The following is an 86,541-nucleotide window of genomic DNA, read 5'->3' as shown; positions in this document are numbered from 1 at the left end:
GTTGCTGGTAGCCGCTGACCTCGATGTGTCGGGCGGGGTTGCCGTCGATCAGCCCCTCGCGGACGGCGAGGTTGAGCGCGGCGCGCAGCGTGGTGTGCAGGTCATGCCGCCCGCGCCGAATATTGATCGGCGTGGCCGGCGTTAAGGTTGCGACGAGGACGACATCGGGATGGGGTGTGAATGCGATTCGTCGCCCGGCAGTCGGAGTTGCGCGAGCTCGGCGCGCTCGCGGCGGCCGCGGCGGGTGGGCGCGGAGGTGCGACGCTTATCGTCGGCGAGGCGGGCATCGGCAAGTCGACTCTTGTCCAGGCCGCGGTCGAGTCGCTCGACGGCTGGCGGGTGCTGCGCGCGAGCGGCGTCGAGTTCGAAAGTGAGCTGCCCTACGCGGCGCTGCACCACCTCTGTGCTCCGGTACTGGAGTACCGCCGCGAGCTCCCGGCGCCTCAGCGGCTCGCACTGGAGACGGTGTTCGGGCTCGGCGCAGGTGCCGCACCGAGTCCCATGCTGGTCGGCCTGGCTGTACTGAGCCTTCTGGGCGCTGCGGCGCAGGACGTTGCGGTGTGTTGCGTGCTCGATGACTCGCAGTGGAGTGATGAAGCGTCGCGGCAGGCGCTGGCGTTCGTCGCGCGCCGTGTCGGTGCCGATCGGGTCGCAATGGTGTTCGTCGCGCGGGAAGTCGCTTCTGTCCCGGAGCTCGATCGTCTTCCTCGGCTCGCCGTTGCCGGACTTGCGGCCAGCGAAGCCCTTGACCTGCTGCGATTGTCAGCGTTATCCAATCTTGACGGCCCGGTACTGGAACGGATTGTCGCCGAGGCGGGTAGCAATCCGCTCGCGCTGGTGGAGTTCGCTCGGGACGCGGATCCGTTGGGTCTGCCGAACGTGGTGACCGGTGGCGTGCAAGGCGCGTTGGAGGCGCAGTTCACCCGTCGGATCCTGCGGTTGCCGGCGCGGACCCGGTTGGTTTCGGTGCTCGCTGCGGCGGAACCCTTGGGCGACATCGTGCTGCTACGCCGCGCCATGACGGTTCTTGGGCTGGACGCTGCCGATCTCACTCCGGTTGTGGAGGAGGGCCTGGTGGTCGCCGGTCCCCGCTTGTACTTCCGGCATCCATTGGCTCGTTCCGCGGTGTACCGGTCGGCCGATGCCCGGACACGCCGGCAGGTACACGCGGCGCTGGCCGAGGCGACCAGTGTCGATACGGATGCGGACCGTCGCACGTGGCACCGAGCCAAAGCGGTCGCCGTTCCTGACGAGTCGATAGCGGCGGAGTTGGAGCGGTCGGCTGTGCGCGCGCACGAACGTGGGGGCTTCGCCGGGGCATCGGCGTTCTTGGAACGCTCCGCTCAGCTGACGCCGGACGCTTCGCGGCGGGCAGGTCGGTTGTTGTCGGCCGCTCGAGCGCGGTTGCAGTCCGGGGCGCCCGAAGCCGCGCGGGAACTGGTGAATCAGGCACGGCGCGGCCGCCCTGGAACGGCTGACAGCGCTGAGCTGCGCCTCCTGGATGCGATGATCGACTACCACGTGTCCCGCAGTATCCCGGCGACGCTTGCACTTGCCGACGCGGCCGAGGGTCTCGATCCCGACCGAGCCCGCGAAACCTACCTGGAGGCGTTCGCCTCCCTGATGTTCAGCATCGATGAGCCTGGCCGGCTGCGCCGTCTCGCCCTACGCATCCAGGAGCGGTTACCGCGACGGCGTCCGCCCCGCGCCGTTGACCTTCTACTTGACGCCCTGCTTGCCCAGAACCTGCTGCCCGTCGACGAGGCGGCACCCGCGATGCGCCGCGCGGTCGAGGCGTTTCAGGATCAGACCCGGGGGTTTGATGCGAATCCGTGGTGGATGGAGCGCGCCTGCGTGCTGAGCGCCGACCTCTGCGACGAGGTCGCGATGGAGCAGCTGACCGACCGTCAGGTCGAACTTGCCCGGGCACAGGGAGCCTATGCGATTCTGCCGCATGCGCTGCGTTTTCAGGCGGCCGCCAGGGTCATGGTCGGCCGGATTGATGATGCGGCCGCCAGCATCATCGAGGCACGCGCGGTCGACGAGGCGGCGGGCACGACCAATCTCCTCGGCTCGGACCTGACACTCGCCGCCTGGCGTGGTGACACTGAACGGTTCCGCGAGGTTCGGGAGGCGTTGCGCGACTGGGCCGGTGTGGAGTTCACCGCTGTCTTCTACGCGACCGGCGTGCTGCGCAACGGGCTCGGCGGCTACGAGGACGCGCTCGACGCGTTGCTGGTCGCGCGAGATCGGCAGCAGCATGGTTCGTACGTCGTCTCCGCGTTCCACAGTGAACTCGTCGAGGCCGCCGTGCGTGCCCGCCGGCCGGAGGAGGGCAAGGTCTCAGCCGCCTGGCTTGAGGATCTCGCGCGCGCCAGCCCCACCTCGTGGGCGGTCGGCGCGCACCTGCTCGCGCGAGCGCTGCTCGAACCGGGCCTGGGCGCTCACGAGCTGTACGTCGGCGCGATCGACCGGTTCGCCCAAACCCGGGTACGTGGGCACTACGCGCGGGCTCGCCTGCTGCATGGGGAGTGGCTACGCAGCGTGGGCCGTCGTGCCGAGGCGCGGGTGGAGCTGCGTGCCGCGCACGAGTTGCTGAAGACGGTCGGCGCGCGGGCCTTCGCCGACCGGGCCGCGCGGGAGCTGGCGGCCATCGGTGAGCATCCGGGGGCGGACGAGACCGACCCGCTCAACGCACTGACGGAGCGGGAGCTGCTTGTCGCTCGCAGGGTCGCGTCCGGGGCGGGCACCAAGGAGGTGGCCGCGCTGCTGTTCGTCAGTCCTCGCACGGTCGATGCCCACCTGCGCAACATCTATCGAAAGCTGGAGATAACGTCGCGACGCCAGCTCCGGGAGCTTCAGCTGTAGCGGATACGGCTGGCCCCGCCACCGGGGGCCGGTGGCGGGGCATCGGGGGTTTTCAGCGTTGTCAGCGGCGGTGCCGGTCGCAGTCTCGTTCAGCCGTGGTCTTCAGGTCTCGTAGCCACACCTCGAGACCTGCCCCGAGAGCGGCGGTGGCGAATTCGACGTCCGCTTCGACCTGGCGACCGCGCCAGGTTTCCTCGGTACGCACGAGAACCCGGCCCCCGACCTCGGTGAAGGTCCAGACGTGGACTCCCTCGTCGATACGCAGTCCTTCGCCGACCGCTGGACCGCTCCACCGCACGCACTTCTGCCGCTGAAGCTGGTGGACGGTGGAGGTGACCACGAGAGTGGTGGCGGGGTTGAGGTGTGTCTCCTGCACCGGAGTCGTCCACCGGAACGACGAGCCGGCGCGAAGCGGACCGGAGTCGAGACGCCTGCTGGTCAGGACCGGCGGTTGCCAGGACGGCCACCGCTCGACATCGGTCTGCAGCTTCCAGACCGTCCGGAGCGATGCGTCGATGACGGCTTCGGTGCGGTAGCGGATCTTGGCGTTCGGGTCGACGCTCTCCCCCGCGCAACGTGGTGCTCCGGAGTTGGCGCCGCTGCTCTGAGTGGAGGCGTGCGCCGACGTGGCCAGGACCCCCAGAATGGTGGTCATGGCGAGCGAGGCCGCCAGCATGCGCTTGATACCCGGCCAAGTTGGAGGGAAGACGGTCAAAGCTGTTCCTCTCACTGGGTTCGTCGCACGATGAAGGGTTGTCGCTATCCGGCGGCGTCCGCTTCGGCGGTGTCCTTGAGCCTTTGCAACCAGGTGACCAGACTCTCGTCCAGAGCTGCCTGGATGGGGCCAGGATCGGCGTCGACTGGCGGGCCCGCGAAGGACTCCTCGGTGGACACGATCAGCCCGCGGTCGCCAGGAGCCAGGTTCCAGACGTGGACGCCCAGGATGCCGTCCGGTCCGTTGGCGTGTCCGGACCAGACCAGGCGCTCGTAGGGCCGTACCTCGGCGATGGTCGAGACGATGTCCAGCCCAGACGCGGACCACCGGAACACCGATCCCGACCCGAGCGGCCCCGGGGTTTCCACCCGCGCGTACGGAAGCTCCGGCAGCCACGTCGTCCACGCGTCAATGTCGGTGAGAACGCGCCACACGATCTCAGCCGACGCCTGCACCGTGACCCTGTGTCGACTGATCACCGGTGCCGTCTCGTCGATCCTCAAACCTTCGTTTGCCGCGCCGGTGACCTGCCCGTTCTCCATCGCGCTACCTCTCTACGGTGAGCGGCGGCCCGCTGGCCGCCACCGTTTCGCGGGGCTGACCCCGCACAACGGAGACGATCCTGCCAAGGCACACGCCTCGCCCGCATCGGCAAGGATTACCTACTCCTGGTGTGGCCCCTCTCCCCCTGGCGCGGTGGCCAGCTTTCGCCGCAGGCCGCCACAGCGGACGGGTTCGCGGCCGGAGCACGCCCCGGCGTGCCAGGTTGATCGGGGCGAAGAGCCATTTCCTGGACACCGATAGTGGCCAAAAGGTCCAGTTTGCTTCGGGCGTCAGTGCCCGGTCGCGCCGTCAGCACCACGACCCGCAGATCGCTGTCCTGCGTCGGAAGAATGTTGGCGTCCAGGGCGATCTCACCAACCTCCGGATGGACAGCAGTCTTGTGCGCGCTTTCGTGAGCCGCGACGGTCGGACTCGCCCACAGTTCGCGGAACCGCGCAGTGCGGCTCAGCCGATCGATCAACGATGCGACATCGGGATCGTCCGGGTATCGGCCGGTGGTGGTCCGCAGGTCCGCGACGAGGGACTGCTCGAACCACACCCGTTCCGCCGCGGTCTGTCGGACCCGGGCGTTCCGCCGTTCGAACTGGGTGATCATGGCGTTCCGGTCCTCAACGCTGGCTCGGCACGGGTCACCCCAGGTCGCCGCGAACAAGAGGTTCCAGTGCAGCAACTGCCAGGCGGCGTCGTACACGGCCAGAGGGCTGGCGCTGAGCTGGTCGGTAACCCGGCGCACACTGATCGGGATCAACCTGGGAATGCGATCCGGGTTGGCGGTATGCCCAGCCAGACGCAGCAGGTGGGCCTGCTCCTCGTCGTTCAACTGCAACGCGCGAGCCAACGCCGAACACACCTGAGCCGACGGGGTCTTCGCTCGGCCCTGCTCGAGCTGCGCGACGTACTCGGCCGAGACGCCCGCCAGCATCGCCAGCTCACCGCGGCGCAGTCCGACGACCCGCCGCGGTGCGTGGTGGACCAGCCCGACGGTGGCCGGCTCCAGTCGGTCTCGCCAGGCGCGGAGCGCGGCACCAAGGTGGTTCATCCTCTTGATGATCCCGCATCCGGTTGCCCGTGTCCTGGTACCAGCAGTACGAGGAAGATCTCTGACTCCCTCGGAACGTATCGGTGTAGGAGCATCGATGGATGCTCAAAGTGACGCGAATGAACCACATCGGCGTGCCCGTCAGCGACCTCGACCGGTCGGTGCGGTGGTACGAAGATGTTCTCGGGGTCGCCGCTAACGGCGTGACCATTTCGGCCGACAACGCTGCGCTCGGCGCCGTGGTGGAAGTGGAGAACCCCGCGATGCGAGCGGTGTTCTCGCTCGCCGGAGACAACGTCCTGCTGGAACTGATCCAGTATGACCGGCCGGTGCCGAAGCCGTTCGAGGGCCGCAACTGCGACGTTGGGGTGATGCATCTCTGCTTCGAGGTCGACGACATGGACGCGGCGGTACGCCACCTGAGGGAGCGCGGCGTCCACCTCAACGCTGACCCGGTGATATTGGCCAGCGGTGACGGAATCCACGCTGGTGAGCTCGCCGGCACCAAGATCCTGTACCTGCGTGACCCGGACGGCATCCAGTTGGAGCTCTTCGAACTCCCTCGGTGACCACACGGTGCGCTACTCAGCCACGGGTAGGGCGACCGCCGCAGGCTCGGGAACGCCCCGAACCCGATCCAGGGATCGAGGGTTGGCTACGGCCCTCGCACCGACCCTGATCCGGCCCGGTCGGGCGCACGCACGGGTCTGCTGCACCGATGGTGACATCACGGTGTCGAACTGTTCAGCAGCTTTACGCGGTACGTCAGGACGACGCCTCGACGCTGTTGGTGGGACGTCCTGGTACGCCCCGACGGGTGGTCGTCTCCGGACCCGTTTGGCGTCCTTGCACCTGCAGCCCTACATCTGGTCCCGGCGTAGTTGCAGGGCGGGGTGGCGTGGTGGTGCGAATCCGAGGGTTCGGTAGAGGCGTTCGCCGCCCGGGGTGGCGTTGAGGTCGACCACGCTGACCGTGGTGTCGTCGGCGAACCAGCGCAGGAGCGCGTTCAGGCAGTCCCGGGCGTGGCCGCGTCCGCGTGCGTGGGGCACGGTGCTGATGTTGAAGACGTGACCGCGTAACCCTCCTGGATTGCCGGGTCCCGGCGCGTGCCGGTCGCAGAGGCCGGAGGCGTTGCTGACGATGCCGTGTTCGGGGTCTTCGATCACGAAGGCGGCGAACGTCTGCGGATCGCTCAGCGAACGGGTGAACCAGTCCAGGGCGGCGGCCCGCCACGGTGCCGTGGCGTCGCCGACGGGTGCCCCCATCGCCTCCAGCATGGTGACGCGAAGTCGTACCAGCGCAGCCGCGTCGTCGGGGCCGGCCCTACGTGGTCGTGCCATTGTTCGTCCTGCTCCCTGCTCCCTGCTCCCTGCGGCTACGCCGAACCGGCCGGCCCGCCGTGGCTGCGGCGGTCGGCCTCCCGGGCAGGCGGTGGAGCGTAGGACGGGCGCGGCTACGGACGAGGATCTCGTCGTGACCGCGCAGGCCGACCTGGTCTGAAGGGCCCGGTCAGGGCGTACCTGCTTCGAGGGTGGCTCAGCTGCGGTACGCGCGATGCAGGAAGTACAGCCCGGCACCCACACCGCCGAGCAGCAGTGCGGTGCTGCCGACGTGACCCCACCAGTGGTCCAGCAGACCGTCGGCCAGCGTGCCGGAGCGCAGCAGTTCCTCCGTCACGACGGCTGCCGCGAGGACGGCAATCGCAGCGGCGATCCACCCCCGGCGGCCCGTGTTCCTGTCGCTCGTCATAGCTGAGGTCGTCTCCCTGTTTTCGTCTCGACGGTATCGGGCCGCAGCCCGGGCTGGCGGTCCCGGCGGTCCCGGCGGTCCTGGCGGTCCCGGCGGTCCTGGCGGTCCGGGTGCTGTCGGCCTTCCCGGCATCTTCGGCAAGGACGATGAGGGTGGCACTGCTGCGGCCATGTGCTCAGGCCCGTCGTCGCCCTGAGGTCGACGGGCGGGCCCGTGTTGCGGGCCCGCCCGTCGCGCGTGTTCGGCCGATCCGCCCAACCGGCCAGCCGTGGCCGGTTACTCCTTGATGCCGATGCCGGCGACCGGAGGGACGCGGAGCAGTCGGGCAACCGGCAGGATCGTGGTGAACAGCGCCAGCAGCGTCGTGCCGCCGATGATGGACACCCATCCCAGCGTCGGCACGTAGGGCACCAGCTGCCCGGTGAGCGTGTGCACGATCGACACCAGGGTTACGGCGGCGATGGCTCCGCCGATGAGCAGCGAGACGCCGAGCAGGCCGGTCTGTTCCGCGTGGACCATCCGCTTGACCTGCTTGCCGGTGACACCGACCAGGCGCAGCAGGGCCAACTCACGGCCCCGGGCGAGGGCGGCCATGACCATGGTGTTCGCCGCGGCGAGAGCGGCGTAGCCGACCATGATGCCGATCAGGAGCTTGTTGAGCCAGGCGCTCAGCGCGAGGTCGTCGGCGAGCTGACCGCTGATGTCGGCCGTGCTGGTCACCGAGCTGCCGGGGTACTGGCCGATGACCTCGCCCAACGCGGCGGAGATGTCCTTGCCGGGCTCGGTGCGTACCAGGATCCGCTCGTAGCCGGCGACGGCGGTGTGCCCGGCGACGACGTCCTTGACGACGGTGACCGCGCCGAACGCGAAGCCCCGGTCGTAGATCGCCACGACGCGCAGGTCGGCGGGTGTGCCGTCGCCGAGCCGCACCGTGACCTGGTCGCCCACCCGCCAGCCGCTCGACTCGGCCTGCAGGGTCGACGCTGCCATGGCCGACCCGCGCAGGTCCGCCAGGCTTCCGCTGCGGACCTTGAGGTCCATGGTGAGGTCGACGCCCTCCGGGTCGATCGCCTGCGCATCCGCGCTCTCGACGGCTCCGTCCGGGATGATCGAGGTGTTTCGTACGCCGGTGGCCGCGAGCACACCGGGGATGTCGCGGATCTGCGCCAGCATGGTGTCGGGCAGTCCGGTGGCGGAAACCACGGTCTGCTGGGCCAGCACCCCACCATGGTTCTCGGCGACGATCTGCTTGTCCAGGTTGTCCTGGAGGAACCAGACCGAGCCGCCGAAACCGACGGACAGCACCAGTGCGGTCAGCACCGTGACCATGCCCTGGGCGTTGGCGCGCAGGTTCGCCGCGGCGAGGTAGCCGCTGTCGCCCCACACCCGCCGCAGCACCGGGGCGAGCAGCCGGGCGGCGGCCCGGTTGATCCACGGCCCGAGCAGAGCCACCGCGAGGACGAACAGACACAGCAGACCCATCGCGGGCCCGAGGGCGGCGGTCCCCTTCGCCGCGCCGGTGAGAGCGATCAGGACGAAGCCGCCGGCCAGGGCGGCGAATCCGGAGATCAGGCGGAGTACGCCGTTGCGGCCGGATTCCACGGCGATCTCACCGAGCGCCTCCGTCGGGCGGATCCGCACCGTCCGACGCGCTGCGAGCAACGCCGCACCGGTCGCCACCGTGACCGTTGCCACCGCCACGGCGATCGCCGCCCAGCCGCCACCGCGAACCGGGAAGGTGTCCGGGATGAACGCCCGGTCCACCAACTCCTGGTGCAGCCAGCGGCTGGCGAGCCAACCGACGGGCACACCGATGACGACCGACAACAGGCTGAGCAGTCCCACCTCGGCGAGGATCAGGCGGGCGACCTGGCCGGGGGTGGCGGCGACGGCGCGCAGCAGGGCGAGGTCACGGCGGCGGTGCCGGACCGCGAGCCCGATGGTGCCCGCCACCACGAACATGACCAGCAGCGCGACGTAGCCGCCGAACACGCTGCCCAGCTGGACCAGCATGAGGGAGGCCGCCTGGTCCGCGGACTGTTCCAGCAGCCCCCGCTCGTCGCCGGCGTAGGCCTTGACGCCGGCTTCGGCGGCCAGCCGGCGCACGTCGGCCACCACGGCCGGGGCGGCACCGGGTTCGGCCAGGACGGCCACCGCGTCGACCTGTCCCAGCCGGGGGTGGATGACCACCGCGTGCGCGTCGGTGAAGAACACCGCGGGTGGTGCGTGCGGGTCGGGCCGGGGGCCCGCGTGGCGGACGAAACCGCTGACCCGGTACGTCCGTGCGCTGCCGTTCACCAGGATCGGCACCTCGTCGCCCGGAGCCACCGAAGCGGCCAGCCGTTCGTCCAGCGCGACCTCGGTGTCGCGGGTGGGTCGGGCACCCTTGGTCAGCTGGTACGGGGTGATGGCGGTGCTGCTCCAGCCGTGGCCGGTGGCGGCACCGTTCGGCAGGATCGCCGGCACCGTCCGGTCGGCGACGACGGTGGCCACCCCCGGCAGTTGCCGGATCTGGTCGACCATCGCGGCCGGGACTGTTCCGCCCTCAGGCAGCGCGACGGTGTTCGTTTCCTTTTCGCCGAGCATGGTGGAGGTGAGGGTGATGTCCCGGTTGGCGACGACGACGTCGGCGGCCGCGTAACGCTGTGGGGCGGCGGTGAAGCGCAGGCCGGACTCCACGAGGACGCCCAGCGACATCAGGATCAGCACCCCGGCGGTCATCGCCAGGAGGGTGGCGGTCGCGCTGCCCTTGCGGTGACGCAGCATCTGTCCGGCCAGTTTCAGCACGGGTCAGCCCTCCTGCGTCAGCTGCGGACGACGCCCGAGCGTCGCGAGGTGCTCGGCGATCCGCTCCGCGCCCGGCTGCGGCATGTCCTGCACGATGCGCCCGTCGGCCAGCACCATCACCCGGTCGGCGTAGGACGCCGCCACCGGGTCGTGGGTGACCATGATGACCGTCTGTCCCGCCTCGTCCACCACCGAGCGCAGCAGGGCCAACACCTCACCGGCGGTCTGGGTGTCCAGCGCGCCGGTGGGCTCGTCACAGAAGATGACCTCCGGCCGGGTGGCCAGTGCCCGGGCGATCGCGACGCGTTGCTGCTGCCCGCCGGACAGTTCCGAAGGGCGGTGGGACAGCCGCTCGGTGAGCCCGACCCGGTTGACGATCTGCTGTATCCAGAGGGGGTCCGCCCGCTTTCCGGACAGCCGCAACGGCAGCGTGATGTTCTCCTGCACCGTCAACGCTCCGACGAGGTTGAACGCCTGAAAGACGAACCCGATCTCCGATCGCCGCAGCTTGGTCAGTTTTGTCTCCGACAGCTTCGACAGTTCCGTGTCGCCGACCCACACCAGGCCGCTGGTCGGGCGGTCCAGCCCCGCCGCAGTCTGCAGCAACGTGCTCTTGCCCGAGCCGGACGGGCCCATCACCGCGGTAAACGTCCCGCGCTGGAAGGTCGCGTCGACTCCGGCGAGTGCGGTTACCGCCTGCCGATCCCCGCCATAGACCTTGCGCAGTTGCTGGACCCGCACCGCCGCCACCGGCGTCTCTCTCGTAACTGTCGACCCGAATTCGAGTCGTGCGCTATTAACCGACATCGCCGGACTCCAATTTTCGTTGATTTCTTCCGCAGAGAAACCATATTTTTGGGAATCGCCTCCAGCAATCCAGGTGGCGGGCCGACCGAGGTAGCGCTGGCTGTACCGTCAGGGCCCGGTGCCGTCGTCAGGCGATCGGCACGGACCCGTCCGGGCGTGCTGTCCGTACGCCGGTCGGGTCACCGGCGCTGTATCGGGGGCGTATCGGAAAACGCATACGCCCCCGCAACGTGCGTGCATCTTGACTACGGCGATGAACCGGAGCGCAGCACTGTCAGCGCATCAATCGTCGACCGGGCAAGGAGCATGATCATGCATTCGGATGCCACACGGGGTGTCGACCGGCGGCGGCTGGTCACCTGGGGTGGGATGGCCGCCGCCGGGCTGGTGGCGGGCTCCCCGCTGGTGGGTGCCGGGCGGGGGCACGCCGCCCCGGCCCGCACCGGCCCGTCCGGGCGCGACCCGGCCCGGCCGGACACCCGGCCCGGCGGGGCCTACGACCGGTACGTGGCGCAGCTGGCCGCCGAGGGCAGGTTCTCCGGCGTGGTGCTGCTGTCCCACCGGGGGCGGACGGTGCTGTCGCGCAGCTACGGCATGGCCGACCGGGAGCGGGGGATCCGCAACCACGAGGGCACCGCGTTCAACCTCTCCTCGGGCAGCCAGCCCTTCCTGTCGGTGGCCATCCTGCAGTTGGTGCAGCAGGGCAGGGTGACGTTGTCCGACCCGGTGGGCACCCACCTGACGGGGCTCGCGGGTCAGATCGCCGAGCGGGTCACCATCCACCACCTGCTCACCAGCACCTCCGGGCTGGACGCCCCGATGCCGGACTGGCAACGCGTCTTCCACAGCCGGGAGGAGGTGCACGACCACCACGAGCAGTGGGCCCGGCAGGCGACGCTGGTGGGGGTTCCGGGTGCCGGGTCCAACGGTCACCTGCCCGGCGGCGGTGTCGGCCTGGCCATGGCCGCGCAGATCGTGGAGGCCGTCTCCGGCATGACGTTCTGGGACTACGTGCACGAGCATGTCTTCGGGCGCTGCGGGATGAGCGGCTCGGCGTTCTACACGAGGGAGCAGTGGCTCACCGACGGGCACATCGCGCACCCGTACCTGCAGCAGGCCGACGGCAGACAGGTGGATGCCGTCCGCAACCTGGACAAGGGCAGCCTGGACCCCAACATCCTGGGCCGCAATCCGGGTCGGGGCTTCATCGGGTACGCCTCGGGTGACGGCTTCGCCACCGCGCCGGACCTGGTCCGGTTCGCCGAGGCGCTGCGCGACGGTACGTTGCTCGACCGTCCCTACGCCGACCTGTTCGCCGGGGCCAAGCTTCCCGGCCCGGTGCCCACGGCGTACGAGGGGTACACGATGCCGGTCAGCATCGTCAACGGCCAGTGGGTGATCGGCCGGGGCGGCGGGGCCGGTGGTGTCGGCGCGAACTGGAGCATCTACCCGGACACCGGCTGGGTCGGCGTCATCCTCGGCAACAGCGACGGCGTACCCATGTTGGACATCTGCCTGCGGGAGGCCGAGGCCGTCACCGGCGGACCGGTCGGCCCACCCGGCGGTGGTGGCTGAGGGCCGGCCGGACGGTGCGCTCCGTCGGGCCTCGGTGTATCGCGGGCGTATGCGGAATCGGATACGCCGTCGCAACGGGCCGGGGGCTTCGATGGGGGCATGGAACACGGTGCACACCCGTCCGGGGCGTTCCGCCCCACCCGCCGGATCGTGCTCGCCAGCCTGCTCTTCCTCGGGCTGGCGGGCGCGGCGTTCGTCGTACGGCGGCCGCTGCTGATGTCCGCTCCGAGGTGTCTGGCCGGGCGGTGGCAGGGTTGCTACGACACGTTCAACGGGGTGGTGTTCATGACCCTGGTGGGGCTGCCGCTGGCGGCCCTGGTGATGTGGGCGCTGGCGCACTCCCGGCGTGCCGTCGGCGTAGCCCAGGCGTGGCGGACGTCGCTGGCCGAGGTGGGCATGGTCTACGGGACGGTGCCGTTCGTCTGGATGACCCTGATGCCGGGGGCGGCGCCGGGCGTCGGCCCCGGCCGGGTGAGCCTGGTCCCGTTACGGGACCTGGTCACCATGGGCCCGGTCGGTATCGGTGGCAACCTGCTGGTCCTCGCGGCGTTGGGGTTCTTCGCCCCGATGCGGTTCGCGGCGCTCGCCTCGGTGCCACGGATCCTGGCGCTCGGCGTCGGCTGTTCGGTCCTGGTGGAGACCGCCCAGTACGTCCTGTGGCTGGACCGGGTGTCCTCGGTGGACGACGTGCTGGTCAACACCACCGGTGCCGTGCTGGCCGCGCTGGCGTCCCGCCCCTGGTGGCAGGTGCCGTCGGAGCGGCCGGGTCCCACGTCGGTGCCGGTCGGCTGAGGTACGTCCGGGATGTGTCCGTCGAATGTCGCCGACCATAGGCTGCGCGTATGCGGGTACTGATCGTGGAGGACGAGCCCTACCTGGCCGAAGCCGTCCGGGACGGTCTGCGGCTGGAGGCGATCGCCGCCGACGTCGCTCCCGACGGCGACACCGCCCTGGAGTTGCTCGGCGTCAACCACTACGACCTCGCCATCCTCGACCGCGACATCCCCGGCCCCTCCGGCGACGAGGTCGCCCGGCGGGTGGTCGCCTCCGGCAGCGGCATGCCGATCCTCATGCTCACCGCGGCCGACCGGATCGACGACAAGGCGTCCGGCTTCCAGCTCGGTGCCGACGACTACCTCACCAAACCGTTCGAACTCCGGGAGCTGGTGCTCCGGCTCCGGGCCCTCGACCGCAGGCGTGGGTACGCCCGGCCCCCGGTCCGCGAGACGGCGGGCCTGCGGGTCGACCCGTTCCGCCGGGAGGTCTTCCGCGACGGACGCCACGTCGCGCTCACCCGCAAGCAGTTCGCCGTGCTGGAGGTCCTCGTCGCCGCCGAGGGTGGGGTGGTCAGCGCCGAGGAACTGCTGGCCCGGGCCTGGGACGAGAACGCCAACCCCTTCACCAACGCCGTGCGCATCACCGTCTCCGCGCTGCGCAAACGGCTGGGCGAACCGTGGATCATCGCCACGGTGCCCGGGGTCGGCTACCGCATCGACACCGCGCCCGGTGCCGGGGGTGGCGGGGCGGACCGTGGATAGGCGGCCCGGTCCGAGCGTCCGCCTCAGGCTGACCCTCAGCTATGCCGGGTTCGTCATGCTGGTCGGTGGCCTGCTGCTGGTCACCGTGTGGGTGTTCCTGCTGCGGTACGTACCCGAGGTGATCGACGACGCCCGACTGCCCGCGCCGGCACCCGACGGTTCCCGTCTCCCCGCCCCCGTGATGTTCGTGCCGAACCGTTCCGACCTGCTCCGTGCCTTCGCCCCGAGAGCAGCCGCAGTGCTGGCCCTGCTGTTGTTCCTCGGCCTGCTGGGCGGGTGGATCCTCGCCGGCCGGATGCTCGCGCCGCTGAACCGCATCACCCACGCCACCCGGATGGCCGCAGGCGGGTCGCTGTCCCACCGGATTCGGCTCGCGGGCCGCGACGACGAGTTCCGGGAGCTCTCCGACGCGTTCGACTCGATGCTCGAACAGCTCGAGTCCCACGTCGCCGAGCAGCAGCGGTTCGCCGCGAACGCGTCCCACGAGCTGCGTACGCCGCTTGCGATCTCCCGGGCGCTCCTCGACGTGGCCCGCCGGGAACCCGCCGGTGCGGGGGGCGAACTCATCGAACGACTGCACACCGTCAACCAGCGGGCGATCGACCTCACCGAGGCCCTGCTGCTGCTCAGCCGTGGTGACCGTGGCGCCTTCACCCGCGAGCGCGTCGACCTTTCCCTCCTCGCCGAGGAGGCCGCCGAGACGCTGCTTCCTCTCGCCGAACGGCGTCGGATCACCCTGGACGTCCGCGGTGGGGCGGCACTCACCAGCGGCTCCGCCGAACTCCTGCTGCGGATGGTGACGAACCTCGTGCAGAACGCCATCGTGCACAACCTTCCCGCCGGCGGCACCGTGACGGTCCTGACCGAGGCGTGCGGTGCCACGAGCATGGTGCGGATCGAGAACACGGGCCGGCGGCTCCCACCCGCTCTGGTGTCGACCTTCACCGAACCCTTCCGGCGCGGAACGGAACGCGTGCGCACCGACGAACACGCCGGCGTGGGCCTAGGTCTCGCGATCGTGCACAGCATCGTCCGCGCCCACGGCGGGACGCTCGACCTCGTCCCGCCCCCGCACGGAGGTCTCGTCGTCACGGTCCGGTTGCCCGGCACGCCGTGACGCGCCCCTTCCCTGCGGCCCGGGTGGTGCCCGTCGGACGTCCGCCATGGCCCCTGACGAGCGGCCGTACGGCGACGACCTTGCCTTATTGATGCACATGCATCTATCATTTGGCGGCCCGTCGGCTGCCGGGACAGGCAGTCGAAATATCGTCGAATCGCTTCGACAACCCAGTGTGACTGTGGGCTCGAAGACGGGAGACTCTTGTGAAATCCACCCTCAGGAAGGTGCAGTTCGCCGTGCTCTCCGGCGTCCTGGCGCTGGCCGGCTCCACCGCCGTGCTGACGAGTTCCGCCTCGGCCGACAGCATGGCCCAGGTGAACGCCACCCAACTCGTCGCCGACATGGGGGCGGGCTGGAATCTGGGCAACGCCCTGGAGGCCAACGCCAACGGCATCCCCAGCGAGACGGCCTGGGGTAACCCGGTCGTGACCCAGGCGTTCATCGACCGGGTCAAGGCGGCGGGCTTCAAGACGATCCGCATCCCGGTGTCCTACCTGGGCAACATCGGGTCCGCCCCGAACTACACGATCAACTCCGCCTGGCTCAACCGGATCAAGGAAATCGTCGACTACGCCTACGGCCGCGGCCTGTACGTGCTGATCAACATGCACGGCGACGGCTTCAAGACCGTCAACGGCTCGTGGCTGATCTGCGACTCGTCCAACCAGACGACGATCCGGGACAAGTACCAGAAGGTCTGGCAGCAGATCGCGACCAGGTTCCAGAGCTACAGCGAGCGACTCATCCTCGAATCCATGAACGAGGAGTTCGACGGGCAGTACGGCAATCCCACCCAGCCGTGCTACGCGAACATCAACGCCTACAACCAGATCTTCGTGGACACGGTCCGCCGCACCGGCGGGAACAACACCTCCCGCTGGCTGCTCGTCCCCGGCTGGAACACCAACATCGACTACACCGTGGGCAACTACGGCTTCACGCTGCCGACGGACCAGTACCGGTCGTCGTCCGTGCCCGCCAACGAGCAACGGCTGATGATCTCGGTGCACTACTACGACCCCTGGGACTTCGCCGGTGAGGAGAACGGCACCATCACGCAGTGGGGGCCGAACGCCACCACTCCGTCCCGGAAGTCGACCTGGGGTCAGCAGGACCACATGGACGGGCAGCTGAAGAAGGTGCGCGACACCTTCGTCTCGCGTGGTTACCCGGTCTTCGTCGGCGAGTACGGCTCGGTCGACAAGACGTCGGCCGACCCGACGAACAACAGGTACCGCGCGGACTACGCGCGCACCCTGGTGGCCGCCGCCAGGAAGTACGGCGCGGCCACCGCCTACTGGGACAACGGCTACAACGGGGCGTACGGGTTCGGGCTGTTCAACCGCAGCAACGCCACGGTCACCCAGCAGGGCATCATCGACGCCATCATGAGCGCCGTCGGCGGCACCACCCCCACGACGCCGCCGACCACCACCCCACCCCCCACCACCACCCCGCCGCCGCCGACCACCACCCCACCGCCGCCCACCACGACCCCACCGCCGTCGACCGGGCGGTCCTGTGCGGCGTCGTACACGGTGACCGGTCAGTGGCAGGGTGGCTTCCAGGCCGAGGTGCGGGTGACCGCCGGCAGTTCGGCGATCAACGGTTGGACGGTGACCTGGACGTTCGGGAACGGGCAGCAGGTGACGCAGGCGTGGAGCGCGACGTTGACCACCAGCGGCTCGACCGTCACCGCCCGCAACGTCGGCTACAACGGGGCGCTGGGTGCCGGTGGCAGCACGACCTTCGGTTTCCTCGGATCGTCGGGTGCCGTCAACGGCGTACCGGCGTTGTCCTGCGCGGCGAGCTGAGCAGGCCGTGAGCCGACGGGCCGGGCGTCACGGACGCCCGGCCCGTCGGTCCTACGCACACGAGATGTGGCGGGCGGACGGCCGCACGGGGGGTCGTTCCGCACCGATCGGCTGCTGGCAGCGCTCGCAGCTCCCGTAGGTCTCCGCCGCCAGCCTGAGCAGGGCGTCGTCGACCTCGGCGATCCGCGCCCGCGTCGCGGCGAGCAGCGCGATCAGCTGGGCGCGTTCGAAGCCGACGGTGGCACCCTCGGGATCGTGTTCGTCGTCGGCGTTCGAATCCCGCGATGCCGCGAACAGCGCCTCCAGATCCCGCGCCAGCGTCGCCGCCTCGACCTCCGCACCCGCCCGTAACCGCAGCAGCGCCTCCCGGATCATCTGCCCAGGTTGGTGCCGGACGTGGCGGTCGTACGGCTCCCGGTGGGCGGGCGTGCACCGAGGTCTCCGACGCCGGGATCGGCGGGCGGTTGGGCAGCACCACGCCGACGGTCAGGCCCCCGCCGACATCGACACACCCGTCGACCTGCGGACCGGCGTAGGGATCTCGGCGCGGTGCAATGGTGGCAAAGTTCCGATTATAGTGGCGGCGGTTCGTCAATGTGTGGTGCTGGAGGGTGGCGATGGAACGGCCGGAATGGGCACCAGCAGATGTGGATCTCAGCCGGCCGAGCGTGGCCCGAGCCTACGACTACTGGCTCGGCGGCTCGCACAACTTCGAGGTCGACCGGGAGTTCGCCCGCCAGGCACTGGCTGCGGTGCCCGATCTCCGCCTGGTCGCGCGGGCCAACCGCGAGTTCCTGCACCGGGCGGTGCGGTTCATGCTCGACGAGGGGATCCGTCAGTTCCTGGACATCGGGTCCGGTATTCCGACGGTGGGCAACGTGCACGAGATCGCCCAGCAGGTGGACCCGCACTCCCGGGTCGCCTACGTGGACATCGACCCGGTGGCGGTGACGCACAGCACGCACATCCTCGCCGGCCAACCGAACGCGGTCGCCCTGCTCGAGGACCTGCGCCATCCGGAGGCCATCCTGGACCATCCGGAGGTCCGCCGGCTGTTGGATCTGGACCGACCGGTCGGCCTGCTGCTCGTCTCGGTGGTCCACGCGGTCCCCGACCACGACGACCCGTACGGACTGATCAGGCGGCTGTGGACCGCGTTGGCCCCCGGCAGTTGCGTGGCGATCAGCCACGTCACCACCGACAGCCGGCCGGACGAGATGGGCGAGGGCGCCCGGCTCAGCGGCCGGACGAACACCCCGGTCACCGCCCGGACCCGCGCCCAGGTGGAGGACTTCTTCACCGGCCTCGACCTGGTCGAACCCGGCGTGGTGTGGTCCCCGCTGTGGCGTCCCGAGTCGGAGGCCGACGTCGGCGAGCACCCGGAACGGATGAGTTTCTACGTCGGAGTCGGACGCCGCAGGTGAACGACCGGCCCGCCGCCGACGGGGCCGACGGCCGGGGCGTCGGGGAGTTCGTGACGGCGTGGGCCACGGCCCTGCACCGGGCCCACTACGTGCCGATCAGCGCCGAACAACGGCACCGCATCGTCACCGGGCTCGCGGACCGCCTGGTCACCGCGGTCCTCGCCGGACCGGGCGGGCCCGGCGAAGGCCGTCGGATCGGTGCCGACCTGGTGGCGGCCGGCTTCGGGTCGCCGGAGGCGCTCGGTGGGACGATCGCGGTCCTCACCTCGCGGCTCCTCGGCGACCTCGGCGTCGCCGCCGACCCCACCCGGACGGCCCGGCTGAACGACCTGCTGGCGGAACTCGCGACGGGCTTCACGTCGGCCGCGCACGACCACAGCCTGCGGGCCCAGGACACGGTCCGGCTTGCCGCGTTGGCCGCCCGCACCCAGGCCGAGGAGGCGTTACGGGTCAGCGAGGCCAGGTTCCGTCGCTTCGCCACGCACGACCAGTTGACCGGACTACCCAACCTGACACTGCTCACCGAGCAGTTGGGACGGCTGTCCACCGCCGAGGCGCCGACCGACCGGGTCGGGGTCTGCTGCCTCGACGTCGACGACTTCGCGGCGGTCAACGACGTACTCGGGTACCAGGTGGGCGACCTGCTCCTGCGCGAGATCGCCGCCCGGCTCGGCGCGCTCGCCGACGGGCGGGTCGACCTGGTGGCGCGGCTGGACAGCGACCGGTTCGCGATCCTGGTCCGCGACACCACCTGCGCCGGGGACGTCGTCAAGATCGCTGATCGGGCGCTCGCCGTGCTCGCCGCCCCGTTCCGGGTCAGCGGCACCGAGGTGCCGCTGACGGTGAGCGCCGGGGTGGCCGAGGGCACCGTCGCCGACGGCGGCGCCGCGCGCCTGATGCGCGCCGGTGAGATCGCGCTGCACTGGGCCAAGGCGGACGGCAAGGCCACCCTGCGCCTGTTCGACCAGGACCGCAGCAACGCCGACGCCGAGCGTTACCGGCTGTCGGCGGCCATGCCGGCGGCGCTGCGACAGGGCGAGTTCACCGCCGCCTACCAGCCCGTCACCGCGCTACGCTCCGGACGGCTGGCCGGGGTGGAGGCCCTGGCCCGCTGGCGGCATCCCCAGCTCGGGCTGCTGAGCGCCGCCCGCTTCATCGAGCTGGCCGAACGCACCGGCCTCGTGGTGGCGCTCGGCAGCCAACTGCTGGAGCAGGCGTGCCGGCAGGCCAGCAGTTGGCAGCGGATCCAACCCGGCCTGTACGTGAGCGTGAACGTCTCGGTACGCCAACTGCACCGCACCGGCCTCGCCGGGGAGGTGGCGCAGATTCTCGACCGGACGGGTCTGCCGCCGCACCTGCTGCACCTGGAAGTCACCGAGCAGGCGGTGATCGACCTGACCGGCGTGGTGACGCAGACCCTGGCGGCGTTGATGCAACTCGGCGTCCGGATCGTCATCGACGACTTCGGCGTCGGCTATGCGAATCTGGCCAACCTCCGCTCCCTGCCCCTGTACGGCCTCAAACTCGACGCCAGTCTGACCCGGCCGTCGGCGCAGCCGGCCCGCTGGCCGGGGGCCCGCCGCCCCGGCACGGATGACGACTTCCTCGGCACCGTCGTGTCGCTCGGGCACAGGCTCGGTCTCGTCGTGACCGCCGAGGGCATCGAAACCGCCCAGCAGGCCCACCGGCTGACCGCGGCCGGTTGCGACAACGGGCAGGGTTGGCACTTCGGTCGTCCGGTGCCACCCGACGAGATCACCGCCGGCATCGTCGCGCTGCAGCACCGCGAAGCTGTGCCACCCGGCCCCGAGCTGCCGGTGATCCCGGTCCAGCGGCGCTGACGCCCCCGCCGGCCGCTGCTGCCGGAGGGTCAGGGGCCGGTGTGGACCAGCGCCGCCCACAGTTCCGGGCGGTCCGGGTGCGCCCGTCGTACCCGATCTATGGCCGCGTCCAGCGCGACGGCCGCACCGTCGGCGTCCAGGTGGTCCCCGGCGCTCAGCCCGGCGTAGACGTCGCCGGCGACCTGGGCCGCCACCCGGTCGGAGACCGCCCACTGGCTGCCGATCACGTGTCGGAAGCCGGCCATCTGGAGCGCCGCGGTGAGATGGATCGCCTCGTCGGGCAGGTCCCGGCCGCCCGCCGCGGTGCGACACGCCGAGAGGTAGGCGAGGTCGGCCCCACCGGCCGACTGGCTGCGGGCGGCGAGGCGGCCGGCCAGGTCCAGGACGCTGAGCCTGCCGTCGACCAGGCGGAGGGCGGCCGCACTGGGCCGCTTGAAGTCCTGGTCGCCGTGGCAGGCGAAGTGCGCCCAGCTGTGCCGTTCGAGCGCGCTCAGCACACCCTCGACGGTGGCGCTGCGACCGGACAACACCCGCAGGCCGGGCACGTGCGAGCTGACCGCGCGCAGCTCGTCGCTGACCGCCGGCAGCGACGGCTGGCCGGGCAGGGTGCCGAGCCCCACCGCGAACGCCCGCGGCGGCCCGGGCGGCGCCGGGGTGGTGCGGGCGCGCAGCAGCGCGGACAGGCTCGGGGTGTAGGACGACACGCAACGCGCGGCGATCGAGATCCGGCGTCGCGCGGCGAGCGGGGCGCTCGCCCCGAACCGGCCGGCGGCGTGCAGCGGCAACATCGTCAGCGGCCCCGTCGGGCACCACCACACGCGGTGCCGTCGCTCCGGCCCGACGCCGAGCAGGTCGTCGAGGGCCGCACAGACGGACTCCCCGACGGTGTCCCAGAGCCACCGCTGCAACGACACCAGCGTCTGGTGCAACGCGGCCCGCTCGGCCGGCCCGCCGCCCCCCTCCACCGCCCGCTGCACCTCGAGGAACGCCGCGGCACGCCGCTGCGCCGTGTCGTGCGACAGCCACGGCAGCGGCACGGCCCGTACCCCGTCGGCGGTGACGACGATCGCGTCGCTGCGCCACCGCGAGGTGTTGACCAGCACCGCGGCCCCGCCCCTGGTGGCGGGCTGGAGGGCGGCGAACGACGGCGGGTGCAGGAAGTTCTCGAAGCCGGGCTGGCGGCGGGCCTCGGCCGCCAGCCGCTCCCAGCGTTCCGCCAACCGGCGGCGGTGACCGGCGTCCTCGGTCTCGGCACGGTGCGGTCCACCCAGCGCGCTGGTCAGCAGGTCCCGGCCCAGCTCCCAGCCGGGCCGGGACGGCAGCGCGACGATCGGGGACGCCCCGGCGCCGTCCAGTTCCCGGCGCGTCCGGTCGAGTTCGTCGGCGAGCGTGGGTGCGACCGCGGCCAGCGCGGACAGGTCGCTGCGGGTCTGCAGGGCCTGTGACCACAGCACCTGACGACCCTGCTCCAGGAGTTCCACCGCGCGTTGCGGCTGACCGGCGGCGATGGCCCAGGCCGCCGCGTCGCCGGCCAGGCCGGCCACCGAGGTCAGCCGCTTCTCCTGCACGGTACGGTCCAGGCCCCGCCACGCCAGCAGCGGCAGCAGACCCACGGCGGTGCCGTACGCCTCCAGGGCCAGCGTCGCGTCACCGGCCTCGGCGGCGGTCTGCGCCCAGGTGCGGGCGGCGGTCATCCGGATCTCGATCGCACCCGCCCGGGAGGCCGACGACGACCGCCACATGCCGACCGCGGCGTCGAGGTCGGCCGGGTCGTGATCGATCAGGTAGCGGATCCGCAACGCCGTGCCGAGCACGTTGAGGGCCCGTGCCCGGTCCGGATGGCCCGGCGAGAACCCGGCCAGGGCGGCCATACCGGTGTCGACGGCGTCGCTGACCCCGGCCGGGTCGCTGCTCATCCGGGCCCGGATGAGCAGCGAGTGGGCCAGGCTGACCAGGTGGCCGGCCCGTTGGGTGCCGGCGGTCGGTGCGTCGACGGCCTCCCGGGCGCTGCGGATCGCCTCGTCGAGGTGCACCGACGAGTTGTTGCTGAGGCCGTGCAGGACCAGCAGCACCCCGTGGGTGGCCAGCAGTTGCGCGCGGACCGTGCCGACGGCCGGCAGGTCCGCGACGACCTGCCGGCTGACCCGGACCGCCTCGTGCAGGTCGGTTTCGTCCGCGTGGTCGGTGCTCACCCAACGCTGCACCAGCGCGATCACCAGCACACCGTTGAGGGCGGCCCGGTCCACGTGCCGCGCGGGCATGGCGGCCAGACCGCTGCGGCAGTGCTCGATCGCCTCGTCGATGTCGCGTGGACCGCCCGTCCGGGTGAAGCGCATGGCCAGGCACAGCGCCAGCAGTTGGCGGGCGGTGAGCACGTGGTCCGGGTCGGTGGACCGGTGGACCTCCCGGCTGAGGCGTACGGCCGCGTCGATGTCCGCCAACTGGCCGAACCGTTCGAAACTGAGCCGGTACACGTTCACGCAGCGGACCAGCACGTCGATCCGGATCGGGTCGTCCGCGCCGACGGCGGCCACCGCGACGTCCGCGTGCCGCTTCGCCGTCGACAGGTCCGCCACCTTACGCCGCTGCTCGAACCGGAAGCCGACGACCAGGGCCAGCTGGGCGTTGACGTACGGCCACCACGGATCACCGGGCGAGGTCAGCGCCGTGGCCTGCTCGGCGGCGACCACCGCCGCGTCGAGGTGCTTCGGGTCCGAGGCCCGGCCCCGCAACATCAGGACGGTGGAGAGCGCGGCGAGCACATCCACCCGGGACGGATCGGACGCGAGCAGGCTCCGCGCCACGTCCTCGGCCCGGACCAGCAGCGACTCGTCGCCACTGTCGTTGTAGGCGACGATGAGCGGATCCATCGAATCGACGGATCCTGCTTCGGATGGCACGGATTCAGTAGATTCGACGGCAGCTCGGGCGTCAATCGACAGGAGTGTCGTGTATGGAGCAACGTCGTCTGCTGGCCGCGTTGTGCGCCGCCGTACCGACCCTGCGCGAACGCGCCGAGGCGGGGATGTGGACCGACCTGCTCGACGACCTGCTCGACGAGCTGGCCGCCGGCCGGCCGGTGGAGGAGGTCTGCCGGCAGCTCGGCTGGACCGTCGGACCGGAGCCCGAGACCGAGCGCGGCATCGGCTCCGGCCCGTCGCTTCCCGACTACGCCGGGGGCGCCCGACTGGAGGGTCTCGCGCCGGTGGTGCTCAACGGTGACTACCGCTGCCCACACCACCGCTGTGCACGCCGGGCCCACCGCGACGACCGGGGTCGGGTGCCGCACTGTGCGCTCGCCGGTACGCCGATGACGTACCGGACCGAGCCATGATCGAGGTGCTGCTGGGCGAGGTCGGCCGACGCCTCAACGACCGGTGGCTGACCCGGGCGCTGGGCCCCGGCCTGCTGTGGTGCCTGGTCGCCGCGTTCGCCGTACTGCCGGGGCGCGGTGGTGTCTTCGACGTGCCCGGCGCGGCGCTCGCCGCCGCTGACGCGCTCGACCACCTGAAGGGCCGGGTCAGCCTGGCCGTGGTGGTCGGGTCGCTCGTCGTCGCGGTCGCCGCGGTGGCCGCCGTCGGCGCCCAGGCGGCCGGCCGGGTCGTCCGCCACCTCTGGCTCGGGTCCTGGGCCGGCCCGGCGGGGCGGATCGCGACGGCGCTGACCGCCCGCCGCCGGGCCGCTGCCGCGCGTCGGCTGGTCGCGCAACACCGGGTGGTCCCGGCGGTGTACCTGCCGGCCCGGCCGACGTGGATCGGTGACCGGATCCGCCTCGCCGACGACCGGGTCGCCGCGCAGTACGGTCTCCGCCTGGGCCTGATCTGGCCACGGCTCTGGCTGCTGCTCACCGCCGATGGCCGGACCGACGTGATGCAGGCCCGTGACCGGTTCGACCGGGCCGTCACCTCGGCCGGCTGGGCGGTGCTCTACCTGGCGCTGACCCCGTGGTGGTGGCCGGCGGCACCGCTCGGCGCGACCCTCGGTGTCGTCTTCTGGTGGCGGGCCCGGTCCGCGGTGGGCCTGTTCGCCGACACCGTGGAGGCGACCGTCGACCTGCGGCACCGCAGCCTGGTCGCCGAGTTGGGCTTCCCCGTCGAGGAGGGTCGTCCGCTGCCCCCGTCCACCGCTGCCGCCGTCAACGACCTGCTGCACAAGGGTGCCAGCGGTCACGGGCAGGAGGCCCGGGCCGGGGCGGCGAGCGAGCCCACGCGGTATCCGGCACCGTCCTTGACCAGTGACAGCCGGGAGCGCCAGCAATCGGATGACGAGCCTTCACCACTCGGCACGAACACCACGTTGACCTGAGGGCTGCCGCTGGCCGCGGTGCGGATCCCGATGATGGTCGCGCCACGGAACGGGCCCCGGTCCGCCAACGTGGCGGCGCGCGCGGTCTGGGTGCTGCTGCGGTCGGCCAGGCGTGGTGAGTCGATGTTGATCCCGCAGAGGAAGCTGCCGACGGCGGCGACCGCCGCTTTCGTCCGGGCGGACGTCCGGTTGAGGCCGCGCCCCACCGTGACGTCGCTGAACAGGCAGGGCCTGGCCAGGGGAAGGAGCTTTTCGAGGTCGAAACGGGTCGGTAGCGGCAGGACGGGCGCTGCGGGCACCCCTGCCGGGTAGCGGGTGGGCAGGACCCGGGGGTAGGAGGGCACGATGGTGGCGTCCCACCGCACTCCCGTCGGCAGACTCGACCGGGCCCGGGGGGTCGTGCTCGTCGTGTCGCTGTTGGCGCTGATCAGGCCGGCCATCACCGCGATCGCGGCGATCGCCGCGACGAGCAGACCCCAACCCCGGCCGGCCGGCTGGGGGTTGACCACCCCGGGCCGGGGGACGTTGCGGCGTACGGGGTCCCGGCGGGGGGCGTTCGGGCGCGTCGACCCCTGACCGGGCGGCTCCGGGCCCGGGGAAGCAGCCGGTGCCGTCGGCGGTGTGCGTCGGATGCCCCGCTCCAGGGCGTCCAGCCAGTGCTCCGGGGCCGGCCGGCGGTCCGGGACGGGGTCGAGACTCCGGCCGGCGAGGGTGACCAGTTGCCGGTCGAGCCGCCGCTGCGCCGCAGCCGGATCGCGGGTCTGCTGGTCACCGGCGAACAGGCGGACCGCGAGCAGTCCGAACTTGAACGCGTCGGTGGCCGGGGTGGCCAGTTCCTCGGCGTCCGCGTCCGGCACGTGCCACTCGGGGGTCTCGGCCTGCGCCAGCACCGAGTCGCCATCGAGGCGCATCGCGTCACAGTCGATGAAGTAGCACCGGGGTCGGGCGTCGAGGCTGAACAGCAGGTTGTTCGGCGACAGGTCACCGACGCAGACCCCGAGGCGGTGCAGCAGGGTCAGCGCCTCGGCGGTGTCCCGCAGCAGTTCGAGGCGCATCCGGTCGTCGACGTGCAGGCCACGGCCGCGCAGGTAGTCGTCGTTGTTGAGTAGGTACTGCACCTGTGCCAGCACGGTGTCCGGCCCGCGTGGCAGTTGGATCCGGACCCGGAACCGGTCGGGCACCCGGGGCATCAGGAAGCCCCGCACCACGCCCTCCTTACGGACGACGGCGGTGGGCCAGGCGGCGAGACCGAGCAGCGCGTCCGCGTCCGGTCCGGCGTCGGCGGCGAGTCGGACGAAACGGTTCAGCGTGGTCACGTCGACGTCGTCGACGAGCCGGGTCGCGTACTCCTTGTAGACCCACCGGGGGTCCTCGGTGAGGGCGTAGACCGTGCCCTGACCGCCGACCCCGATGCGGTTACGCGGGCCGAGGGCGGACAGGCTCACCTCGGGCGGCAGTGGGCTGGTCATGGCAGTTCGGGCGGGACCGGCCAGACGGCCAGCACGGTACGGTCGTCGTCCCAGGCCCCGCCGGCGAAGTCGAGCATCCAGGCGAGCCGGGTCAGCGCGGGCGGCGTGGTCAGCCCGTCGCCGAACAGTTGCCCGAGGTCCCCGGTGCCGTGCCCGAGCGGCTCGGCGAAACCGTCGGTGGCCAGCACCAGCACGTCGCCCGCGACGAGGGTCACCGCCACCGGGTCGACCTCGGTGGGCACCCGGGGCAGGGCGGCGACGCCGTCCGGCAGCAACTCGTCCTGCGGGTCGGTCGGGTCGGTGAGCAGTGGCTCCCAGGTGCCGTCGCGCAACCGCCAGGCGGCCGAGTCACCGACCCGGACCAGGTGGGCGACGGCCCGACCGGGCCCGTCCGGCCGGACGAGGGCGACGACCACGGTGCTGGCCAGCAGCGCCTCGGCCCGCTGCGGATCGGGCTCACCCAGCTGCCGCCCGGCGTACTCCACCAGGGCCCAGCCCGCGCAGCGCAGCAGGTCGTGCCAGTCGACGGTGTCGTCGGCGCGCAGCAGGTAGTCGACGACCGTCCGGCACACCATGGTGGCGCCCAGGTGGGACAGCGGGGCGTTGGAGACCCCGTCGGCCACCACCGCGATCACCGAACCGTCCGCCGTGGCCAGCGCGAAATCGTCCTGCCGGGGTACGTCGGACGCCCGGTGGCCGGGCCCGCGCACCGAGGCCGCCCGCACCGCGAAGCCGTCCGTCGCCCACCCGTCGAGCACGGTGTCCGGCCGGTACGGCTGCGTCTGCGGCGCGCGGGCCGGCAGCTCCGGGCCCGTCGCCCCGATCAGCGGAGGAGCCCAGTCGAAGCTCACACCACGTCCACGGCCATCCGGAAGCTGTCCGGCCGCTCCACGACCAGCTCCGCCGTGTCGCCACCGACGGCCTGCCCCGACCTGATGACGCTGCGGGTCAGGGCGGTGCAGAACTCGGCGATCGCGAACCCCACCTCGACCCCGGGGGTGGCCACGAACGCGAATTCCGGCCGGGTCGCCACGTGCAGGATCGTCTCGGCCCGTGCCTCGCCGATGCCACACGCGATGATGTTCGGCGCGGTCGGGGTGCGCTCCCGGTCGGTCAGCTCGGCATAGACCGGCTCCCACTCGCCCGGGTCGGTCGGTTGGCCGTCGCTGAGGAAGAACACCGCCGGCCGGTGCACCGCGAAGCCCTCCCGTTTGAGGGCGCGCACGTCGGCCGGGATCCGGTCGACCAGCAGGCTGAACGCGACGCCGTAGGCCGTCCCGGCCCGTACGGACAGCTGCGGCAGCGCCGACTCGTTGCGCAGGTCGGACAGTGCGGAGTGGACGATCACGTCCTCGGAGAACCCGATGATCGAGAAGCGGACCTTGGCCGCTGCGAGCGGCTCACGCAGCAGGGCGTCGTGGAGTGACTGGAGGCCGGCGTTCAGCTCGTCCACGACCGGAGTCATGGAGACGGACTCGTCCGCCACCAGATAGACCGGCAGGACCCGCCCCATGGTCTCGGCCATGCACACCCCCTCGACCGTCGCTGGTGGACCGCTTCAACGTAACACCGCCTGTCCATGCGAGTTTCGCGCTCCGCAACGGCCCTGACCGCCCCCGCCCTGACCGCCCCCGCCCCGACCGCCCCCGCCCCGACCGCCCCCGTTCCGCCCGGCCTGCTCAGGCCGGGCGATCCGCCCGGTCGGGGCGGGGAGGGATTCAGGCGGGCCGTCCGGCTTTCAGTGCGGCTGCGGTGTCGACCACGCGCCGGGCCTGGTAGCGGGCCGCCTGGAGGGTGACGTCACCGGGCGGGCCGCTGCCGGCCACGTGCGAGGTGCCGTAGGGGTTACCCGACTGGAACTGGATCGGGTCGGTGTAGCCGGGAGGCACGATGATCCCGCCCCAGTGGTAGAAGACGTTCGACAGCGACAGCAGGGTCGACTCCTGCCCGCCGTGCGAGGTGTTCGACGCGGTGAAGGCCGAGTAGACCTTGCCGGCGAGCCGGCCCTGGAACCACAGCGGGCCGAGGGTGTCGATGAACGCCTTGAGCTGGCTCGACACGTTGCCGAAGCGGGTGGGGGTGCCGAGCAGGGCCGCGTCTGCCCAGTCCAGGTCGTCGCCGCTGGCCACGTCGACGTCGGCGGTGTCCTGGACGTGCTGGGCCCACTCCGCCCTGGCGTCGACCGCCTCGGCCGGGGCCGTCTCGGCCACCTTGCGCAGGCGTACGTTCGCGCCGGCCTGCCGCGCCCCCTCGGCCGCGGCCTCGGCCAGGGTGTGCACGGTGCCGGTGGCGCTGTAGTAGATGATCGCCAGGTTCACTGGTTCCATGATCGTTTTTCCCCCGTCGCTGGGATAGTGTTCGGTGCACTGATACGACGACACAGCCCTGCCGAATGTCAGGCGGCGAGCCGGGGTCACCACCGCTGGCGTACGTCGGTCGAGCCGGTGGGCGGGGAGCGGGCGAGGGGGCCGGCGGCAGCATGACCAACCCCACCGGTCTGGGGTCCGACCGGCCCGGCCCGGCCCGGCCCCGAGCGGGCTCGTCGGCGAACGGCGTCAGCTCGTCAATCTCGCGTACCGGCTGCTCGGGTCCCTGGCCGACACCGAGGACGTCGTGCAGGAGACGTACGCCCGCTGGTATGCCCTGACCCCCGGCCAGCGGGACGCCATCGCGGCCCCGGACGCCTGGCTGGCCAGGGTCGCCGGTCGGATCTGCCTCGACCTGCTCGGCTCGGCCCGCGCGCGGCGGGAGCGCTACGTGGGTCAGTGGCTGCCGGAGCCGCTGCCCGCACGTGCGGAGTGGACCAGCGACCCCACCGGTGGTGACCCGGTCGACCAGATCGCCCTCGACGAGTCGGTCGGGATGGCCTTCCTGGTGGTGCTGGAGTCGATGACCCCGGCCGAGCGCGTCGCGTTCGTCCTGCACGACGTCTTCCGCTACTCCTTCGCCGAGGTGGCCGAGGTCGTCGGCCGTACCCCGGCGGCGTGCCGCCAGCTGGCCTCGTCCGGTCGCCGCCGCGTGCGCGGGGCACCGGTACCCGGCGTGCCCACCGCCCGCCAGGCCGGCATCGTCCGGGAGTTCAGGAAGGCGTGGCAGGCCGCCGACATCGACGCGCTCGTCGGTCTGCTGACGCCCGACGCCACCGCGACCGGCGACGGTGGCGGGCGGGTCAGCGCGGCACTCCACCCGATCGAGGGTGCCGGGCAGGTCGCACGTTTCTTCGCCGATCGGGGCGGTGCGGCCTCCGGCGTCCGGCTCCTGGAGTGCACGGTCAACGGGCAGCCAGGTCTGGTGGCGCAGGTGGCGGGCGTCGTCGGGGCGGTGCTGGCGTTCGACGTCGTGGGTGACCGGATCAGGCGCATCTGGACGGTCCTCAATCCCGACAAGCTCCGCGCCTGGACGGCCGGCTGAGCTGCGGGGCGGCTCCCGGGGAGCAGGCGGCCGTCCGGTCGCGGGCCGGTCCGGGCCGCCCCGCAACCGAGCGCGCGAGCCGGTGCCGGACCCGATCGGGTCCGAGGTGGCCCGGAACCACGCACCGGTTGGTGCAAGTCGTTGACAACCTTCGATATGTTGCCGCACCGTGGACGTATGCCAGGGGTCCGTTCGTCCGCGCCGCGCCGCCGCGTGCGGCCCGGCCTGCTCGCCGCCGTCGTCTCGTCGATCGCCGTGTTCGGCCTGGGAGCGATCGCCGTACCGGCCGCCGGTGCCGGCACCACGACGCTCCCCGTACCGGCCGCCGGTGGGCTCCCCGGGGTCGCGCCCGCACCCGCCGCGGCGCCCCTGGCGGGAGCGGCCACGACGCCGCCGCCGACCGCGCCACCCACCACCCCGCCGGGCACACCGGACACCTCGCCCTTCCCGCCGGGCGTGCCCACGAACGTCACCGCCAGCCAGGTCAAGACGAGGTCGGTCACCCTCACCTGGACGGCCGCGACCCGTGGCTGCTGCGCCATCGCCGGCTACGACATCACGTACTACAGCCCCTTCGACGACGTCGTCATGTCGGCAAGCGTCGGCGACGTCACCACCACCACGATCAGCAACTACATCACCCCGGGCCGGCAGTACCTGTTCCGGATCTCCGCCCGGGACGTCGTCGGGCACCGCTCCCTGTCGTCGGAGCCGGTCACCGTGGTCACCCCGGTCACCGACACCGGACCGGACACCACCCCGCCGAGCGCGCCGCAGAACCTGACCCTCGGCGACGTGACCGACTCGACCGCCACGCTCTCCTGGTCACCCTCGACCGACGACGTCGGGGTGAGCGGCTACAACGTCTACCGCTTCGACGGCTGGTACAGCTCGTTCCTGGTCGCCACCGTGTCGACGACGACGTACCCGATCGCGCTCCCGCCGCCGCCTCCGCCGTCGACGCCGCTGCGGTACCAGTTCTACGTGCGGGCCCGGGACGCGGCCGGCAACCTCTCGATCGCCTCCAACGCGGTCTTCGCGCCGACGACGCCCACCCCGCCGACCACACCGCCGCCGACCACCTGCCGGGTGACCTACCAGAACCAGTCCGAGTGGCAGGGCGGGTTCGTCACCGTCGTGACGGTCCGGAACACCGCGACCGCGCCGGTGGACGGCTGGACGCTCACCTTCAGCTTCCGGGGGGACCAGCAGGTCACCTCCGGGTGGAACGCGACGACCAGCCAGAGCGGGGCCACGGTGACGGCCCGTAACGTCGACTGGAACCGCGTCGTCGCGCCGAACGGCTCGGTGAGCTTCGGCATCCAGGGCAGCTGGCACACCAGCAACGCGCCGCCGACCAGCTTCGGGCTCAACGGCGGCCCCTGCACCGTCGGCTGAGCCCGGCCCACCCGGCTCACGTCCGGGCGGGCCGCCGGGTCCGTGGGTCACCCTCCTGCACCGCCTCGACGACGGCGAAGACGACGCCGATCACGGTCAGCAGCAGCAACGAGAGCACGGACGGCAGCGCGACGGTCACCGGCGCGAGGACGGTGACCACCCCCGCGCCGATGAGCCGGTGGGGGCTGACCGTCCGGAAGATCCGCAGCCAGAACATCTGGTTGCCGAGCAGGTACAACGCCACCCCGAAGAACAGCATGTAGTGGCCCAGCAGGGCGCTGTGCCGCTCCTGGGACGCGGCCAGGGTCTGGTGCAGGCCGTAGGCGATCAGGACGATCCCGGCCATCATCGGCAGGTGCAGATAGGTGTACGCGTCCCGCGCGGCGCGGACCCGACGGTCCCCCTCGTAGGCCTCGAGGGCGATCCGGGCCGCGTCGATGCCGGTGAAGTAGCTCCACCAGATCGTGCCGAGGGCCACCACCGACGCGACGACGACGACCAGCGTGGGGGCGGAGATCGGCACGTTGTTGATGGAGATGCCGACGGAGAGGACCGCCTCGCCGACGGCGATCAGGATGACCAGGGCGTGCCGGTCGGCCCAGTGCCGGACCAGCCTGATCCGCCACAGCCGCCCACCGGCCCAGTACCCGGCGACGTACTGCACGAGCAGCGCGGCCACCCAGAGCAGCGTGATGGCGGGGTGCCGGGCGGCCGTGTCGGGGGCGGCCAGCTCGACGACGGCGATCACCAGCAGGATGGCGATGGTGACGGTCGTGGCGACGAACCGTTTCCGGGTGCCCCGCAGGTCGGAGTTCTCCCGGACGAGCTGCCGGAAGATCAACCCCTGCATGAGCTGGATGCCGATGTAACACCCGACGACCAGCAGCGGGCCCGAGAGGCTGCCGGGCAGGGGGACGAAAGCCTGCGGGATCGCCAGCCCGATCAGCAGCACCGCCGTCATGATGCCCGCCGTGCACAGCCGCACCACCGTGCTGTCGTGCCGTACGGAGTTGGCGAGCCAGGTGTACGACGTCCAGGCCCACCACAGCAGCGCCAACAGGAGCATGCCCTGGGCCAGGCCGAGCAGGGTGGGAAACCGGTTCATCACCGCGGTGACCTCGATGAAGGCGTACACGAACACGAGGTCGACGAAGAGTTCCCGGGGGTCGACCGTCCCGACGTGGAGGCGCTCCTGCTCGATCGACTCGTGAAGTTGCCGGTGTTTTCGCCGGAAGAGGGTGTTGTCCAGCACCAGCATCGTGCAGACGGCGGCGACGAGCACCACCAGCGCCTGCACCGCGGTCAGCCGTCCGACCACCGTCAGCAGCGCCGTCAGCAGCGCCACCCCCACCAGCGGACCCCGACCCAGCAGGCGGATCGCCCGCCACTCCACCGCGACGAGCGCGCCCAGATAGAGCAGCACACCGCCGTACAGGATGGCGACGCCGGCCGACGGCCACGGCTGGGTGCTCTTCGGGGTGGTGTGTGTGTTGAGGTACTTCAGCCCCAGCGCGAAGAAGATCAACCCGCCGATCATGGGCAGGTGCAGCCCGCTGTAGACGTCCCGACCGACCCTGGCGCGGTCCCGCCCGGAGCTGGCCCGCAGGGCCCGTTCGATGATCACCTTGGCCAGGTCGAAGTAGCTCCACCACAGCGCGAAGACCACGGTGATGCCCAGCACCGCCCCGACGGCCAACTCGGGGGTCACCGGGCGGTCCACCCCGAGCCCCTCGCTGGCACCGATCGAGATGATCGTCTCGCCGAGCGCGATGAGCACGATCAGGGCGTGCCGTTCGGCGAAGTGCCACGGTGAGACGACCCGCCAGCCACCCTTGCTGGCTACCACGAGGATGAGCGAGTCGATCATGAGAGCGCTCGCGAACAGCACAGCCTGCACCAGGGTGGCGTCGACGATCGCCGGCAGCAGCGGCGGCACCAGGTAGGAGGCGAGCAGCACCAGCCCACCGGCGATGAAGATCGACCAGGCGGCGACCACCGACGGCCGGCCGCCCTCGCCCCGGTGGCTGACGAACGTGAGGACGACCATGGCGGTCGCCCGGATCAGCAGATATCCGCAGATCAGCACCATTGGGCCGGGCAGTCCGCCCGCCCGGTCGGTGAACGCCTCGGGTATCGCGACCCCGATCGCCAGCAGGGCGGCGGCGATGCCGAGCATGACCGGGGGCATGATCCCCCGGTCGAGGTGCACCACGTTGCCGAGCCAGACACACGGGGTCCAGCAGTGCCAGAGTAGGAGGATCACGAGCACGCCCTGGACCAACCCGAGGGGGCTGAAATGCTCGGCCATCAGCGTGGTGACGGCCAGGAACGCGAACACGAAGAGTAGATCGACGAAGAGCTCGACCCAGCTCACATCGCCGATGGCCCCGGGGTCACGGGCCACCAGACGCCGACCCCCGGCTGTCGGGTGTGGCGCGGGATCATCCCTCCGCACCCGGTAAGCCTCGCAAACCGGACACGGCTTGTCCCGTCAACGTCGATTAGCGGTGCGAACGGTCGGCGCCGAGCGGAAGTCACCTCCGCCGCGTACGCCACCGGGCCGGGCCGGCGCCTCCCCGGATGCGGGAGACGCCGGCCCGGGTCCGCGCGCTGCGGGAGCGGTCGCCGGTCGACCGTCAGGTCAGGGGCGTCAGGGTGAACCGTTGGTTGGTCTGCCCGTGACAGTCGTAGAGCTGGACCTGCGCCCCGTTGGCCGTGCTCCAGACGTCCAGGCACCGCCCGGACTGCACGCTGCTGATGGTGCCGTTGGCGTTGACGTTCCACTGCTGGTTGGTCTGGCTGTGGCAGCCGTAGATCTGGACCGCCGCGCCGTTACCGGAGCCCGCCGCGTCCAGGCACATGTCGCCGTACACCCGGAGTTGTTTGTTCGTGGTGTACGTCCACGACTGGTTGGTCCCGCGGTTGCAGTCCCAGAGCTGGACCCGGGTGCCGTTGGCGCGGGAGGCGTTGGGCACGTCGAGGCACCGGTTGGACTGCGCGCCGACGATCAGGCTGGCGGCGCCGGGCGGGTTGCTCGGCGGCGGCGTGGTCTGCGGCGGGGTGGTCGGGATCGGCGGCGGGGTGTCCGACGGGATCGGCGGCGGGGTGGTCGACGTCGGCGGCAGCAGCGGGCACGTGCTGCGGTAGCTGACCACACCGCTGTTGTCCGCCAGTGGGCAGAGGAACTGGCTGTACCGGGCGTCGTTGTCGACGAACATCTTGAGGAACGGCAGCATGGTCCGGATCAGCACCGGGTTCGACCGGCCGACCATGAACCCGTGGTCGGCCCCCGCGACCTCCAGGTAGGCGCTCTCGGTCGTGGTCGGGAGGCTGTTGTAGAGCCCGGTGGCGTAGGACGGGGTGACCACCGTGTCCGCCTGCCCGGCGAAGACCATCGTGGGCACCCGGTCGTTGGCCAGGTTCGACGACGGCGAGTACGGCGCGATGCCGACCGCCGCCTTCAACGCCGGGCGGCGCAGCGCCGCGCTGAGCGCCCCGCCACCACCCATCGAGTGACCGGAGACGGCCAGCCGGTTGGGGTCGATCCGGTCCCGTACCGGGCTCTGCTGCACCAGGTAGTCCAGCGCGGCGAGCAACTGGGTGCCCCGGGCCGTGTCGAAGTCGTTGCGGCTGTTGGTCTCGATGCCGATCACGACGAAGCCGTGCGAAGCCAGCCACGGCCCCATCCAGGCCAGCTCGACGGAGAACAGCGCGGTGTAGCCGGGCGAGATGGCGACCGCCCCGAAGGTGCCCTGGCTGGTGTCGGTCGGGTAGTAGATCCGACCGCCGTTGAAGCCGTACCCGGTCGGGACGGCGACCGAGGTGTTGGCGAACGGGCCGTTCACGGCCGCGACGCTGCTCCGGGTGGGGTCGGGGCCCCGCTGGTACGGGTTGTCGGCGGCCGACGCCGTCCCGGTCGCCACCGTCATGGTGAACAACCCGGCGACGGCGGCGGCGATCCCGGCCGTGACCAGCGTGAACAGCCTTCCCCGCCGACGGGGGGACACCCGGGCGGGGTGGGGCTGCTCCGGGGGCGGAGAGTGGGGTACGTGTCCGCGCACTGTCGGTACCTCCTGGTGGTGGATGGTGGGTGGCCCCGTAGCGTGCTGTTTACGTTCACGATTATCGATGGATTTCAGGTTGGCAGGTAATCCCGGGGTTTTCAACCGGTAGTTTCGAGCAGGTGACCCGATAGTTTCGAGGTCGTCTCCGGGGGTCACGGAACGGCCCTCCCCGGACGCCGTGGAGACGTCCGGGGAGGGCCGGTGGTCGGGACGGGGTCCGAGCGCGGCGCCCCGGGCCGGTGACTCGACAGCGGCGTGCCGGTCAGCCCGTGGTGCAGGAGCGGATCTGTGGCCGCGCGCCGCTGTTGCCGTTCATCATCGTGGTGAAGCCGAAGGTGTTGCCGCTGCCGTTGGACCGCATCGTCATCACGTAACCGGAGCTGTCCCAGCTGGGCGTGCCGTTCCAGGTGGTGTTGACCTTCTGCGGCGCGGTCAGCGCCACCACCACCGTCCAGTTGCTGCCGCCCTGGACCGTCACCGAGGTGTTGTACCGGTCGCCCCACACGTTCGGGTACGTCGCCGTCGCGGTGCACGTCCCACCGGCCGGCGGGGTGGTCGGCGTGCCGGTGGGCGGGGTGGTCGGGGGGTTGGTCGGCGGGGTGCCGTCCGGGGCCACCGCCCGGCCGGTGCTCGGCGAGATCATGCCCGGGCAGAGGCCACGGCTGTTCAGGTTGGCCATGATCTGCGGAATCGCGTCGCGGGTGTTCTGGATGCCGTCGTGCATCAGGATCACCTGGCCGTTCTGGAGCCGGCCGGCGTTGGAGACGATCTGGCTGACGCTCGCGCCGTTCCAGTCCTGGGAGTCGACGTCCCAGATCACCTGGCGCATGCCGAGCGACGAGGCGACCGACTGGAGGGTCGAGTTGGTCTCGCCGTAGGGCGGGCGGAACAGTTGCGGCCGTACGCCGGTCGCCGACTGGATCGCCGAGTTGGTCTGGGAGAGGTCGGACTGCATCTGGCTCTGACCCATCGAGGTCATGTGCGCGTGGTTCCAGCTGTGGTTGCCGATCCACATGCCGGCGTCGACCTGGGCCCGGGCGGCGGACGGGTTGCCCTGCACGTTCTGCCCGACGTTGAACATGGTCGCCCGGACGTTGTTGGCGCGCAGCACGTTCAGCAGCGCGCCGGTGCTGCCGGTCGGTCCGTCGTCGAAGGTGAGGCCGACGTAGCCGTTGCAGGCGGCGGCGCTGGACGGGGTGGCGGAGACCGCGACGCCGACGGCGCCCAGCGCCACGGTGGTGGCGAGCACCGCCAGCCGGACGGTCAGGCGGGAGGCTCGGGAGCGGGACGGGTAACCGGAGTCACCGGTGCTGGAGATCATGCGCAGGTCCTCCTGGGGGCGGTGCTGCCTGGGGATGCGGGGTTCTATCGAGATGCGTTGATGTCGCTGTGAATCGGAGTATTGCAGCGGCGTTTCGAACGCGTCAACGACTTTCGGAAACTTTCGGAAACGTGTTCGGTCGGGGCGTCGAGGCCGGCGCGCTGCCGGGTACCGCCGTCGTTCCCGGCAGCGTCCCGCCGCCCGGGGTCGCCCCGCGCCGGCTGCTGCCGGACAGTGGAACGGTGGACACCGTCGCGGAGTTGACCATCGTCCGGCACGGGCAGAGCGTCGCCAACGTCGCGTTCGCCGAGGCCCACGCGCGGGGCGTCGCCACCCACGGGCTCACCGGACGCGACGCCGACGTCCCGCTGTCACCACTGGGCCGGCGACAGGCCACCCGGCTCGGCCGCTGGCTCGCGGCGCAACCCGCCGACCAGCATCCCGACCACGTCGTCTGCTCCCCGTACCGGCGGGCCCGGCAGACCTGGGCGCGGGTGGCGGACACCGCCGCGGCCCTCGGCGTCACCCCGGCCCCGGTCGACCTCGACGGGCGGCTGGTCGACCGGCTCATGGGGGAGCTGGAACTGCTGACCCCGCTGATGATCGCCGAACGGTTCCCCGCCGAGGCGGCCCGGCTCGCCGCCGACGGCCTCCATGCCTACCGGCCACCCGGCGGTGAGACGTTCGACGACGTCGCCGCCCGCGTCCGCGCCGCCCTGGCCGACCTGCACCGCCGGCACGCCGGCCGCCGGGTGTGGGTGGTGGCCCACGACGCCGTGGTCGTCGCCGCCCGGCACGTCCTGGAGGGGTTGTCGTTCGCCGACCTCGACGCGGTCCTCGCCACCACCCCGGTCGCCAACACCTCACTCACCCGCTATGCGTCCACCCACGGCCGCCTCGACCTCGTCGAGTTCGCCGCCGTCCCGCACGCGCCGTGACCGGCTCAACGGACCGGATCGGGCCACGACCCGACGGCACCGGGTACCCCGGCCAGCCGGGCGAACGGCCCACCGGCGGTCAGCAGCACCCGGGGCGGTCCGCTCTCCACCAACCGCCCCCGGTCGAGCACCAGCACCAGGTCGGCGTCCGCGACCGTCGACAACCGGTGTGCGATGACCAGTCGGGTCATCGGCAGCGTGCGCAGGCTCGCCTCGACGGCCGCCTCGGTCACCGCGTCCAGCGCGCTGGTCGCCTCGTCCAGGATGAGCAGGGCCGGGTCGGCCAGCAGCGCGCGGGCCAGCGCGACCCGCTGACGTTGCCCGCCGGACAGGCCGACGCCACCGTCGCCGAGGTGGGTGTGCAACCCCATCGGCAGGGCCGCCACGTCCTCCTGCAGCGCGGCGAGCCGCAGCGCCCGGGCGACGGCGGCGTCGGAGGCGTCCGGGCGGGACAGCGTCAACGCCTCCCGCAGGGTGCCCGCGCCGAGGTAGGTCCCCTGCAGGACCACCCCGATCTGCCGGCGCACCGAGGACAGGTCCAGCGTGGCCAGATCGTGGCCGTCGACGCGGATGCACCCCCCGGTCGGGGCGTACAGGCCGGTCAGCAGGCCGACCAGGGTGCTCTTGCCGCTGCCCGAACCGCCCACCACCGCCACCTTGCTGCCGGGCGGGATCACGGCGGTGACGTCGCGCAACGCCCAGGGCGACCGCCGGTCGTACCGGAAACTCACCCCGTCGAGGGTGACCAGGCCGGTCAGCCTGGGTGCGGGTACGCCGGGAACGGGTTGCTCCAGCGGTGCGTCCGCGATGTCGGCCAGCCGGTCCATGGTGGGCGCGAGCAGGGTGAACGACGGCAACCGCTGGGCCAGCGCGACCGCCGGGGTGATCGCGGCGACCGCGAGCGCGGACAGCCCGGCCGTCCGACCCGGCGAATCGGCCTGCCCGACCGCCACCAGGAGCATGAGCACCGGGCTCGCCATCGACCAAGCGGCGAGCAGCGCATCCGCGACCGCCGACAACCGGGCCAGCCGGTGCGCCGCCCACACGCCCCGGTCGAACGACTCCTGCCAGCGCTGCCGTACCCGCTGCTGGGCCCCGGCGACCCGGATCGCCGCCATGCCCTGCACCGCGTCGGCCAGCCGGGCCGCCTCCTCACCGGAGGCGAGCAGCTCCTCCCGTTGCAGGGCACCGGAGCGGCGGCCCACCCACAACGCGGTACCCGCCTGGACGGCGATCACGGCGGCGGCCACCAGCCCCAGCACCGGTGCCAGCACCGTCACCACGGTCAGGTAGCCGACCACCAGCAACCCGTCGAGCGCGGTCGCCACCAGCGCCGACGCCAACAGGTCCCGGACACCGGCCACCGCCCGGACCCGGTCGACCAGGTCACCGGCGGACCGGCGGTGGAAGTACCGGTAGACCACCGCGAACAGCCGGTGCACCGTCTCGGTGCCGAGCCGGCTGCCGATACGCCGTTGCAGGGCGGTCACGGTCAGCCCCCGGGCCAGGGACAACGCCCCGGTGAGCACGGCCAGCGCGGCGACGGCGACGAGCCAGGACGCCGCCGGGGGCATGACGGCGTCGATGAGCGCGGCGGTCGCCCACGGTACGGCCAGGCCGGTCGCGGTGAGCAGCACCGAGGTCGCCGCCAGCAGCGCGAGCAGGCCGGTGTGCCGACGCAGCACCGGCACCAGCAGGTCGCGTACCGGTGACGGGGCCGGTGGGACCGGCGGGGCGGGCCCGTCGGGTGCGGCCAACAGCACCACTCCGGTGGTCCCGGCGGAGAACTGGGCGGGTGACAGCCGCCGCCGACCCACGGCCGGGTCGACGACGTCGATGCCGCGCCGGCCCACCCGCTCCACCACCAGGTAGTGGTCGCCGTTCCAGTGCGCCAGCAGGGGCATCGCCAGTTCCCTCAGCCGGGTGGCGTCCCGGCGCAGTGCGGGCAGGGCGATCGCCCGGCAGCGCAGCCCGTGCTCCTGCGCCGCGTCGCGCAGGTCACGCAGGCTCAGGCCGTCCCGGCCGACGTCGAGCCGGGCCCGCAGGTACGACGCCGGGACCGCCCGACCGCAGGCGGCGAGCAGCATGGCGAGCGCACTGGGCCCACAGTCGGTGGCGGCGACCTGGAGCACCACCGGCACCCGGCGCGGCCCGGTCACCGGACCCGGGTCGTCCGGTCCCGGGGCAACCAGAACCACTCGACGTCGGTGTCGGCCCGGCGCTGCGCCAGCCACTCGTCGAACATGGCCCGCTCGACCAGCGCCCGGGTGTCGTCGTCGAGGACGGCCGGCTCGCGGTCGACCACCACCGCCGTCACCGCGGTCCCCGCGATCGTGGTCGGCACCGGCCCGGTGGCGTCGCGCAGCTCCGCCGGGGCCGCGACCGCCACCGGCCGCAGGACGCCGGCGGCCCGGCCGGCGCGGACGGCGGCGGCCACCGTCGCGAGCGCCGTCGCGCGGTCGGTGGGGGGCGTCCCCTCGGCGGTCCAGGCGATCAGGAGCCGGTCGAACGTGGACCGGTGCGCGGCGAACCACTCCGGCAGCCGGTCACCCACCACCCGGGCCCGCAGCCGGGCGACCGCCACGGTGTGCGCGACCAGGTCGGCGAAGTCCTCGGCGGAGAGCCCCCGCTCGGCCAGCCACCGGGCGGTCGACTCGGCATCGAGCAGCCCCTTGGCCCGGCGGTACGCGTCGGCCGCCGCCTGTAGTTCGCCGTCGTCGACCTCGACCGGGTGCTGCTCCAGCTCCTCGGCGACCAGGCCGGTGTCGACCAGCCGGGCGAGCACGTCGTGGTCGTACCAGAGGAAGTCGAGGGCGGTGAGCGCCTCGCCCACCCGCAGCGTCCGGGTGCCGACCCGGGCGAGCTGGTGGTCGGAGTGCCGGACCGCCCCACGAAGCGGCCACGGCAGGGCCGGCGTCGGGCTGTACGCCACGGAGACCGTGCCGGCGGGTTCGCGCAGCAGCACGTCGAAGGAGACGGAGCCGTCGGCGACCTCCTCGTCCCGCACGATCGCCGGATCGGCCCCGGGCCAGCGCTCCCGCAGCGGGGTGAGGCGTCGGCGGGCCTCGGGCAGGCCGGCCCGGTCGACGGTCAGCTCCCGCACCAGGGTGAGGGCCGCGTCGAGCAGGGCCGGGTCCAGGGTGGTCATGTGGTGGCTCCGGGGGTGGGGGCGGGCGTGGTGAGCAGGTCGACCACGGCGGCGGTGATGGGCAGCCCGGTCTCCTCCTCCACCCACAGGTACTGGCCGCTGGGGTTGATCTCGAGGTAGACGTACCGGCCGTCAGGGGTGACGATCAGGTCGAGGGCGCTGTAGCGCAGGCCGAGCGCGCGGGTCAGCGCCACGCACCGGGCGGCGACGTCGGCGGGCAGGTCGTAGCGGCTCAGGGGGGTGTTCCGGTCGTCCTGGCGACGCCAGTCGTGTCGGGCGTGGTTGGACCGCTGGGAGTCGATGGCGGCGGTGAACACCCGGTCGCCGACGACGGTGACCCGCAGCTCGACCCGCTTGGGCACCCGTTCCTGCGTGATGAGGGGGCAGTGGCGTACCCCGTCGACGTGGCCGACGTCGCGGTGGGTGACCGGTTCGGTGAAGCGCATCAGTTCGTCGCGGAGGCTGGTCAGCCCGACCTGCTTGGTGATCATCCGACCGCCGGTGTGGTCGAACAGGTCGAGCACGGCCCCGGGGTCGTTGCCGACGGCGGTGGCCGGCACGTCGAAACCGAGGCGCAGGGCGAGCTGGAGCTGGCGGACCTTCTGCTGGGCCCGCAGCACCACCGGCCGGGCGGCGGGCAGCGCCGGCACGTCGAGGGTCTCCCAGACGTCGCCGACGAACTGCCGGCTCTCCTCGACCACGAAACCGGCGTGGGGTTCGCCCAGGTGGGCCGGGGCGACCGGGATGCCGGGGCGGCGGAACCAGACGGCGGTCACCGTGTCGAGGTCGAGGACCCGGTCACCGGTCCCGAGCGGGTCAGCGTGCCGGACCAGGGTGCGGGTCAGCCGACCGTCCCGGATGGTCACCGACAGCGATGCGCGGGACGGCACGTCGGCCGGGTCGAAGCGGACCCAGTGGACGCCGCGCCGGCCCAGCTCCACCTCGGCCGCGTCGGCGTGCACGTCGTCGGGGGCGGTCAGGATGAGGATCATGGGTGCTCCGGGCGGGGGCCCGCCGACGGTCCGGCCACCCGGGGGTGGGCCGGATCGCCGACGGTGACGGATCAGAAGTCGGTGTCGGTGTCCGGTCGACCCCCGCCGGGGATGTCGTCGATGGTCTTCGACGAGCCCGCGCCGTTGCGCGGCAGCCCACCGAGCATCCCGGCGAGCTGCTCGTCGGCCAGCTCCACCCCGTCGGCGGGAATGGTGTCGATCTGTACGGTCCTGCGCTTCATGGTGTTACCTCTATCTGGTTCGCAACGCCGGCCGGCCGGCTGGACCGGCTGGTGCGAGCAGTCTGTGCCGACCGGGGTGAGCTGGGCACCAGGGAAATCCCCAGGGTTGGTCCCGGGTTCTACGCTCGGCCGGTGTCCACCGAGATCACGGCCGAGCGCCTGCTGTCGGCGGCCGACCGTGCCGACCCGGATCAGTCCGCGCGCCTGGTGTTCCAGGCGTTCCTCGCGCTGTCCCGCACCGCCGACCGCGACCGGTTGCTGGCGTTGCTGGACCGGGTGCGGCGGGCCCACGAGGTGAGCGGTTCGGCGCGGACCGAGCTGATCTACCGCACCCTGGCGGGGACGGCGGCGACCCGGGCCGGCCTCGCCGAGGGCCCGGAGCACCTCGACGCCGCCGTACGGATCTTCGACCGGCACGCCTTCGGTGACGACCCGGTGCTGGTCGAGTGTGCGCTGACCGCGGTGATGACCCTGATGCGTCCGCACGAGGCGCGGCGGTTCGCCCCGCTGCTGGCCGACCTGGACCTGACGCCGGTGGACCGGGCCCGGATGCTCGCGCTGATCGGGGTGGGCGACGCCTGGGCCGGCAACCTCGTCCGGGGCCAGGCCGAGCTGCGGGAGGCGGCCCGGTTGGCCGGGCAGTGCGGCAGCCTCGACGTGCAGGCCGAGGTGACCTCCTGGCTGGCCAAGTGCGACGCGCTGCGTGGTGACCTGGACGATGCCGCCGTCCACCTGGACCAGGCCCGCGAGCTGGCCGCGCGGGTCGGGTCGGCGTGGGTCGCCCACCACCTGCCCGAGTGCACGGCCGCGCTGGCGTTCGCCCGGGGTGACCGGGAGACCTGGGCCGGGCTGCTCGAACTCGTGGTGGCCACCGACGTCGGCGCGACCGCCGGCCTGCAGTACGAGCACCGCTGGGAGCTGGCCACCCATCACGCCCTGGCCGGCCGACCCGGGGTGGCCGGTGAACTGCTCGCCGGGGTCGACGACCCGCCCGTCTCCTGGCCGGGTGGGCCGGTGCTGCCGGCCTGGCGGGCCTGGATCCTCGACCCGGACGCGGTCGGGACGACGGCGGCGCTCACGGCTGCGCTCGACCTGCTGACCCGACCCACCGAGCAGTTGCTGGCCGCCCGGCTGGCCTGGCTGCTCGGCACGCACCACGGTCGGGCCGGCCGGCGGGGCGGGGCGGCCCGGTTGTTGGAGCAGGCGTGCGCGGGTTACGCCCGCACGGGTGCCGCCGGGATGCTGACGCTGGTGATGCGGGATCTCCGGGCGCTCGGCGGCGCACCCGTCGCGGGCCCGTCGGGGGTGGACCTCTCCCCGGTCGTCGGGCCGGTGTTCGGGGCGCCCCCGGGCGGGCCGACGTTGACCGAGGCGGAGGCCCGGGTCGCCACCGCGATCGCCAACGGGCTCAGCAACCGGGAGGCGGCCCAACGGCTCTTCCTGTCGGTCAAGACGATCGAGTTCCACCTCGGCAACATCTTCCGCAAACTCGGGGTCCGTAACCGCACCGAGCTGGCCACCCGGCGGGTCCGTGCCCGCTGAGGGCGACGTCTCCGGGTGGTCGGGCGGTGGCGCAGGGTGTCGGGCCGCCGGGACCCTCCCGACACCTGTCGCAGATCGAATGCATTCGATATAACATCACCGCAGGGCAGCGTCACCCCGCACGGGCGTACGACGCGGAGTGTTCGCGATCCACCGGGCGGACCGGGCAGCCGGCCGGTGGTCACCGATGAGGACGCGGCCGGGTGAGTGCCGGCCCGGCGTCCCCTGTGTCGTGCTGGTCCCGCGCGGCGAGTGCGGTGCTCCGGTCGTCGACCCCACAACGATCGGCCGGTTCCGTGCTGGTGCGGCGACGGACCAGACAGAACACCGAGAGGAAACGCACAGATGAACGACGTACCCGCTCCATCGAAACGCCTTACCAGGAGCAGCGTCAGGCTGCTGCTGGGCGGGGCCTGCGCCCTGGCGATCACCGTGACCTCGATGGTCGTGGCCACCACCGCCCAGGCCGACCTCAGCGGGCCGCCCGGGACCACGCTGAAGGCCGCCGCCGAGCGCAGCGGCCGGTACTTCGGTGCGGCCATGGGGGCGGACCGGCTCAACGACTCCGGCTTCCTCAACATCGCCAGCCGCGAGTTCGACATGATGACGGCCGTCAACGAGATGAAGCCCGACGCGACCGAACCCAACCCCGGGCAGTTCGACTTCAGCAGGGGTGACGCGATCTACAACTGGGCCACCCAGCGCGGCATGCGGTTCCGGGGCCACACCCTGGCCTGGCACGCCCAGCAGCCGCGGTTCTGGGGCAGCCTCAGCGGCAGCGCCCTGCGGCAGGCGATGATCAGCCACATCAACGGCGTGATGGCCCACTACAAGGGCAAGCTCTACGCCTGGGACGTGGTGAACGAGGCGTACGCCGAGAACGGCAGCCGACGGTCGTCGAACCTCCAGTCCACCGGCAACGACTGGATCGAGGTGGCGTTCCGCACCGCGCGGGCCGCCGACCCGTCGGTGAAGCTCTGCTACAACGACTACAACATCGAGAACTGGACGTACGCCAAGACGCAGGGCGTCTACAACATGATCAAGGACTTCAAGGCCCGCGGCGTACCGGTCGACTGCGTCGGTCTGCAGACCCACTTCACCGGGGGCAGCTCGCTGCCGGGCAACTTCCAGCAGACGCTGTCCAGCTTCGCCGCCCTCGGGGTGGACGTGGCGCTGACCGAGGTCGACGTCACCAACGCCTCGACCAGCCAGTACCAGGGCATGACCCAGGCCTGCATGAACGTCCCGCGCTGCGTCGGCATCACCACCTGGGGCATCCGGGACAGCGACTCCTGGCGGGGCAACGAGAACCCGCTGCTGTTCGACCGCAACAGCAACCCCAAGCCGGCGTACACCTCCGTCCTCAACGCCCTCAACGCGGCCTCCACCACGGTGCCGGGGACGACCACCCCGCCGCCCACCACCCCGCCGACCAGCGCTCCGCCGACCACCCCGCCCACCACGCCACCGACCACCCCGCCGACCAGCGCTCCGCCGACCACGCCGCCGCCCACCGGGCAGCCGGGTGGCTGCGCCGCGACGTACCGCACGGTCAGCAGTTGGAACGGTGGCTTCCAGGCCGAGATCATCGTGACCAACGGCTCCGCCGCCATCAGCGGCTGGACGGTGCAGCTGACGATGGCCAGCGGACAGACCATCGTCAACGTCTGGAACGGCACCAACACCGGCAACAGCGGCGCGGTGAGCATCCGCAACGCCTCCTACAACGGCGCCCTCGGCCCGAACGCCTCGACCACCCTCGGTTTCCTGGCCAACGGCAGCAGCAGCACCGCGCCCGGCAACATCTCCTGCGCCACCGCCTGATCCCCCGCACCACCGCCTGACGGCGGGCACACCACCCACGCCGACCGGGGCCGCAGCCACCAGCTCCGGACCCGGTCGGCGTGGGCCGGCCTGCGGCGACCGGGCGTCGTGGTCGACCAGGGTGTGGGCGGCGCCACCGTCGTGGCCGATTCTTGCCGATGCTTCTGCATGTTCCCGGGGCGGCGGAGTCACTTGACTCTTGGTCATGACGCAAACCTGGAAAGCGACCCCCCGCTCGGTGGTCGCCGGTGTGCTGCTCGGCACCACGGTGCTGGTCGGCCCACTGACGGCGGCCTCGCAGGCCGCGCCCAGCCAGCCGTTCGGCACGTCGGCGACGACGCCGACGTCCGAGAACGGCCGCTCCCTGCTCGACCTGATCCCGGCGCAGACCCGGGACCGGATGATCGCCCAGACCCCGCTCGTCGACGCCGCCAACGTCATCCGCACCGCCGTCGACGCCGGCACCCCGCGCGGCTACGCCGGCATCGGGCTGGTGGACGACCATGTCACGCTCTGGTGGAAGGGCACCCTGCCCAAGGACGTCGCGACGGCGGTGACGACCGCTCGCCGCACCGCCCCGGTCGAGGTGGTCGCGGCCACGTACTCCCGTACCGAGTTGAAGAAGGCGGCGGCGAAGCTCACCCCCGTGGTGGACGCCGACCCGAAGGACGCCGCGCACGCCGTCCGGCTCCGTACCGACGGTTCCGGCATCGAGGTCGCCGTCGACCCGAAGGCCGGCGCGAAGCAGCCGAAGCTGCCGGCGACCGGGGTCAGCACCCGGACGGTCGTCCGGGAGCGGATGGTCGAGCGGTCCCGTTACAACGACTCCGCGCCGTACGACGGCGGAATCGGCATCGGCCTGACCACGTACGCCTGCACCGCCGGCTTCGGTGTCCGCAACTACACGACCAACGTGGGCTACCTGCTCACCGCGGAACACTGCGGCCCCATCGGTCAGCCCTGGCACGTCGGTTGGAACACCAACACCAACACCGGCACGTTGATCGGCTACTCGGTCGCCAGCAACGACGACCACGACACCATGCTGGTGTCGACCTCGTCGCCGGGCAGCCACATCTATGTCGGTGGGCAGAACGACGAGGTACGCGCCCAGGTGACCGGCTGGACCCAGGTCTTCCCCGGTCAGCTGCTCTGCCAGTCGGGTTACACCTCGGCCGGTGAGATCGGCGGCCCGGTCTGCAACCTGCGGGTCGACTTCCACTACGACGACATCGAGGACCTGGTCGAGGCCACCCAGCTCGACGGCGACGAGTCGGCCCGGGGCGGCGACAGCGGTGGGCCGGTCTACTCGGTCAACGCCAACGGCACCGTCCTCGCGGCCGGCACCACCACCCGGTCGGCCGGTCCCGGCTTCGGCTTCCAGGACTTCGCCACCGCCCGGGACGACTACGGCGACATCCGGCCGGCCACCGCCCTCGCGAGCACCTGCCGGGTGTCGTACGTGGTGACCAACTCCTGGAACGCCGGCTTCAACGTCAGCGTCACCGTCTACAACGACGGCCCGGCCGTCAACGGGTGGTCGCTCGGCTGGACCTTCCCCGGCAGCCAGCTGGTCCAGGGTTACTGGAACGGCGTCCTCCAGCAGACCGGCGCTGCGGTCACGGTGGGCAACGAGAGCCACAACGCCAGCATCCCGACCAACGGGGCGGTCAGCTTCGGCTTCACCGCCAGCGGGTCCCCCACCGTGCCGGCACCCTTCAAGCTCAACGGCACCACCTGCAACTGACCCCCTCCCGGCCGTCCCTGGGCACCTCACAGGAAGCGGCGCAGCAGTCTGGTCGTCCGCCACGATCCGGGTGACCACGAAGAGGGCCCCGCCGGTCATCCCGGCGGGGCCCGTCGTGTTCGTCCGCGCCGGTGGGCCCGCCGACGGCACCGGCGGTCCCGGGCTGGCGGGCGATAGGCTGCCGACGGTGTCCGAGTGATCTGAGGGGTACGCGTGAGTGGCGCAACGGTTCGCGGGCTGGTCGTGGTCTGCGGGCAGCCGACGTGAACGACGGGCTGCGTCCCGGCGACCCGGCCCGACTCGGGGGGTACGAGCTGCTCGACCGCCTCGGTGAGGGGGGCATGGGCAGTGTCTTCCTGGCCCGGTCGCCGCAGGGACGCCGGGTGGCGGTGAAGGTCGTCCGTCCGGAGCTGTCCCACGACGACGAGTTCCGGGGCCGGTTCCGCAGTGAGGTGAACCGGGCCCGCCAGGTCCCGCCGTTCTGCACCGCCGAGGTGCTGGACGCCGACCCGGACCACGACCCGCCCTACCTCGTGGTGGAGTACGTCGAGGGCCCCAGCCTGGCCCAGGTGATCCGCGACGGTGGGCCGCTGGGCTCGGCGCAACTGCACGGCATCGCGGTCGGGGTGGCCACCGCGCTCACCGCGATCCACGGTGCCGGGGTGATCCACCGGGACCTGAAGCCGGCGAACGTGCTGGTGGCACCCGGCGGGATCAAGGTCATCGACTTCGGGATCGCGCGGGCGTTCGAGGCGACCAGCCAGCACACCCGGACCCACCAGATGGTCGGGACCGTCTCGTACATGGCGCCGGAGCGGTTCGACACCGCGTCCGGTCGGGCGGTGGGCCCGGCCGCGGACATCTTCGCCTGGGGTGCCGTGGTCGCCTACGCCGCGACGGGCCGGAATCCGTTCGGGGGTGATTCCGCGACCGCGACAGCGATGCGGATCCTCACCCAACCGCCGGACCTGACCGGTCTGCGGGGGCCGTTGCGGGAGCTGGTCTCCCGGGCGCTGGAGAAGGACCCCGACGTGCGGCCCACCGCGCGGGAGCTGCTCGACGGGCTGTTGACGGTCACGGCCCCGGCGGGCGATCCGGCCCCGGCGGGCGATCCGGCCTCGGCGGGTGTTCCGGCCCCGGCGGGTGTTCCGGCCCCGGGGGGTGTTCCGGCCCTGCCCGTCGCGCCGTCCTCCGCCGGTGCCGACCGACCGTCGGCCGGGTCGCCGGCACCGGTCGCGGCAACCGGCGTCCCCGGCGACGGCCCGGGTGACCCGGCGTCGGCGTCGGGTGGCTCGGGCGAACCGTCGGCGGCGGGGGTGGACGTGGCGGGTCGACGGGTCTCGTCCCGGCGTCGCCTGTTGGTCGGGGTGGGGGCGGCCGTCGCGGTGGTCGCGGTGCTGGTGTCGGTCGCGGTGTTCGGACCGCGACTGGTCGGCGACCGGTCGACCCCGGATCCGACCGGCGCGGCAGCCGGTGGCCCGACGACGGGTGGCCCGACGACCACCGCATCCGGATCGGGTACGCCACCCGCGTCGCCGTCCGCCGCGTCGCCGTCCGCCCCGGACCGTACCCGGGCCATCCTGGCCGGGCAGCGGCAGATCCTGCTGCACGTGGTGGAGATCGACCGTGACCTCTCGCTGCCGTTCGACGGTGTGGTGGGGGTCGGCGACGGGACCACGCCGGACGCCCGTTTCGTGCTCGACCCGGTCGGCGTCGACTTCATGATCAGGTCGCTGAACCCGCAGATCGCCCACCGGCCCTGCCTCGGCGTCAAGCTCGACGCGCAGGGGTACGCCTCCCTGGTGGGCACCGACTGCGAGCCGACCGCGGCGACGCTCTTCGGGATCTCCCGGGAGGGCAAGGACGACAAGGGGCGACTCGCCTACGCCATCGTCAGCGAGCAGTACGGCGTGGTGCAGTGGAGCCCGTCCCAGAAGAAGATCTATGTGGAGGTCCTCGGCGACGCCCCGGTGGGCACCACGTTCAGCCTGGTCGACCGGGGCGCGGTCGGCTAGCTGGGGAGCCGTGCGCCGCGACCCGGTCGGGTGGGGGGCGGTGCCGACCGGGCTCCGCGGGCCGGGAGCGACCGGCTCGCCCGGGCCCACCAGACGTGCTGATGTCTGTCGATGTTGCCTGATCGGATCCGGTCGTGCTGGAATGGCTCAGATCGCCGCAGCACGGGGGCAACCGCGCTGGCAACGGTGAGCACGGGAGCAGCGCAGTGCCGGCACCGCGCCAGTTCGGCAGCCGCGGGTGCCGCATCGCCGGGCCAGCACCAACGGCGACGGGCAGGTGTCCCGTCGTCGGTGTCCCCGCCTCGCCTTCCCGTACCCGCCGAGACCGCCCCACCTCTGACCGCCATGGGCGTCCGACGCGCCCGGGACGAGGCCGGTGGTGCTCGGGCCGGCCGGGATTTCCCGCTGAGCCCTGCCCGCGTGGTGGGGGTCGGCCGTCATGGAGGAAAGACCATGCGCAGTTTCCTCGCGGTGTTCACCGCCGCCCTGATCCTCGGCACCGCAGCCGGCAGTGTCCCGGCCGGCCCGTCGACGGCCGCCGAGCGGTCGTGCCCCCGTGGCCTGCTGTTCTGTGAGGACTTCGACCGGCTGCCCCTCGGGGGTCCCCGCACGGTGAACTGGGGCGTCGACACCCGCCACGGCACGCTCACCGTCGAGCGCGCCCGGCGCGGCAACCAGGTGCTGCACCTGCACGCGGTCGACAACGGACGCGCCTTCCTGCGGGTCGACGACTTCGCCGCGCCCGGCAACCGCTTCTACGGGCGGATGCGGCTGCGGGTCGACGCCTTCCCCACCGCCCCGGACTGGGCGCACTTCACGCTGGTCGAGGCGACCGGCACCGGCAGCACGGAGGTCGTCCGCCCGGTCGGCGGCCAGTACGCGCCGACCGTCCCCGGCACCTTCTGGGGGGTGGGCGCCGACGGTGGCCCGACCGGCGACTGGACCAACTGGCGGGAGTCCGCCCCGGTCGTCGAGGACACCTGGCAGTGCTTCGAGTGGCAGCTCGACCCGGCGGACAACCGGGTCGCCGTGTGGATCGACGGCGTGGCGAACCCGGACCTGACCGCCTCCACCACCGCACACGGCGGCAACGACGTGCCCTTCGTGTTGCCCACGGTCGACACCGTGAAGATCGGCTGGCAGCTCTACCAGGGTGGCACGACCCCGGGCGCGTTCGACCTGTGGATCGACGACATCGCCCTGTCCACCAAGCGGCTCGGCTGCTGACACCTGCCGGTTGCGCCCTCCGGGCGGGACGACGATCCGTCGTCGTCCCGCCCCGGACGGGTGTAGGGCGGGACAGGTCGACCCGGGACGGTTGCCCGGGGGTGGGTTTCCCGACCGGGCTGTCCGGGGTGGGTTTCCCGACCGGGCTGTCCGGGGTAGAGAGCATCCCGCCCGTTCGTCAGCCTCCTGAGGGGACAGTCATGTCGGCACAGGCGTTTCTCTATGTCATCGCGGTCATCCTGCTCGTGCTCGCCGCCCTGCCGATCCCCACCCGGGGGTTCTCGCTGGCCCTGCTCGGGGCGGCGTGCGCGCTGCTGGCCTACGCCTGGCCGGTGATCACCGCCTAGCCGCCGGGCGGCCCGGATGCGGCTGGTGTGGGCCGAGGTGGCTGCGCTCGCCCTCGTGGTCGAGGATGCAGAGGATCTCGGCCGGGCCGTCGTGCGCGCCGAACGCGTGCGGGACCAGGGTGGAGAACTCGGCGGCCTCGTTCGTGCCGACGAGGATCGTCCGGTCTCCGAGGCGCAGCTCGATGGTGCCGGAGAGCACGGTGAACCAGTCCCGGCCCGGGTGCACCCGCAGGTCGGTCGGGACGTCCCGGGTGATCCGCAGCTTGGCGACGGTCTGGTTGCTGTCCCGGGAGAGCAGCCAGGTGGTGACGCCCCGGTCCTCGTCGCAGTGTGGACGGATCACGACGTCGTCGTCGGCGTCGGACTCGACCAGCCGGTCGAGGGTGATGCCCAGCACCCGGGCGATCGTGGCGATCTGGTCCAGGGCGACCCGCCGGTGTCCGGTCTCGATCCGGCTGAGCGTGGACGGGCTGATCAGGCAGCGGTGGGCCAGCTCGTCCAGCGACCAGCCTCGGGCCACCCGCAGGCTGCGGATGCGCTGCCGGACCAGGGTCTCCAGATCCTTGTCTTGCCTCATAGGCAAGATGCTATGCCAGCGAGGCATGGTCGGGCTACCGTTTCCCCATGGCACACGACCATCTCATCGAGCTGCTCGACCTGGACGCGGAGGTGCTCCACGAGTATTTCCGCGACGTGATCGGCTGGGTCGGCCGCGAGGCCACCGCGCAACCCCACGTCGTCGACCTCGGTGCCGGCACCGGCACCGGCTCCCTCGCCCTCGCGCGGGAGCTGCCCGGCTCCACCGTCACCGCGGTCGACCTCTCCCCGGAGATGCTGTCCCACCTGCGTGACCGGGCCGACGCGGCCGGGCTGGGCGACCGGATCCGCACCGTCGAAGCCGATCTCGACCAGCCCTGGCCCGACCTCGGGCCGGTCGAGGTGATCTGGGCCGCCGCGTCGATGCACCACATGAAGGATCCGGCGACCGCGCTCGCGTCCGCGTACGGCATGTTGCGGCCGGGCGGTCTACTGGTGATCGCCGAACTGGAATCGTTCCCGCACTTCCTCACCGGCACCCCGGACGAGGAGGTGGAGCGGCGCTGGCACGCCGAGGCGGCGAAGCGGCGGCAGGAGGCGGGCCTGCACATGCACGAGAACTGGGGCGAGCGGATGAGGCAGGCCGGATTCACCTCGGTCACCGAGCGGCACTTCGACATCGACCTGCGTCCACCGGTACCGGCCGCCACCACCCGCTACGCGCAGGCCACGCTGAGCCGGATGCGCCACGGGCTGGAAGGGCGGCTCTCCGCCCTGGACCTCGCCGCGCTGGAGCAGACCGTGGCAGGTCTGGCGACCCGTGCCGACCTCAGCGTCCGTACCGGGCGGACGGTCTGGCTGGCCCGCCGCTGACGCACCGGTTCCGTACCGCCCGGCCGTGGCCCCGCCCGACCCGCACCCGGTCAGCTCCGGGTGCGGGTCCTGGTCCGGGTCGGTCGCCGGCGGTCGTCGTCGCCACCGGCGAGCCGCGTGTAGGTGAGCATGTTCGCCACGGCGACACCGACCACCCCGAAGCCGACCTGGAGCGCGAGCACGATCCAGTCCCAGCGCAGCACCCAGACCTGCACCGGAGCGTCGTCGGCGATGCCCAACGCCCGGGCGACCACGGTGCCGAGCACGGCCGCACCGACACCGATGACGAAGGTGGCGAAGACACCGATCCGTTGCCGGCCGGGCAGCACCAGCCGACCGAGCAGGCCGACGAGGGCACCGATGAGCACCGCACCGAGATAACCGGTCACCAGCATCGAGTCACTCCCTCCCGAGGGTGGGGGAGTACATGCCCGCCCGGCGTACCACCGGAAACCTCCGCACCGCGCGCCCGGCCCGGGTCGGACCGGGCCGCGCGGTGCACCGCAGGCCCGCGCCGACCGGCCACGTCCGGCGTGCGCCCGCCGGCACGGCGAGGTGTCCTTCAGGTACGCCCACGGCGTCGGGCCGGTCCAGTGGTGGCAGGTCAACGCCTCGGACGGTCATCCGATCCCCGCCGATTCGGTGCGCGGTCGGAATCGCGTCGCCGGTGTCCGAAGTGGGGTCCGTGTCATCATGGCGTCGAGACCGACCCTTCAGGAGATGGTGTGAATTCCGCCGTACCCCAGACCGAAGATGCCGGTGCCGCTGCCTCAGCCCGGCCGACCGACGTGCTCGGGACATCCGCCGCGCAGGCCCGCAGCGCCGCGCTGGAGGAGCTGATCCGTAAGGACCCGGGGCAGTTCCGGGTGCTCACCGGTGACCGTCCCACCGGCCGCCTGCACCTCGGTCACTTCTTCGGCACGCTGCACAACCGGGTCCGGCTCCAGGAACTCGGGGTGGAGCTGTTCGTGGTCATCGCGGACTACCAGGTCCTCACCGACCGCGACGTGGCGGACAATCTGCTCCAGCACGTCGAGGAACTGGTCCTGGACTACCTGGCCATCGGGGTGGACCCGGCCCGCAGCACGATCTTCACGCACGGGGCGGTGCCGGCGCTCAACCAGTTGATGCTGCCGTTTCTCAGCCTCGTCTCGGTGTCGGAACTCAACCGCAATCCCACCGTCAAGGACGAGATCTCGCATTCGCGGCAGTCCGCCGTCAGCGGCCTGATGTTCACCTATCCCGTCCACCAGGCCGCCGACATCCTGTTCTGCAAGGCGAATCTGGTGCCGGTCGGCCAGGACCAGCTTCCGCACCTCGAACTCACCCGGACGATCGCCCGTCGTTTCAACGACCGGTACGGCTGCGGCAAGGCGGTGTTCCCCCAGCCCGACGCGCTGTTGTCGAGTGCTCCGCTGCTGCTCGGCACGGACGGCACCAAGATGAGCAAGAGCCGGAACAACGCCATCACCCTGGCCGCCACCGCCGACGAGACCGCCCGCCTGGTCAAGGGGGCCAAGACCGACTCGGAGCGGCACATCAGCTACGACCCGGCCACCCGACCGGAGGTGTCGTCGCTGCTGCTGCTGGCGGGCCTGTGCCAGGGGCGTACCCCGGAGCAGGTGGCCGCCGACATCGGGTCGGCGGGGGCGGCGGCGCTCAAGAAGGTCGTCACCGAGTCGGTCAACGAGTACCTGGCCCCGATCCGGGCCCGTCGGGCCGAGTACGGGCAGGACCGCGCCCACCTGCGGGCCATCCTGGGTGAGGGCAACGAGCGGGCGCGCGCGGTCGCCGACGCCACCCTCGCCGAGGTGCGGGCGGCGATGAACACCTGCTACTGACGTCGGCCGTGGCCGGTGGCGTGCTCGGGGAGCCGGCCGCCGGCCACGGGTGTGGCCGGCGGCAGGTCACCGACGGCAGTGCCCGACGTTCAGACCTTGCGGGCCACCCCACCGACGATGGTGTGGTAGGTGGCGGTCTGCCGGGAGTCGTCCTCGCCGTCCGGGTGCCACTCGGCCAGCGGGACCAGCCCGGGCGGGATCAGCTCCAGGTCGCCGAAGAAGCCGAGGATCTCGTCGCGGGTACGCCACCGGCCGGTGCCCAGCGTCTCGTTGAAGACCTTCTCCACCGCCCGCGCCTTCGCGGAGACCTCGGGCTGGGTCTCGCCCGGGTCGTAGAAGTGCGAGATGGCCAGGTAGCTGCCGGTGGGCAGGGCGTCGATCAGCCGGCGGGCCACCCCGGCGGGATCGTCGTCGTCGTGCAGGTGGTGCAGGATCGCCAGGAGCAGCAGCCCGACCGGCTGGTCGAAGTCGATCAGCTTGCGGTCGCGCATCTCCGCCAGCAGCTCGTCCGGCTGCCGGACGTCGGCACCGACCACGGTGGTGGTCCGGGCGTCGGCGAGCAGGGCCCGGCCGTGGGCGAGGGCCATCGGGTCGTTGTCCACGTAGACCACCCGGGCGTCCGGGTCGACCTGGTGGGCGATCTCGTGCACGTTGCCCCGGGTGGGCAGGCCGGAGCCGAGGTCGAGGAACTGGCGGATGCCGGCTTCGGCGGCCAGGTAGCGGACCGACCGGCGCAGGAAGGCCCGGCAGGCCCGCCCGGCCTCCGGACCGTCCGGGGTGACCTGCATCGCCATCTGGGCGGCCTCCCGGTCGACCGCGAAGTTGTCCTTGCCGCCGAGGTAGTAGTCGTACACCCGGGCGATGCTGGGCCGGGTGGTGTCGACGCCCGGCGGCGCCACCTTGTCGCTCGTCAACGCTTCGATCCCTCCGAACAGGGCCATGGTCGGTGAATACTGGCGGGGAGACCACGACACCCATGGCTGCCGAACCGGTGCCGGCCCACGACGTGGGTCGGATCTGCCCTGAGGGTAGATGAGCGCGCTCCCATCGTCGATTCCGCCTCTGTCGGTAACGCGGCAGGAGAGTGCGAATCAGGACTGTCGGTGCGTTTGCGCGACCCGATCGGCGTCCACAGTCGACCGGTCCACGATGGTCGGCGGCGGAACGTCTCCGCCGTCGCGGCGGCGGGCCGCGCCGGAGCGACCGGACGGACGCGGGGAAATCCATCGACCAGACCCGATCACCATGTGGACCGGCCCGGTGGCCGGTGTCCGGAAGTTCCCGGCGGTCCATCGGTATTGACCAGCATCTTAGTAAGAAATCCGGATCATTGCCGGGATCGGTGGATCGCCACCCATGCGGTGGGGTGGTTCCTAATTTATGCTGCCCGTAACACATCGATACCGGTGTATCAATGCCGGTGCCACCCCGCGACCGCCAACGACGGCCGCTCCGTTCGCCGATCGGAGTTCCCGATGGTCCTGCAACCGGCCGCCACCGTGCTGGCCAGCCTCCTGCTCGCCCTGCCCGCCGCCGTCCCGGCGGGCCCCGACACCGCGCCCGCACCGTCGGCCGGTCAGCCCGCCGCCCTCGCCGGCCCACCCGGCGCACCGCCCGGTGTCTGCCCGACCGGCACCGGATACGGCCCGCCGCTGCCGTCGACCTCGGTCACGGCCACGAAGATCCGTGGCGGCTTCGCCTTCCTGGAGGGCCCCGTCTGGATCGCCGACCGGGGCTACCTGCTCTTCTCCGACATGGCCGCGGCGACCGGGTCGGAGTGGGTCCAACCGTCCACGATCAGGCGGTTCACCCCGCCGGCCACCTTCGACACCTTCCTCGGCAATGCGGGCAGCAACGGGCTCGCGCTCACCCCCGACGGGCAGCAGCTCGTGGCCGCCACGCACGACCAGCGCAGCGTCTCGACGTACCGGCTCGACAACCTGGCCCGGGGGGTCGTCGCCGGCAACTACCAGGGGCGGGCGTTCAACTCGCCGAACGACGTGGCGGTCCGCTCCGACGGCGTCGTCTACTTCACCGACCCCAACTTCCAGCGCGGCAACCGCCCCGACCAGATGGGCGGGCGGACCAGCGTCTTCCGTGTCTCGAACGGCCAGGTGTCGCTGGTCGACGACGCGCTGCGCCAGCCCAACGGCATCGCGCTCTCCCCGGACGGCGGCACCCTCTACGTCGGCGCCTACGGCGAGAACAAGATCTACAAGTACGCCGTCCAGCCCGACGGCAGCACCGGCCCCCGCAGCGTGTTCGTCAACTACGTCGGGGGTCCGGACGGCGGCACGATCGACTGCGCCGGCAACGTCTACTGGACGTCCGGCGGCGACGGGCTGGTGCACGTCTACTCGCCCACGGGCAGCCAGCTCGGCACGATCCGGTCCGGCCCCAGCGGCACCACCAACGTGGCGTTCGGCGGGTCCGACCGGCGCACCCTCTTCGTCACCTCGGGCCGTACCAACGACTCCGGCCTGTACAGCGTGCGGCTCAACGTGCCGGGCTACCCGTACTGACCACGACCAGGCTCTGAGAAAGGGACGTATCGCGTGCGAATCAGTCCTCGTCATGCCACCCTGGCCCTGTTGACCAGCGCCTGCACCATCCTGGCCGGCGCACCCGTCTCCGCCGGCCCGCCGACCGCGCCGACCGGGACGACCCTCGCCCGGGCCGCCGCCGACACCCGGCCGCCCACCGCGCCGGGCTACCTGCGCAGCAGCAGGCTGACCTGTCAGTCCGTCACGCTCACCTGGTCCGCGTCCCGGGACGACGTCGGCGTCGCGTACTACGACATCTACCACGACGGCCAGCTGGTCACCTCGGTAGCCGGCAACACGCTCACCGCCACCCTCACCGTCGCCCAGGGCGTCACCTGGGGGTGGTACGTCAACGCCCGGGACGCCGCCGGCAACGTGTCGCAGGCCAGTGCCACGCTCTCCGTGACACCGCCGTTCTGCCAGTCGGACACCCAGCGGCCCACCACCCCGACCAACCTCGCCGGCACCGCCAACGGCACCGACGTGACCCTGACCTGGACGGCGTCCACCGACAACGTGGCGGTCACCCGGTACGACATCCTGCGCGGCGGGGTGACGGTCGGCTCGGTCACGGGCACGGCCGCCAACCCGCCGGCGACCTCGTTCACCGACACCGGGCTGGCCGCCGCAACCGATTACCAGTACACGGTCGTCGCCCGGGACGCGCAGGGCAACACCTCCACGGCGAGCAGCGCGGTGACCGTGCGCACCGGGTCGGCCTGCACCAGCGCGGTCTGCGGCACGACGGTGGTCACCACCGAGCGGGACCTGCCGTGGGGGCTGGTGCAACTGCCCGACGGCACGGTGCTCTACGGCCGGCGCGACCTGTTCGACGTCGTCGCGATGAATCCGGACGGCAGCAACAAGCGCAGCATCGGCACGGTGCCCAACGTGGCCGGCACCAACGGCGAGGGCGGGGTGCTCGGCCTGGCCGTGTCGTCGAGTTTCACCACCGACCGCTGGCTGTACATCTACCACACCACCACGACCGACAACCGGATCGTCCGCATCCGCTACGACGGCACGTTGCAGACCGGCACGGTGCAGGTGCTGGTCACCGGCATCCCGCGCAACAAGTACCACAACGGCGGGCGGCTGCGCTTCGGCCCCGACGGGATGCTCTACGCCGCCACCGGCGACGGGCAGAGCCCGGACCGCGCCCAGGACGTCAACGACCTGGGCGGCAAGGTGCTGCGGGTACGCCCCGACGGCACCGTGCCGTCGGACAACCCGTTCGGCAACGCGGTGTGGAGCTACGGGCACCGCAACCCGCAGGGCCTGGCGTTCGACTCCCGGGGCCGGCTCTTCGAGCAGGAGTTCGGCAACAACGTCATGGACGAGACCAACATCATCGTCCGGGGCGGCAACTACGGGTGGCCGGCCTGCGAGGGCACGGTGGGGTCCTGCGCCAACCCGAACTTCATCGCCCCGGTACGCACCTACCCGGTGGCGGAGGCGTCGTGCAGCGGCCTGGCCATCGTCCGGGACGTGCTGTATCTCGGCTGCCTGCGGGGCAACCGGATGTACCGGGCGGTGATCAGTGGGAACACCCTCACCGACGTGCAGCAGTACTTCGTCGGCACGTACAGCCGGCTGCGGACCGTCGAGCCGACCCTCGACGGGAACCTGTGGTTGACCACGAGTACCGGCGGCGACAAGGACAGCATCCCCAACAACAGCAACGAGCGGATCCTCAAGGTGACCCTGGGCAGGTAGCCGGGTCCGCTGCGCGTCCGGTAGCCGCGACCGCGTTCCACCGGACCACCACCTGCGGTGCGGTCGCCGACCATCCCGGTCGGCGACCGCACCGGCCCGGGCCCGCAGCTGACCCCCGGCGGAGCGGGACCGGACTTCCGGTGGAGCGGGATCTGCCGGTGGGCCGTGTCCACAATGCTGGGACGTGTCGGCGTAGCCTGAATCGGACGTGGTTTCCGTCCACCGTGATGAGACCGTCGCGTGCCGTCAATCTGAGGTGAAAGAGGCGAACCCGGCTGTGTCGACCCAGCAGACCTCGCAGGACAATCCGCTCGCGGATTTCGGTCCCAACGAGTGGATCGTCGACGAGATGTACCAGCGCTATCTGGCCGATCCGACGAGCGTCGACCATGCCTGGCACGACTTCTTCGCCGACTACCGACCGCCACCGGCCACGCCCACCCCGCCACCGGCCTCGACCGCCCCGCCAGAGGACGCGGCCACCCCGCCTCGGGACGCCACCCCGCGAGAGGGCGGGGCCGCGCGAGAGGGCGGGGCCGCGCCGCGGGCGGCGGCTGCGCCGGATGTGGTGAGGCCCGCGGACGCCCACGCCGGGGCGGCGACCGGGGCGAGCGCACCGACCCCGCCGACCGCCCGGGCCGGGCAGGCTCCCGCGTCCGGCGAGCGGGCCGGGTCGCCCGGTGGGCGGTCCGGCGGAACCCGGGCGACCGGTGGGAAGACCTCCGGCGGTGGCGCGGCGGGTGACCCGGCCACCGCCGCGAGCACGGTCCCGCTGCGCGGGGTCGCGGCCCGCATCGTGCAGAACATGAGCAGCTCGCTGCATGTGCCGACCGCCACCAGTGTCCGCGCCGTGCCGGCCAAACTGCTGGTGGACAACCGCATCGTGATCAACAATCATCTCGCCCGGGGCCGGGGTGGCAAGGTCAGCTTCACCCACCTGATCGGTTGGGCGCTGGTGCGCGCGGTCGTCGCGCATCCGGAGATGAACAACTCCTACGCCGAGGTGGACGGCAAGCCCGCGCTGGTGCAGCCGGAGCACGTCAATCTCGGTATCGCCATCGACCTGGCCCGGCCGGACGGGACCCGCACCCTGGTCGTACCGTCGATCAAGAAGTGCGAAAGCATGGACTTCCGGCAGTTCTGGCAGGCGTACGAGGACGTGGTCCGGCGGGCCCGGCGCGGCGAGCTGACCATGGAGGACCACTCGGGCACGACGATCTCGCTGACCAACCCGGGTGGCATCGGCACCGTGCACTCGGTGCCCCGGCTGATGCCCGGCCAGAGCGCGATCATCGGCGTCGGCGCGATGGAGTACCCGGCGCCGTACTCGGGCATGTCCGACGAGACGCTTGCCGACCATGGCATCAGCAAGGTCACCACGTTGACCAGCACGTACGACCACCGGGTGATCCAGGGCGCGCAGTCCGGCGAGTTCCTCAAGACGGTCCACGAGTTGCTGCTCGGTGAGCACGGCCTCTACGACGACATCTTCACCTCGCTGCGCATCCCGTACGAGCCGGTGCGCTGGATGCGGGACGTGGCCCGGACCTCCGAGGGGCAGATCGACAAGGCCGCCCGGGTGATCGAGCTGATCCACGCCTACCGGGTGCGCGGGCACCTGATGGCCGACACCGATCCGCTCGAGTTCACGATCCGCCGGCACCCCGACCTGGACGTCCTGCAACACGGCCTGACCCTGTGGGACCTCGACCGGACCTTCCCGGTCGGTGGCTTCGCCGGCCGGCAGAAGATGCGGCTGCGCGACGTGCTCGGCGTCCTGCGGGACACCTACTGCCGCCGGGTCGGCGTCGAGTACATGCACATCCAGGAGCCGGAGGAGCGTCGCTGGATCCAGGAGCGCATCGAGATCAGGTACACCAAGCCGGACCCGGACGAACAGCAGCACCTGCTCAACCGGCTCAACGCCGCCGAGGCGTTCGAGACCTTCCTGCAGACCAAGTACGTCGGTCAGCGTCGCTTCTCGCTGGAGGGTGGCGAGTCGCTGATCCCGCTGCTCGACGAGGTGCTCCAGGCCTGTGCCGAGGGCGGCTTCCACGAGCTGGTCATCGGCATGGCCCACCGGGGCCGGCTCAACGTGCTCGCCAACATCGTCGGCAAGCCGTACGAGAAGATCTTCAACGAGTTCGAGGGCCAGATGGACCCGGACTCGGCGCACGGCTCCGGCGACGTGAAGTACCACCTCGGGCAGACCGGCAGGTACACCACGCCCGACGGCCAGCACTGCACCACCGTCAGCGTGGTGGCCAACCCGTCGCACCTGGAGGCCGTCGATCCGGTGCTGGAGGGCATCGTCCGGGCCAAGCAGGACCGGCTCGACCTGGGCCTGGAGGGCTACACGGTGCTGCCGGTGCTGGTGCACGGTGACGCCGCGTTCGCCGGGCAGGGGGTCGTCGCCGAGACGCTCAACCTGTCCCAGCTGCGTGGCTACCGCACCGGCGGGACCGTGCACGTGGTGGTCAACAACCAGGTCGGCTTCACCACCGCCCCGGAGTACAGCCGTTCGTCGCTCTACTGCACCGACGTGGCCCGGATGATCCAGGCGCCGATCTTCCACGTCAACGGCGACGACCCGGAGGCGGTGATCCGGGTCGCCCGGCTGGCCTTCGAGTACCGCCAGGCGTTCAACAAGGACGTCGTGATCGACCTGGTCTGCTACCGCCGCCGTGGGCACAACGAGGGCGACGACCCGTCGATGACCAATCCCCGGATGTACGAGATCATCGATGCCAAGCGCAGCGTCCGGAAGATCTACACCGAGGAGTTGATCGGCCGGGGCGACATCACCGTCGAGACCGCGCAGCAGCAGCTCCGCGAGTACCAGGCTGAGCTGGAGCGGGTCTTCAAGGCCAGCCGGGACGTGGCCGTCGCGCCGTCGCGGGCCCGCCCGTCCTGGTCCGCGGCGCCCGAACAGCAGGTCGACACCGCCGTCGACGCGGCGGCCGTCCGTGCGGTCGGCGAGGCGCACCTGCACCTGCCGGAGGGGTTCACCGCGCACAAGCGGGTCCAGCAGGTGTTGCAGCGGCGGGCGCGGATGGCGGTCGAGGGCGGTATCGACTGGGGCTTCGGTGAGCTGGTCGCCTTCGGCTCGCTGCTGACCCAGGGCGTCACCGTCCGGTTGGCCGGCCAGGATTCGCGACGCGGCACGTTCACCTCACGGCACGCCGCGGTCGTCGACGCGGCCACCGGGGAGTCGTACCTGCCGCTGTCCCGCCTGGCCACCGGCGACGCCCGGTTCTTCGTGCACGACTCGCTGCTGAGCGAGTACGCCGCCATGGGCTTCGAGTACGGCTACTCGGTGGAGAACCCCGATGCGCTGGTGCTCTGGGAGGCGCAGTTCGGTGACTTCGCCAACGGTGCGCAGTCCATCATCGACGAGTTCCTCTCCTCCGGCGAGCTGAAGTGGGGTCAGCGGTCGTCGCTGGTGCTGCTGCTGCCGCACGGGCAGGAGGGGCAGGGGCCGGACCACTCGTCCGGGCGGCCGGAGCGCTTCCTGCAACTGTGCGCGCAGGACAACATGCGGGTCGCCATCCCCAGCACCCCGGCCAACTACTTCCATCTGCTGCGCCGGCAGGCCCTGTCGGCCAAGCGCAAGCCGCTGGTGGTCTTCTCGCCGAAGTCGCTGCTGCGGCACCGGCTCTGCGTCTCGGACGTGGCGGCCTTCACCACCGGCGGTTTCCAGCCGGTGCTGGACGACGGCGGGCCGGGTGTCGAGGCGCCGTCCGCCGAGAGGGTCAGGCGGGTGCTGCTCTGCTCCGGCAAGGTCTACTACGACCTGGTGCAGGCCCGCGCCGACCGCGGCATCGGCGACACCGCCATCGTCCGGCTGGAGCAGCTCTACCCGCTGCCGGTCGGGGAACTCCGGGCGGTGCTCGACCGGTACCCCCACGCGGAGGACGTCGCCTGGGTGCAGGAGGAGCCGGCCAACCAGGGTGCCTGGTCGTTCGTGGCGCTCAACCTGGTGGAGCACCTGGACGGGGTGCGGCTGCGCCGCATCTCCCGTCCGGCCGCCGCCGCCCCGGCGGTCGGCTCCGCCAAGCAGCACGAGGTCGAGCAGGCCGCGATCATCGACGCGGCGCTGCCGCAGCCCTGAGGTACGGGTGACGAACGGACGGGGCGGCTCGCCGGTGTGGTGAGCCGCCCCGTCCGTCAGGGTTCGGGTGGTGGGGTCAGCCGGTGACCTCGGTCGTGGCGTACGTCTCGCGGAGCGGACGGGTGTCGCGGTGTCGGCCCGTCCGGGTGCCCGGTCGCCTTCCGTCGGGGGTGGCTGGTGGGCCGAACTGGACCAGGTCAGCGACAAGTATTTACAATGGTCTTTGTTAACGCTCACACCCGTCCCGGTGCCGAGACCACCTCGTCCTGTCGAGGTGGCGATCGGCGTGTGCCCGGCGGGACCGGCGGCCGGCGGGCTGTCCGGTCCGGCCGCCCCGCGTCACCGACGTGCCGCCCCTCACCACGGTGGCCGTCCGACCGGCCCACGCCCTCGGCCAGCTCCACCGATCCAGGGGAGAAATCCATGCGAACGAGGGCACGATGGCTCGCGGCGCTCGCCGTACTCGGCGTCATGACCGCCGGGGTGGTGACACCGACCGGCCCCGCCCACGCCGAATCCAACGGCGGGGTACGGGTGATGCCGCTCGGCGACTCCATCACCGAGGGCACCCAGGTGCCGGGCGGCTACCGGATCGGGCTCTGGCAGCGCCTCGCCGCCGGCCGCTACACGATCGACTTCACCGGATCGCAGTTCAACGGGCCGGGCAGCCTCGGTGACCACGACCACGAGGGGCACCCCGGCTGGCGCATCGACCAGATCGACGCCAACATCGTCGGCTGGCTGAACAACCAACGGCCGCAGACCGTGCTGCTGCACATCGGCACCAACGACATCCTGCAGAACTACAACGTGGGCACCGCGCCGAACCGGCTCTCCACCCTGATCGACCGGATCACCACCACCGCACCCACCGCGGAGGTGTTCGTCGCGCAGATCATCACGCTCTCCAACGGCAACCAGGCGGCGGCCGCGCGTACCTTCAACGCGGCGATCCCGGGCATCGTGCAGAGCAAGGTGAACGCCGGCAAGCGGGTGCACCTGGTCGACATGCAGAGCGCCCTGTCCACCGCCGACCTGATCGACGGCATCCACCCCACCTCCGGCGGCTACGACAAGATGGCCGCCCGCTGGTACAGCGCCCTGCAGTCGGTGCCCGGCAGCATCGGCAACCCGGGTAACAGCGGCGGACAGACCACCACGATCGTCGGCACCCCCTCGGGCCGGTGCGTCGACGTGCCCGGTTCCGCCACCACCAACGGGCTCCAGCTGCAGCTCTGGGACTGCCACGGCGGCACCAACCAGCAGTGGACGTACACCTCCGGCCGGGCGTTGACCGTGCTCGGCACCAAGTGCCTGGACGCCGCCGGCTACGGCACCACCCCGGGCACCCTGGTCACCACGTACGACTGCCACGGCGGCACCAACCAGCAGTGGAACCTCAACGCCAACGGCACCATCACCGGCGTGCAGTCCGGCCTCTGCCTCGACGCCAACGGCGGGGCCACCGCCAACGGCACGAAGCTCGTCCTGTGGACCTGCAACGGCCAGGCCAACCAGCAGTGGAGCCGGCGGTAGTCCGCAGCCCCCGTCAACCGAAGGAGAGGCCCGAAGTGACGCTACCGACAGATCGACCCCCGACCCCACCCCCGGCCGGCCGCCGGACCTCCGTACCCCGGTTCGTGAGCTGGCTCTCGGCGGGCCTCGTGGTGCTCCTCGGCCTCGTGGCGACCGCGAGCATGCCGCACGCCGCGGCGGCGGCGGACAACCCCTACCAGCGTGGCCCGGACCCGACCCCGGCGAGTGTGGCCGCCACCCGGGGGCCGTTCGCCACCACGCAGGCGACCGTGCCGGCGGGCAACGGCTTCAACGGCGGGTTCGTCTACTACCCGACCGACACCAGCCTGGGCACCTGGGGCGCGGTGGCGATCGTGCCCGGGTACTCCGCCCTGTTCGCCAACGAGGAGGCCTGGATGGGCCCCTGGCTGGCGTCCTTCGGTTTCGTGGTGCTCGGGATCGAGACCAACAGCCGTACCGACGGTGCTGACGCCCGGGCCACCCAGCTGCTCGCGGGGCTGGACTACCTCACCCGGACCAGCCCGGTGCGCAACCGGGTGGACCCCAACCGGCTCAGCGTGATGGGCCACTCCGCGGGCGGGGCCGGCACCCTGCTGGCGGCGCTGCGGCGGCCGTCGCTGCGGACCGCTGTCGGCCTCGCCCCGGGTACGCCCGGCAACAACCTGAACATGTCGACCACCCAGGTCCCCACCCTGCTCCTGTCGGGGCAGAACGACGGCACCGTCACCCCGTCCTACGTGCAGGGCATCTACAACACGCTGCCCGCCGGGGTGGAGCACGCCTGGGCGGAGCTGGCCGGCAACGACCACCTGTCGTTCACCCGGTCGAACCCGACCGAGATGCGGCTGCTGATCCCCTGGCTCAAGATCTTCCTGGACTACGACACCCGCTACACCCAGTTCCTCTGCCCGCTGGCGAACAGCACCGGCGTCTCCCGGTACAGCTCCACCTGCCCCCTGGTGCCGCCGGGCGGGCCGACGACCCCGCCGACGACCCCGCCGCCCACCACCCCGCCGCCGACCACGCCTCCGCCCACCACCCCGCCGCCCACCACGCCTCCGCCGACCACCCCGCCGCCGACGACCCCGCCGCCCGGCACCGCCTGCACCGCGACGTACCGCACGATCGGCTCGTGGTCGGGTGGCTTCCAGGCTGAGGTCACGGTGACGGCCGGCAGCGCCGCCGTCGACGGCTGGACCGCCCGTTGGCAGTTGGGCAGTGGACAGGGCATCAGCCAGGTCTGGAACGGCACGCTGAGCACCAGCGGCTCGACCGCGACCGTCCGCAACGTCTCCTACAACGGTGCGCTGGCCCCCGGCACCTCGACGACCTTCGGCTTCCTCGGCACCGGCACGCCGACCAGCCCGTCGCCGACCTGCACCAGCCCCTGAGTGCGTCGGTCGCCCACCCGTCGGCACGACGGGTGGGCGGCCCGGTGCGCCACGGGTGGCACGACCGGCAGGTTGCTCACAGCTGATCCACAGCCGACTGCGAGGCCACTCCCCACCATGTCCCGTACGAACAGTGCGTGATTACCCCGATGTCCAGGGTGCTCGTCGTGGACGACGACCCCCATCTCCGGGCGCTGCTCTCGGCGACGCTGGGAAGGCACGACTTCGAGGTCCGGGTGGCCTCCGGCGGCCGGGAGGCGCTGGTCGTGGCGGCGGACTTCGAACCGCACCTGGTGGTGCTCGACGTGGTGCTGCCGGATCTCGACGGTCTCCAGGTCGCACGGAGCCTGCGTGCGGGTCCCGGTCCGGGAGTGCCGGTGCTGTTCCTCACCGCCCGTGACGAGGTGGCCGACCGCATCGCCGGGCTCACCGCCGGGGCCGACGACTACGTCACCAAGCCGTTCAGCCTGGAGGAGCTGGTGCTGCGGGTGCGGGCGGTGCTGCGCCGCTACCGGGCGGATCAGGGCACCCAGGACGGCGGGTTGCTGCGGTACGCCGACCTGGAGCTGGACGAGCAGGCCCACGAGGTACGCCGGGGCGGGCACCCGGTGCCGCTGTCGCCCACCGAGTTCAACCTGCTGCGGTTCCTGCTCGCCAACGCGGGCCGGGTGGTCAGCAAGGCGCAGATCCTCGACGGGGTGTGGAACTACCGCTTCGGTGGCGACGGCCGGATCGTCGAGTCGTACGTCTACTGCCTGCGGCGGAAGATCGACCGCTGGGACCCGCCCCTGATCCACACCGTCCGGGGTGTCGGTTACGCGTTACGGCTGCCCCCGCGGGCGCAGGATGCGGCGGGGTCTGTTGCGGGGCCGCCCCGGTGAGACGTCTCCTGGCGCGCGCCCGGATCCCCGTGGAGGGTGGGGTGGAAGTGCCGACGTAGGGTGCGCTGCCAACGCCCGGCGGGCAGGTCGGGGTCGAGGGCGGCCAGCCCGGTCGCGTACTTGGAGATGGCCACCGGGCGGTGACCCTGCCGCCAGAGCAGCCGGTCGACGTGGGAGGCGGTGGAGCCGGTCTTCGTCTCGATGATGGCCAGTTCGGGCAGCGCCAACCGACGGCCCCGGTGATCCTCCCAGCGCAACGCGACGTCGATGGTCGCCCGGCTCGCGGTAGCCGGTAGATAGAGCGTGCTGCGCAGGTAGCTGGTGGTGAGGGTCGGCGCGAAGGTCAGGGTGGGGCCGGTGCGCAGCGCCGCGAGCACCCCGTCGACGAACGACCGCCCGGGGGTGAGGGTGCCGCTGTCGTCGGGACGGTAGGGCAGCCGTTCCTTGACCGTGCCGCCCCGGGTGCCCTCCGTCTTCACCTCCAGCCAGCAGAGGCCGGAGTCGAGGTACGTCCTCGTCCTGATCTTGAAGCGGCGGCGGCGTCGGCGGGCGGTGAGCCGGAAGCTGACCAGGTCGGCGGTGTCGAAGTAGATCGACTCGTAGCGGAACGCGCGCCTGCCGTCGATCTCCAGCACCTGGTCGGTGTGGTCGAGCCCGGCGAGCAGGTGCGGCAGCTCGGCGAGCGGAAGGAGGTACTTGCGGTCGAACCGGGTCTGTAGCGCGGCGCGTTCGGTCAGTTCCGCGAGCCCGATCGGCGTGAGCTGGGCCAGCGCACCGGTGAGCGGGGTCAGGACCGCGATGGGCGGGGTCAGGACCGCGGTGGGCGGGGCCAGCGCCGCGGTGAGCGGGGTCAGGGCCGCAGTGGGCGGGTCGGAGGCGGTCACCGGGCGGCGCCCGCGTCGACCGGCCGCCGCCCGCCGGTGGCGGTGACCCTGGGCCGCGAGTAGCGGACGTCCACGATCGTGGTGTCGTTGACCAGGTCGACGCGCTCGACGTTGACGTTGTGCACCCGGGCGCCGAGCAACTGCTCCAGGTGTGCGGTGAGGGCGACCGAGTCGGTGACCGCGCTGTCCAGCACGATGACGTGCCGCCGGTACCGGCGCAGCAGTCGGGGGTGGTCCCCGACGAACATCACGGCGAGGATCAGCACCGTCAGCGCGCCGACCGTCAGGACCGAGGTACCGGAGAGCGGGCCGAGGATGCCGAGCGCGAGCGCCGAGAAGTAGTACGCCACCTCGTGCTGGTCGAGTTCCGTGGACCGGAGCCGGATGATCGACAGCACCCCGAACAGCCCCAGCCCGAGCCCGGCGCCGACGGTGCTGCTGCTCAGTGAGCTGGCCACGGCGAACACGCCGACGTTGACGCCGAGGTAGGCGACCACCAGGTCCCGTCGTCGGTGGCGCGGGAAGTACAGCGCGAAGACGAGCAGGACCACGGCGACCAGGTCCACTCCGGCCAGGACCAAGCGCGACATATTTGCTCCTTGGGGTGTCCGCCGGCCGTTTGCCGTGTGCGGCGTCCGGCGGTGTGGCATCGGATCTGGCGGTGGTGCAAAGGCGGGCCGGTGGCGCGGTTCGGGCCCGGGCGGGCCCGAACCGCAGGGCCCGGACTCAGAACCGCCCGTACCGGCCGGCGGTGACGCCGGTCAGCACCCGGGTGGCGCCGGTGATGCTGCCGCCGGTGTAGAGACCGCCGACATTGGTGCCGGTCACGCTGCCGCCGGTGTAGATGTCGTACCGCTGGCCGTTGGTGATCCGGTTGGACGAGAAGACGACCTCCCGGACGGTGGCCGAGGTCCGGTACGAACCCAGCACCGTGCTGCCGGACACCACGTGCACGATGGTGTTGGCGGCCAGGTTGGCGTTGAACCGGGGGGCCACCCAGCCCTGGCCGGTGTTCGGCACCGCCTGGAACACGGCCAGCGAGGTCAGCGCCGCGCCCACCACCGTGCCGCCGGTGAAGGCGATCGGGCCGTCGGCGTCGATCGCGCCCTCGCCGCCGCCCCGGGTGCTGGAGCCCCGGGCCACCACGGTGCCACCGGCGAAGGTGAGCGACCCGTTGGAGTCGAAGCCGTCCGTGCCGCCGCTGGCCACCACCGTGCCGCCGGTGACCTTGATGAACGCGATCGCGGACGGCTCCATGTGGCCGAGGCCCTCCTCGGCGGCGTTGACCGCGTCGTCGCTGGCCACGACGGTGATGTTGCCGCCGCTGATGGTGGTCCGGAGTCCTTCCAGCGCTTCGTAGGACCGGGTGACGTTGATGGTGCCGCCGGAGATGTTCAGGACGTTCTCGCCCTTGATGGCGTCGTCGGCGACCGAGGCGGTGATGGTGCCGTTGGTGATGGTGAGCACGCCCTTGCCGGCCTCGGTGTCGTTGGACTTGAGCCCGTCGCCGCCGGACGAGGTGACGGCGATCGTGCCGCCGTTGACGGTGAGGGAGTCCTTGCCCCGGATCGCGTCGTCCACCGCGTTGACGGTGATGGTGCCGGACTGGATGACCAGGTCGTCCTTGCTGACGATGCCGTCGGCGTGGTTGGCGCGCACGGTCAGCGCGCCGGTGCCGCCGATGGTCAGGTCGGCGGCGCTGAACAGGGCGGCGTCCGGCTCCCCGGTGTTGGTGTACGTCGCCGCGTCGGTGAGGTTGTTGCTGGTGCCCGCGGCCAGGGTGACGGTGACCGCGCTGGCGTTGGTCACGTACAGCGGCGAGGAGGTGGAGTTGGTGATGGAGGCGCCGGCGAGGACGAGTTCCACGGTGCCGGTGATGGCGGTGTCGACAGCGATGTGGCCGTTGTTCAGCGTGCCCCTGATCTCGTAGGAGCCGGGCGCGGTGATGGTGACGGCGCTGCCGGCGACGGTGACGTTGCTGCCGGTGACGCTCGCGCTGGAGCCGTTGAGGGTGATCGTGGCGGTCGCGGCGGCGACGGCGGCGACGGCGAGCGGGCCGGCCAGCAGGGTGGCGGTGAGTCCGGCCAGGACGGCGGTACGACGTGCGGTGGCTGTCATGGGGGGTCCTGTTCCTCGGGGCGGGCGGGGTGGGGCGCGTCGGGCCCGGGCGCGGTGCGGACGCCTCGAAGGCCGGCCGTCGGTAGGGTGAACGGCGGATGAACGAGGCATTGCATCGACGATGGTAAATGAGATTCGTCGCTCGCCGACAGTGCTGGAGCAGGAAATCGAAGCGCTTTCACCATTGCCAGCTGACTGACAGGTGATATTGACGGAACTCTGAGCCGGGCACGCTTGACCGGGGAATCGGGAGCCTGCCCGGCCGGGCCGGCGGATGGCGGGCCGGTCAGATGGTGATGACCACTTTCGCCCTGGCGTGTTCGCCTTCGAGGTAGCCGATGGCATGGGGCACCTCGGGCAACGGATAGGTCCGGTCGATCACCGGTGTGAGGTGGCCGGCCTCGGCGTGGGCGCGGAGCGTGTCGAGGTGCTCCCGGCCGGGGGTCGCCGTCAGGACGACGACGCGCTGCCGGACGAGGGGGGCCAGCAGTCGCCCCCGCGCGATGAGCCGGACCGGCCCGAGGAGGCTGCCGCCCCGGTACACACCGCCGCCGGAGAGCACCAGCGTCCCGGTCGGGGTCAGTGCCCGCCGCAGCGCGGTGAGGCTGCGGTTGCCGACCAGGTCGAACACCGCGTCGTGGCGGTCCCCGTGGGTGAAGTCCTCGCGGGTGTAGTCGACGACGTGGTCGGCGCCGAGCGAGTGGACCAGGTCGACGTTGCGGGTGCTGCACACCCCGGTCACCGTCGCGCCCAGCACCCTGGCGAGCTGCACGGCCAGGGTGCCGACACCACCGGAGGCGCCGTTGACGAGCACGCGCTGGCCGGGCGCGACCCGGGCCGCGTCCCGCAGCCCCTGGAGCGCGGTCACCCCGGCCAGTGGCAGGGCTGCCGACTCCGGCGCGGTCAGGTTCGCCGGCTTCGGCGCGACCAGGGCGGCGGGGGCGCACACGTACTCGGCGAACGCGCCGTTGGCGTCCCCGAGGTCGCCGAACACGCTGTCGCCGGGGCGCAGGTGACGCACGTCGACGCCGACGGCCTCGACCCGACCGGCGAAGTCGCGACCCCGGATGCGGGCCCGGGGCCGCGTCAGGCCCAGCGCCAACCGCGCCATCCGGGGATCGCCGCGCATCACGTGCCAGTCGTACGCGTTGAGCGCGGCGGCCTCGACCCGCACGAGCACCTCGTCGGCGGTGGGCACCGGCACGTCGACGTCCGCGAGGGTCAACGTCTCGGGGGGCCCGTACCGGTCCTGCACGATCGCCTTCATCTCGCCCTCCTCGGAGTGTACGCCGTACACCAGATGTCGACCACGGTAGGTGTACGGCGTACACCTGTCAATGCCGGTTAAGGTTTCCCTCGCCGACCGAGGACAGGGACCGAGATGGCCGAGCAGGCTGAGACGCTGCGCCGGACGCCGCTGAGCAGGGACCGCATCCTGCGCGCCGCCGTCGTGCTGGCCGACGGGGCCGGAATCGAGTCGCTCAGCATGCGCAACCTCGCGCAGGAACTGGGCGTCGTGCCGATGGCCCTCTACAAGCACGTGGCCAACAAGGACGAACTCCTCGACGGCATGATCGACGTGGTGGTCGGCGAGATCGAGCCGCTGACGACGGGCGTCGGCTGGCAGCCCGCCATCCGCCGACGTGTCCTGTCGGCCCGGCAGGTGCTGCGTCGGCACCCCTGGGCGTCGCTCGCCATCGAGTCGCGCACCATGGCGACGCCGGCCGTCCTCGGCTACCTCGACTCGATGATCGGGGCGCTACGCGCCGGTGGCCTCTCCACCGACCTCACCCACCACGTCATGCACGCCATGGGCAGCCGCATCCTGGGCTTCAGCCAGGAGTTGTTCGACGCGTCCCGGCAGGCCGGCCGGACCGGACCGGCCGCCCCGACGCCCCCCGCGCCCCTGCCGCCGGAGGTCGCGGCGCGGTTCCCGCACGTCGCCGAGATCGCCGAGGCGGCCTCGCACGACGACGGGTCCGTCGTGGGGCAGGGCTGCGACGACCAGTTCGAGTTCGAGTTCGCGCTGGACCTGCTGCTGGACGGCATCGAACGGCTGCGCGCGCAAGGCTGGACGTCGGCGCGCTGATCAGCTGAGGTCGGCCCGCCGCTCACCGGCGTGTCACCCCGGACCGCCCCGACGCCGATCGGCCACCGTCCCGGCCCCGACCGCCCCGACGCCGATCGGCCACCGTCCCGGCCCCGACCGCCCCGACGCTGGTCGGCGACCGTCCCCGACCGGGGCCCTGACGCCGACCGCCCGGCCCCGATATCGACAGGCGGCCTGGTGAAAACGTTTTCGCCGGGCGCGTTCGCCATTTCGACGCGCGCACCATTTCTTGCTCTCCCAACATATAGCGGACGGGGGGACTTGCCGCAAGACCCGGGTCACCCCGCAGAATCGTCAGCCGAGGTCGCCGCCAGCGGAAATGCATCACGACGGTGCGCCGGCGACCTGTCACCAGCGGAAGGCGAAACGATGTCCACGTACCCGAAGACATATTCGAGGCCGCTGAACCACCCGGCCACCGTCATGCGGCGACGCCCGACCGTCCCGGAGGTCGCCCGATGACCGGTCGGTACGTACGGGGTCTGCGTGAGGTCGACCCGACGCAGCGGAACCTGGTCGGCGGCAAGGGCGCCCACCTCGGCGGACTGACCCGCATCGACGGGGTCCGGGTGCCGGCGGGCTTCTGCGTGACGACGGACGCCTTCCGGCGGGTCACCGCGCTGGCGTCGGGACTCGACGGGCAACTCGATCGACTGGCCCGGCTGGCACCCACCGAACGGGCGGCGATCGGCACCCTCAGCGCGCAGATCCGCCGCACCATCGAGAACGTCACCGTCCCCGACGACGTCGCGACGGAGATCATCCGTGCCCTCGATGCGCTCGGCGGGCACGGCGGGTACGCCGTCCGGTCCAGCGCGACGGCGGAGGACCTGCCGACCGCCTCCTTCGCGGGGCAGCAGGACAGCTTCCTCAACGTGGTCGGCCCGACGGCGGTGCTGCGGCAGATCAGCCGGTGCTGGGGCTCGCTGTTCACCGCACGGGCCGTCACCTACCGCCAGCGCAACGGAATCGACCACCACCGGGTCGCGATGGCGGTGGTCGTCCAGCGGATGGTCCCCGCCGGGGCGGCGGGCGTCCTGTTCACCGCCGATCCCGTCACCGGCAACCGGCGGGTCTCCTTCGTGGAGGCCGGGTTCGGCCTCGGCGAGGCCCTGGTCTCCGGGCTGGTCGACGCGGACGTCTTCCGGGTCCGCGACGACGGTGTCGTCGCCCGGACGATCGCCGCCAAACGCCACGCCGTGCGGACCACGCCGACCGGCGGGACCCGGGTGGTGGCGATCGACCCGCAGCGGCAGGACCAGCCGGCGCTGACCGACCCGCAGGTCGTCCGGCTGGTGCGGCTGGGCCGGCGGATCGAGGCGCACTTCGGTCAGCCGCAGGACATCGAGTGGTGCCTGGTCGACGACGACTTCCAGATCGTCCAGACCCGACCGGTCACCACGCTGTTCCCCGTCCCGGTGGCCGACGACACCGACAACCACGTCTACGTGTCCGTGGGCCACCAGCAGATGATGACCGACCCGATGAAGCCCCTCGGGTTCTCGATGTACCAGCTGATCGCCGCCCGGCCCATGTACGAGGCCGCCGGCCGGTTGTTCGCCGACGTGACGCCCGAGCTGGCGTCGCCGACCGGCCGCGCCGGCCTGCTGGCGGCCCTGGGCAGGTCCGACCCGCTGATCGGGGACGCGTTGCGCACCGTTGTGGAGCGCGGTGACTTCATCCGGGAGGTGCCGGACGAGAAGCCCGCCGGGCCGCCACCCGGGCCGGCGGCACCGCCCGTCGAGACCGATCCCGCGCTGGTCACCGAGCTGATCACCCGGATCGACGACGCCAACGCCGCCCTGGCCCGCGAGATCCGGACGAAGTCCGGGCCGGCGCTGCTCGACTTCATCCGGACCGACTTCCCCCGGCTGACCCGGATGATGATCGATCCGAGGAGCATCCCGGTCATCATGGCCGGGATGGAGGCGGTCTGGTGGCTCAACGAACACCTCCAGGAGTGGCTCGGTGAGCGCAACGCCGCCGACCCGCTCACCCAGTCCGTCCCGCACAACGTCACCTCGGAGATGGGGCTGGCCCTGCTGGACGTCGCCGACGCGATCCGGCCGTACCCGGAGGTCGTGGCCTTCCTGAGCCGGGTGGCGGACGACGGCGGGCCCGGCCGGGAGTGCGACGCCCCCGGCGGGCCGGACGACCTGCTGGCCGGGCTGGACCAGCTCGCCGGTGGCCGGGAGGCCCGGGTGGCCATCGGGTCCTGGCTCGACCGGTACGGCATGCGGGGGGTCGGCGAGATCGACATCACCCGGCCCCGCTGGCGGGAACGTCCCGCCATGCTGGTGCCGCTGATCCTGGGCAACATCAGGAACTTCGCACCGGGGGCCGGCGGGCGGCACTTCGAGCAGGGCCTGCGCACGGCGCGGGACAAGGAGCGGGAGGTGCTGGAGCGGCTGCGGGCCCTGCCCGACGGCGGCGCGGACAAGGCCGAGCGGACCAAACGGATGATCGACCGGGCCCGGACGTTCGTCGGCTACCGGGAATACCCGAAGTACGGCATGGTCACCCGCACCTTCGCGTACAAGCAGGCGTTGCTGGCCGAGGCCGACCGCCTGGTGGCCGACGGTGTGCTGCGGGGCCGGGAGGACATCTGGTACCTCACGTTCCCCGAACTCGACGAGGTCGTCCGTACCCGCCGGGTCGACGACGGGCTCATCCCTCGACGGGCGGCGGAGCACCTGTCGTACCGGGCGCTCATCCCGCCCCGGGTGCTCACCTCGGAGGGCGAGATCGTCGCCGGGACGTACCAGCGGGACGACGTGCCGGTCGGCGCGCTGGTCGGCCTGGCGGTCTCCGCCGGGACCGTCGAGGGTCGGGCGCGCGTGGTGCGGGACGTGGCACGGGCCGATCTCGAACCGGGGGACATCCTCGTCACGCCGTACACCGATCCCAGTTGGACGCCGCTGTTCGTCACCGTCGCCGGGCTGGTCACCGAGGTCGGTGGCCTGATGACCCACGGCGCGGTGATCGCCCGGGAGTACGGCCTGCCGGCCGTCGTCGGGGTGGTGGACGCCACCCGGCTGATCCCGGACGGGCAGCGGATCCGCGTGCACGGCACCGACGGGTACGTCGAACTTCTCCCGTGAGCGGCCGCCGGTCGGGTGCCCGGGTCACGGGGCCGGGCACCCGACCAGCGCGGCGCGGATGGGGATGACGGACGCTCACCGGTGCCGTCAGCCGACCCGGATCGCACCCGCCGGGCAGAGGTCGGCGGCCCGTTGGACGCGGTCGCGCGACGCGGCTCCCGGGGCGGGGTCACGCAGCAGCACCAGGCCGTCGGTGTCGTCCTGGTCGAAGACCTCCGGGGCGGTCAGGACGCAGTTGCCCGCCCCGCAGCACCGCTCCCGGTCGACGGCCACCCGCGGCGTCGTCTCCGCCGGTAGCTGTCGTGGGGTGGGCGTCACCAGGTAACCGGGAGAGCGTCCAGGCCGAACACGACCGAGTTGTCCCGGGTGGTCAACTCCTGTGGGTCCGCCGCCACCCTCAGGTCGGGGAAGCGGCGTGCCAACTCCACCAGCGCGACGCGCAGTTCGGCTCGGGCGAGGGGCTGACCGATGCACTGGTGCATCCCGAACCCGAAGGCCAGGTGCTGGTGGGCCTGCCGGTACGGGTCGAACCCGTCGGGGTCGTCGAAGACCTCCGGGTCCCGGTTGGCCAGGGAGAGCAGGGCGATGACGCCCTCGCCGGCCCGGATCAGCCGGTCGCCGATCTCGACGTCCTCGGTGGCCACCCGGAACAGCCCGGTCCGGACGATGCTGAGGTAGCGCAGCAGCTCGTCCACCATGCCCGGGGCGAGGTCGGGGCGGTCGCGCAGGAGCGCGTACCGCCCGGGGTGGCGGGTCAGCAGCAGGACGCTCAGGCCGAGCATGTTGGCGGTGGTCTCGTGGCCGGCGATGAGCAGCAGCAGGGCCATCCCGCCGAGTTCGTCGACGCCGAGTTCACCCGGCTCGACGCGTTCCCGGATCAGCCGGCTGAGCAGGTCGTCGGCGTCGTCGGGCCGGGCCCGCTTGGCGTCGATCAGCGACCGGAGGTATTCCCGCAGCTCCTGGGCGGCGTGCTGGAGCTGGTCCATCGGCGCCTGGCGGTTGAGCAGCAGCCGGCTGCGGGACTGGAAGAAGTCGTGGTCGGCGTAGGGGACGCCGAGCAGGTGACAGATCACCTTGGACGGCAGCGGCAGGGCGAACGTCGACACGAAGTCGGCCGGTGGGCCGGCGGCGGCCAGGTCGGCCAGGGCCTCGGAGACGGTCTGGTGGATCAGCGGTTCGATCCGGCGGACATTCTTGATCATGAACTCTGCGGTGAGCATCCGGCGCAGCCGCAGGTGCGCCTCGCCGTCCATCCGGATGAAGGCCCCCTGGGAATCCGCCGTCACCTCGGGGGGCAGCGGGCGGAGCAGGGGAAAGCCGGGGCGTTGCAGATCGGAGCTGAACGCCGGGTGGCGCAGCAGCTGCCGCACCTCGGGATGCCGGGTGACCAGCCAGGCGGTGGCTCCGGTGGGCAGCTGCACCCGGGTCACCGCCTGACCGGCGAGGCGCAGTCGTTCGGCGTCGTCGAGCAGGGCGAACGGGCTGCGGGCCGGGTTGACCGGCGGCCAGTGGGGCAGGTCGGTCTGCGTGGTCTGTGTCATGTGGAACACTCCTGCCATGACGGTGAGTAGTCGCACCGATTCGTGACGTTACTCATCGGCGAAGGTCGACACAACCCTGCGCCGCGACCGCCGACCGTTGCTCACCCCGCCCGTCTCCCGCGGACCGTTGCTCACCCCGCCCGTCTCCTGCGGACCGTTGCTCACCCCGCCCGTCTCCCGCGCCCGACGGCAAGAGGCACCGGGGACCCCGGCCCGACGGCGGACGGCCCCACGGTCCGCGCCGGAGAATCGGCGCGGGACCGCAGGGCCTCAGGGGTGGCTGTCGGTCGACGACCGGTGGCTCAGGTCGCGCAGACGGCGTACGCGCGCACCTTCCAGTTGCCGCTGAAACCGTTCTCGTCCTCGGCGGCGCGGACGGTCGCCGTGGTCGACGAGGTGGGCCGCATCTCGGTCAGCCGCACCTGGCCCTCGCCGCCGACGATCTCGCCGCCGACCCCGTGCAGGCGCTTGCCGGCCGGGCAGGTGGCGGTGACCGTGCGGCTGGCCGTGGAGTTGTCGGCGCTGTCCACGATCACCCGCTGCTCACCGGGGAGCGGGTCGACGCAGATCACCGACGCGTCCACCGACCAGTTGCCCGCGAAGGCGTTGCCGGCCTCGACCCCCGCCACCGTCACGCTGCTCTGGTTGATCCGCAGGTCCTCCAGGAGCACGTCACTCGCCCCCGAGCCGAGGGCCAGGGCCGCACCACCGCCGCCGATGGCCCGCTTGCCCACCGGGCAGAACAACTCCAGGAACTTCGGGTTGACCGAGTTGGACGCGGAGTGGCCGGTCACCACCTCCAGACCCGACGGCGCCGAGGCGCAGATCGCGCCGGCGGTGACCGCCCAGTTCCCGGCGACACCGTTCGGGTCCTCCCGGCCGGTCACCGAGTAGAGCCCGGAATCGGCCAGCGGCTGCATGATGTCCATGCCCACCTGGCCGAGACCCGACCCGGTGATCGCGCCGCCCCCGCCGATGACCGTGGTGCCGGTCGGGCAGACCGCGCTCTGCGACTTGGCGACGCTGTTGCTCGGCCCGACCGTCGTGCGGATCAGCAGGCCGGGCACCGCCGCCACCGGCCCGCTGAGCGCGACCTGACCGAGCACCACCGCGCTCAGCAGGGCACCACCCAGGGCGACCGTCCGTCGCGTCCACTCTTGGCTGCGCATGATGTTCTCTCCTCGTGTCGTGCGGTCCCGGAACCGGTCGGTCCCGGGCGGAGTTCGGATGGGGAAACGGACCGTCAGGGGGTGACCCGCCGGATCCGGACCGGCACGGAGTCCGTGCCGACCAGACCCGATGCGTCGAAGACCTCCAGCCACACCGACCAGGTGGTGGTGTCGGTCCCGCTGGTCAGCTGGGCCAGCGCCGCGGTGAAGGACGCACAGTTCTTCGGCGTGCCCTTGTCGTCGACCGGTTCGCCGGTGGGCACCCCGCCGCCCTGGCACAGCACCTGCTTGACGCCGCCGTCGCCGTACGCCGTCCACCGGAACCGGGTCCCGGCGACCACGCCGTCCTCGACGTCGAACCCGGTCCCGACGAACGCGACCGACTTCGGCCCGGACTCGATCGTGGTCAGCTCCAGGGCCGGTGTCGGCAGGGTGATCGTGGCGACCGGCCGGGACTGCCCGGCCGGTGCCGAGGTGACCGCGAAGGCCCGCTGCACGCTCGCCCCACCCGCCGCGAACGTCACGGTGTACGCCCCCGGCGTGACCGCGTTCGCCGGCAGCAGGGCCTGGTGACCGGCCTTCTCCAGGACCACCGTGTTGCCGCGCCGGACCGTCCAGGACACCTCCGCGTCGGGGAGCTGGCCGAAGAGGTCTGGATCGTTCGAGGTGCCGAGCAGTCCGACCGACTGCCCCGCAGTGAGGGTCAGCCCCGCCGGCGGCGAGATGATCCCCACCGTCGTCGGGCTGTCCACCACCGTGACGGTCACCGACGCCGAGCCGGTACGCCCCAGGCTGTCGGTGGCGCTGGCGGTGATGACGTGGCTGCCGGCCGACAGCGACGGCACGAACGTCTGCGACCCGGTGGCCAGCTCACCGTCGAGGCTGCTGGTCCAGGTGAGCGGGATCTCCTTGCCCAGGAAGTCGGTGGCCGTGCCCCAGAGGTCCACCGACTGGTTCACCCCGAACTTCTGCTTGGTCTTCGGGGTGCTGATGGTCACCGCTGGCTTGCCGACGGTCACGCCCAGCGCCTCGGCGACGGCGGCCAGCGCGTCGACCCGGCGCTGGCTGCCGGTCACCTTGTCGCCCAGCCCGCCGACGTGGGCGGTGTCGTTGAGGATCTCGCGGACCTGCTCGGAGGTGAGCGTCGGGTCGGCGGCCATCACCAGGGCGGCGACCCCGCCCACGAACGGCGAGGCGACACTGGTGCCGCAGGTGGTCTTCGTGGTGTTGACCGCAGGCGTACCCGGATCGGTCAGGCCCGCCACACACATCGGACCGTAGATCTCCACCGACGTGGTGAGGTCCTTGGTGCCCCAGTTCGACCCGCCGGACACGGTCGCGTTCGTGTTCATCCCGCCCACGCACATGACGTGCGTGCTCTCGCAGGGCACCCAGAGGGTGTCGCCGTCGACGTTCGTGCCGTTGTTGCCGGCGGCGGCGACGATCAGCGCCCCGGTGTCCCGGACGTGCTTCATCCGCCGGTCGGTCCAGGTGCGCGCGTGGCTGACGCCGAGGTTCACGTCCCGGGTGAAGCTGAGGTTGACCACGTCCGGGTGGGTCGACTCGGCGGCCTTCTCCAGCCGGCGCAGGACCGTCCAGTAGTCGATGCCGTTGCGGACGGCGACCAGTTCCTGCACCACCGGCCCGGCCGGACCGGCGGTGCCGTAGTCGTTGTCGACCCGGCCCATCCCGGCGAGGACCACGCTGGTGGCGTGCCACGGGCAGGGCGTGCCGCCGGTGCAGTCGTTGGTGTTGCTCTCGCCCCATTCCGCCTTGTGCAGCGAGACCTTGCTGGGGAAGTCGGAGTTGAACTGGAAGCCGCCGTCCTGCACCAGGTACTTCACCTGCTTGGTCAGCCGACCCTTGCTCTCCAGCAGCTGCCAGGCCGGCGCCACCCCGATGTCCATCGCGCCACCGGCCCGCATGAACGTCCAGTCGAAGACGTTCTTGCCGATGTCCGGGGCCTCGAACACCTGGCCGTCGGTGATGCCGGATGGCTCCACCAGCCAGTCGAGGACCAGCTCGGTGCCCGTACGCCACTCGGCGGCGGCCAGCGCGAGCAGCCGCAACGCGCGCTCGTCGCCGACCCGGTACCCGCCGGACTGGCGTGGCTCGGCGGCGAGCAGGTCGGCGACCAGCCCCGCCGGGTCGGCCCGGTTGGCGTCCACCCGGACCAGGTGGTCCTGCCCCTGCTCGTCGGGGGCGAACGAGTCGAGCACCTGACCACCCCAGCGGGCCAGGAAGGCGTCCAGTTCGGACTGGCCGGCGACCCGCACCATCACCTCGTCGAGCACCAGGCCGGCGGGCTTCCCGTCCGGCCCGGCCACCACACCGACCTGCCGGTCGGTGCCGACCCGCCCGACGGTGTCGAGTGACAGCCGGGGCGCGGTCAGGCCCGGGTCGACCCGGAAGGCCAGCGGTTCGGCACCGGCGGCCCCGGGCACCCCGGTCGGGCCACCCGGGACGATGGCGGCGGTGGCGTCCACCGAGGTGGTCGCGACGAGTCCGGCGGCGAGCGTCGCGACCACTACGGTGGCCAGGTACCGGCGTCGGCCGGTGCCCGGTCGGCGGGTCGAGGAACGTGTCGTTGTCATGGGTGTCTCCCGGTGTCGGCGCTGCGATGACACCCGTGGGAGTGCCGGGGGGTCGGCATGCCAACAGAAAGTTCCCGGGAATTTTTTTCTTCGCTCTACTGGAGCGGTGGACGAGTGGTGGGGGAACGGATGGATGTGACGGCGCTGGACGACCGGGCGCTGGTCGAGGCGCTGCGACGTGGTGACCGGGTCGGCCTGGAGGGCATCTACCGGCGGTACGCCGACCGGCTCTACACGTACGCCCGGGTGATGCTGCGCGAGCCGGAGGCCGCCGCGGACGCCGTCCACGACGCGTTCCTCCTCGCCGGTCAGCGCATCGACCAGCTGCGTGACCCGGACCGGCTGCGGTCCTGGCTGTACGCGATCGTGCGGACGGAGTGTCTGCGGCAGTTGCGGGAGCGGTCCCGCTCCGCTCCGCTGGCGGAGGCGGCCGAGCCGGTCGCCGACACCGCCGACCCGGCCGCCGCCGTCAACGCCGACCAGGTACGCGACCTGGTGCACCTGGCGGTCGCCGCGCTCAACCCCGGTGACCGTGAGGTGGTGCACCTGGCGATCCGCCACGACCTGTCCTCCGTGGACATCGGTGTGGCGCTCGGGGTGCCCGCCAACCATGCGCACGCCCGGTTGTCGCGGGCCCGGTCCCAGCTCGAACGGGCACTCGGCGCGCTGCTCGTCGCCCGGGGCGGGGCGCGGGACTGCCCGGCCCTGGCCGACCTGCTCGACGACTGGCAGGGCCGGCTCACCCCGACCCTGCGCAAGCGGGTCGCCCGGCACATCGACGACTGCGCCCGGTGTGGGCTGCTGCGGCGCGAGCAGTGCAATCCGGCGGCGCTGCTGACCGCGTACACGGCACCGGGTTTTCTGGTGGTCGCCGACTCGGTCTGGCCGCGGCTCGCCGACGTGGATCCCGCCACCGGCCAGGTCGCCGGCCCCGACCCCGGCCCCGACCCGGCCGGCCCCGACCCGGCCGGCGACGACCCTGCCGACGGGGGCTCCGCCGACGCGGGTCCGACCGACGGGGGTGCCGTCGACGCCGCCGACCCGGGAGAGGTCCCCGACCCGGCCGGTCCGGTCGGGGCGTCCGACGGCCGGACCGAGACGCCTCCGTCGTCCGAGACCGCTGCGTCGCCGGGCGACTCTGTCGTCGCGGGGGACGCCCCGGATGCCGCCGCTGGCGGACGGGTCGTCCACGCGGTGCCGGTCGCCGCGCCCGTGGCGGTGGTGACCTCGGGTGACGCGGCGGCTGCGGGCACCGCCGCCGGCCCGGAGCGGCCGGTCGCGGTCACCGCCGGCCCGCCGGCCCGCCGGCGCAACCGGCGGCGGCTCGCCGGTCTGCTGCTGTTGCTGCTCCTCGGGGCCGGGACCTGGGCGTTGTCGCCCGTCGGGCCGGCCGCCGAGCAGGCGGCGGTGACCTCCGGCGAGCTGTCCGGTGGCACGTCGTCGACCGCCCCGACGGGCGGCGGTTCCCCGCAGCGGGGTGCGTCGCCGTCGGGTCCGGCCGGTGCCGGTGTGCCGGCCACGGCGGTTCCGCCGCCGGTCGTCGCTTCGCCGTCGGCCGGAGCCGGGCAGCCGACCGCCGTCGTGCCGCCTGCGGGTACGCCGCCGGTCCCCGCTCCGACCGGAAAACCGGCCGTGCCCCACCCGCCGGCCGCGCTGCCGCTGGCCGTGCCCTTCACGGTGACGGCGAACGCGCACGTGCGCTGCGGCGCGGCCACCTGGAGCCTGGTCGTCCGGGCCACCGGCAGTGCCACGCTCGGGACGGCCCGGGTGCGGTGGACACCTGCGGGTGGCCGGGCGGCGAGCCGGGCGATGACCGTGGACGGGTCGTCCGCCCAGGTGACGGTGGGTGGGCTCCGTGCCTCGGCGGCGACCTGGTCGGTGCGGGTGACCGGCACCGACGGCCGTACGGCGGACAGCCCGTCGACCACGACCGCCGACCCGTGCGTCCGGCCCGGTTAGTCGGCCTGCCGTGACCCCTCGCCGGGGTCGGGTGCGCGGACCCCGGCGAGCAGCACGGTCAGGTACAGCTCGTCGCGGTGCCGGGGCGTGCCGGCGATCCGGGCGGCGAACGCGGTACCGCAGACCAGGTGTTGCAGGTCGTCCAGCGTGAGGCCGGGGCGCAGTCGGCCGGCCCGGGTCGCCTGCTCCAGCACGGTCGCGGCCAGGTCGCCCAACTCCGCGCGACCGGCTGTGGTCTGCGTGGTGGCGTCCTGTTCCGCGGGGGTCGCGAGCACCTCGGCGAGGGCCGGATCGTCAAGTTGACTGCGCAGGAAGGCCCGTAGCAGCAGCTCCACGCCGGCCCACGGGTCGTCCTCGCGGGTTGCCGCCCGTGCCTGGTCGAGCAGCGCGGCGAAGGCGTCGGCGGCGAGCGCCTCCAGCAGCGCCCGTCGGGTCGGGAAGTGCCGGTAGACCGTGCCGACGCCGACTGCGGCCCGCCGGGCGATCTCGTTGAGCGGCAACGACAGGTCACCTTCCGCCACTACGGCACGGGCGGTGGTGAGCACCCGTTCCCGGTTGCGGGCGGCGTCCGCACGCAGTGTCGTCGTCACCGCGCCAGCCTAACCCAACGGATGGACCATCCGATCGGATTGACAATCCGTTTACCTCCGGGTTCAATCGGATAGGTAATCCACTTCATTCCTCCACCGGAAGGCACCCCATGGACAGCGCACCCGGCTGGACCGTCGCCGATCTCACCGACCAGTCCGGCCGGACGTTCGTGGTCACCGGTGCCAGCAGCGGGCTCGGCGTGGCGATCACCCGCCACCTGGCCGCCCGCCGGGGCCGGGTGGTGATGGCCGTCCGGGACACCGCCAAGGGCGCCCGGGTCCGGGCCGGGATCCTGCGCGACCACCCCCGGGCAGATCTCGTCGTGCGTCGACTGGACCTGCTCGACCTCGACTCGGTCCGCGCCTTCACCGAGGACCTCGGGAGTGCGGTCGACGTGGTGGACGCGCTGGTCAACAACGCCGGCATCGGCACCGTTCCCCGGCGGCTGAGCCCACAGGGGGTGGAGAGCCAACTCGCCACCAACCACCTCGGCCACTTCGCCCTCACCGGGCGGCTGCTGCCCGTGTTGACCGCCGGCCGGACGCCGGTCGTGGTCACCGTCTCCTCGGGTCTCTACCGGCTCGGTCGACTCGACCTGACCGACCTGGCCGCCGAGCGCCGCTACTCCCCGGGCGGGGCGTACGCCACGTCGAAGCTGGCCAACGTGCTGTTCGGGCTGGAACTCGACCGACGGCTGCGGGCCGCGGGCTCACCGGTGCGCAGTCTGCTCACCCACCCCGGGATGACCAGGACCGACCTCTCCCGGGACCTGCCGTCCCTCGCCCGGCGGGTCGAGACCGTCGTCATGGGGCCGCTGCGCCGCCCTCTCGACGAGGCTGCGGCACCGATGCTCTTCGCGGCCACCGTGCCGGCCGCGCCCACCGGCCGGCACATCGGCCCCGGCCGGCTGTTCCGCCGTGCGGAGCCCACCTTCGCGCCGCTGCGCGGCACCGCCACCGACCGGCAGCTCGCGGCCGACCTCTGGGCCCACTCCGAAGAGCTCACCGGGGTACGCCCACTGCCGGCCCCGCTGCGCTGACGGGGGCACCCCGGGAAACCCGTAACCGATGGGTTACGCTTTACGGGTGGACGAGGTGGCGGCGGCGATATCCGATCCGATCCGTCGCAGCATCCTCGAGCTGCTGCGCGACGGTGACCTCCCGGCCGGGGAGATCGCCGACCGGTTCCCGGTGAGCAGACCGGCCGTCAGCCGCCACCTGCGGGTGCTGCGGGACAGCGGCCTGGTCCACAGCGAGCTGGTGGGTCGGCAGCGGCGCTACCGGCTCGACACCGACCGGCTCACCGAGCTGGTCGACTGGCTCGCCCGGTTGCGTCGTCCGCGCGGTTGGGCGCAGCACCTCGACGCGCTGGAGACAGAGGTCCACCGCACCCGCCGTGAGCGGCGCACCCGCGACACGGCACCCCGAGCAGTAGGAGAGACCGCATGACCGGCATCCCCACCGGGCAGTTGTTCCGCACCCTCACCGGCACCGACCTGGTGCTGGTGCGCACCTTCCGCGCCCCGATCGAGGACGTCTGGGCGAGCGTCACCGAACCCGACCGTACCGCCCGCTGGTTCGGGCGGTGGGAGGGCGACGCCGGCCCCGGCCGCACGATCCGGTTGCAGATGGCCTTCGAGGACGGCACCCCCTGGACGGCGCTGCGGATCGAGGCGTGCGAGGCGCCCCGGCACCTGGCCGTGTCGTCGGCCGACGAGTCGGGCGGCTGGCGGATCGAGCTGGCGCTCACCGAGACGGCCGGCACCACCGAACTGCGGTTCACCCACCACCTCGACAGCGAGGAGCACGTCGGCGAGATCGGCCCCGGCTGGGAGTTCTACCTCGATCTCCTGGTGACCGCCGGCCCGGACGCCCCGGCGGACGCCCCGAAGGCCGACTTCGGTGACTACTACCCGGCGATGAAGCCCCACTTCGAGCAACTGCGCACCGGGGCCAGCTGACGACCCGGGCCGCGCCACCCGGCCCGGCCCGGGTCGACCACGGGCCGGTCGGCTCACATCCGCTCGACGGTACGGATGCCGAGCAGGTAGAGCCCCTGCCGCAGGGTGCGGCCGGTCAGGTCGGTCAGCAGCAACCGGCTGGCCCGCAGTTCCCCGTCGGCCCGCAGCACCGGGCAGCGCTCGTAGAACGCGCTGAACCGGGTCGCCAACCGGTGCAGGTAGCCGGCGAGCTGGTGGAACTCCATCGTCCGGGCCACCTCGTGGACGACGGTGGCGAACCCGAGCAGCTCGAACGCCAGCGCCCGCTCGGCCGGCGCGGTGAGCACGACCCGGGCGTCCGGGTCGACAGCGGTGCCGGCCCGCCGCGACACCGACCTGGTCCGGGCGTACGCGTACTGCAGGTAGGGGGCGGTGTTGCCGTCGAGGGCCAGCATCCGTTCCCAGTCCAGCACATAGTCGCGGGTGCGGTCGGTGACCAGGTCGGCGTACTTGACCGCGCCGATACCGACGGCCCGGCCGATCTCGGCCGCGTCCGCCTCGTCCAGCGCGGGGTTCTTGGTCCGGGCCAGCGCGGTCGCCCGGGTCACCGCCTCCGTCAGCAGGTCGACCAGCTTCACCGACTCCCCGGTCCGACTGCGCAGCATCCGCCCGTCCGGACCGAGGACCGAGCCGAAGCCGAGGTGCTCGGCGCGGGCCGGCGGGCGCAACCAGCCGGCCTGCCCGGCCACCGCGAACACCATCGCGAAGTGCTGCCGCTGCGGCAGGCCGACCACGTAGAGCAGCCGGGTCGCGCCCAGCTCGCCGGTACGCAGCCGCAGCGCGGCCAGGTCGGTCGCCGGATAGCCGTACCCGCCGTCGCCCTTGCGCACGATCAACGGCAGTGGTGTGCCGTCCCGCCCGGTGAACCCCGGTGGGAAGGCGCAGGTCGCCCCGGCGCTGTCGGTGAGCAGCCCGAGCCGGTCGAGGTCGCCCACCACCGCCCCGAGCCGGTCGTCGTACGCGCTCTCGCCCCGGAAGTCGCCTTCGGTCAGGGTGACGTCGAGCAGTTGGTACACGGTCAGGAAGTACCGCTGGGACTGCTCGACCAGCAGCCGCCACAGCCGCCGCGTCTCCGGATCGCCACCCTGCAACGCGACCACCCGCTGCCGAGCCCGGTCCCGGAAGGCCGGGTCGGCGTCGAACTTCGACCGGGCCGCCTGGTAGAACCCGTCGAGGTCGCCGATGGACAGCTCCTGTGCCGCCTCCGCCTCACCGAGGTCCACCAGATGCGCGATCAGCATCCCGAACGGGGTGCCCCAGTCGCCGAGGTGGTTGACCCGCACGACCCGGTGCCCGAGCCAGCCCAGCAGCCGTACCGCCGCGTCGCCGATGACCGTGGAGCGCAGGTGCCCGACGTGCATCTCCTTCGCCACGTTGGGCCCCGAGTAGTCGACCACGACGGTCTCCGGTGCGGCCGTCACCGGCACCCCGAGCCGGGCGTCGGCGGCCAGCGCAGCGACCATGCCGGCCAGCGCGCCGTCGTCGATCGTCAGGTTGACGAAGCCCGGACCGGAGACCTCCGCCGTCGCGCAGACGTCGTCGAGGACCGCACGGTCCAGCACCGCCTGGGCGATCTCGCGCGGCGACCGGCCGAGCCGCCGGGCCAGCGCCAACGCCGCGTCGGACTGGAAGTCCGCGCGCGGCGAGCGCCGTACCACGGGGTCGACCGGGCCGTCGGCCACGGCGGTGAACGCCGGCGTCAGCCGGTCGGTGAGCAGCCTTTCAAGATCCATGGGTACGCCGATCTGCTCGGATCCGTCGACGCGGATCTCCGGGATGGGAGAGTCTGCGGACGGACCGAGGACAGCGGCGGTGACCGGCGGCTCGATCCGCCGGTCGCAGGGAATGGGTCAGCGCGGGCGGGCGACGGATCGCCGGCGTCGCTCCGCACCGACCTGGACGTCGTACGACGTTCCGGGGTGCTGGGCGGGCGCGCTGGTCATGCCGCAACGGTAGCGGGCCGCCCGGCGGCGGGTACACCCGGTTTCTCGACCGCCCGCTGGCGGCGACGCCAGCCCGTTTGACCCGTTCGGCCTGGCCGGCCCCGGCAGGCGTGGCTGGCCTGGGTCGGCCCTGGCTGGCGTGGCTGGCCCCGGCGGGTGTGGCTGGCCCGGTAGACGTGGCTGGCTCGGTCGGCCCTGGTAGACGCGGTTGGCCCGGCTGGCGTGGCCGGCCGGGTCGGGCTTGGTCGGCACGGCGGGCGTGGTCGGCACGGCGGGCTTGGTTGGCCCGGCCGGCCCTGGTCGGCGCTGGCTGGCCCCGGCGGGCGTGGCTGGCCTGGTAGACGTGGCTGGCTCGGTCTGGCTCGGCCGATGGGCATGGTGGAAACGAAGCGACTGTCCGCGTCGGTGCCGACGGCGGACCTGGCGGGCACGCGGCTGTCGGGGGTGCGCGTCCGTGCTCGCCCCCGGTGGGGACCGGGAGCACTGGAATACTCGGTGACCATGGTGTTGTCGCGGGGTTGGTCGCTGTTCCTGATCGGGGTCGGGGTGTGGACCTGGGCGATCTGGCCGAGGTTCGGGCTGGCCATCTGGAACGACGCGCGGGCCTGGGCCGGTGGGACGGTCGGCGGGGGCGCACCGACCGGCTTCTTCTGGATCCACCTGCTCCTGATCGCCGCCGCACTGGTCATCGGGACCACGGTGGGGGTGCTCGGCATCCGGGGTTGGCGGGCAGCGCGCCGGGCTTCCCGCCGATGACCTGCGGATTTGACGATCAAACCCGAAACCGCGTAACTTTCTCTCTGCCAGCGCGGAACGGGCAAACGGGACGAAAGCCCCAGGAGTCAGGTTCCAGGTTTGGCACCGGGTCGTCGAGGGCATCAGTCCACTACGACACGGACCGGGTGGGGCTCACCGAAACGCCGCAGGGCGGATTTGGACGGGCGGAACCGACCGGGTAGTGTTGTCGATCGGCAGAGCACCGGGCGAGCCTACGGGAGATCGTAGCGGCCGGTTCTGCCAAATCCGATGATCAAGCACAGTGCTGGTCGCCGTGTGCGCTCAGCGGAGCAAGGCCGTACAAAGCGTGACACACCGGGATACACCGGTTGACACGGGGAAGACGGTGAGGTAACGTAGTAAAAGTGCCCAGCGCGGAAGCGCCGGACACGGTGAACGAGATACCCCAGTTCGGGGGTCCTGTTGGTCGGGGCTTTCGGGTGGTGTGTGGTTGTTCTTTGAGAACTCAACAGGGTGCTTGATAAGCCAGTG

Annotated in this window: 67 protein-coding genes; 34 read left to right on the top strand and 33 right to left on the bottom strand. The window is 72.1% G+C overall.

Annotated elements, in window-relative coordinates; all coding sequences use genetic code 11:
• The first annotated feature begins 180 nt into the window (after positions 1 to 180).
• Positions 181 to 2,868 carry a LuxR family transcriptional regulator gene (locus tag AB0C22_RS30035; RefSeq protein WP_219465235.1) on the top strand — a complete coding sequence of 896 codons (2,688 nt, stop codon included), beginning with the start codon at positions 181 to 183 and terminating at the stop codon, positions 2,866 to 2,868.
• A gap of 61 nt (positions 2,869 to 2,929) precedes the next feature.
• On the opposite strand, the gene AB0C22_RS30030 is transcribed toward AB0C22_RS30035, so the two are convergent.
• The 3 genes from AB0C22_RS30030 to AB0C22_RS30020 all read right to left on the bottom strand — a co-directional run bounded on the left by AB0C22_RS30030 (position 2,930) and on the right by AB0C22_RS30020 (position 5,186).
• Positions 2,930 to 3,583 (bottom strand): SRPBCC family protein, encoded by a 654-nt coding sequence (locus tag AB0C22_RS30030; RefSeq protein ID WP_357538288.1) that lies wholly within the window; start codon positions 3,581 to 3,583, stop codon positions 2,930 to 2,932.
• Between the two features lie 44 nt (positions 3,584 to 3,627).
• Positions 3,628 to 4,125: an SRPBCC family protein gene (locus AB0C22_RS30025; protein ID WP_357538286.1), complete on the bottom strand. Its 498-nt coding sequence runs from the start codon at positions 4,123 to 4,125 to the stop codon at positions 3,628 to 3,630.
• A gap of 116 nt (positions 4,126 to 4,241) precedes the next feature.
• The gene (locus tag AB0C22_RS30020; RefSeq protein WP_357538284.1) at positions 4,242 to 5,186 is read right to left on the bottom strand and encodes a helix-turn-helix transcriptional regulator; all 945 of its coding nucleotides are present in this window, start codon (positions 5,184 to 5,186) and stop codon (positions 4,242 to 4,244) included.
• 119 nt (positions 5,187 to 5,305) lie between these two features.
• On the opposite strand from AB0C22_RS30020, the gene AB0C22_RS30015 reads away from it, so the two are divergent.
• Entirely contained in the window at positions 5,306 to 5,755 is a 450-nt protein-coding gene (locus tag AB0C22_RS30015) for a VOC family protein (RefSeq protein ID WP_357538282.1), read from the top strand.
• A 291-nt stretch (positions 5,756 to 6,046) separates the two neighbouring features.
• Here AB0C22_RS30015 and AB0C22_RS30010 read toward each other — a convergent pair whose 3' ends face one another.
• The 4 genes from AB0C22_RS30010 to AB0C22_RS29995 all read right to left on the bottom strand — a co-directional run bounded on the left by AB0C22_RS30010 (position 6,047) and on the right by AB0C22_RS29995 (position 10,472).
• Positions 6,047 to 6,526, bottom strand: a complete 480-nt coding sequence (locus AB0C22_RS30010; protein WP_219465231.1) for a GNAT family N-acetyltransferase — start codon at positions 6,524 to 6,526, stop codon at positions 6,047 to 6,049.
• A gap of 196 nt (positions 6,527 to 6,722) precedes the next feature.
• Positions 6,723 to 6,863 (bottom strand): hypothetical protein, encoded by a 141-nt coding sequence (locus tag AB0C22_RS30005; protein ID WP_208564995.1) that lies wholly within the window; start codon positions 6,861 to 6,863, stop codon positions 6,723 to 6,725.
• Positions 6,864 to 7,211: 348 nt separating this feature from the next.
• Positions 7,212 to 9,722, bottom strand: a complete 2,511-nt coding sequence (locus AB0C22_RS30000; RefSeq protein WP_357538279.1) for an FtsX-like permease family protein — start codon at positions 9,720 to 9,722, stop codon at positions 7,212 to 7,214.
• A 3-nt stretch (positions 9,723 to 9,725) separates the two neighbouring features.
• The gene (locus tag AB0C22_RS29995; protein ID WP_308290943.1) at positions 9,726 to 10,472 is read right to left on the bottom strand and encodes an ABC transporter ATP-binding protein; all 747 of its coding nucleotides are present in this window, start codon (positions 10,470 to 10,472) and stop codon (positions 9,726 to 9,728) included.
• 369 nt (positions 10,473 to 10,841) lie between these two features.
• Here AB0C22_RS29995 and AB0C22_RS29990 point away from each other — a divergent pair, with 369 nt between their 5' ends.
• The 5 genes from AB0C22_RS29990 to AB0C22_RS29970 all read left to right on the top strand — a co-directional run bounded on the left by AB0C22_RS29990 (position 10,842) and on the right by AB0C22_RS29970 (position 16,576).
• A complete protein-coding gene (locus AB0C22_RS29990) occupies positions 10,842 to 12,104 on the top strand; it encodes a serine hydrolase domain-containing protein (RefSeq protein WP_357538277.1) in 1,263 nt (420 codons plus the stop codon).
• Positions 12,105 to 12,203: 99 nt separating this feature from the next.
• Positions 12,204 to 12,896, top strand: coding sequence for a VanZ family protein (locus tag AB0C22_RS29985; RefSeq protein ID WP_357538275.1), 693 nt, complete (start codon positions 12,204 to 12,206; stop codon positions 12,894 to 12,896).
• Positions 12,897 to 12,946: 50 nt separating this feature from the next.
• Positions 12,947 to 13,642: a response regulator transcription factor gene (locus AB0C22_RS29980; protein ID WP_219465226.1), complete on the top strand. Its 696-nt coding sequence runs from the start codon at positions 12,947 to 12,949 to the stop codon at positions 13,640 to 13,642.
• Positions 13,635 to 14,759: a HAMP domain-containing sensor histidine kinase gene (locus tag AB0C22_RS29975; RefSeq protein WP_357538273.1), complete on the top strand. Its 1,125-nt coding sequence runs from the start codon at positions 13,635 to 13,637 to the stop codon at positions 14,757 to 14,759. Before AB0C22_RS29980 ends, AB0C22_RS29975 begins: the two co-directional genes overlap by 8 nt.
• 206 nt (positions 14,760 to 14,965) lie before the next feature.
• The gene (locus tag AB0C22_RS29970; protein ID WP_357538271.1) at positions 14,966 to 16,576 is read left to right on the top strand and encodes a cellulase family glycosylhydrolase; all 1,611 of its coding nucleotides are present in this window, start codon (positions 14,966 to 14,968) and stop codon (positions 16,574 to 16,576) included.
• Positions 16,577 to 16,627: 51 nt separating this feature from the next.
• Here the strand turns inward: AB0C22_RS29970 and AB0C22_RS29965 are convergent, their stop codons facing one another.
• On the bottom strand, positions 16,628 to 16,951 hold the full coding sequence (locus AB0C22_RS29965; RefSeq protein ID WP_219465224.1) for a DnaK-like suppressor protein: 324 nt from the start codon (positions 16,949 to 16,951) through the stop codon (positions 16,628 to 16,630).
• A gap of 242 nt (positions 16,952 to 17,193) precedes the next feature.
• Here AB0C22_RS29965 and AB0C22_RS29960 point away from each other — a divergent pair, with 242 nt between their 5' ends.
• The gene (locus tag AB0C22_RS29960; protein WP_208564992.1) at positions 17,194 to 18,000 is read left to right on the top strand and encodes an SAM-dependent methyltransferase; all 807 of its coding nucleotides are present in this window, start codon (positions 17,194 to 17,196) and stop codon (positions 17,998 to 18,000) included.
• Positions 17,997 to 19,841, top strand: a complete 1,845-nt coding sequence (locus AB0C22_RS29955; RefSeq protein WP_357538268.1) for a bifunctional diguanylate cyclase/phosphodiesterase — start codon at positions 17,997 to 17,999, stop codon at positions 19,839 to 19,841. Before AB0C22_RS29960 ends, AB0C22_RS29955 begins: the two co-directional genes overlap by 4 nt.
• A 29-nt stretch (positions 19,842 to 19,870) precedes the next feature.
• On the opposite strand, the gene AB0C22_RS29950 is transcribed toward AB0C22_RS29955, so the two are convergent.
• On the bottom strand, positions 19,871 to 22,711 hold the full coding sequence (locus AB0C22_RS29950) for a CHAT domain-containing protein (protein WP_219465223.1): 2,841 nt from the start codon (positions 22,709 to 22,711) through the stop codon (positions 19,871 to 19,873).
• 83 nt (positions 22,712 to 22,794) lie between these two features.
• Between AB0C22_RS29950 and AB0C22_RS29945 the strand changes: the two genes are divergently transcribed.
• Entirely contained in the window at positions 22,795 to 23,175 is a 381-nt protein-coding gene (locus tag AB0C22_RS29945) for a hypothetical protein (RefSeq protein ID WP_219465222.1), read from the top strand.
• Positions 23,176 to 24,007: 832 nt separating this feature from the next.
• On the opposite strand, the gene AB0C22_RS29940 is transcribed toward AB0C22_RS29945, so the two are convergent.
• From AB0C22_RS29940 to wrbA, 4 genes are all read right to left on the bottom strand, one after another.
• On the bottom strand, positions 24,008 to 25,615 hold the full coding sequence (locus tag AB0C22_RS29940) for a hypothetical protein (RefSeq protein ID WP_357538266.1): 1,608 nt from the start codon (positions 25,613 to 25,615) through the stop codon (positions 24,008 to 24,010).
• Positions 25,612 to 26,466: a protein phosphatase 2C domain-containing protein gene (locus AB0C22_RS29935; RefSeq protein ID WP_219465219.1), complete on the bottom strand. Its 855-nt coding sequence runs from the start codon at positions 26,464 to 26,466 to the stop codon at positions 25,612 to 25,614. Before AB0C22_RS29935 ends, AB0C22_RS29940 begins: the two co-directional genes overlap by 4 nt.
• A complete protein-coding gene (locus AB0C22_RS29930; RefSeq protein WP_219465218.1) occupies positions 26,463 to 27,140 on the bottom strand; it encodes a hypothetical protein in 678 nt (225 codons plus the stop codon). Before AB0C22_RS29930 ends, AB0C22_RS29935 begins: the two co-directional genes overlap by 4 nt.
• Before the next feature lie 193 nt (positions 27,141 to 27,333).
• A complete protein-coding gene (wrbA, locus tag AB0C22_RS29925) occupies positions 27,334 to 27,942 on the bottom strand; it encodes an NAD(P)H:quinone oxidoreductase (RefSeq protein WP_219465217.1) in 609 nt (202 codons plus the stop codon).
• 58 nt (positions 27,943 to 28,000) lie between these two features.
• On the opposite strand from wrbA, the gene sigJ reads away from it, so the two are divergent.
• Together sigJ and AB0C22_RS29915 are read left to right on the top strand one after the other, a co-directional pair.
• Complete coding sequence (gene sigJ / locus AB0C22_RS29920) at positions 28,001 to 29,026, top strand: RNA polymerase sigma factor SigJ (RefSeq protein WP_357538294.1); 1,026 nt, start codon at positions 28,001 to 28,003, stop codon at positions 29,024 to 29,026.
• A gap of 177 nt (positions 29,027 to 29,203) precedes the next feature.
• Positions 29,204 to 30,424, top strand: coding sequence for a cellulose binding domain-containing protein (locus AB0C22_RS29915; RefSeq protein WP_219465215.1), 1,221 nt, complete (start codon positions 29,204 to 29,206; stop codon positions 30,422 to 30,424).
• A gap of 16 nt (positions 30,425 to 30,440) precedes the next feature.
• Here the strand turns inward: AB0C22_RS29915 and AB0C22_RS29910 are convergent, their stop codons facing one another.
• The 3 genes from AB0C22_RS29910 to AB0C22_RS29900 all read right to left on the bottom strand — a co-directional run bounded on the left by AB0C22_RS29910 (position 30,441) and on the right by AB0C22_RS29900 (position 35,809).
• Positions 30,441 to 32,798 (bottom strand): low temperature requirement protein A, encoded by a 2,358-nt coding sequence (locus AB0C22_RS29910; RefSeq protein ID WP_357538262.1) that lies wholly within the window; start codon positions 32,796 to 32,798, stop codon positions 30,441 to 30,443.
• A gap of 262 nt (positions 32,799 to 33,060) precedes the next feature.
• Positions 33,061 to 34,431, bottom strand: coding sequence for a ricin-type beta-trefoil lectin domain protein (locus AB0C22_RS29905; RefSeq protein WP_308290936.1), 1,371 nt, complete (start codon positions 34,429 to 34,431; stop codon positions 33,061 to 33,063).
• Positions 34,432 to 34,750: 319 nt separating this feature from the next.
• On the bottom strand, positions 34,751 to 35,809 hold the full coding sequence (locus AB0C22_RS29900) for a polysaccharide deacetylase family protein (protein ID WP_357538260.1): 1,059 nt from the start codon (positions 35,807 to 35,809) through the stop codon (positions 34,751 to 34,753).
• Positions 35,810 to 36,051: 242 nt separating this feature from the next.
• Between AB0C22_RS29900 and AB0C22_RS29895 the strand changes: the two genes are divergently transcribed.
• A complete protein-coding gene (locus AB0C22_RS29895) occupies positions 36,052 to 36,747 on the top strand; it encodes a histidine phosphatase family protein (protein ID WP_219470454.1) in 696 nt (231 codons plus the stop codon).
• Between the two features lie 5 nt (positions 36,748 to 36,752).
• On the opposite strand, the gene AB0C22_RS29890 is transcribed toward AB0C22_RS29895, so the two are convergent.
• The 4 genes from AB0C22_RS29890 to AB0C22_RS29875 all read right to left on the bottom strand — a co-directional run bounded on the left by AB0C22_RS29890 (position 36,753) and on the right by AB0C22_RS29875 (position 41,129).
• Entirely contained in the window at positions 36,753 to 38,906 is a 2,154-nt protein-coding gene (locus tag AB0C22_RS29890; RefSeq protein ID WP_357538258.1) for a peptidase domain-containing ABC transporter, read from the bottom strand.
• The gene (locus AB0C22_RS29885) at positions 38,903 to 39,895 is read right to left on the bottom strand and encodes a TIGR04500 family putative peptide maturation system protein (RefSeq protein WP_219465208.1); all 993 of its coding nucleotides are present in this window, start codon (positions 39,893 to 39,895) and stop codon (positions 38,903 to 38,905) included. Before AB0C22_RS29885 ends, AB0C22_RS29890 begins: the two co-directional genes overlap by 4 nt.
• Entirely contained in the window at positions 39,892 to 40,887 is a 996-nt protein-coding gene (locus AB0C22_RS29880; protein ID WP_219465207.1) for an MvdC/MvdD family ATP grasp protein, read from the bottom strand. The genes AB0C22_RS29885 and AB0C22_RS29880 overlap by 4 nt, the downstream gene beginning before the upstream one ends.
• A gap of 71 nt (positions 40,888 to 40,958) precedes the next feature.
• A complete protein-coding gene (locus tag AB0C22_RS29875) occupies positions 40,959 to 41,129 on the bottom strand; it encodes a putative ATP-grasp target RiPP (protein ID WP_208564974.1) in 171 nt (56 codons plus the stop codon).
• Between the two features lie 132 nt (positions 41,130 to 41,261).
• Between AB0C22_RS29875 and AB0C22_RS29870 the strand changes: the two genes are divergently transcribed.
• From AB0C22_RS29870 to AB0C22_RS29845, 6 genes are all read left to right on the top strand, one after another.
• Positions 41,262 to 42,671: a helix-turn-helix transcriptional regulator gene (locus AB0C22_RS29870; RefSeq protein ID WP_357538255.1), complete on the top strand. Its 1,410-nt coding sequence runs from the start codon at positions 41,262 to 41,264 to the stop codon at positions 42,669 to 42,671.
• Positions 42,672 to 43,016: 345 nt separating this feature from the next.
• Positions 43,017 to 44,498, top strand: a complete 1,482-nt coding sequence (locus tag AB0C22_RS29865) for an endo-1,4-beta-xylanase (RefSeq protein WP_357538253.1) — start codon at positions 43,017 to 43,019, stop codon at positions 44,496 to 44,498.
• A 205-nt stretch (positions 44,499 to 44,703) separates the two neighbouring features.
• Positions 44,704 to 46,245, top strand: coding sequence for a cellulose binding domain-containing protein (locus tag AB0C22_RS29860; RefSeq protein WP_357538251.1), 1,542 nt, complete (start codon positions 44,704 to 44,706; stop codon positions 46,243 to 46,245).
• A 263-nt stretch (positions 46,246 to 46,508) separates the two neighbouring features.
• Entirely contained in the window at positions 46,509 to 48,260 is a 1,752-nt protein-coding gene (locus tag AB0C22_RS29855; RefSeq protein WP_357538249.1) for a protein kinase, read from the top strand.
• A gap of 453 nt (positions 48,261 to 48,713) precedes the next feature.
• Complete coding sequence (locus AB0C22_RS29850; RefSeq protein ID WP_357538247.1) at positions 48,714 to 49,487, top strand: hypothetical protein; 774 nt, start codon at positions 48,714 to 48,716, stop codon at positions 49,485 to 49,487.
• A 200-nt stretch (positions 49,488 to 49,687) separates the two neighbouring features.
• Positions 49,688 to 49,834: a hypothetical protein gene (locus tag AB0C22_RS29845; RefSeq protein WP_219465202.1), complete on the top strand. Its 147-nt coding sequence runs from the start codon at positions 49,688 to 49,690 to the stop codon at positions 49,832 to 49,834.
• On the opposite strand, the gene AB0C22_RS29840 is transcribed toward AB0C22_RS29845, so the two are convergent.
• Positions 49,824 to 50,411: a helix-turn-helix transcriptional regulator gene (locus AB0C22_RS29840; protein WP_357538245.1), complete on the bottom strand. Its 588-nt coding sequence runs from the start codon at positions 50,409 to 50,411 to the stop codon at positions 49,824 to 49,826. The genes AB0C22_RS29845 and AB0C22_RS29840 overlap by 11 nt on opposite strands.
• A gap of 47 nt (positions 50,412 to 50,458) precedes the next feature.
• Between AB0C22_RS29840 and AB0C22_RS29835 the strand changes: the two genes are divergently transcribed.
• Positions 50,459 to 51,244 (top strand): class I SAM-dependent methyltransferase, encoded by a 786-nt coding sequence (locus tag AB0C22_RS29835; protein ID WP_357538243.1) that lies wholly within the window; start codon positions 50,459 to 50,461, stop codon positions 51,242 to 51,244.
• Between the two features lie 50 nt (positions 51,245 to 51,294).
• On the opposite strand, the gene AB0C22_RS29830 is transcribed toward AB0C22_RS29835, so the two are convergent.
• Complete coding sequence (locus tag AB0C22_RS29830; protein WP_244251530.1) at positions 51,295 to 51,639, bottom strand: GlsB/YeaQ/YmgE family stress response membrane protein; 345 nt, start codon at positions 51,637 to 51,639, stop codon at positions 51,295 to 51,297.
• Positions 51,640 to 52,032: 393 nt separating this feature from the next.
• Here AB0C22_RS29830 and trpS point away from each other — a divergent pair, with 393 nt between their 5' ends.
• Positions 52,033 to 53,085 carry a tryptophan--tRNA ligase gene (gene trpS / locus AB0C22_RS29825; RefSeq protein ID WP_357538292.1) on the top strand — a complete coding sequence of 351 codons (1,053 nt, stop codon included), beginning with the start codon at positions 52,033 to 52,035 and terminating at the stop codon, positions 53,083 to 53,085.
• Between the two features lie 89 nt (positions 53,086 to 53,174).
• On the opposite strand, the gene AB0C22_RS29820 is transcribed toward trpS, so the two are convergent.
• Positions 53,175 to 54,026 carry an SAM-dependent methyltransferase gene (locus AB0C22_RS29820; RefSeq protein WP_255597780.1) on the bottom strand — a complete coding sequence of 284 codons (852 nt, stop codon included), beginning with the start codon at positions 54,024 to 54,026 and terminating at the stop codon, positions 53,175 to 53,177.
• Positions 54,027 to 54,560: 534 nt separating this feature from the next.
• Between AB0C22_RS29820 and AB0C22_RS29815 the strand changes: the two genes are divergently transcribed.
• The 6 genes from AB0C22_RS29815 (at position 54,561) to AB0C22_RS29790 (ending at position 65,263) form a co-directional block, all read left to right on the top strand.
• Entirely contained in the window at positions 54,561 to 55,607 is a 1,047-nt protein-coding gene (locus tag AB0C22_RS29815) for an SMP-30/gluconolactonase/LRE family protein (RefSeq protein ID WP_357538240.1), read from the top strand.
• 33 nt (positions 55,608 to 55,640) lie between these two features.
• Positions 55,641 to 57,344, top strand: a complete 1,704-nt coding sequence (locus AB0C22_RS29810) for a PQQ-dependent sugar dehydrogenase (protein ID WP_357538238.1) — start codon at positions 55,641 to 55,643, stop codon at positions 57,342 to 57,344.
• A gap of 277 nt (positions 57,345 to 57,621) precedes the next feature.
• A complete protein-coding gene (locus tag AB0C22_RS29805; RefSeq protein WP_357538236.1) occupies positions 57,622 to 61,455 on the top strand; it encodes a multifunctional oxoglutarate decarboxylase/oxoglutarate dehydrogenase thiamine pyrophosphate-binding subunit/dihydrolipoyllysine-residue succinyltransferase subunit in 3,834 nt (1,277 codons plus the stop codon).
• Positions 61,456 to 61,878: 423 nt separating this feature from the next.
• Positions 61,879 to 62,991, top strand: a complete 1,113-nt coding sequence (locus tag AB0C22_RS29800; RefSeq protein WP_219465188.1) for an SGNH/GDSL hydrolase family protein — start codon at positions 61,879 to 61,881, stop codon at positions 62,989 to 62,991.
• Positions 62,992 to 63,026: 35 nt separating this feature from the next.
• Positions 63,027 to 64,382, top strand: a complete 1,356-nt coding sequence (locus tag AB0C22_RS29795) for a cellulose binding domain-containing protein (protein ID WP_219465187.1) — start codon at positions 63,027 to 63,029, stop codon at positions 64,380 to 64,382.
• A 149-nt stretch (positions 64,383 to 64,531) separates the two neighbouring features.
• Positions 64,532 to 65,263, top strand: coding sequence for a response regulator transcription factor (locus AB0C22_RS29790; RefSeq protein ID WP_219465186.1), 732 nt, complete (start codon positions 64,532 to 64,534; stop codon positions 65,261 to 65,263).
• Here the strand turns inward: AB0C22_RS29790 and AB0C22_RS29785 are convergent.
• The 4 genes from AB0C22_RS29785 to AB0C22_RS29770 all read right to left on the bottom strand — a co-directional run bounded on the left by AB0C22_RS29785 (position 65,197) and on the right by AB0C22_RS29770 (position 69,532).
• Complete coding sequence (locus AB0C22_RS29785; protein WP_357538233.1) at positions 65,197 to 66,147, bottom strand: polyphosphate polymerase domain-containing protein; 951 nt, start codon at positions 66,145 to 66,147, stop codon at positions 65,197 to 65,199. The genes AB0C22_RS29790 and AB0C22_RS29785 overlap by 67 nt on opposite strands.
• On the bottom strand, positions 66,144 to 66,737 hold the full coding sequence (locus AB0C22_RS29780) for a DUF4956 domain-containing protein (protein ID WP_357538231.1): 594 nt from the start codon (positions 66,735 to 66,737) through the stop codon (positions 66,144 to 66,146). Before AB0C22_RS29780 ends, AB0C22_RS29785 begins: the two co-directional genes overlap by 4 nt.
• 136 nt (positions 66,738 to 66,873) lie before the next feature.
• Positions 66,874 to 68,265, bottom strand: a complete 1,392-nt coding sequence (locus AB0C22_RS29775) for a carbohydrate-binding domain-containing protein (protein WP_219465184.1) — start codon at positions 68,263 to 68,265, stop codon at positions 66,874 to 66,876.
• Positions 68,266 to 68,551: 286 nt separating this feature from the next.
• A complete protein-coding gene (locus AB0C22_RS29770) occupies positions 68,552 to 69,532 on the bottom strand; it encodes an NAD(P)-dependent alcohol dehydrogenase (protein WP_357538290.1) in 981 nt (326 codons plus the stop codon).
• A gap of 114 nt (positions 69,533 to 69,646) precedes the next feature.
• Here AB0C22_RS29770 and AB0C22_RS29765 point away from each other — a divergent pair, with 114 nt between their 5' ends.
• Together AB0C22_RS29765 and rph are read left to right on the top strand one after the other, a co-directional pair.
• Positions 69,647 to 70,354, top strand: a complete 708-nt coding sequence (locus tag AB0C22_RS29765) for a TetR/AcrR family transcriptional regulator C-terminal domain-containing protein (RefSeq protein ID WP_357538229.1) — start codon at positions 69,647 to 69,649, stop codon at positions 70,352 to 70,354.
• Positions 70,355 to 70,833: 479 nt separating this feature from the next.
• Entirely contained in the window at positions 70,834 to 73,476 is a 2,643-nt protein-coding gene (gene rph, locus AB0C22_RS29760; protein WP_357538227.1) for a rifamycin-inactivating phosphotransferase, read from the top strand.
• An 87-nt stretch (positions 73,477 to 73,563) separates the two neighbouring features.
• On the opposite strand, the gene AB0C22_RS29755 is transcribed toward rph, so the two are convergent.
• The 4 genes from AB0C22_RS29755 to AB0C22_RS29740 form a co-directional block, all read right to left on the bottom strand.
• Entirely contained in the window at positions 73,564 to 73,794 is a 231-nt protein-coding gene (locus AB0C22_RS29755; protein ID WP_219465182.1) for a ferredoxin, read from the bottom strand.
• On the bottom strand, positions 73,791 to 75,017 hold the full coding sequence (locus AB0C22_RS29750; protein WP_357538224.1) for a cytochrome P450: 1,227 nt from the start codon (positions 75,015 to 75,017) through the stop codon (positions 73,791 to 73,793). The genes AB0C22_RS29755 and AB0C22_RS29750 overlap by 4 nt, the downstream gene beginning before the upstream one ends.
• A gap of 302 nt (positions 75,018 to 75,319) precedes the next feature.
• Positions 75,320 to 76,186, bottom strand: a complete 867-nt coding sequence (locus AB0C22_RS29745) for a hypothetical protein (RefSeq protein WP_219465178.1) — start codon at positions 76,184 to 76,186, stop codon at positions 75,320 to 75,322.
• Positions 76,187 to 76,260: 74 nt separating this feature from the next.
• On the bottom strand, positions 76,261 to 78,780 hold the full coding sequence (locus AB0C22_RS29740; protein ID WP_357538222.1) for a S8/S53 family peptidase: 2,520 nt from the start codon (positions 78,778 to 78,780) through the stop codon (positions 76,261 to 76,263).
• 57 nt (positions 78,781 to 78,837) lie between these two features.
• Between AB0C22_RS29740 and AB0C22_RS29735 the strand changes: the two genes are divergently transcribed.
• Positions 78,838 to 80,739 carry a sigma-70 family RNA polymerase sigma factor gene (locus tag AB0C22_RS29735; RefSeq protein ID WP_357538220.1) on the top strand — a complete coding sequence of 634 codons (1,902 nt, stop codon included), beginning with the start codon at positions 78,838 to 78,840 and terminating at the stop codon, positions 80,737 to 80,739.
• Here AB0C22_RS29735 and AB0C22_RS29730 read toward each other — a convergent pair.
• Positions 80,736 to 81,329 carry a TetR/AcrR family transcriptional regulator gene (locus AB0C22_RS29730; RefSeq protein WP_219465175.1) on the bottom strand — a complete coding sequence of 198 codons (594 nt, stop codon included), beginning with the start codon at positions 81,327 to 81,329 and terminating at the stop codon, positions 80,736 to 80,738. The genes AB0C22_RS29735 and AB0C22_RS29730 overlap by 4 nt on opposite strands.
• A 110-nt stretch (positions 81,330 to 81,439) precedes the next feature.
• Between AB0C22_RS29730 and AB0C22_RS29725 the strand changes: the two genes are divergently transcribed.
• From AB0C22_RS29725 to AB0C22_RS29715, 3 genes are read left to right on the top strand one after another with little or no spacing between them, the layout of a single operon-like run.
• A complete protein-coding gene (locus AB0C22_RS29725; RefSeq protein ID WP_357538218.1) occupies positions 81,440 to 82,369 on the top strand; it encodes an SDR family NAD(P)-dependent oxidoreductase in 930 nt (309 codons plus the stop codon).
• A gap of 46 nt (positions 82,370 to 82,415) precedes the next feature.
• On the top strand, positions 82,416 to 82,778 hold the full coding sequence (locus tag AB0C22_RS29720; protein WP_219465173.1) for a metalloregulator ArsR/SmtB family transcription factor: 363 nt from the start codon (positions 82,416 to 82,418) through the stop codon (positions 82,776 to 82,778).
• Entirely contained in the window at positions 82,775 to 83,290 is a 516-nt protein-coding gene (locus tag AB0C22_RS29715) for an SRPBCC family protein (RefSeq protein WP_219465172.1), read from the top strand. The genes AB0C22_RS29720 and AB0C22_RS29715 overlap by 4 nt, the downstream gene beginning before the upstream one ends.
• 53 nt (positions 83,291 to 83,343) lie before the next feature.
• Here AB0C22_RS29715 and argS read toward each other — a convergent pair whose 3' ends face one another.
• Complete coding sequence (gene argS / locus AB0C22_RS29710; RefSeq protein ID WP_357538216.1) at positions 83,344 to 85,062, bottom strand: arginine--tRNA ligase; 1,719 nt, start codon at positions 85,060 to 85,062, stop codon at positions 83,344 to 83,346.
• Between the two features lie 711 nt (positions 85,063 to 85,773).
• Here argS and AB0C22_RS29705 point away from each other — a divergent pair.
• A complete protein-coding gene (locus tag AB0C22_RS29705) occupies positions 85,774 to 86,028 on the top strand; it encodes an SCO4848 family membrane protein (protein ID WP_219470445.1) in 255 nt (84 codons plus the stop codon).
• Positions 86,029 to 86,541: the final 513 nt, after the last annotated feature.

Origin of the sequence: Micromonospora sp. NPDC048894 (genome assembly GCF_040649765.1) — a bacterium.
In the GTDB taxonomy this organism is placed as follows: Bacteria; Actinomycetota; Actinomycetes; order Mycobacteriales; family Micromonosporaceae; genus Micromonospora; species Micromonospora antibiotica.
This window is presented reverse-complemented; position numbering and strand designations above follow the sequence as displayed.

Excerpts from the sequence above, each read along its gene's own strand:
- AB0C22_RS30035 (WP_219465235.1), top strand. The coding sequence starts at position 181 with ATGCGATTCGTCGCCCGGCAGTCGGAGTTGCGCGAGCTCGGCGCGCTC.
- AB0C22_RS30025 (WP_357538286.1), bottom strand. The coding sequence starts at position 4,125 with ATGGAGAACGGGCAGGTCACCGGCGCGGCAAACGAAGGTTTGAGGATC.
- AB0C22_RS30020 (WP_357538284.1), bottom strand. The coding sequence starts at position 5,186 with ATGAACCACCTTGGTGCCGCGCTCCGCGCCTGGCGAGACCGACTGGAG.
- AB0C22_RS30015 (WP_357538282.1), top strand. The coding sequence starts at position 5,306 with ATGAACCACATCGGCGTGCCCGTCAGCGACCTCGACCGGTCGGTGCGG.
- AB0C22_RS30010 (WP_219465231.1), bottom strand. The coding sequence starts at position 6,526 with ATGGCACGACCACGTAGGGCCGGCCCCGACGACGCGGCTGCGCTGGTA.
- AB0C22_RS29990 (WP_357538277.1), top strand. The coding sequence starts at position 10,842 with ATGCATTCGGATGCCACACGGGGTGTCGACCGGCGGCGGCTGGTCACC.
- AB0C22_RS29985 (WP_357538275.1), top strand. The coding sequence starts at position 12,204 with ATGGAACACGGTGCACACCCGTCCGGGGCGTTCCGCCCCACCCGCCGG.
- AB0C22_RS29980 (WP_219465226.1), top strand. The coding sequence starts at position 12,947 with ATGCGGGTACTGATCGTGGAGGACGAGCCCTACCTGGCCGAAGCCGTC.
- AB0C22_RS29965 (WP_219465224.1), bottom strand. The coding sequence starts at position 16,951 with ATGATCCGGGAGGCGCTGCTGCGGTTACGGGCGGGTGCGGAGGTCGAG.
- AB0C22_RS29960 (WP_208564992.1), top strand. The coding sequence starts at position 17,194 with ATGGAACGGCCGGAATGGGCACCAGCAGATGTGGATCTCAGCCGGCCG.
- AB0C22_RS29950 (WP_219465223.1), bottom strand. The coding sequence starts at position 22,711 with ATGGATCCGCTCATCGTCGCCTACAACGACAGTGGCGACGAGTCGCTG.
- AB0C22_RS29945 (WP_219465222.1), top strand. The coding sequence starts at position 22,795 with ATGGAGCAACGTCGTCTGCTGGCCGCGTTGTGCGCCGCCGTACCGACC.
- AB0C22_RS29940 (WP_357538266.1), bottom strand. The coding sequence starts at position 25,615 with ATGACCAGCCCACTGCCGCCCGAGGTGAGCCTGTCCGCCCTCGGCCCG.
- AB0C22_RS29930 (WP_219465218.1), bottom strand. The coding sequence starts at position 27,140 with ATGGCCGAGACCATGGGGCGGGTCCTGCCGGTCTATCTGGTGGCGGAC.
- wrbA (WP_219465217.1), bottom strand. The coding sequence starts at position 27,942 with ATGGAACCAGTGAACCTGGCGATCATCTACTACAGCGCCACCGGCACC.
- AB0C22_RS29915 (WP_219465215.1), top strand. The coding sequence starts at position 29,204 with ATGCCAGGGGTCCGTTCGTCCGCGCCGCGCCGCCGCGTGCGGCCCGGC.
- AB0C22_RS29900 (WP_357538260.1), bottom strand. The coding sequence starts at position 35,809 with ATGATCTCCAGCACCGGTGACTCCGGTTACCCGTCCCGCTCCCGAGCC.
- AB0C22_RS29885 (WP_219465208.1), bottom strand. The coding sequence starts at position 39,895 with ATGACCACCCTGGACCCGGCCCTGCTCGACGCGGCCCTCACCCTGGTG.
- AB0C22_RS29880 (WP_219465207.1), bottom strand. The coding sequence starts at position 40,887 with ATGATCCTCATCCTGACCGCCCCCGACGACGTGCACGCCGACGCGGCC.
- AB0C22_RS29875 (WP_208564974.1), bottom strand. The coding sequence starts at position 41,129 with ATGAAGCGCAGGACCGTACAGATCGACACCATTCCCGCCGACGGGGTG.
- AB0C22_RS29865 (WP_357538253.1), top strand. The coding sequence starts at position 43,017 with ATGAACGACGTACCCGCTCCATCGAAACGCCTTACCAGGAGCAGCGTC.
- AB0C22_RS29860 (WP_357538251.1), top strand. The coding sequence starts at position 44,704 with ATGACGCAAACCTGGAAAGCGACCCCCCGCTCGGTGGTCGCCGGTGTG.
- AB0C22_RS29850 (WP_357538247.1), top strand. The coding sequence starts at position 48,714 with ATGCGCAGTTTCCTCGCGGTGTTCACCGCCGCCCTGATCCTCGGCACC.
- AB0C22_RS29845 (WP_219465202.1), top strand. The coding sequence starts at position 49,688 with ATGTCGGCACAGGCGTTTCTCTATGTCATCGCGGTCATCCTGCTCGTG.
- AB0C22_RS29840 (WP_357538245.1), bottom strand. The coding sequence starts at position 50,411 with ATGAGGCAAGACAAGGATCTGGAGACCCTGGTCCGGCAGCGCATCCGC.
- AB0C22_RS29835 (WP_357538243.1), top strand. The coding sequence starts at position 50,459 with ATGGCACACGACCATCTCATCGAGCTGCTCGACCTGGACGCGGAGGTG.
- AB0C22_RS29830 (WP_244251530.1), bottom strand. The coding sequence starts at position 51,639 with ATGCTGGTGACCGGTTATCTCGGTGCGGTGCTCATCGGTGCCCTCGTC.
- AB0C22_RS29820 (WP_255597780.1), bottom strand. The coding sequence starts at position 54,026 with ATGGCCCTGTTCGGAGGGATCGAAGCGTTGACGAGCGACAAGGTGGCG.
- AB0C22_RS29815 (WP_357538240.1), top strand. The coding sequence starts at position 54,561 with ATGGTCCTGCAACCGGCCGCCACCGTGCTGGCCAGCCTCCTGCTCGCC.
- AB0C22_RS29800 (WP_219465188.1), top strand. The coding sequence starts at position 61,879 with ATGCGAACGAGGGCACGATGGCTCGCGGCGCTCGCCGTACTCGGCGTC.
- AB0C22_RS29790 (WP_219465186.1), top strand. The coding sequence starts at position 64,532 with ATGTCCAGGGTGCTCGTCGTGGACGACGACCCCCATCTCCGGGCGCTG.
- AB0C22_RS29780 (WP_357538231.1), bottom strand. The coding sequence starts at position 66,737 with ATGTCGCGCTTGGTCCTGGCCGGAGTGGACCTGGTCGCCGTGGTCCTG.
- AB0C22_RS29775 (WP_219465184.1), bottom strand. The coding sequence starts at position 68,265 with ATGACAGCCACCGCACGTCGTACCGCCGTCCTGGCCGGACTCACCGCC.
- AB0C22_RS29770 (WP_357538290.1), bottom strand. The coding sequence starts at position 69,532 with ATGAAGGCGATCGTGCAGGACCGGTACGGGCCCCCCGAGACGTTGACC.
- AB0C22_RS29765 (WP_357538229.1), top strand. The coding sequence starts at position 69,647 with ATGGCCGAGCAGGCTGAGACGCTGCGCCGGACGCCGCTGAGCAGGGAC.
- rph (WP_357538227.1), top strand. The coding sequence starts at position 70,834 with ATGACCGGTCGGTACGTACGGGGTCTGCGTGAGGTCGACCCGACGCAG.
- AB0C22_RS29750 (WP_357538224.1), bottom strand. The coding sequence starts at position 75,017 with ATGACACAGACCACGCAGACCGACCTGCCCCACTGGCCGCCGGTCAAC.
- AB0C22_RS29745 (WP_219465178.1), bottom strand. The coding sequence starts at position 76,186 with ATGCGCAGCCAAGAGTGGACGCGACGGACGGTCGCCCTGGGTGGTGCC.
- AB0C22_RS29740 (WP_357538222.1), bottom strand. The coding sequence starts at position 78,780 with ATGACAACGACACGTTCCTCGACCCGCCGACCGGGCACCGGCCGACGC.
- AB0C22_RS29735 (WP_357538220.1), top strand. The coding sequence starts at position 78,838 with ATGCCAACAGAAAGTTCCCGGGAATTTTTTTCTTCGCTCTACTGGAGC.
- AB0C22_RS29725 (WP_357538218.1), top strand. The coding sequence starts at position 81,440 with ATGGACAGCGCACCCGGCTGGACCGTCGCCGATCTCACCGACCAGTCC.
- AB0C22_RS29715 (WP_219465172.1), top strand. The coding sequence starts at position 82,775 with ATGACCGGCATCCCCACCGGGCAGTTGTTCCGCACCCTCACCGGCACC.
- argS (WP_357538216.1), bottom strand. The coding sequence starts at position 85,062 with ATGGATCTTGAAAGGCTGCTCACCGACCGGCTGACGCCGGCGTTCACC.
- AB0C22_RS29705 (WP_219470445.1), top strand. The coding sequence starts at position 85,774 with ATGGTGTTGTCGCGGGGTTGGTCGCTGTTCCTGATCGGGGTCGGGGTG.